Source organism: Sphingobium chungbukense (assembly GCF_001005725.1).
In the GTDB taxonomy this organism is placed as follows: domain Bacteria; phylum Pseudomonadota; class Alphaproteobacteria; order Sphingomonadales; family Sphingomonadaceae; genus Sphingobium; species Sphingobium chungbukense.
The window spans coordinates 636,830-745,988 of record NZ_LBIC01000001.1; the positions used below are offsets into that span (position 1 = coordinate 636,830).

119 protein-coding genes and 2 tRNA genes (2 of these 121 cut by a window edge) are annotated in these 109,159 nt (G+C 65.1%); 54 read left to right on the forward strand and 67 right to left on the reverse strand.

Annotation, left to right across the window (positions count from 1 at the left end; translation table 11 throughout):
• From YP76_RS03095 to YP76_RS03125, 7 genes are all read left to right on the forward strand, one after another.
• Positions 1 to 1,133, forward strand: the 3' portion of a protein-coding gene (locus tag YP76_RS03095) for an outer membrane beta-barrel protein (RefSeq protein ID WP_046762114.1). 94 nt of this gene lie to the left of the window's left edge; only the last 1,133 of its 1,227 coding nucleotides appear in the window; the start codon falls outside the window, past its left edge; it ends in the stop codon at positions 1,131 to 1,133.
• A 109-nt stretch (positions 1,134 to 1,242) separates the two neighbouring features.
• Positions 1,243 to 2,403: a glycosyltransferase family 4 protein gene (locus YP76_RS03100; protein WP_232307427.1), complete on the forward strand. Its 1,161-nt coding sequence runs from the start codon at positions 1,243 to 1,245 to the stop codon at positions 2,401 to 2,403.
• Positions 2,400 to 3,263, forward strand: coding sequence for a sulfotransferase domain-containing protein (locus tag YP76_RS03105; RefSeq protein WP_046762116.1), 864 nt, complete (start codon positions 2,400 to 2,402; stop codon positions 3,261 to 3,263). Before YP76_RS03100 ends, YP76_RS03105 begins: the two co-directional genes overlap by 4 nt.
• Position 3,264: 1 nt before the next feature.
• On the forward strand, positions 3,265 to 4,398 hold the full coding sequence (locus YP76_RS03110) for a glycosyltransferase family 4 protein (RefSeq protein ID WP_046762117.1): 1,134 nt from the start codon (positions 3,265 to 3,267) through the stop codon (positions 4,396 to 4,398).
• A 63-nt stretch (positions 4,399 to 4,461) separates the two neighbouring features.
• Positions 4,462 to 5,178, forward strand: coding sequence for a metallophosphoesterase family protein (locus YP76_RS03115; protein WP_046762118.1), 717 nt, complete (start codon positions 4,462 to 4,464; stop codon positions 5,176 to 5,178).
• Positions 5,175 to 6,158 (forward strand): ATP-grasp domain-containing protein, encoded by a 984-nt coding sequence (locus tag YP76_RS03120; RefSeq protein ID WP_046762119.1) that lies wholly within the window; start codon positions 5,175 to 5,177, stop codon positions 6,156 to 6,158. The genes YP76_RS03115 and YP76_RS03120 overlap by 4 nt, the downstream gene beginning before the upstream one ends.
• The gene (locus tag YP76_RS03125; protein WP_084733001.1) at positions 6,155 to 7,066 is read left to right on the forward strand and encodes an NAD-dependent epimerase/dehydratase family protein; all 912 of its coding nucleotides are present in this window, start codon (positions 6,155 to 6,157) and stop codon (positions 7,064 to 7,066) included. The genes YP76_RS03120 and YP76_RS03125 overlap by 4 nt, the downstream gene beginning before the upstream one ends.
• On the opposite strand, the gene YP76_RS03130 is transcribed toward YP76_RS03125, so the two are convergent.
• Complete coding sequence (locus tag YP76_RS03130) at positions 7,053 to 7,568, reverse strand: outer membrane protein assembly factor BamE (RefSeq protein WP_046762120.1); 516 nt, start codon at positions 7,566 to 7,568, stop codon at positions 7,053 to 7,055. The genes YP76_RS03125 and YP76_RS03130 overlap by 14 nt on opposite strands.
• Before the next feature lie 140 nt (positions 7,569 to 7,708).
• Between YP76_RS03130 and YP76_RS03135 the strand changes: the two genes are divergently transcribed.
• The 3 genes from YP76_RS03135 to dinB all read left to right on the forward strand — a co-directional run bounded on the left by YP76_RS03135 (position 7,709) and on the right by dinB (position 9,893).
• Entirely contained in the window at positions 7,709 to 8,224 is a 516-nt protein-coding gene (locus YP76_RS03135) for a ubiquinol-cytochrome C chaperone family protein (RefSeq protein ID WP_046762121.1), read from the forward strand.
• Positions 8,221 to 8,745 (forward strand): YceD family protein, encoded by a 525-nt coding sequence (locus YP76_RS03140; protein WP_046762122.1) that lies wholly within the window; start codon positions 8,221 to 8,223, stop codon positions 8,743 to 8,745. Before YP76_RS03135 ends, YP76_RS03140 begins: the two co-directional genes overlap by 4 nt.
• 65 nt (positions 8,746 to 8,810) lie before the next feature.
• A complete protein-coding gene (dinB, locus tag YP76_RS03145; RefSeq protein ID WP_046762123.1) occupies positions 8,811 to 9,893 on the forward strand; it encodes a DNA polymerase IV in 1,083 nt (360 codons plus the stop codon).
• A 6-nt stretch (positions 9,894 to 9,899) separates the two neighbouring features.
• Here dinB and YP76_RS03150 read toward each other — a convergent pair whose 3' ends face one another.
• Positions 9,900 to 10,712: a DUF1134 domain-containing protein gene (locus YP76_RS03150; protein ID WP_046762124.1), complete on the reverse strand. Its 813-nt coding sequence runs from the start codon at positions 10,710 to 10,712 to the stop codon at positions 9,900 to 9,902.
• 229 nt (positions 10,713 to 10,941) lie between these two features.
• Here YP76_RS03150 and YP76_RS03155 point away from each other — a divergent pair.
• Positions 10,942 to 11,033 (forward strand) — tRNA-Ser (locus YP76_RS03155).
• A 140-nt stretch (positions 11,034 to 11,173) separates the two neighbouring features.
• Here the strand turns inward: YP76_RS03155 and YP76_RS03160 are convergent.
• The 5 genes from YP76_RS03160 to YP76_RS03185 all read right to left on the reverse strand — a co-directional run bounded on the left by YP76_RS03160 (position 11,174) and on the right by YP76_RS03185 (position 16,116).
• Positions 11,174 to 12,352, reverse strand: coding sequence for an acyl-CoA dehydrogenase (locus YP76_RS03160; RefSeq protein ID WP_046762596.1), 1,179 nt, complete (start codon positions 12,350 to 12,352; stop codon positions 11,174 to 11,176).
• Positions 12,353 to 12,362: 10 nt separating this feature from the next.
• On the reverse strand, positions 12,363 to 14,018 hold the full coding sequence (locus tag YP76_RS03165; RefSeq protein ID WP_046762125.1) for a thiamine pyrophosphate-binding protein: 1,656 nt from the start codon (positions 14,016 to 14,018) through the stop codon (positions 12,363 to 12,365).
• Positions 14,019 to 14,470: 452 nt separating this feature from the next.
• The gene (locus YP76_RS03175; protein ID WP_046762127.1) at positions 14,471 to 14,887 is read right to left on the reverse strand and encodes a hypothetical protein; all 417 of its coding nucleotides are present in this window, start codon (positions 14,885 to 14,887) and stop codon (positions 14,471 to 14,473) included.
• 55 nt (positions 14,888 to 14,942) lie between these two features.
• Positions 14,943 to 15,677, reverse strand: a complete 735-nt coding sequence (gene gloB, locus YP76_RS03180) for a hydroxyacylglutathione hydrolase (RefSeq protein WP_046762128.1) — start codon at positions 15,675 to 15,677, stop codon at positions 14,943 to 14,945.
• 4 nt (positions 15,678 to 15,681) lie between these two features.
• Positions 15,682 to 16,116, reverse strand: coding sequence for a VOC family protein (locus YP76_RS03185; protein WP_046762129.1), 435 nt, complete (start codon positions 16,114 to 16,116; stop codon positions 15,682 to 15,684).
• A gap of 103 nt (positions 16,117 to 16,219) precedes the next feature.
• On the opposite strand from YP76_RS03185, the gene YP76_RS03190 reads away from it, so the two are divergent.
• Complete coding sequence (locus YP76_RS03190; protein WP_046762130.1) at positions 16,220 to 16,924, forward strand: SIMPL domain-containing protein; 705 nt, start codon at positions 16,220 to 16,222, stop codon at positions 16,922 to 16,924.
• A gap of 83 nt (positions 16,925 to 17,007) precedes the next feature.
• Here YP76_RS03190 and YP76_RS03195 read toward each other — a convergent pair whose 3' ends face one another.
• A complete protein-coding gene (locus tag YP76_RS03195; protein WP_046762131.1) occupies positions 17,008 to 17,877 on the reverse strand; it encodes a tetratricopeptide repeat protein in 870 nt (289 codons plus the stop codon).
• Positions 17,877 to 18,632, reverse strand: a complete 756-nt coding sequence (locus YP76_RS03200) for an alpha/beta fold hydrolase (RefSeq protein ID WP_046762132.1) — start codon at positions 18,630 to 18,632, stop codon at positions 17,877 to 17,879. The genes YP76_RS03195 and YP76_RS03200 overlap by 1 nt, the downstream gene beginning before the upstream one ends.
• Before the next feature lie 138 nt (positions 18,633 to 18,770).
• Here YP76_RS03200 and YP76_RS03205 point away from each other — a divergent pair.
• Positions 18,771 to 18,857: transfer RNA gene (locus YP76_RS03205), tRNA-Leu, on the forward strand.
• A gap of 161 nt (positions 18,858 to 19,018) precedes the next feature.
• Positions 19,019 to 20,206 (forward strand): tyrosine-type recombinase/integrase, encoded by a 1,188-nt coding sequence (locus YP76_RS03210; protein ID WP_046762133.1) that lies wholly within the window; start codon positions 19,019 to 19,021, stop codon positions 20,204 to 20,206.
• Between the two features lie 13 nt (positions 20,207 to 20,219).
• On the opposite strand, the gene YP76_RS03215 is transcribed toward YP76_RS03210, so the two are convergent.
• Positions 20,220 to 20,555 (reverse strand): type II toxin-antitoxin system RelE/ParE family toxin, encoded by a 336-nt coding sequence (locus tag YP76_RS03215; RefSeq protein WP_046762134.1) that lies wholly within the window; start codon positions 20,553 to 20,555, stop codon positions 20,220 to 20,222.
• The gene (locus YP76_RS03220) at positions 20,555 to 20,830 is read right to left on the reverse strand and encodes a type II toxin-antitoxin system Phd/YefM family antitoxin (protein WP_046762135.1); all 276 of its coding nucleotides are present in this window, start codon (positions 20,828 to 20,830) and stop codon (positions 20,555 to 20,557) included. The genes YP76_RS03215 and YP76_RS03220 overlap by 1 nt, the downstream gene beginning before the upstream one ends.
• Before the next feature lie 426 nt (positions 20,831 to 21,256).
• On the opposite strand from YP76_RS03220, the gene YP76_RS03225 reads away from it, so the two are divergent.
• From YP76_RS03225 to YP76_RS03245, 5 genes are all read left to right on the forward strand, one after another.
• Positions 21,257 to 21,499, forward strand: coding sequence for an ArdC-like ssDNA-binding domain-containing protein (locus YP76_RS03225; protein ID WP_046762136.1), 243 nt, complete (start codon positions 21,257 to 21,259; stop codon positions 21,497 to 21,499).
• A 160-nt stretch (positions 21,500 to 21,659) separates the two neighbouring features.
• Entirely contained in the window at positions 21,660 to 22,157 is a 498-nt protein-coding gene (locus tag YP76_RS03230) for a type IV secretion system DNA-binding domain-containing protein (RefSeq protein ID WP_046762137.1), read from the forward strand.
• Positions 22,158 to 22,706: 549 nt separating this feature from the next.
• Positions 22,707 to 22,940 carry a tyrosine-type recombinase/integrase gene (locus tag YP76_RS29140; protein ID WP_046762138.1) on the forward strand — a complete coding sequence of 78 codons (234 nt, stop codon included), beginning with the start codon at positions 22,707 to 22,709 and terminating at the stop codon, positions 22,938 to 22,940.
• A gap of 212 nt (positions 22,941 to 23,152) precedes the next feature.
• Complete coding sequence (locus YP76_RS03240; protein ID WP_046762139.1) at positions 23,153 to 24,019, forward strand: AraC family transcriptional regulator; 867 nt, start codon at positions 23,153 to 23,155, stop codon at positions 24,017 to 24,019.
• A gap of 40 nt (positions 24,020 to 24,059) precedes the next feature.
• Entirely contained in the window at positions 24,060 to 25,178 is a 1,119-nt protein-coding gene (locus tag YP76_RS03245) for a GGDEF domain-containing protein (RefSeq protein WP_232307428.1), read from the forward strand.
• Between the two features lie 207 nt (positions 25,179 to 25,385).
• On the opposite strand, the gene YP76_RS03250 is transcribed toward YP76_RS03245, so the two are convergent.
• The 3 genes from YP76_RS03250 to ruvA all read right to left on the reverse strand — a co-directional run bounded on the left by YP76_RS03250 (position 25,386) and on the right by ruvA (position 28,897).
• On the reverse strand, positions 25,386 to 27,164 hold the full coding sequence (locus YP76_RS03250) for an AMP-dependent synthetase/ligase (protein WP_198147411.1): 1,779 nt from the start codon (positions 27,162 to 27,164) through the stop codon (positions 25,386 to 25,388).
• A gap of 108 nt (positions 27,165 to 27,272) precedes the next feature.
• Positions 27,273 to 28,292, reverse strand: a complete 1,020-nt coding sequence (gene ruvB / locus YP76_RS03255) for a Holliday junction branch migration DNA helicase RuvB (protein ID WP_046762140.1) — start codon at positions 28,290 to 28,292, stop codon at positions 27,273 to 27,275.
• Entirely contained in the window at positions 28,289 to 28,897 is a 609-nt protein-coding gene (gene ruvA / locus YP76_RS03260) for a Holliday junction branch migration protein RuvA (protein WP_046762141.1), read from the reverse strand. Before ruvA ends, ruvB begins: the two co-directional genes overlap by 4 nt.
• A gap of 138 nt (positions 28,898 to 29,035) precedes the next feature.
• Between ruvA and YP76_RS03265 the strand changes: the two genes are divergently transcribed.
• Together YP76_RS03265 and YP76_RS03270 are read left to right on the forward strand one after the other, a co-directional pair.
• Positions 29,036 to 29,611: a hypothetical protein gene (locus YP76_RS03265; protein WP_046762142.1), complete on the forward strand. Its 576-nt coding sequence runs from the start codon at positions 29,036 to 29,038 to the stop codon at positions 29,609 to 29,611.
• 41 nt (positions 29,612 to 29,652) lie between these two features.
• A complete protein-coding gene (locus YP76_RS03270; protein ID WP_100237776.1) occupies positions 29,653 to 30,279 on the forward strand; it encodes a DUF1345 domain-containing protein in 627 nt (208 codons plus the stop codon).
• Between the two features lie 4 nt (positions 30,280 to 30,283).
• Here YP76_RS03270 and pgeF read toward each other — a convergent pair whose 3' ends face one another.
• Positions 30,284 to 31,039: a peptidoglycan editing factor PgeF gene (gene pgeF, locus YP76_RS03275; RefSeq protein ID WP_046762144.1), complete on the reverse strand. Its 756-nt coding sequence runs from the start codon at positions 31,037 to 31,039 to the stop codon at positions 30,284 to 30,286.
• A gap of 164 nt (positions 31,040 to 31,203) precedes the next feature.
• Between pgeF and YP76_RS03280 the strand changes: the two genes are divergently transcribed.
• Positions 31,204 to 32,820 (forward strand): amino acid permease, encoded by a 1,617-nt coding sequence (locus YP76_RS03280; protein WP_046762145.1) that lies wholly within the window; start codon positions 31,204 to 31,206, stop codon positions 32,818 to 32,820.
• Positions 32,821 to 32,859: 39 nt separating this feature from the next.
• Here YP76_RS03280 and YP76_RS03285 read toward each other — a convergent pair whose 3' ends face one another.
• The gene (locus YP76_RS03285) at positions 32,860 to 34,134 is read right to left on the reverse strand and encodes a multidrug effflux MFS transporter (RefSeq protein WP_046762146.1); all 1,275 of its coding nucleotides are present in this window, start codon (positions 34,132 to 34,134) and stop codon (positions 32,860 to 32,862) included.
• A 199-nt stretch (positions 34,135 to 34,333) separates the two neighbouring features.
• On the opposite strand from YP76_RS03285, the gene YP76_RS03290 reads away from it, so the two are divergent.
• Positions 34,334 to 34,630, forward strand: coding sequence for an SEL1-like repeat protein (locus YP76_RS03290; protein ID WP_046762147.1), 297 nt, complete (start codon positions 34,334 to 34,336; stop codon positions 34,628 to 34,630).
• A 6-nt stretch (positions 34,631 to 34,636) separates the two neighbouring features.
• Here YP76_RS03290 and YP76_RS03295 read toward each other — a convergent pair whose 3' ends face one another.
• The 5 genes from YP76_RS03295 to YP76_RS03315 are packed head-to-tail and all read right to left on the reverse strand — an operon-like array spanning position 34,637 to position 37,892.
• Complete coding sequence (locus YP76_RS03295) at positions 34,637 to 35,782, reverse strand: GNAT family N-acetyltransferase (protein WP_046762148.1); 1,146 nt, start codon at positions 35,780 to 35,782, stop codon at positions 34,637 to 34,639.
• Positions 35,779 to 36,501, reverse strand: a complete 723-nt coding sequence (locus tag YP76_RS03300; protein WP_046762149.1) for a glycerophosphodiester phosphodiesterase family protein — start codon at positions 36,499 to 36,501, stop codon at positions 35,779 to 35,781. The genes YP76_RS03295 and YP76_RS03300 overlap by 4 nt, the downstream gene beginning before the upstream one ends.
• Positions 36,485 to 36,946 (reverse strand): RidA family protein, encoded by a 462-nt coding sequence (locus YP76_RS03305; protein ID WP_046762150.1) that lies wholly within the window; start codon positions 36,944 to 36,946, stop codon positions 36,485 to 36,487. Before YP76_RS03305 ends, YP76_RS03300 begins: the two co-directional genes overlap by 17 nt.
• Positions 36,943 to 37,599, reverse strand: coding sequence for a hypothetical protein (locus YP76_RS03310; RefSeq protein WP_046762151.1), 657 nt, complete (start codon positions 37,597 to 37,599; stop codon positions 36,943 to 36,945). The genes YP76_RS03305 and YP76_RS03310 overlap by 4 nt, the downstream gene beginning before the upstream one ends.
• Positions 37,596 to 37,892: a DUF3572 domain-containing protein gene (locus YP76_RS03315; RefSeq protein ID WP_046762152.1), complete on the reverse strand. Its 297-nt coding sequence runs from the start codon at positions 37,890 to 37,892 to the stop codon at positions 37,596 to 37,598. The genes YP76_RS03310 and YP76_RS03315 overlap by 4 nt, the downstream gene beginning before the upstream one ends.
• Before the next feature lie 78 nt (positions 37,893 to 37,970).
• On the opposite strand from YP76_RS03315, the gene YP76_RS03320 reads away from it, so the two are divergent.
• Together YP76_RS03320 and YP76_RS03325 are read left to right on the forward strand one after the other, a co-directional pair.
• A complete protein-coding gene (locus YP76_RS03320; RefSeq protein ID WP_197707380.1) occupies positions 37,971 to 38,333 on the forward strand; it encodes a response regulator in 363 nt (120 codons plus the stop codon).
• A 244-nt stretch (positions 38,334 to 38,577) separates the two neighbouring features.
• Positions 38,578 to 40,452 carry a PhoX family protein gene (locus YP76_RS03325; RefSeq protein ID WP_046762154.1) on the forward strand — a complete coding sequence of 625 codons (1,875 nt, stop codon included), beginning with the start codon at positions 38,578 to 38,580 and terminating at the stop codon, positions 40,450 to 40,452.
• A gap of 136 nt (positions 40,453 to 40,588) precedes the next feature.
• On the opposite strand, the gene rpmG is transcribed toward YP76_RS03325, so the two are convergent.
• Entirely contained in the window at positions 40,589 to 40,756 is a 168-nt protein-coding gene (gene rpmG, locus YP76_RS03330; RefSeq protein ID WP_007687342.1) for a 50S ribosomal protein L33, read from the reverse strand.
• A 218-nt stretch (positions 40,757 to 40,974) separates the two neighbouring features.
• Here rpmG and YP76_RS03335 point away from each other — a divergent pair, with 218 nt between their 5' ends.
• The 3 genes from YP76_RS03335 to YP76_RS03345 all read left to right on the forward strand — a co-directional run bounded on the left by YP76_RS03335 (position 40,975) and on the right by YP76_RS03345 (position 42,491).
• Positions 40,975 to 41,292, forward strand: a complete 318-nt coding sequence (locus YP76_RS03335) for a hypothetical protein (protein ID WP_046762155.1) — start codon at positions 40,975 to 40,977, stop codon at positions 41,290 to 41,292.
• Between the two features lie 22 nt (positions 41,293 to 41,314).
• On the forward strand, positions 41,315 to 41,881 hold the full coding sequence (locus YP76_RS03340; RefSeq protein WP_046762156.1) for a TMEM165/GDT1 family protein: 567 nt from the start codon (positions 41,315 to 41,317) through the stop codon (positions 41,879 to 41,881).
• A 118-nt stretch (positions 41,882 to 41,999) separates the two neighbouring features.
• The gene (locus YP76_RS03345; RefSeq protein ID WP_046762157.1) at positions 42,000 to 42,491 is read left to right on the forward strand and encodes a Dps family protein; all 492 of its coding nucleotides are present in this window, start codon (positions 42,000 to 42,002) and stop codon (positions 42,489 to 42,491) included.
• A 53-nt stretch (positions 42,492 to 42,544) separates the two neighbouring features.
• On the opposite strand, the gene YP76_RS03350 is transcribed toward YP76_RS03345, so the two are convergent.
• The 6 genes from YP76_RS03350 to YP76_RS03375 all read right to left on the reverse strand — a co-directional run bounded on the left by YP76_RS03350 (position 42,545) and on the right by YP76_RS03375 (position 48,566).
• Positions 42,545 to 43,015 (reverse strand): GreA/GreB family elongation factor, encoded by a 471-nt coding sequence (locus tag YP76_RS03350; RefSeq protein ID WP_046762158.1) that lies wholly within the window; start codon positions 43,013 to 43,015, stop codon positions 42,545 to 42,547.
• Between the two features lie 114 nt (positions 43,016 to 43,129).
• Positions 43,130 to 44,956, reverse strand: coding sequence for a cobaltochelatase subunit CobT (gene cobT, locus YP76_RS03355; RefSeq protein ID WP_046762159.1), 1,827 nt, complete (start codon positions 44,954 to 44,956; stop codon positions 43,130 to 43,132).
• Positions 44,956 to 45,741, reverse strand: coding sequence for a tyrosine-protein phosphatase (locus tag YP76_RS03360; protein ID WP_046762160.1), 786 nt, complete (start codon positions 45,739 to 45,741; stop codon positions 44,956 to 44,958). The genes cobT and YP76_RS03360 overlap by 1 nt, the downstream gene beginning before the upstream one ends.
• Positions 45,738 to 46,160, reverse strand: a complete 423-nt coding sequence (locus YP76_RS03365; RefSeq protein ID WP_046762161.1) for an OsmC family protein — start codon at positions 46,158 to 46,160, stop codon at positions 45,738 to 45,740. Before YP76_RS03365 ends, YP76_RS03360 begins: the two co-directional genes overlap by 4 nt.
• A gap of 22 nt (positions 46,161 to 46,182) precedes the next feature.
• A complete protein-coding gene (gene cobS / locus YP76_RS03370; protein WP_046762162.1) occupies positions 46,183 to 47,190 on the reverse strand; it encodes a cobaltochelatase subunit CobS in 1,008 nt (335 codons plus the stop codon).
• 89 nt (positions 47,191 to 47,279) lie between these two features.
• Entirely contained in the window at positions 47,280 to 48,566 is a 1,287-nt protein-coding gene (locus YP76_RS03375) for an Hsp70 family protein (protein WP_408640425.1), read from the reverse strand.
• A gap of 69 nt (positions 48,567 to 48,635) precedes the next feature.
• On the opposite strand from YP76_RS03375, the gene YP76_RS03380 reads away from it, so the two are divergent.
• Complete coding sequence (locus YP76_RS03380) at positions 48,636 to 48,947, forward strand: DUF1294 domain-containing protein (protein ID WP_232307429.1); 312 nt, start codon at positions 48,636 to 48,638, stop codon at positions 48,945 to 48,947.
• A gap of 4 nt (positions 48,948 to 48,951) precedes the next feature.
• Here YP76_RS03380 and YP76_RS03385 read toward each other — a convergent pair whose 3' ends face one another.
• Positions 48,952 to 49,569: a J domain-containing protein gene (locus YP76_RS03385; RefSeq protein WP_046762164.1), complete on the reverse strand. Its 618-nt coding sequence runs from the start codon at positions 49,567 to 49,569 to the stop codon at positions 48,952 to 48,954.
• Between the two features lie 44 nt (positions 49,570 to 49,613).
• Between YP76_RS03385 and YP76_RS03390 the strand changes: the two genes are divergently transcribed.
• From YP76_RS03390 to YP76_RS03400, 3 genes are read left to right on the forward strand one after another with little or no spacing between them, the layout of a single operon-like run.
• Positions 49,614 to 49,901: a BolA family protein gene (locus YP76_RS03390; protein WP_046762165.1), complete on the forward strand. Its 288-nt coding sequence runs from the start codon at positions 49,614 to 49,616 to the stop codon at positions 49,899 to 49,901.
• Between the two features lie 50 nt (positions 49,902 to 49,951).
• Positions 49,952 to 50,659 (forward strand): glutathione S-transferase, encoded by a 708-nt coding sequence (locus YP76_RS03395; protein WP_046762166.1) that lies wholly within the window; start codon positions 49,952 to 49,954, stop codon positions 50,657 to 50,659.
• The gene (locus YP76_RS03400; RefSeq protein ID WP_046762167.1) at positions 50,656 to 51,561 is read left to right on the forward strand and encodes a pirin family protein; all 906 of its coding nucleotides are present in this window, start codon (positions 50,656 to 50,658) and stop codon (positions 51,559 to 51,561) included. Before YP76_RS03395 ends, YP76_RS03400 begins: the two co-directional genes overlap by 4 nt.
• A gap of 79 nt (positions 51,562 to 51,640) precedes the next feature.
• Here YP76_RS03400 and YP76_RS03405 read toward each other — a convergent pair whose 3' ends face one another.
• Positions 51,641 to 52,471 (reverse strand): MJ0042-type zinc finger domain-containing protein, encoded by an 831-nt coding sequence (locus YP76_RS03405; protein WP_046762168.1) that lies wholly within the window; start codon positions 52,469 to 52,471, stop codon positions 51,641 to 51,643.
• A gap of 167 nt (positions 52,472 to 52,638) precedes the next feature.
• Here YP76_RS03405 and ftsE point away from each other — a divergent pair, with 167 nt between their 5' ends.
• From ftsE to YP76_RS03425, 4 genes are read left to right on the forward strand one after another with little or no spacing between them, the layout of a single operon-like run.
• Complete coding sequence (gene ftsE, locus YP76_RS03410) at positions 52,639 to 53,349, forward strand: cell division ATP-binding protein FtsE (protein WP_046762169.1); 711 nt, start codon at positions 52,639 to 52,641, stop codon at positions 53,347 to 53,349.
• Positions 53,349 to 54,251: a cell division protein FtsX gene (locus YP76_RS03415; RefSeq protein ID WP_046762170.1), complete on the forward strand. Its 903-nt coding sequence runs from the start codon at positions 53,349 to 53,351 to the stop codon at positions 54,249 to 54,251. The genes ftsE and YP76_RS03415 overlap by 1 nt, the downstream gene beginning before the upstream one ends.
• Entirely contained in the window at positions 54,248 to 54,778 is a 531-nt protein-coding gene (locus YP76_RS03420) for a YdcF family protein (RefSeq protein WP_046762171.1), read from the forward strand. Before YP76_RS03415 ends, YP76_RS03420 begins: the two co-directional genes overlap by 4 nt.
• A 12-nt stretch (positions 54,779 to 54,790) precedes the next feature.
• Positions 54,791 to 55,486, forward strand: coding sequence for a lysophospholipid acyltransferase family protein (locus YP76_RS03425; protein ID WP_046762172.1), 696 nt, complete (start codon positions 54,791 to 54,793; stop codon positions 55,484 to 55,486).
• Here YP76_RS03425 and YP76_RS03430 read toward each other — a convergent pair.
• From YP76_RS03430 to YP76_RS03440, 3 genes are read right to left on the reverse strand one after another with little or no spacing between them, the layout of a single operon-like run.
• Positions 55,478 to 56,383 (reverse strand): prephenate/arogenate dehydrogenase family protein, encoded by a 906-nt coding sequence (locus YP76_RS03430; RefSeq protein ID WP_046762173.1) that lies wholly within the window; start codon positions 56,381 to 56,383, stop codon positions 55,478 to 55,480. The genes YP76_RS03425 and YP76_RS03430 overlap by 9 nt on opposite strands.
• Positions 56,383 to 57,480, reverse strand: coding sequence for a histidinol-phosphate transaminase (hisC, locus tag YP76_RS03435; RefSeq protein WP_046762174.1), 1,098 nt, complete (start codon positions 57,478 to 57,480; stop codon positions 56,383 to 56,385). Before hisC ends, YP76_RS03430 begins: the two co-directional genes overlap by 1 nt.
• Positions 57,481 to 57,531: 51 nt before the next feature.
• On the reverse strand, positions 57,532 to 58,482 hold the full coding sequence (locus YP76_RS03440) for a 2-hydroxyacid dehydrogenase (RefSeq protein ID WP_157035639.1): 951 nt from the start codon (positions 58,480 to 58,482) through the stop codon (positions 57,532 to 57,534).
• A 67-nt stretch (positions 58,483 to 58,549) separates the two neighbouring features.
• Between YP76_RS03440 and metX the strand changes: the two genes are divergently transcribed.
• Both metX and metW read left to right on the forward strand, forming a co-directional pair.
• Positions 58,550 to 59,686 (forward strand): homoserine O-acetyltransferase MetX, encoded by a 1,137-nt coding sequence (gene metX / locus YP76_RS03445; RefSeq protein ID WP_046762175.1) that lies wholly within the window; start codon positions 58,550 to 58,552, stop codon positions 59,684 to 59,686.
• Positions 59,683 to 60,270 carry a methionine biosynthesis protein MetW gene (metW, locus tag YP76_RS03450; RefSeq protein ID WP_046762176.1) on the forward strand — a complete coding sequence of 196 codons (588 nt, stop codon included), beginning with the start codon at positions 59,683 to 59,685 and terminating at the stop codon, positions 60,268 to 60,270. Before metX ends, metW begins: the two co-directional genes overlap by 4 nt.
• Here metW and YP76_RS03455 read toward each other — a convergent pair whose 3' ends face one another.
• The 9 genes from YP76_RS03455 to rpmI form a co-directional block, all read right to left on the reverse strand.
• Positions 60,271 to 60,891: a glutathione S-transferase gene (locus YP76_RS03455; RefSeq protein ID WP_269748608.1), complete on the reverse strand. Its 621-nt coding sequence runs from the start codon at positions 60,889 to 60,891 to the stop codon at positions 60,271 to 60,273.
• On the reverse strand, positions 60,888 to 62,465 hold the full coding sequence (locus YP76_RS03460; RefSeq protein ID WP_046762177.1) for a peptide chain release factor 3: 1,578 nt from the start codon (positions 62,463 to 62,465) through the stop codon (positions 60,888 to 60,890). Before YP76_RS03460 ends, YP76_RS03455 begins: the two co-directional genes overlap by 4 nt.
• Before the next feature lie 44 nt (positions 62,466 to 62,509).
• Positions 62,510 to 63,391, reverse strand: coding sequence for an aldose 1-epimerase family protein (locus YP76_RS03465; protein ID WP_046762178.1), 882 nt, complete (start codon positions 63,389 to 63,391; stop codon positions 62,510 to 62,512).
• A gap of 37 nt (positions 63,392 to 63,428) precedes the next feature.
• Positions 63,429 to 64,142, reverse strand: a complete 714-nt coding sequence (locus tag YP76_RS03470) for a DUF4386 domain-containing protein (protein ID WP_046762179.1) — start codon at positions 64,140 to 64,142, stop codon at positions 63,429 to 63,431.
• Positions 64,143 to 64,163: 21 nt separating this feature from the next.
• The gene (gene pheT, locus YP76_RS03475; protein WP_046762180.1) at positions 64,164 to 66,605 is read right to left on the reverse strand and encodes a phenylalanine--tRNA ligase subunit beta; all 2,442 of its coding nucleotides are present in this window, start codon (positions 66,603 to 66,605) and stop codon (positions 64,164 to 64,166) included.
• Positions 66,602 to 67,693: a phenylalanine--tRNA ligase subunit alpha gene (gene pheS, locus YP76_RS03480; protein ID WP_046762181.1), complete on the reverse strand. Its 1,092-nt coding sequence runs from the start codon at positions 67,691 to 67,693 to the stop codon at positions 66,602 to 66,604. The genes pheT and pheS overlap by 4 nt, the downstream gene beginning before the upstream one ends.
• A 103-nt stretch (positions 67,694 to 67,796) precedes the next feature.
• Positions 67,797 to 68,417: a LysE family translocator gene (locus tag YP76_RS03485; RefSeq protein WP_046762182.1), complete on the reverse strand. Its 621-nt coding sequence runs from the start codon at positions 68,415 to 68,417 to the stop codon at positions 67,797 to 67,799.
• Between the two features lie 93 nt (positions 68,418 to 68,510).
• Positions 68,511 to 68,873: a 50S ribosomal protein L20 gene (rplT, locus tag YP76_RS03490; protein WP_007689504.1), complete on the reverse strand. Its 363-nt coding sequence runs from the start codon at positions 68,871 to 68,873 to the stop codon at positions 68,511 to 68,513.
• 13 nt (positions 68,874 to 68,886) lie between these two features.
• A complete protein-coding gene (rpmI, locus tag YP76_RS03495) occupies positions 68,887 to 69,090 on the reverse strand; it encodes a 50S ribosomal protein L35 (protein WP_007689506.1) in 204 nt (67 codons plus the stop codon).
• A gap of 157 nt (positions 69,091 to 69,247) precedes the next feature.
• On the opposite strand from rpmI, the gene YP76_RS03500 reads away from it, so the two are divergent.
• The 3 genes from YP76_RS03500 to YP76_RS03510 are packed head-to-tail and all read left to right on the forward strand — an operon-like array spanning position 69,248 to position 72,415.
• Positions 69,248 to 71,416, forward strand: a complete 2,169-nt coding sequence (locus YP76_RS03500) for an AsmA family protein (RefSeq protein ID WP_046762183.1) — start codon at positions 69,248 to 69,250, stop codon at positions 71,414 to 71,416.
• Between the two features lie 51 nt (positions 71,417 to 71,467).
• A complete protein-coding gene (locus YP76_RS03505) occupies positions 71,468 to 71,881 on the forward strand; it encodes a VOC family protein (protein ID WP_046762184.1) in 414 nt (137 codons plus the stop codon).
• A gap of 3 nt (positions 71,882 to 71,884) precedes the next feature.
• Positions 71,885 to 72,415: an O-acetyl-ADP-ribose deacetylase gene (locus tag YP76_RS03510; RefSeq protein ID WP_046762185.1), complete on the forward strand. Its 531-nt coding sequence runs from the start codon at positions 71,885 to 71,887 to the stop codon at positions 72,413 to 72,415.
• 12 nt (positions 72,416 to 72,427) lie between these two features.
• Here YP76_RS03510 and hisN read toward each other — a convergent pair whose 3' ends face one another.
• Positions 72,428 to 73,234 (reverse strand): histidinol-phosphatase, encoded by an 807-nt coding sequence (hisN, locus tag YP76_RS03515; protein ID WP_046762186.1) that lies wholly within the window; start codon positions 73,232 to 73,234, stop codon positions 72,428 to 72,430.
• Between the two features lie 77 nt (positions 73,235 to 73,311).
• On the opposite strand from hisN, the gene YP76_RS03520 reads away from it, so the two are divergent.
• On the forward strand, positions 73,312 to 73,734 hold the full coding sequence (locus YP76_RS03520) for a VOC family protein (protein ID WP_046762602.1): 423 nt from the start codon (positions 73,312 to 73,314) through the stop codon (positions 73,732 to 73,734).
• A gap of 51 nt (positions 73,735 to 73,785) precedes the next feature.
• The gene (locus tag YP76_RS03525; protein ID WP_046762187.1) at positions 73,786 to 74,022 is read left to right on the forward strand and encodes a hypothetical protein; all 237 of its coding nucleotides are present in this window, start codon (positions 73,786 to 73,788) and stop codon (positions 74,020 to 74,022) included.
• 90 nt (positions 74,023 to 74,112) lie between these two features.
• Here YP76_RS03525 and YP76_RS03530 read toward each other — a convergent pair whose 3' ends face one another.
• Entirely contained in the window at positions 74,113 to 75,048 is a 936-nt protein-coding gene (locus tag YP76_RS03530) for a ribose-phosphate pyrophosphokinase (RefSeq protein WP_046762188.1), read from the reverse strand.
• 211 nt (positions 75,049 to 75,259) lie between these two features.
• On the opposite strand from YP76_RS03530, the gene YP76_RS03535 reads away from it, so the two are divergent.
• A complete protein-coding gene (locus YP76_RS03535) occupies positions 75,260 to 76,921 on the forward strand; it encodes an NAD+ synthase (protein ID WP_046762189.1) in 1,662 nt (553 codons plus the stop codon).
• Positions 76,918 to 78,246 carry a glutamate--tRNA ligase gene (gene gltX, locus YP76_RS03540; protein WP_046762190.1) on the forward strand — a complete coding sequence of 443 codons (1,329 nt, stop codon included), beginning with the start codon at positions 76,918 to 76,920 and terminating at the stop codon, positions 78,244 to 78,246. The genes YP76_RS03535 and gltX overlap by 4 nt, the downstream gene beginning before the upstream one ends.
• Positions 78,247 to 78,292: 46 nt before the next feature.
• Here the strand turns inward: gltX and YP76_RS03545 are convergent, their stop codons facing one another.
• The 4 genes from YP76_RS03545 to hemC form a co-directional block, all read right to left on the reverse strand.
• Positions 78,293 to 79,054, reverse strand: coding sequence for an alpha/beta fold hydrolase (locus YP76_RS03545; protein ID WP_046762191.1), 762 nt, complete (start codon positions 79,052 to 79,054; stop codon positions 78,293 to 78,295).
• Positions 79,055 to 79,181: 127 nt separating this feature from the next.
• The gene (locus YP76_RS03550; protein ID WP_046762192.1) at positions 79,182 to 80,051 is read right to left on the reverse strand and encodes an MICOS complex subunit MIC60; all 870 of its coding nucleotides are present in this window, start codon (positions 80,049 to 80,051) and stop codon (positions 79,182 to 79,184) included.
• Positions 80,052 to 80,079: 28 nt separating this feature from the next.
• Positions 80,080 to 80,748 (reverse strand): uroporphyrinogen-III synthase, encoded by a 669-nt coding sequence (locus tag YP76_RS03555; RefSeq protein ID WP_046762193.1) that lies wholly within the window; start codon positions 80,746 to 80,748, stop codon positions 80,080 to 80,082.
• A complete protein-coding gene (gene hemC, locus YP76_RS03560) occupies positions 80,745 to 81,671 on the reverse strand; it encodes a hydroxymethylbilane synthase (RefSeq protein WP_046762603.1) in 927 nt (308 codons plus the stop codon). The genes YP76_RS03555 and hemC overlap by 4 nt, the downstream gene beginning before the upstream one ends.
• 45 nt (positions 81,672 to 81,716) lie before the next feature.
• Between hemC and tsaD the strand changes: the two genes are divergently transcribed.
• The 3 genes from tsaD to YP76_RS03575 all read left to right on the forward strand — a co-directional run bounded on the left by tsaD (position 81,717) and on the right by YP76_RS03575 (position 85,317).
• The gene (gene tsaD, locus YP76_RS03565; protein ID WP_046762194.1) at positions 81,717 to 82,751 is read left to right on the forward strand and encodes a tRNA (adenosine(37)-N6)-threonylcarbamoyltransferase complex transferase subunit TsaD; all 1,035 of its coding nucleotides are present in this window, start codon (positions 81,717 to 81,719) and stop codon (positions 82,749 to 82,751) included.
• Positions 82,748 to 83,734, forward strand: coding sequence for an NAD(P)H-dependent glycerol-3-phosphate dehydrogenase (locus tag YP76_RS03570; RefSeq protein ID WP_046762195.1), 987 nt, complete (start codon positions 82,748 to 82,750; stop codon positions 83,732 to 83,734). Before tsaD ends, YP76_RS03570 begins: the two co-directional genes overlap by 4 nt.
• Positions 83,735 to 83,796: 62 nt before the next feature.
• Positions 83,797 to 85,317, forward strand: a complete 1,521-nt coding sequence (locus YP76_RS03575) for a lipopolysaccharide biosynthesis protein (protein ID WP_408640420.1) — start codon at positions 83,797 to 83,799, stop codon at positions 85,315 to 85,317.
• 37 nt (positions 85,318 to 85,354) lie between these two features.
• Here YP76_RS03575 and YP76_RS03580 read toward each other — a convergent pair whose 3' ends face one another.
• Positions 85,355 to 86,356: an adenosine kinase gene (locus YP76_RS03580; RefSeq protein ID WP_046762604.1), complete on the reverse strand. Its 1,002-nt coding sequence runs from the start codon at positions 86,354 to 86,356 to the stop codon at positions 85,355 to 85,357.
• 112 nt (positions 86,357 to 86,468) lie between these two features.
• Here YP76_RS03580 and YP76_RS03585 point away from each other — a divergent pair, with 112 nt between their 5' ends.
• Complete coding sequence (locus tag YP76_RS03585; protein ID WP_046762197.1) at positions 86,469 to 87,143, forward strand: EI24 domain-containing protein; 675 nt, start codon at positions 86,469 to 86,471, stop codon at positions 87,141 to 87,143.
• Positions 87,140 to 87,514 (forward strand): hypothetical protein, encoded by a 375-nt coding sequence (locus tag YP76_RS03590; protein WP_046762198.1) that lies wholly within the window; start codon positions 87,140 to 87,142, stop codon positions 87,512 to 87,514. Before YP76_RS03585 ends, YP76_RS03590 begins: the two co-directional genes overlap by 4 nt.
• Positions 87,515 to 87,617: 103 nt before the next feature.
• Here YP76_RS03590 and queG read toward each other — a convergent pair whose 3' ends face one another.
• The gene (gene queG / locus YP76_RS03595; protein WP_046762199.1) at positions 87,618 to 88,661 is read right to left on the reverse strand and encodes a tRNA epoxyqueuosine(34) reductase QueG; all 1,044 of its coding nucleotides are present in this window, start codon (positions 88,659 to 88,661) and stop codon (positions 87,618 to 87,620) included.
• A 22-nt stretch (positions 88,662 to 88,683) separates the two neighbouring features.
• Between queG and YP76_RS03600 the strand changes: the two genes are divergently transcribed.
• Genes YP76_RS03600 through msrB form a run of 3 tightly spaced genes read left to right on the forward strand, consistent with a single transcriptional unit; the run spans position 88,684 to position 91,326 of the window.
• Positions 88,684 to 89,643 carry an ABC transporter ATP-binding protein gene (locus tag YP76_RS03600; RefSeq protein WP_046762200.1) on the forward strand — a complete coding sequence of 320 codons (960 nt, stop codon included), beginning with the start codon at positions 88,684 to 88,686 and terminating at the stop codon, positions 89,641 to 89,643.
• A complete protein-coding gene (locus YP76_RS03605; protein WP_046762201.1) occupies positions 89,640 to 90,830 on the forward strand; it encodes an ABC transporter permease in 1,191 nt (396 codons plus the stop codon). Before YP76_RS03600 ends, YP76_RS03605 begins: the two co-directional genes overlap by 4 nt.
• Before the next feature lie 19 nt (positions 90,831 to 90,849).
• Positions 90,850 to 91,326 (forward strand): peptide-methionine (R)-S-oxide reductase MsrB, encoded by a 477-nt coding sequence (msrB, locus tag YP76_RS03610; RefSeq protein ID WP_046762202.1) that lies wholly within the window; start codon positions 90,850 to 90,852, stop codon positions 91,324 to 91,326.
• Here the strand turns inward: msrB and YP76_RS03615 are convergent.
• The 9 genes from YP76_RS03615 to YP76_RS03655 all read right to left on the reverse strand — a co-directional run bounded on the left by YP76_RS03615 (position 91,284) and on the right by YP76_RS03655 (position 101,011).
• Positions 91,284 to 93,131, reverse strand: a complete 1,848-nt coding sequence (locus YP76_RS03615) for a hypothetical protein (RefSeq protein ID WP_046762203.1) — start codon at positions 93,129 to 93,131, stop codon at positions 91,284 to 91,286. The two genes, msrB and YP76_RS03615, sit on opposite strands and share 43 nt — an antisense overlap.
• Positions 93,109 to 93,528 carry a GtrA family protein gene (locus YP76_RS03620; RefSeq protein WP_046762204.1) on the reverse strand — a complete coding sequence of 140 codons (420 nt, stop codon included), beginning with the start codon at positions 93,526 to 93,528 and terminating at the stop codon, positions 93,109 to 93,111. The genes YP76_RS03615 and YP76_RS03620 overlap by 23 nt, the downstream gene beginning before the upstream one ends.
• Positions 93,529 to 93,533: 5 nt before the next feature.
• Positions 93,534 to 95,060, reverse strand: coding sequence for an NAD(P)/FAD-dependent oxidoreductase (locus YP76_RS03625; RefSeq protein WP_046762205.1), 1,527 nt, complete (start codon positions 95,058 to 95,060; stop codon positions 93,534 to 93,536).
• 140 nt (positions 95,061 to 95,200) lie between these two features.
• Positions 95,201 to 95,542 (reverse strand): UrcA family protein, encoded by a 342-nt coding sequence (locus YP76_RS03630; protein WP_046762206.1) that lies wholly within the window; start codon positions 95,540 to 95,542, stop codon positions 95,201 to 95,203.
• Between the two features lie 180 nt (positions 95,543 to 95,722).
• Positions 95,723 to 97,312: a bifunctional phosphoribosylaminoimidazolecarboxamide formyltransferase/IMP cyclohydrolase gene (gene purH, locus YP76_RS03635; protein ID WP_046762207.1), complete on the reverse strand. Its 1,590-nt coding sequence runs from the start codon at positions 97,310 to 97,312 to the stop codon at positions 95,723 to 95,725.
• A gap of 202 nt (positions 97,313 to 97,514) precedes the next feature.
• A complete protein-coding gene (gene ssb, locus YP76_RS03640; protein ID WP_046762208.1) occupies positions 97,515 to 98,087 on the reverse strand; it encodes a single-stranded DNA-binding protein in 573 nt (190 codons plus the stop codon).
• Between the two features lie 26 nt (positions 98,088 to 98,113).
• A complete protein-coding gene (gene feoB, locus YP76_RS03645; protein ID WP_046762209.1) occupies positions 98,114 to 99,988 on the reverse strand; it encodes a ferrous iron transporter B in 1,875 nt (624 codons plus the stop codon).
• Positions 99,985 to 100,257, reverse strand: a complete 273-nt coding sequence (locus tag YP76_RS03650; protein ID WP_046762210.1) for a FeoA family protein — start codon at positions 100,255 to 100,257, stop codon at positions 99,985 to 99,987. The genes feoB and YP76_RS03650 overlap by 4 nt, the downstream gene beginning before the upstream one ends.
• Before the next feature lie 88 nt (positions 100,258 to 100,345).
• Positions 100,346 to 101,011: a COQ9 family protein gene (locus YP76_RS03655; protein ID WP_046762211.1), complete on the reverse strand. Its 666-nt coding sequence runs from the start codon at positions 101,009 to 101,011 to the stop codon at positions 100,346 to 100,348.
• 212 nt (positions 101,012 to 101,223) lie between these two features.
• On the opposite strand from YP76_RS03655, the gene YP76_RS03660 reads away from it, so the two are divergent.
• The gene (locus YP76_RS03660; RefSeq protein ID WP_046762212.1) at positions 101,224 to 102,306 is read left to right on the forward strand and encodes an alkene reductase; all 1,083 of its coding nucleotides are present in this window, start codon (positions 101,224 to 101,226) and stop codon (positions 102,304 to 102,306) included.
• A gap of 54 nt (positions 102,307 to 102,360) precedes the next feature.
• On the opposite strand, the gene ribH is transcribed toward YP76_RS03660, so the two are convergent.
• From ribH to YP76_RS03700, 8 genes are all read right to left on the reverse strand, one after another.
• Positions 102,361 to 102,783, reverse strand: coding sequence for a 6,7-dimethyl-8-ribityllumazine synthase (gene ribH / locus YP76_RS03665; protein WP_046762213.1), 423 nt, complete (start codon positions 102,781 to 102,783; stop codon positions 102,361 to 102,363).
• An 11-nt stretch (positions 102,784 to 102,794) separates the two neighbouring features.
• A complete protein-coding gene (gene ribB / locus YP76_RS03670) occupies positions 102,795 to 104,078 on the reverse strand; it encodes a 3,4-dihydroxy-2-butanone-4-phosphate synthase (protein ID WP_046762214.1) in 1,284 nt (427 codons plus the stop codon).
• Between the two features lie 103 nt (positions 104,079 to 104,181).
• On the reverse strand, positions 104,182 to 104,796 hold the full coding sequence (locus tag YP76_RS03675) for a riboflavin synthase (protein WP_046762215.1): 615 nt from the start codon (positions 104,794 to 104,796) through the stop codon (positions 104,182 to 104,184).
• A gap of 106 nt (positions 104,797 to 104,902) precedes the next feature.
• Positions 104,903 to 105,916, reverse strand: coding sequence for a bifunctional diaminohydroxyphosphoribosylaminopyrimidine deaminase/5-amino-6-(5-phosphoribosylamino)uracil reductase RibD (gene ribD, locus YP76_RS03680; RefSeq protein WP_269748615.1), 1,014 nt, complete (start codon positions 105,914 to 105,916; stop codon positions 104,903 to 104,905).
• Positions 105,913 to 106,428 carry a hypothetical protein gene (locus YP76_RS03685; protein ID WP_046762217.1) on the reverse strand — a complete coding sequence of 172 codons (516 nt, stop codon included), beginning with the start codon at positions 106,426 to 106,428 and terminating at the stop codon, positions 105,913 to 105,915. The genes ribD and YP76_RS03685 overlap by 4 nt, the downstream gene beginning before the upstream one ends.
• A 23-nt stretch (positions 106,429 to 106,451) precedes the next feature.
• Complete coding sequence (locus YP76_RS03690) at positions 106,452 to 107,150, reverse strand: energy transducer TonB (RefSeq protein WP_046762218.1); 699 nt, start codon at positions 107,148 to 107,150, stop codon at positions 106,452 to 106,454.
• 116 nt (positions 107,151 to 107,266) lie between these two features.
• Positions 107,267 to 108,532 (reverse strand): DUF445 domain-containing protein, encoded by a 1,266-nt coding sequence (locus tag YP76_RS03695; protein WP_046762219.1) that lies wholly within the window; start codon positions 108,530 to 108,532, stop codon positions 107,267 to 107,269.
• A gap of 63 nt (positions 108,533 to 108,595) precedes the next feature.
• Positions 108,596 to 109,159 carry the 3' portion of an efflux RND transporter permease subunit gene (locus YP76_RS03700; RefSeq protein WP_046762220.1) on the reverse strand. Its footprint extends 2,595 nt past the window's final position, so 564 of the gene's 3,159 nt are visible here — the last part of the coding sequence; its start codon lies off the right edge, out of view; it ends in the stop codon at positions 108,596 to 108,598.

The following is a 109,159-nucleotide window of genomic DNA, read 5'->3' on the forward strand; positions in this document are numbered from 1 at the left end:
CGCTGGATGCGCCCGAAGCGCTGTTCGTGCCCACGCCGTTGACGCTGGGCGGTGCGACGGTGGAGATCGGCGGCATCGCGCGGATCGAATATGACAGCAATATCTACGCCCAGGCCTTTGGCGAGAAGGATGATTTCCGTGCCGTCCTGCGCCCTTATGTCGAATTGAACCGGAAGGGCGGCGCAATCGACCTCACCGCCCGCGCGGAGGGCGATTTCCGTCGCTATTTCCAATATGGCAGCGAAAATGCGGAAGGCGGCAAGGTCGCCGCCGGTGTCGACTGGGCGCCCTCCACTTCGGACAAGCTGTCGGCGGATGCCAGTTGGCAGCATATCATAGAGGATCGCGGCGAACCGGAAGGCAACACCCAACCGTCGATCGGCCCGCGCGAACTCAACGCGCTGGAGGGGGAACTGGGCTATACGCATCAGGGCGCCCGGATCGGCTTCATGCTGCGGGGCACGGCTTCGCGTTTCCGCTACACCAAGGCGATCGATGACAATCGTGATCTCGACAATCTGGGCGCGCTGGCACGCGTGATGCTGCGCGTGTCGCCACTCATGAACGGTTTTGTCGAAGGCTTTGTGTCGAAGCGCGATTTCCGCCAGGTGCCGCAAACAGGTGAATTGAACCGGGATTCACGCACCTATGGCGGGCGCGCGGGCATTGCGATCGATCCCGGTGGCACGATCAGGGGGGAGGCGGCCGTCGGCGTCTATCGCTTCGATCCCAGGGACAGCCGGATCGATGCGCGGACCCGCCTGTCGGCGCAGGTCGGCCTCGTCTATTCGCCCCAGCCGCGGACGGCGTTGACGCTGGACGGCTTCATCGGCAATGTCGCCACCTATCGGACCGGCGTGCAGTCGCGCGAGGATATGCGCTTCCGGCTAGGCGTGTCGCAGGAAATCCGCCACAATCTGCGCGGTGAACTGGGTCTGGTCTATCGCCGCAGCAAATATTTCGGCACTGGGCTTACCGAGAAAATCTATGGCGTGACGGGCGAACTGGAATATGCGCTCAACCGCCGCATCGCCCTGGCGGCGACGGCCCGCTGGTCGAAGCGCAACAGCACGGACCCGCTGGACGATTATGACCGCACCCGTGCCGGGCTGGAGCTGCGGCTCCATTATTGACCTTGCCCTCGTCCCAAGCGGGGACGGCGGCACCCAAAGAGGCAGGCCCTAACCCCTTCGCGCAATGGACTTGGGGTGGCGCGGCGCGGACACTCACCGGCGTAACAGCGTGATTATACAGGACTCCGCCGCCATGCTGGTAAGGGCATCCAGGCCACCCAATGTCGCATTCGTCCTTCCCGGGCTGGGTGCGGGCGGGTCGGAACATATTGTCAGCCTGCTCTGCAACCATTGCGCGGCCCAGGGCTGGGCCGTCACCCTGATCGCGTTCGAGGACCCGTCGACCGCTCCCTATTACCCCCATCATTCCGATGTGCGGATCATCCGTCTGGGGATGAAGTCGCGCCGGCGCGCGGCGGCGTCGGGCATGCTGGCGATGGTGCGCCGGCTGCAACTGCTCAAGCAGGCGTTGAAGCGGGTCCGGCCCGAACTGGTGGTGAGCTTCCTCACCCGCACCAATATCCTGTCGGTCCTTGCCGCCCGCCCGCTTGGCATTCCGGTGATCGTGTCGGAACGCAACAATCCTGCACTCCAGCGCGTCGGGCCGATCTGGGACCGGTTGCGGCGGATGACCTATCCACGGGCCGTCGGTCTCGTCACCATGACGCAGGGAGCGATGGACTGGTTCACCGCGGCCATGGACGTGAAGGGCTGGGTCATCCCCAACCCGGTGCCCCCCGCGATCGGTTTGGCAGAGCGCCGCCCAGAAGGACGGATCATCGGCGCCGTCGGCCGGTTGGTGCCGCAAAAGGGCTTCGACCTGCTGCTTGCCGCCTTTGCCCGCGCGGCCCCGCGCATTCCCGACTGGAAGCTGGTGATCTGGGGCGAGGGGCCGGAACGCGCCGCGCTGGAGCGACAGCGCGATCGCCTTGGTCTTGCAGAGCGTGTCAGCTTGCCCGGCGTTACCCGGCATCCGGGCGAGTGGATCGGCGAGACCGACCTGTTCGTTCTCTCTTCCCGCTACGAGGGGTGGGGCATCGTCGTGGGCGAAGCCATGGGCGCGGGCCTGCCGGTGATCGCCTTCGACTGCCAGTGGGGACCGGCCGAAATGATCGAGCATGGGGTGAGCGGCCTGCTGGTGGCCAATGGCGACAGCGCCGCGCTGGGCGACGCCGTCGCTTCGCTCTGCAACGACGCGCCGCGCCGCATGGCGCTGGGTGACGGAGCCCGGCGGCGCATGGCGACGTTCGGGCATGACCAGGTGCTCGCCCGCTGGCAGTCGGTCATCGTCGCTGTTCTGGATCATCATCGCGTGAGGGTTGGATCATGAACATGCTGTCGCTGAAGGGCTTTGCGCGGGCGATGCGGCGGCGCCTGCGGGACGAACCCCATCTGCGTCTGGCCGCTGCGCGGGCCGATGCCTTTCTGGTGTCCTATCCCAAGAGCGGGCGGACATGGCTGCGTTACCTGCTCTCCTGCTATTTCGCGGAAAGCGCAGGGCTGGGGTTCGAGCCGGACCTCACCACCACCTTCCGGGTGCTGCCCAATTTCGATCGCGATCCAGTGCGCGGCATCGATGCCTTTGTCGGGCGGCGCAGCGATGTGGCGCTTCCTTCGGTCCTCGTGAGCCATCTGCCCTATCGAGAACGGCTGTTCCTCGATCGGCCCGTCCTGTTCCTGGTCCGCGATCCGCGGGACGTCATCGTGTCCGCCTATTTTCACGCGACCCGCCACAAGAAGAGCTTTGCGGGCGATATCGCGGATTTTCTGGATGAACCCAAATATGGGCTGGCGGCGCTGACCGGCTATCTGAACGGCTGGGCGGACGGACTGGCGGGACGGCCGCACCATCTCATCAGCTATGAGCATATGCTGGCCGAACCTGTGCCGACGGTGACGGCCATTCTCTCGTTCCTGGGCGTGGAGCCCAAGGGCGATCTCGTCGCCCGCGCCGTCGCCGCCGCGCAGTTCGACCGGATGCGCGACAAGGAACGCGACGGCGGCATTCCCGGCCATGATTATGACCGCAATGACGATCAGAGCCTGCGCATGCGCAGCGGCAAGGCGGGGACCTTCGGCCAATGGTTGAGCGCCGATCAGGCCGATCTGGTGCTTGAACGGTGCCGCGCCGAATTGTCGCCTCGCGCGCTCGACCTGCTTGCCGCCACGGGCGTCGATCTGGTTTGCTGACATGCGCATCTGTTCGATCATCACCAGCTTCACCTCGGGCGGCGCCGAAATGCTGGTCTGCAATCTGGCGGAGGCTTTTGCCGGAACGGGTCATGACGCGGCCGTGCTGGCGCTCAGCGACGCGGCGCAGGTCGGCAATGCCGCGCAGACCGAAGCCATGATGATGCAGCGCATCCGGCAAGCCGGAGCCAGGGCATTTTCGCTGGGGCAGGCGAACCGGAACAACTGGATCGGGGGAACGCTGGCGCTGCGTCGGGCGCTGCGATCGTTTCGGCCCGACGTGATCCATGCCCATACCGCCCGCGCCCTGCCGTTGGTCGCGCTCGCTATGCCGGGCGTGCCGGTGGTGCTGACCCACCATAACAGCCGTCTGTCCTTCCCACCTGCGGCTTTCCGCTTCTTCGACCCGATCGTGGACGCCTATGTCGCGATCAGCGACCAGTGCGCGGCTCTGCTGAAAGGGCATGTGCGAAAGCCGGTTCACCGGATCGAGAATGCCGCCAATACCCGCTTCCGGGCGGCGGCGGCGCGCCGGAAATCCGCGCAGGACCCCACCATCCTGGCTGTCGGGACCGTGTCGGAGCAGAAGGATTATCCGACGCTCGCTCAGGCGGCGCATCTGGCTGTACGCGCGCTCGCTGCCCAAGGCCGTACCGCCCGCTTCAGCATCGCCGGCGGCGGGCCGATGCTCGACCAGCTCAAGGCCGGGATCGCCGACGCACCCGTCGCGCTCCTGGGCGTGCGCGACGACGTCGACACATTGATGCGCCAGGCCGACCTGTTCGTGAACTGCTCGCTCTGGGAAGGGTTCCCCATCGCGCTGATCGAGGCGGCGATGAGCGGCCTGCCCATCGTCGCGACGCAGGTGGCGGGCAATCGCGAAATGGTCGTGCCGGGGGTCAACGGCGAACTGGTCCCGCCTTCCGATCCTGCCACCCTGGCACAGGCGATCGTGGGAATAGTGAGCGACGATGATCGCTATGCGGCCTTGTCCCAGGGTGCGCTGCGGACCGCCCGCCGCTTTTCGATCGAAAATTGCGCCGCCGCGCATCTCGCCCTTTATGATCAACTGCGGCCCAGGGGGCGAAGGCACCGCCGGATGAGCGGTGCGGCGATTAGGGATATACCCGCCTGACACGGCCTGCCGCCTTTCCATTCATGCTACCCCTATGATCCGAACCGCTCTGGAAGCTGGACCATGCGCATCGCGGCCCTGACGGATATTCACGCGGCGAGCCACCCGCTGCAACTCGCATTGACCGCCGCGCGCAGGGAGGGCTTCGACGCGATGCTGATCATGGGCGACCTGTTGACCTACGGCGTGCAGCCGCTGGAAACGCTGGAACTGGTGCACGGTGCGGTGGCGCGCGACCATGCCATCCTGATCAGCGGCAACCATGATCTGCTGTATCGGTCTTCACCCATGGGGGAAGCCTATCGGGCGGATCTGGCCGACTGGCTGCGCGAAAGCGTCGACTGGACGGCCGCCCATATACCGGCGGGCAGCATGAACGGCTTCGACTGGCGGGAAAGCTGGTCGACCGGACCATTATTCGCTGCCCATGCCAACCCGTTCGCTTATGGCGACTGGCGCTATATCCGTTCGGCCCAGGATGCGGAGGAGGCGGCGGAGATGGTCGCGGTGCGGGGGTTTCTCTATGGCTTGTTCGGCCATGTCCACCGGCAGCGCCGCTATGATTGCACCGCCGCCACCATCTTCACCCTGGGTTCGCTGGGTCAGCCCCGGGATGAGCGCGACCGGACCCCGAAATGGGCGATGATCGAAATCAGGGGAGATTGTGTGACCGTGGAATCGCGCGACATTGACTTTGACCCGGAGGATCAGATGCACGCCATCCGCGCCACCACCCTGTCCGCCGCCACGCAGGAGCGGCTCTGCCGGTTTTTCGCATGAAGATATTGGTCACGGGCGCAGGCGCCGTCCTGGGGCAGGGCATCATCAAATCGCTGCGGCAATCGACGCTGGATTGCAGCGTGATCGCGGCGGACCCCAATCCGTTATCCGCGGGCCTCTTTTGGGCGAATACCGCCTATCGCCTGCCCTTCGCGAACGATCCGGCCTTTGGCGACCATATCCACGAACTGCTCGACCGTGAACGGCCGGATGCCGTGCTGGTCGGGACCGATGTCGAACTTTCCTATTTCGCTGCCGAGCGCCATCGGCTCGAGGCGCTGTTCCGCACCCATGTGCTGGTCAGCGATCCGCGCGTGGTCGCGATTGCCGACGACAAGCTGGAAACCGCGCGCTTCTTCGAAAGCGTCGGTCTGCCGCACCCCGCCTCGGCAAGCGGCGATGAGGAGGAAATGGTGCGGGCGCTGGTCGAGAGCGTCGGTTTTCCGCTTGTCGTGAAGCCTCGCGTCGGCGCGCGCTCGGTCGGTGTGTCGCTGGTTCGTGACCGGGATGAACTGACGCAGGCGTTGGAAGGACGCTGCGGCCTCGTCGTGCAGGAGTGCGTGGGTGATCCGGAGTGTGAATATACCGCCAGCACGCTGGTCTTCGACGGCGAGGTCCAGGCGTCGATCGTGATGCGTCGCGACCTGCGCGACGGAAACACCTACCGCGCCTATACCGGCGATTATCCCGAACTGAACGCCAAGGTCCGTGTGCTGGGCCGGGCGCTGCAACCCCATGGCCCGGCCAATTTCCAGTTCCGGTTGGACGACCGGGGCATTCCTCGCGTGTTTGAAATCAACGCGCGTTTTTCCGGCACCACGCCACTGCGCGCGCTGGCGGGCTTCAATGAGGTCGAAATGTGCGTGCGCAAGCTGCTCCATGGCACGCCGATCGTCCAGCCGCCGGTCCGCTCCGGCACTATCCTGCGTTATCTGGACGAAATCTTCGTGTCGCAGGAACGGATCGACGCGGTGCGGTGAAGCCGTTGCTGGCCCTGACCGGCGGCTCGGGGTTCATCGGCCGCCATTTTGCCGAGGCTGCGCGGCTGCGCGGCTATCGTATCCGCCATCTCTCCCGGCAACGTCCGGCGGGGGAGGGGGATGAATGGCGTTACCTCGATCTGGCGGCGCCCGGCATCGGATCGGCCGATCTGAAGGGTTGTTCCGCGCTTATCCATCTGGCGGCGCATATTCCGACCGACCATCGCGATCCGGTGGAAGCGGTGCGGTGCTGGCGGGTCAATGCGCTTGGCACGCTGCATCTGGTGGAGGCGGCTGTCCGGGACGGGGTGGGCCGGGTGATGCATGCCGGCAGCGCCAATGCCTATGCCCCTACGGCCGTTCCGCCGGACGAGAATGCCCCGCTCTTCCCAGGCAGTCGCGGCTATTATCTGGGGTCGAAGATCCTTCAGGAAATCTACGCGGCGGAATGCTGCCGGACGAGCGGGATGATGCTCCAGACCCTGCGGCTGGGTTCGGTCTATGGACCGGGCCAGCATGGCGGCGCGCTGGCCGCCATGGTGCGGGCGGCGGCAGGCGGGACCATCGGCGTGCATGGTGAAGGCCAGTTCGGATCGGACCTGGTTGCGGTCGATGACGTGGTGCAGGCGCTGCTGCTGCTGCTGGAGAGCGGCGCAAGCGGTCCGTTCAACGTCGGCAGCGGCGTGCGCACGACCGTAGCGGAGCTGGCCGACCTGCTGGCCCGGCAAAGCGGCGCCGTGATCCGTCGTGAAACGACGGGCGAGGAGGATTGGGGCTTCCCTGCGCTCAATATCGATCGCCTGCGCCGGCATGGCTATCGGCCCATGCCCCTCGCGAAAGGCCTAAGCGCCATGCTTGACGGATTGGACCTTCCCGGTCGAGCCGAGCGCCCGATCAGCTCCCGTTAGGGCCGCCGCCGGTGTTGCTGCCGCCTCCGCCGCCGCCCATTCCGCCAGCACCGACCGCGCCGATATTGCCGAAAATCTCGTCGAACAGGCTGCGATGGCGGCCCAGCGTCGGGGTCTTGTCGCCTGAGGGAGAAATTTTCGCGACCTGCTCCAACCCCATGCGATCGACCGCAACGACATTGCCCGCCGCGTCGAAGCGGACATGCAGCACCGTCTGGGACACAGGCTTGGGGTTGGAAAAGGCGAGTGCGCGCATGTCGCGCGACACATAATACCAGTCCTGGTCGCCGAACTGCGCGGTGAAGCTGGGGCGGCCCAGCGTGCCTTCGACCGAGGCGCGGTTATCGATGCCCGGCTGGACCGAATCGACCAGCAGCTTGTCGACCTGATAGCCCTGATGGGTTCGGATGCGCGTGCAGCCCGACGCACCGAGCAGTAGCGCACAAAGGCTTGCGCCAAGCAAAATCCGCCCGCTGCGGGATTGGCGGCTGAACTGGCGCATCAACTTCTCCTGCGGGGGAAACCCCGGACCGTGCCGAAAAACAAAGCCGCCATTGCATCGGGCGGCTGGCCGATCAATATGGAAATGCAGGGGCCTCGGCAAGGGGCCGCCTTTCGGTTCAGCCAGGAAACTCTCTCGTCATGCCCAGCATCTTCCAGCGTCTGTTCGCCCAAAGCGACCCCAAGGACGCGATGCGCCCCCTCTACAACGCCATCGTGGTGGAGGGTCGCCAGCCCCATTGGTATGTCGAGGGGCAGGTTCCCGACACGATGGACGGCCGGTTCGACATGATCGTCGCGATCCTGGCGCAGGTGTTGATGCGGCTGGAGGCGCTGGACGGGCAGCAGGAAAGCGTGTGGCTGACCGAATTGTTCGTCGACGACATGGACGGCCAGCTCCGGCAGGAGGGGATTGGCGATGTCGTCGTCGGCAAGCATATCGGCCGGATGGTGAGCGCGTTGGGTGGGCGCCTGTCGGCCTATCGCGAGGCACTGGCGGGCGAGGGAGATTTTGCGGAAGCATTGACGCGTAACCTCTATCGCGGCCAGACGCCGCCGGCCGACGCGATCGCCCATGTCGAATCGCATCTGCGTGCGCGCTGGGTGCGGCTGGGTTGCCTCAGCCGCGACGCGCTGATCGCCGGAGACCTTGGATGACCAACAGTAGCGAATTTTCCCGGCCCGTGCGGGTCGACCAGCTCGCCCGTCATGCCCAGCCGGTGACGATCACCGCCGATGCCGCCGAGCGCGAGGCGCTGGCCAAGCGCTTCCATCTGCTCGCCCTTGACCGGCTGGAGGCGGATTATGCGTTGAGCGAGGAGAATGGCGCGATCTTCGCCCGCGGTCGCGTGCGCGCGGCGCTGGCGCAGCCCTGCGTCGCGACCGGCGTGCCGGTGCCGGAGACGGTCGATACCGATTTCCTGCTCCGCTTCGTCAAGGAAGGCACGGAAGCGCCCGAAGGCGACGAACTGGAACTGGATGCCGAGGATTGCGACACCATCGGCTATGACGGCCTGGTCATCGACATGGGGGAGGCCGTGGCGGAGACGGTGGCGCTGGCCATGACCCCCTATCCCCGCTCGCCCGAGGCCGACAGCCTGTTGCGCGAGGCCGGAGTGCTGACCGAGGAACAGGCCAGCCCCTTCGCCGCCCTGCTGTCGCTCAAGGACAGGAAATGAGCCCGCGCGCTTAGCCGATCCGGGGTGTTTCCCTTCCGTTCTGCCCTGTGGCATAAGCGGGAACCATGGAAGGACCGCCGCGCAAGATCATCCATATCGACATGGATGCCTTTTATGCGTCGGTCGAGCAGCGCGACGATCCCTCGTTGCGGGGCAAGGCGTTGGCCGTGGGCGGCGGCGGTCCGCGGGGCGTCGTCGCCACCGCCAGTTATGAAGCGCGTAAATTCGGCGTCCGCTCCGCCATGCCGGGAGCGCGCGCACGGCGGCTTTGCCCCGACCTGCTGTTCGTCAGGCCGCGTTTCGAAGTCTATCGCGCGGTGTCGGCGCAGGTAAGGGAGATTTTCTCGCGCTTCACCGACATCATCCAGCCATTGTCGCTCGACGAAGCCTATCTCGATGTCACGGCGAACAAGCCGGGCATCGCGTCCGCGACCTGCATTGCCGAGGAAATCCGCCGGATGATCCGGGAGGAAACAGGCCTTACCGCCTCGGCAGGCGTGTCGTACAACAAGCTGATCGCCAAGCTTGCCTCCGATCAGAACAAGCCCGACGGCATCTGCGTCGTCCGGCCGCAGGACGGGGCGGCCTTCATCGCGAAGATGCCGGTGCGCCGTATCCATGGCGTGGGGCCGGTGACGGCAAAGCGGATGCTGGCGCTGGGCATAGAGACGGGCGCGGACCTCAGGGCACGGGAGCTTGCCGTTCTCCAGCAGCATTTCGGCAGCGCAGCGCTGTTCTATTATCGCGCCTCGCGCGGTGAGGACGACCGCCCGGTCCATGAGCGGCAGGAGCGCAAATCGGTGAGCGTCGAGGATACCTTCTTCGACGATCTTCTCACCGAGGATGCGCTGATTTCCGAAATCGACCGGATCGCCGAGAATCTCTGGGGCCGGATCGAAAAGAGCGGCGCCTATGGACGGACGGTGGTGCTCAAGGTCAAGTTCGCGGATTTCCGGATCATCACCCGGTCGAAAAGTTTCGCGGGGCCGGTGCGCTCACCCGATGTGCTGGGGGAGACCGGGCGGGCGCTGCTGCGGGCGCAACTGCCGCTGCGCATGGGCGCCCGGCTGCTGGGGCTGGGCGTGCACAATCTCGATCATGAGGAACCGGAGGGAGAGACCGGCGAACAGCTCAGCCTCTCCCTCTGACACCGATCAGAAGGGCAGCCAGTTCCGCTTTTCGGTGAACTTCATATAGCCCGCATTGACCCCCAGCCGATATCCCACGCCCAGCCGGATCGGGATCAGCACGACGCTGCCCCAGCGCAGATAGCTGGCGGTGAAGCCGCCTACCAGATAGGCGGTGCCTTCCGCCGCCGGGAAGCGGTGGTAGAGGTCCTGGGTATCGTAGAGATTATAGACCAGCACGAAGGTATTGGCCGCATTGCCGCCGACGTCGAAGCCGATGGACGGCCCGGTCCAGTAAACCTCGCGCTTGCCCTCGATCTTGTGGTTGAGCGTCCCCGAACCGTAGCGCAGCCCGACGACGAACGCGCCGGAGGCTTCACGCCCGGCGATATAGGCATTGGGACGCCCCTGGTCCTTGAGGATCTTCTCGATGATTCCGGCCAGGCCTTCCGCCCCCTTGCCGAACACGCCCTCGGCCGCGCCGATCAGGTCGTCCTGCTGATAGGAATCGCCCGGCGAGATGGCGGCTGGCGGCGAATTGGCCGTGACCGGCGCACCGGTTGCCGTCGCTCCCGTTCCGGCGGGTGCAGCCGTGGAGGCCGCGCCATTGTCCGCCGGATAGCTGGTGCCCGGCTGAACGCTGTTGTCGACGCCTGGCTCGGTCGGTGTGCTGCCCTGTTGCGGCGGCGGCGCCAGGTCTGAATCGATCGCCGCATTGGGATCGACCGTACGCACCTGCGCCTGCGCCGCGACCGGCGCCAGCGTCATTCCGGCCAGCGCAGCCGCCAGCGCTCCGGCTCGCGCCACGCGGCTGGATACCCGCCCCACTATCCCGATCATGCCCGATACTCCCGAAAAGGCCCGCCACTTGATGATCGCCCAGATTATCGGGGAACAAGCTGAAACGACAATGAACGAACGGCGACCCGAGTCGATTCCGCGCCAGTCCGAATCCCTTTTCGCCAAAACCCGCAAATTTTCGTGGCGAAGGACCGTTGCCATGGACGAAAGCCACCGCTATAGGCCGACACCTAGCCACTGCTCATCTTCCCGATGGGCAAATTCGTGCGGAGACGTGGGTGAGTGGCTGAAACCAGCGGTTTGCTAAACCGTCGTAGCCTTAAGGGGCTACCGAGGGTTCGAATCCCTCCGTCTCCGCCACCTTTCTATCCATTCCCGTTCACGCCTCTCGCTGAAAGGCCCGCATGTACCCCATGCGCCAGGCGTTGCGTCGCCCGAAGGCTGGCGAGTATCCGGATCAGATCAGGATGCGGATACCAGCGGACGTGCGGACGCCTTCATTACATGAAGGCCTGGAGGCCGGTCTGGCCGCGGCCAAGGATCAGCGTGTGAATGTCGTAAGTGCCCTCATAGGTGTTGACCGCTTCAAGATTGCACATGTGGCGCATGACGTGGAACTCGTCGGAAACGCCATTGCCGCCATGCATATCGCGCGCGTCACGGGCAATGGCGAGCGCCTTGCCGCAATTGTTGCGCTTTAGCAGCGAGATATTCTCGATCGGACAGAGGCCCTCATCGAGTAGCCGGCCAACGCGCAATGCGAGCTGAAGGCCAAGGGCGATCTCCGTCATCATGTCCGCGAGCTTGCGTTGATAGAGCTGGTTCTGCGCGAGCGGCCGCTGAAACTGCTGCCGGTCCAGGCCATATTGCCGGGCGGCATGCCAGCAGGCCTCCGCCGCGCCCATCGCGCCCCAGCCAATGCCGTATCGTGCCTTGTTGAGGCAGCCGAACGGACCGGCGAGACCCGAGACGTTCGGCAGCAGCGCGTCCTCGCCGACGATCGCGTCGTCCAGCACGATCTCGCCGGTGATGGACGCACGCAGCGATAGCTTGCCTTCGATCTTCGGGGTGGAGAAGCCCTTGGTATCGCGCTCCACGATGAAGCCGCGGATCACACCGTCCAGCTTTGCCCACACCACCGCAAGGTCGGCGATCGGCGAATTGGTGATCCACATCTTCTGGCCGTTGAGGCGATAGCCGCCATCCACCTTCTGCGCCCGCGTCGCCATGCCGCCGGGGTCGGAGCCGTGGTTGGGTTCGGTCAGTCCGAAGCAGCCGACGAGCTCGCCGCTGGCCAGGCCAGGCAGATATTTGCGGCGCTGTTCCTCCGTGCCATAGGCGTGGATCGGATGCATGACGAGCGACGATTGCACGCTCATCGCTGAACGGTATCCGGAGTCCACCCGCTCTACCTCGCGGGCGATCAGGCCGTAGGCGACATGGCTCGCGCCCGCGCCGCCATATTCCTCCGGGATCGTCGCCCCGAGCATGCCGAGCGAACCCATTTCACGCAGGATCTCCCGGTCGAACACTTCATGCCGGTTTGCCTGTATGATGCGCGGCAGCAGTTTCGACTGGCAATAATCGTGCGCGCTGTCCCGGACCAACCGCTCTTCGTCGCTCAGCTGCTCGGAGAAACGCAGGGGGTCGTCCCAGATCAAGCTCGGTGCCTTGGCCATCATGATTCCTTCACTGTGATTCGGCGGCCGGGAGTGTGCGCCCGGGCGCGATGTCCTGCACGGACGTTTTGACGTGGATGAGGGCGACGGTGCCACATTCCCTGGCCTGGGCAAGCGCGGGTTCGAAGGCTTCGGTCGATTCCACCGTTATTGCCCAGGCCCCGAAGGCACGGGCGTAGGCCGCGAAATCGGGGTTGCGCAAATTGGTCGCGATCACGCGGCCCGGATATTCCTTCTCCTGATGCATCCGGATCGTCCCGTAAGAGCCGTTGTCCACCACGATGAAGATCACCCTGGCATCATGCTGCACCGCTGTCGCGATCTCCTGGCCGGTCATGAGGAAGCAGCCGTCGCCCGATACGCAGATCACCTCGCGGTCGGGATGCACCAGTTTGGCGGCGACCGCGGCGGGCACGCCATAGCCCATCGCCCCGCTGGTCGGCGCCAATTGGGTGTGCGGCCGCCGATGGCGATGGAAGCGGTGCAGCCAGGCGGCATAGTTGCCGGCCCCGTTGCAGATGATCGTGTCGGCCGGCATGTGGGCGCCCAGCCCGGCGAATATCTGCGAAAGATTGACTTGGCCCGTCACAGCAACCGGGCTGGAGAAGGCCTCATAGTCGGCGCGGCCGGCGCTCCGCCATTGCGGCCAGCGGCCCCGGAGCGGTGTCTCCGCCAATTTGAGCGCCGCCGCCGCGACGTCGGTGGCGGAAGCGATCAGCGGTGGCCAGACACGCCCGAGTTCCGCCGGATCGGCAAGGATGTGGATCAACTTCCTGGCCATATCCTCCCGCCGGAACAGGGTGTAGCCTTGGGTGACATTCTCCCCCAGCCGTGCGCCGATCGCGAGGATCAGGTCTGCTTCGCGCACGCGTTCGAGCAGTTTGGGATTCGTCCCCAATCCGATGTCCCCGATGTAGCAGCGATGCTCATTGTCCCAAAGATCCTTGCGGCGGAAGGACAGGAGAACGGGAAGCTCCGCCGCATCCGCCCATTTCTCCAGCCGTTTGAGCGCCTCATCCGACCAGCCGCTGCCGCCGAGCAGGAGCAGCGGCTTGGTTGCCTGGTCGAGGGCGGCATGAATCGAAGCGGCGGTGGCGGGGTCCAGCCCGGTGGAGCAAGGCGGGGTGGGGTGAAAGCCCTGCGGCCGGGCGACTTCGGTCAGCATGTCCTCCGGCAGCGCAATGATCACCGGGCCGCGGCGGCCCTGCAGGGCGGTTGCGAAGGCGCGGCCGAGAATTTCGTCGGTGCGGCTGGCGTCGTCCAGTTCGACAGACCATTTTGCAAGGTCGCCCAGGGCGGCCCGATAATCGACCTCCTGAAATGCGCCGCGCCCGCGATCGCCGCGCCCGATCTGGCCGACGAACAGGATCATCGGCGTCGAATCCTGCTGCGCGGTATGGACGCCGATCGCTGCGTTGGTGGCGCCCGGTCCGCGCGTGACCATGCAGATGCCGGGCTTGCCGGTCAGCTTGCCATAGGCCTCCGCCATGTTCGCCGCGCCGGATTCATGCCGGCATGTCACCACCCGGATGCCGGGTTCGTCCACCAGCGCATCCAGCACCGCCAGATAGCTTTCGCCAGGCACGCAAAACACATGGTCGACGCAGCGCGCGACCAAAGCCTCGACCAGCAGGCGCCCGCCGGTCTTTCCTTCAATATCGGACATGGGCGGTCTTCATCTCCATGAAAATTGCCGGGCTCGGGCGCCCCGTTCGCACGCGTCGATGCTGGAGGCATCGCCAGATGGGATATCCTGCCCGATCCCGGCGGCCGGGGGCTTCATCGCCATGCTCCCGGCGCTGTCGGAAGGAAATCGCATCCATCTCTTCATGCCTGTCAATATCGATCCGATGATGCTGCCATTGCCCATGGTAAGGTTGAACATGCCCGGCGGGAAGCCCGTGTGTGATGGATGATCCGGGCACTTGTCAGGTCAGACTAATCGGCGGCCCTTCCGATGGGGCAACATATACCGGACGGTACCCTGCCACCGCAGCGAGGAAGGCCGTGCCGCGGCCGTTCGCTTATGGCATCGGGAAGGCGACAGAGTCCGGAAAATGGCTCCCAGCCCGGCGATCCTGCTCCTGCCGCAGCAGGAAGGATCGGTGAATGGCAATGTTATTTTGCTGGGGAACGATAAGGCGTGAAGTCGCCCAGTGCGCAATTGCCCGTCACCATGCCGGTCATCAGGTCCGCGCTGGTCGCCAGGTCGCCACGGCAATATTGCGAGCCCCAGGTCTTGATGATCAACGTATCCCCACGCGCCAGACCCGCGCAGCTACCGATCAGGTCATTGCGGTAGACCAGCCGCCCGCTCACCCGATAGAGCAGCACGCTATTGCTGATCGCGGTCAGATTGGCCTGCGGCACGCGATTGACGCAGCTCGTCTTTTCGCCCGGCACCTTGCCGGCCAGGGCGCGCTCCAGTTCGCTGGTCTGCTTTTCGGTCAGCTTGGGCGGCTCCTGGCTACCGGAACATCCAGCCAGCAACAGCGGCGCGAGAAATATCCCAGAGGGCAATATCCATGAGCGCACGGCACCTCTCCTCATTCATCCCCGTTTGAAAGACGGCCAAACGACACGAAAACCGTCACGCAGCATCCTTGGCCGCGCGCCGGTCCGCCAGTTGCACGACATCGCGCGCGCGCATGAAGACATTGGTTGCGCGTTCCCGCCCGATGCTGGTCGGTACCGTCGCCTCACCTCGCGCCCGCGCCGCATCGACCTCCGCCATACGGGTTTGGAGGGCGGCATTGTCCGGTTCCACCGTCAGCGCGAAACGGCCGTTCGATTGCGTATATTCATGGGCGCAATAGACCGCCGTGTCGTCCGGCAAGGCGGCGAAGCGCTGCATATTGGCGAACATCTGCGCCGCCGTCCCCTCGAACAGCCGGCCGCAGCCCATGGCGAACAGCGTGTCCCCCACGAACAACACATGGTCCTGCGCCAGATGATAGGCGACATGACCGGCGGTGTGGGCGGGCACTTCCATCACGACCGCCTGGTGATCACCGATCCGGACGCTGTCCCCCTCCCGCACCAGACGGTCCAGCGTGCCGATCTTCTCGGCCTCTGCCGCCGGGCCGGTGATGATGCAGCCACCCCAGGCTTCCGCTGCCGCCTTGATCGCCGCATTGCCGCCGACATGGTCGCCATGCCAATGCGTGTTCCAGATCTGGCCGATCGTCCACCCCCTCAGCCGCGCCGCCTCCAGCACCGGCTCCGCGACGGCGGGATCGACCGCCACCGTCTGCCCGCTGGCATCGTCGTGGAGCAACCAGACATAATTGTCGTTGAGAACGGGGATGCAGACGACCTCCAGCATGATCTTACCAGACTCCTGTATTGGGCATGGATGCCCAGGGCTCGGCGGGTTCCAGATGCCCGTCCTGCAACAGCTCGATCGAGATATTGTCCGGCGTGCGCACGAAGGCCATGTGCCCATCGCGCGGCGGGCGGTTGATGGTGACGCCCGCATCCATCAATCGCTGGCAGGTTTCGTAGATATTCTCGACCCTATAGGCGAGGTGGCCGAAATTACGGCCGCCGCCATATGCCTCCGGTGGCGTGCCGTCCTCGGCCGGCCAGTTGTAGGTCAGTTCGACCTGCGCATCTTCGTCGCCCGGCGCAGCGAGGAAGACCAGGGTGAACCGGCCCTGCGCATTGTCGAAGCGCTTCTGTTCCTCCAGGCCGAGCAATCGGAAGAAGGCGACCGTGCGATCGATGTCGGTCACGCGGACCATCGTGTGCAGATATTTGGGCAATATTAACTCCATTCGTCGCTATAAAGCAACGGTTCATCTCTGAAGTCCTAGGAACGTCCTCAAGATAAGATGCGTTGGGCATGGAAGGAAGAGGGAGGCGCGTATGGATTTGGCCCATCATGGCAAGCTGTTGCTCGGCTGCGCGGGATTGATCGCCTTGGGTATCGTCAGCGGCGGGTATCTGTTGGGCGACGGGTTGAAACGGGCCAAGGCGGCGGACCGTTCCGTTACCGTTCGCGGTCTGGCTGAAAAGGACGTGACCGCCGACCTCGCCACCTGGTCGATCAGCTATTCCGCCACGGGTTTCGACCTGCCCACCGTCCGTGCCGAAATCGACAATAATACGAAGGAACTGCGCGCCTATTTCGCCAGCCTCGGGTTCAAGCCCGACGCGCTGACCGCGACCGGCGCGGGGGTCAATCAATATATCAACAATGGCGTCAACACGATCACCATCACCCAGCGCATGTTGTTGCGTACGACCGACATTGCCCGCGCTCAGCGCGCGGTGGCGCAGCAGTTCGATCTGGTCCGGCGTGGCGTCACGCTTCAGGAAGGATCGGGCATGCGTTACAGTTTCACGAGGCTCAATGACGTGAAGCCGTCAATGGTCGCTGCAGCAACCAAGGATGCCCGCGCCGCTGCCGAACAGTTCGCCCGTGACAGTGGCGCCAGCGTCGGCGGGATCAAAAGCGCGACCCAGGGCTATTTTTCGATCGAGGCGCGCGATGGCGAGGCCGACGGGGCGAGCGACACGCCCTATAAGAAGGTGCGCGTCGTCACGACCGTCGATTTCTATCTCGATTGACGCGCATCAACGACGCCGATCTTGTCGTCGACAAGGATTGCGCCCGCTTCCCGAAGGAACGGGGCGAGGTCCGCATCGGGTGATCAGTTGGCGGATTTCGGCGCGGGCAAACGGGAAAGATTGTCGGCGGCTGCCTTGCCCGCGGGCGATTGCGCCGCCAGCTTCACCGCGCGCTGCCAAGCGGAACGGGCCACATCCTCCTGATCGGTAAGGATGGCGATATTGCCTTCCTCCAGCGCGACGGAGGCATCGTCGGGCGACAGTTGCACTGCCCGCGCGATATGCGCCTGTGCCAGCTTCATCTCCCCGGCGCGGCGGGCCAGGGTGGCCGAAAGCAGCCAGGCCAGCGGGTCCTGAGGCACCTGCTCCAGCGCGATGTCCAGCGAATCGCGTGCACCCCCGACATCGTTCAGCGCCACGAGCGCGCGCGCGCGGTCGAGATGGACCTCCCCCTTCTCGACCCCGTCGGGCAGGCCACGCACCAGCGCTGCATCGAAATCGTTGCGTGCCTTGGCGGCATCACCACCCGCCAGCGCGGCATTACCCGCCTGCGCCCAGAGCCGTCCGCTCTGCACCATTTCGCCGCCGCGCTCGGCCTCCTCGGCGCCTTGTTCGAAGGCGACGATGGCGGGCGCCCAGCGCTCCGCGCGGGCATAGGCAAAACCCATGCAGTTGCGCGCGTAGAAGCTGCCGCCGTCGATCCGCCATTGTTGCGCGAAGGCGACGCCCTTGTCCGGCGCCTCGACCGCCTGATCCAGGCAGGCCTGGAATTTGGCGGCATATTTGTCGGGCACTGGAATGCGCCCGTCGTTCGTCCGGGCGGCGGGTGGGGGCGTGGCAACGGCAGAGGCCGCTGCCTCCGCCCTTTCCTTGCGCTTGCGGTTCATCACCGCCTCTATCTCCGGGTCGTAGGCCTGCGGCGCGAGCAGCAACAATGGGAGCAAAAGGGGCATCAGAGGCTGTCCAACAGGCTGGCGACAGTCCGGATCAGCAGGGCAATGTCCGGGTCGCGGGAAAGGCGATGGTCGCCGTCCTTAATCAGCAGCGTCTGCACATCGGATGAACGCAGCCGCTCCGCAAGGCGCAGCGCGATTTGCCAGGGTACATCGGCGTCTTCCTGCCCGTGCAGCAACCGGACCGGACAGTCGATGGGAATCTCCCCCTCCAGCAGCCGGTTCGCCTGCCCGGACTGCCAGAAGGCCAGGGTTGTGACATAGGGATCGTCGCCATAGGCCGTCGGCTCGACGATCCGCCCTTCGGTCGCCAGCAGTGCCTTGTCCGCATCGGTAAAGCCCCATTGGGTGAAATCGGGTGCCGCCGCGATGCCGACCAGCCCCGCCACCCGTTCCGGCCGCGCGAGGGCGATCAGCAGTGCCAGCCATCCGCCCATGGAGGAGCCGACCAGCACGACGGGACCTTCGGTCAGGGAATCGATCAGCAGCAGCGCATCGTCGCGCCAGTTCGCCAGCGTGCCGTCCTCGAACCGCCCCTCGCTCGCGCCGTTGCCGGCATAGTCCAGGCGCAGCATCGCCCGGCCCTGCTCCCTTGCCCAGGCATCCAGCGCGAGTGCCTTGCCGCCCTCCATGTCGGACATATAGCCGGGCAGGAAGACGATCGTCGGCCCTTCACCGCGCTTATGACGGTATGCAAGCTTCACCCCGTCGGAGCGCGGGAGGAAAGAGGGTGGGACAAAGGCGGGGCTGTTCATCGCGTTTCTCCGCAGGCTGTTGACGTCCTGACAGGTGCCGTAAGAAGCTCTTTGCCGGGAAACCAGAAAAATAAAAATAATGCATAGGGCGCGTTGACAGCCTTGGGACCAACGGCTAGTTGCGCGCTCCTACCCCGTGCCCAGATGGCGGAATTGGTAGACGCACCAGCTTCAGGTGCTGGCGATCGCAAGGTCGTGGAGGTTCGAGTCCTCTTCTGGGCACCATTTGTTCTTCCGGAGAGATCCGCATAGATCGAAAAAACCGCTGGAAACAGCGGTTTTTTTGTGTCTGGCGTCCACTGGTTTCCGCCCGTGGATTTGGGAATTCGGGGTCGCTGAGGGTATCTTTGCGGGTATCGGCCGACATGGCCATTGGAGATACCCTCATGGCACTTTCATCCCTCGCATTGTCCAAGGCAAAACCGCGAGATAAGCCCTACAAGCTTGCTGACGGACATGGTCTCTATCTGTTGGTGACACCCCAAGGCGGTCGCTACTGGCGCATGAATTATCGCTTCGATGGCAAGGCCAAGACGATGGCGATGGGCGTCTTCCCGTTGATCACCTTGGCGGAGGCCCGGGAGAAAAGAGAAGAAGCCCGCAAGCTCCTTGCGGCCGGCTCGGATCCAGCCGCGACGCGAAAGGAGATTGAAGCGCTGGAAGCGTTCGAGGCGACTACCGGGTTTCGCACCGTTGCCGAGGAGTGGCTCGCGAAACGAGAACGGGAAGGGCTTGGGGAAGTCACGATCGGCAAGATCAAATGGCTTCTCGAATTCGCGTATCCCAGCCTGGGCGATTGCAAGATCAGCGAGATCACGAGCATGGAATTGCTGGCGGTCCTGCGGCAGGTCGAAGGGCGAGGCCGGCATGAAACTGCCAGACGGTTGAGGAGCGTGTGCGGGAGGGTTTTCCGTTACGCAATCGCCACGGGACGGGCGGAGCATGATCTATCTGCCAATCTCCGCGACGCCCTGACGACGCCCAAGGTGAAGCATCTGGCCGCAATCACCAACAGCCAGCAGGTCGGGCCGCTGATGCGCGCAATCGCTGGCTTCGACGGTCATGCGGTCACAAAGGCAGCCTTACAGCTCGCCCCGCACGTTTTTGTTCGCCCCGGCGAATTGCGCCATGCTGAATGGACGGAAGTCGATTTCGACAAGGCGTTGTGGTCAATCCCGGCGGAAAAAATGAAGATGCGGCGCCCACATCGCGTTCCGCTTTCGCGGCAATCCCTCGCAATCCTCTCTTCCATCAGGGAGGTCACTGGCAATGGGAAATTTGTGTTTCCCGGTTTCCAGTCTCTTAAGCGGCCTATGTCCGAAAATGCGCTGAACGGCGCCCTTCGCCGGTTGGGCTATTCAGGGGATGAGATGACCAGCCACGGCTTTCGGGCCATGGCGAGCACCTTGCTTAACGAGATGGGCAAATGGCACCCGGACGCTATCGAACGGCAATTGGCGCACGCCGAAGCAGACGCAGTCCGGCGCGCCTATGCCCGAGGGGAATATTGGGATGAGCGGGTGGCGATGATGCAGGCTTGGTCCGACTATCTCGACGGTCTCATGCGAGAATGACCTGTACCCTTGATTATGAACCAAGCAGGCGGCGCTCGAGCAAGGTCTGCATATCCCGTCGACCGTCAGCGATGATCAGGATGAAGACCTTCGTTCCGGCAGTACGGTAGATTAGTCGGTGCTGCCGCAGCAGGATCTGCCGGAATTCCCGAATTCCCAAGGCGTCGAGTTCCTTGGGGACAGCGCCCCGCTCCGGGAAGCTTTCCAGCGTCTCGATGGTGCTGATGAATTCGTCGAGCAGCGCGTCGGCGTCCTCGGCCGAACGGTTTTCCGCCAAATAGGCATGGATTTCCTCGAGATCGTCCTCCGCACCCTGGGTCAGTTCAATCTCGAACCGCGTCTCGGTCATTAGCGATCGGAGGCCTTGGCTCGCAGTCTCTCGACAACGGCCCGCGCCGGCTTTGTGCGGCCAGCCTCCATGTCTCGAGTGCCAAGAGCCAGCAGCTTCAGCAGCGCGAGCGTCTCCTGGGTCTGCTCGAACGAGGCGACGTCCTGGATGACGGCCTTTGCCTCGCCATTCTGGGTGATAACCAGGGGCTCGCGCTTTTCAGCGAGATTCAACAGCACCTCCGCCGCATTGGCTTTCAGATAGCTGATCGGTTTGACCTGGGTAGAATAACGCATGCTGCCCTCACTAGGCTAAATTCAGACTGAATATAGTCTATTGACCATGCTCGCGCAATGACCGGAGTGGGGTCAGCTTGGGCGCCGGGTCAAGGGCCGGTCGGTTCGGACAGGTTGACTACCCCTTCCCCTACGATGCGGAGCGCTGCTGCAGGCAGCGCGAAGGGCCTGGTCGCGGACACCGCGCGCCTCGCGCAGTGGCGTCTGGTCTGTATTTGATTGATCGGCCTCCGGCGCGGCGGTGGTGGGCGTCGTTGCCCTCTGGTCCCACCGCGGCGAGCCGCAAGCCGGGGCTTTGCCCCAACTCCTCCTCTTCGTTGCGGCCCTTCGGGTGCGGCCCGCCTCATGACGGTGGGCCTGCCGGTCCGCTCCTGCCGCCCACCCCCGCCGTTCCGGCGGCCGGTGCGATGCGGGAAGGAGGAAGAAATGGGTTATCAGGATCGCGGGCAACGCAACGGCTCTACCCTCTATAGCGAGGTGACCGACCGCATTATCGCGCAGATCGAGGAAGGCACCTTGCCATGGGTGCGGCCGTGGGATGATGGCAAGGCAGCGCTGGGCCTGCCCCGCAACGCCGGAACGGGACGGCGCTATTCCGGGATCAATGTGCTGATCCTCTGGCACCGGCTGTTCAAGCAGGGTTACGGCTCGCAGCGCTGGCTCACCTAGAAGCAACCTCGAGAAGGGGCGCTTTAAGAAAGCGGCATTTGAACTGCACCAAGCCACCGAGCGGCTATATCACTGCATCTTTCTGGTCCGTACCCTCTACTCCCCCAAGACCCACAATCTGAACCGGCTGCGGGCACTGACCGAACAGCTCGAGCCCCAATTGCGGTCCGTCGCCGAGGCGACCCTGCGCGGCAATGTGCCGGGCGATGCTCCCCTCCTGTTCAGGACAGCGGCGGGCCTCACCTACTGGACCAGCGGCGACGCGCTGATGGGGTCGCGCATCGCGAACAAGGCGCTGGCGGCGCTGGAACATCATGCCGTCTGGGGGGCGATTGTCTCGGGCGGCTTTACCCTGCTCATGCTGCTGCTGGCCTGGTTCGTCTTCACCCGGACCGGGCGCGGCCTTGGCTCCAACGAATATCTGCGCGGGGCGCGGATCGCCGGGCAGAGTGACCTGCGCCGGGAGCTGTTCTGGAAGCGGAAGGGGCCACTGCGGATCGGCAAGGTTAGGGTTCCCGCTGCCTTCGAGGCCGAGCATATATTGGTGAGCGGCGCCCCCGGTACGGGCAAGACCAATATCCTCAACCGGATGCTGATGGGTAGACGCTCAAGGCTCCGGCGCCTCGCGCTTGAGCGCGGCCGCGCTCTATTGCGCTAGGGCTGGGCTTCTGTCGATCCTGCGGAGAGTGTCGGTGGCAACGACACGCCGAAGGGCCTTGGCAATAGCGTCGCGCGTGGCGAGGTCGAGAAAGTCCGCCGCCGTCCATACGCCTCATGGCGTACCGGCGCTGATCCGCTGCAGGATGCGGGTCTTCAGATCTAAAGTCTCACTCATTTGTCCGAAATTTGTAGGCGTATTTCGGACACGAGCCCAACCAGCCCTGTCCAGAAGGACTCGAACCGCCCTGTCCATTCACGTCCAGCCTTTTCCACGAATCCAGATCGTGATATTAATGCTCTTGGCGAGTTCGTAAGTCTATGATTTGACTGTGAAATCAATTGCTTAGGCTGCCCCGCAGAAAGCTCTTCTGGCACCATTTGTTCTTCCGAGGCCGTCCGGAAGCACCAGGCGAAGTGGAACGACTTCGACGTCGACCTTTCGGTCTGGAACATCCCTGAGCAGAAGATGAAGATGCGGCGTCTGCACCGCGTGCCGCTGTCCACGCAGGTCACCAAGCTTTTCGAGCGGCGCTGAGAGCTGACGGGCATGGGGAAATATTGTTTCCTCTCCTTCCGTTCGCCGCGCCGCCCGATGTCCGAGAACACCGTCAACGCGGCGCTGCGCGTCCTTGGTTTCGGCCAGGAGGAAATGATCGCACACGGCTTCCGGGCGATGGCCGCCACGCTGCTCAACGAATCCGGCAAGTTCAACTCCGACGCGATTGAGCGCCAGCTTGCGCACATGGAGGATGACGGCGTCCGGCGGGCCTACAGCAATTAACTCGCTTGCCTGAAAACCGAACGTCTTTTCGTCAATACTCGGCAGTGCCCCAGCACTGGTTCGCTCCGTCTGGCCCCTATCCAGGATTTCCCCATCTCATCATGTTTAATAGCCTCCTTGGAAATGATCCTCGGGCTCGATGAAACTACGCCGATCAAGGTTAGTAGCAAAAATGGTATCATTCCGCATAATTTGCACTATGGTGCCGTCGCATGAGTTCGCTCGACACACTTCAATTCGACTATGCCTCGTCTGACGAAGCGCATGTGGAGCGGCATCCGCTCCGTTGGCCGGGCTTCCAGATCGAAATGATAGAAATCCACTCTGACGAGCCATACGGATTCCATGCCGAGGGCGATTGGCACTACCTGGCGCTTCACGATCTGACGTTGCAGGATGGCGAGTTGTTGATTGATGGTCTGCCGCGTCTCCATCAGACCGATTTGCGCGACACCCTCACCTTTGCGCCGCGCGGCTGCACTATCCATGGCTGGTCAAAGCCGACCGCTCGCAAGAACTCCTTTACCGCCCTGTACTTCGACCCGCTCCAGCTACGCGACGATCTCGGAGAACGCTACGCAACGCACGATCTCGGCCCCTTTGCCTATGCCCGCGATCCGGCGCTTGCGGCGACCATGCGGAAGCTGCGCGATGTAGCCGTCACCTCCATTGTTGACGGCCTCTATGCGGAAATATTGTGCCTGTCGGCGGCGCTTGAAATTTTTGGGGTGTCAGTCCAGGGCGAGGGCAAGCTTTCACGGCGACAGCTTCAAGCCGTCTATGATTTCGTGGAAGCCAATCTGGCCGAACGGATCAACCTCGACGACCTGGCGAAACTAGCCGGTCTTAGCCGTTCGCATTTTTCGCGGACGTTCACGGCGACAACCGGCGTGGGGCCGCATCAGTTTGTGCGCCAGCGCCAACTGGCACGGGCGCGCTCGCTGCTCGCAGAACAACGAGACCTGCCCATCGACACGATAGCGAAGGCGGTGGGTTTCGGGAGCGCCAACGTCTTTCGGCGCGCCTTTCAGCAAGCGCACGGCGCGTCTCCGCAGGTATATCGCCGCGACAAGCTCTAGCCGCTTTTCCACCGTCACGCAGCAAAAGAGGTGCTGAACCGTGAGTGCATCGAACAATTCTGGCAGTTCATTCTTAGGTCGCCTCGGACTTGGCGGCTCGCGCAAAAGCCTGGGCGGCGAAGCGGCGGCGGATGGTGGCAAAAAGCCGAGCAACATATTCACCGAAGCGCGCAGGCATTTGCTCGAAGAGATTTCGACCTTCCTGCTCGCGCATGACCTCGAAGTGACGCCCGCCAATCTCGTGATTGCTCATGGCGCTTTCTCCGGTGCCAACCCCGGCCTCGCCCGACAGTTTGCGACGAGGGCTCACGCCGGTATCACCATCACGCAGGAATGGCTCGACGAAGCCACGGCGAACGATGAAGAAGAATATGATGCCGATGGCGTCCAGCTTTTGATGGCGAAGCTCGAATCCACGCTGGTAGCATTCTCGAAGAGCACCAATGTCGCCCGCAGCGCCACTGCCCACTACAACGATGAACTGGCGCAGCATGTCGCCGATCTGGAACAGGTTGAGGAAACCGGGACGATCATTTCCAACCTTGCCGATCTGGCGAAGGCGATGCTGGAGCGCACCCGCAAGGTCGAACAGGAAATGCGGCGGAGCGAAGACGAGGCAAAGTCCCTCCGTCAAAGTTTGGATAAGGCCAAGCGGGACGCCGAAATTGACCATCTGACGGGTCTTCCCAATCGACGGGCGTTTGAGGCGCTCCTTGATACACACTATCGTGATGCGCGGTTAGCCATCGAGCCGCTGTGCATCGCTTTTTGCGACATCGACCATTTCAAGCGGATCAACGACACCCATGGGCATGATGCCGGGGATCGGGTGATCAAAACCATCGCGGATTCTTTGGCGACCATCACGAACGACAACTGTCACGTTGCCAGACATGGCGGTGAGGAATTTGTCATGCTGTTTCGCGGCGTTTCGCTCACCGACGCGCACGAACGTCTCGATGCCCTGCGTGAGCAATTTGCCTCTCGTAAGCTGGTGAATCGCAAGACCGACGCACCATTCGGTCAAGTTACCTTCTCCGGTGGCATAGCAGACGTGTTTGCTTTCTCTAATCCACGCGATGCGCTCAAAGCCGCTGACGAAGCGCTGTATGGAGCCAAAGAGGGTGGCCGGAATAAGATTCTGGTTGCCCATGCCTAGCGGGCAAAGCCCGGACAAAGCTCGCGCATATTCGGGCAAGCCGATATGAGGATCAGCAGCCAAGGCGGAAACGGCCAGTGCGGACGGTAGCTTGACGCCGTGCTAAGCCTTACAAACTCGCTGACGGGCAAGGATGGGATAGCATTGCCGGCCCGTCGAGCGGTGACTCCCGCTCCGGCCGCTTCATCGGAATTGAGCGGCCGGACGTCAGCCCTTGTATAGGGCGTCCAGCCGTTCCTGATAGCGGGCGCGGATGACGTGGCGGCGGATCTTCATGGAAGGCGTCATCTCGCCATTGTCGATGGTGAAGGGCTCGTCCGCGAGAATGAAGCGCCGCACCCGTTCGATCACAGACAGATCGTCATTCACCCGGTCGACCGCCGCGCGCAATGCCGCCTGATAGCCCGAATCGGCATCGACTCCTTCGACCGCCAGTCCCCGCGCCGTGGCCCATTCGCGGGTCCATTCGGCATCAGGTACCAGCAACCCGACCAGATGCGGACGGCGATCGCCATGGACCATTGCCTGTCCGATCTCAGGCTGGAGCGTCAGCATGCCTTCGACCTTCTGCGGCGAGACATTGTCGCCCTTGTCGTTGACGATCAGATCCTTCTTGCGGTCCGTGATGCGGACGCGGCCTTTGGCATCGATCTCGCCAATGTCGCCGGTGTGCAGCCAGCCATTTTGCAGCGCTCTCTCCGTTTCCGCCGGATTGCGCCAATAGCCGTGCATCACCAGTTCGCCGCGCACGAGGATCTCGCCATCCTCCGCGATCCGCACTTCCACGCCATCGAGCGGCGGGCCGACCGTGTCCATCGCGATGCCGGCTCGGGGGCGGTTGCAACTGATCACCGGTCCAGCCTCGGTCTGGCCATAGCCCTGGAGCAGCGTCAGCCCCATCGCGTCGAAGAACAGGCCGACATCGGGATTGAGCGGCGCGCCCCCCGACACCAGCGCCTTCATCCGTCCGCCGAAACGCGCCGCGATCTTGGGCTTGAGCGTATGGGACAGCAGCGCCTTCATCGGCAGGTCGAGCAGCGATTTCTGCCCGCGCTGTTCCTTGGCGGCGATGCGCAGCGCCTGTCCAAGCAGATAGGCGGGGAATTTGCCCTGCTTCTCGATCGACTTGATGATGCGGGCGCGCAGCACTTCGAACAGGCGGGGAACGACGACCATGATCGTCGGCCGCGTCTCTTCGATATTGCTGGCCAGCTTTTCCAGCCCCTCCGCATAATAGATCTGCCCCGCCAGCATGATCGGCATGAACTGGCCGCCGCTATGCTCATAGGCGTGGGAGAGGGGGAGGAAGGAGAGGAACACCTCCTCATCCCATCCGAAATCCTCCTCCAGCAGCCGGCCGGCGCCCTCGATATTGCAGAGGATGGAGCCATGATGCTGCATCACCCCACGCGGCGCGCCGCCGGTGCCGCTGGTGTAGATGATGCAGGCCAGATCGTCGCGTTTCGCCGTCTGGCTGGCGGCGCAGGCATCGATGTCGGTCGGATGATGCGCGATCAGGTCGCTCCACAGATGGCAGGCGACGCTCCCCTGCGCACCCCGAAGCGGCTCCATGCCGATGACGAAGCTCGCCTGCGATCGCAACACGGCGGGCATCAGATTCTGCGCCAGCTTGGCGGTGGACACGATGACCGCGCGGGCGCCGCTGTCGGTCAGGATATGCTGGTGATCGCGCGTGGTGTTGGTGGTGTAGGTCGGCACCGTGACGCAGCCCGCCGCCATGATGGCAAGGTCCGCGATGCAGAATTCCGGCCGGTTCTCGCTGACCAGCATCACGGGATCGCCGGGCTTCAGCCCCTGCGCCTGCAAGGCGCTGGCGAGCGAAGCCACCTGATGGGCGACCTCGGTCCAGCTCAGCGATTGCCACTGGCCCGCCTCCTTACGCCAGAGGAACGGGGCGTCGCCCATGGCTCCGGCGCGGGTGAAGAACATGGTCACCAGATTGGGAAAACGCTCGATCGCCCTCAAAACGGCATCTCCTCACTCGTGGCGCGTCGCTTGCACGCCTCTTCGCTGCCTGGCGAGGCTATAACCCTGCCGGATCGTGACGGCCATGATTTTTCCGGGATTTCAAGTCTAGTCGAACAGGCCGTCCTGAACATTGGAGGGCGGGTTCAGCCCCAGATGCTTCCAACCCGGACCGTTGAGGCAACGACCGCGCGCGGTACGGGCGATCAGGCCAAGTTGGATGAGATAGGGCTCGATCACTTCCTCGATCGTGTCGCGGGCTTCGGAAAGGCCCGCCGCCAGGGTTTCGACCCCGACCGGCCCGCCGCGATAGATGTCCGCGATCATGGTCAGATAGCGGCGATCCATGAGGTCGAGGCCGAGATGGTCGACCTCCAGCCGGGTCAGCGCAGCATCGGCCACCTTGGCGTCCACCGCCGGCGCGCCCGCGACATTGGCGAAGTCGCGCACCCGCCGCAGCAGCCGCCCGGAAATGCGGGGAGTGCCCCGCGACCGGCGGGCGATTTCGATCGCGCCGTCGGAGGTGATGGCCAGGTCGAGCAGCCGCGCCGCGCGCCGCACGACCAGTTCCAATTCGTCGACGGTGTAGAATTGCAGCCGCACCGGAATACCGAAGCGATCGCGCAGCGGCGTCGTCAGCAACCCCTGCCGCGTGGTCGCGCCGACCAGCGTGAAGGGCGGCAGGTCGATCCGCACCGAACGGGCCGAGGGGCCTTCGCCGATCATCAGGTCCAGCGCCCGGTCCTCCATGGCGGGATAGAGGACTTCCTCGACGGCGGGATTGAGGCGGTGAATCTCGTCGACGAAGAGCACGTCGCCCTCGTCCAGATTGGTGAGCAGCGCGGCAAGGTCGCCCGATTTGGCGATCACCGGACCGGAGGTCGCGCGGAACCCCACGCCCATCTCGCGGGCGACGATCTGCGCCAGCGTCGTCTTGCCAAGGCCGGGCGGGCCGAAGAAGAGCACATGGTCCAGCGCCTCGCCGCGCCCCTTTGCGGCTTCGATGAAGATACGCAGATTTTCGCGCGCCGCCTGCTGGCCGATGAACTCGGTCAGCGACTTGGGACGCAGCGCCGCATCGGCATCCTCGATGCGGCGGGTGGAGGAGATCAGGCGGTCCTCGCTCACTTGGCGGCTTTCCTGAGAGCCAGGCGGACGAGCGCGTCAAGCGAAGCGCCTTCGCCCAGTTCCTCTTCGGCGGCGGCGACGGCCGTGCCGGCTTCGGCAGGCTTGAAGCCGAGATTCTGCAATGCGGAGATCGCGTCGGCGCTGTGACCGCCGACCGGGACCGCCGCGAATCCGCCACCGGCCGCACCGGCGGAGGTGGGCACGGCGCCGATCTTGTCCTTCAGCTCATTGGCGATGCGCTGGGCGAGTTTGGGGCCGACGCCGTTGGCGCGGGCGATCATCGCCTTGTCCCCGGTCGCCACGGCGCGGTGCAGCTCTCCAGGCTCCAGCGCGGAGAGGATGGCGAGCGCCACCCGAGACCCCACGCCCTGTACGCTGGTCAGCAGGCGGAACCAGTCGCGCTCCTCCGCCCGTGCGAAGCCGACGAGGCGGATCGAATCCTCCGACACCAGCATTTCGGTGTGCACCGTCACCGCTTCGCCCACCGGCCCCAGTGCCGCGAGCGTGCGCGACGAGGCGCCGACCAGATAGCCGACCCCGCCCACATCGATGATGGCGTGGTCCAGTCCTGTGCTGTCCAGCCGCCCTTTCAGTTTCGCGATCATGCCCCACGCCCTTTGGTCATGATCTGTTCTTTAGGGGGCTCTCCCGCGGGGCGCCAGTCAAAAACCGAGACGCTCCGGCACCATTTGCATCGCTGCGCGTAGAGCAGCCGACAGCGCAACGGGAAAGGAACGGAAAATATGCCGATGCAGGCACCCCTGCTGGGTCCAAGGGACTTTGAATTTCCCGCGATCATGCTCTCGGGGCTGGTCGATCACGGCATGTATCTGCATTTCCGCCAATGCCTGTCGACTGCCGCGCAGCAGGGGCTGGTGGTGGTGGAGATTTCCACGCTTGGCGGCGATCCGGAAATCGCGCGGATGATGGGGGAAGATATCCGCTTCCAGTCGGACCTTTATCCCGAGCGGCGGCTGGTGTTCCTCGGCAAGACGGCGGTCTATTCGGCAGGCGCGACCTTCATGGGCTTCTTTGCGGCTGAAAACCGCTATCTGACGCGGGGCACGCGGCTGATGATCCATGAACGGATCATCACGCGGGACATCCATCTTCAGGGGCCGCTCTCCACCTGCATCGCCTCGCTCAAGGCCACCCTCCATGAAATCGAGGCGTCGATCGCCATCCAGAATGAGGGCTTCGCCAATCTGATCCTGGGTTCCCAGATCTCGATGGAGGATCTGTTGCGGCGCGCGCCGGAAAACTGGTATCTGGAGGCCAATGAGGCGGTATCGCTCGGCCTGGCTGCGGCGGTGATATGACGGCTTGCCGAAAGGCGGTTTTTACCTTTTCTATGTGCAGGATGAGCCGCCCGCAAATCTTCCCCTGGCGCTACGGCATGTTCCTGGCGCTGCTTGCCAGCATGGTGCCTTTCGCACTGCTGCTGCCCTGGCATGAGGCGGTGATGGCGGGGTTCGATCTGGCCGCGCTGGCCTTTTTGCTGTCGGTCTGGCCATTGCTGGATTCCGATCCGGATTCGATGCGGCGGAAGGCGGCCGAAAATGACGCCAACCGGCAGTTGATGCTGCTGCTGACCGGGATCGTTTCGATAGTGGTTCTGGTCGCGGTGGGCGTGGCGGTCAGCCAGCATGGCGGGCCAAGCGCGGCGTCGATTGCCCTGCTGCTGGCGACGCTGGCCTTGGCGTGGCTGTTCTCCAACCTCGTCTACGCCATGCATTATGCGCATATCTTCTATCTGGAGGGCGATCGCGGCGGGGATAGTGGGGGTCTGGATTTCCCCGACACGAAGGAGCCGGGCTATTGGGATTTCGTCTATTTCGCCTTCACCCTGGGCATGACCTTCCAGACGTCCGATACTGCGGTGACGGCCACGGCCATGCGCCAGACGGTGGTGTTCCACTGCCTGGCGGCCTTCGTCTTCAATCTCGGCATCCTCGCCTTCACCATCAATGTGCTGGGCGGGAGTTGACCCTTCAGAGCGCGATCATGGAGATTTGCCGGCCATAATCCGGTTCGCCGCGATGGCAGGAGCGGCGGTAGCTGTAGAATCGTTCGGGCTGGCTATAGGTATCTTCGTCCAGCATTTCGATCCGTCCGATCCCGGCTCCGGCCAGACGGGCGGCGACATAGGCGGCGATGTCGAACTGGCAATGCCCCTCGCGCCCGGCGCTGAAGAAACGGTCATTCTCCGCATCCTCCGCCGCGAACCGCGCCGCAAAATCCAGCGTCACCTCATAGGAGGCGCGGCCGATGCACGGGCCGATCGCGGTGACGATCCGACCGCGATCCGCGCCCAGCACCTCCATCGCGGCAATGGTGCGATCGGTGACGCCCCCGATTGCGCCCTTCCATCCCGCATGGGCCGCCCCCACCACGCCCGCCTGCGCGTCGGCGAACAGCACCGGCACGCAATCGGCCGTCAATATGCCCAATATCAGCCCCGGACGGTCCGTCACCATGGCGTCGGCGGAAGGGCGGTCGTCTTCCGGAATCGGCGCGGTGACGGTCACGACATCGGGCGAATGCACCTGATGCACCGTCACCAGCGTCGCGCCGGGCAACAGCGCGTCGCGGGCGAGGTCGCGGTTGCGCAGTACCGCTTCCCGCTCGTCGGCGGACCCCAGGCCGACATTCAGCCCGGCATGAACCCCGGTCGAAACGCCGCCGCGCCGCCCGGCAAAGCCATGCTTCACATCGCCCAAGGCCGGCGCCCGCAGCAATTCGATCATCCGTCACTCCCTTGGGCCCGCATGGAAAGCAGTTTTGATCCATGTCCTGAATGCGCAACATACTTGCGCGCGCCAGATTAGGCGATAGTCTCCGCTTCATCACAAAAGGGGAGCGGCCGCAACGGCCGCCCGGGCAAAAGACATCAGATATAAAGGGCTCCATCATGATTTTCGGGCGCATAAAGCCTCTGGATGCCATATTGGCCACGGCCGAGAAGAAATCGCTCGTCCGCACATTGGGGCCGATCCAGCTGACGCTGTTGGGTGTCGGTGCCATCATCGGCACCGGCATTTTCGTTTTGACCGCCGCCGCCGCGCAAAAGGCCGGGCCGGGCATGATGTGGAGCTTCATGATCGCGGGCGCGGTCTGCGCCTTCGCCGCGCTCTGCTATTCGGAAATCGCATCGATGGTGCCGGTTTCGGGATCGGCCTATACCTATACCTATGCCGTGGTCGGCGAATTGCTGGCCTGGATGGTCGGCTGGGCGCTGATTCTGGAATATGCGGTGGCCGCCAGCGCCGTGTCGGTCGGCTGGTCAGGCTATTTCATGGGGCTTTTGAAAAGTATAACCGGGCTTGAGCTGCCACAGGCCCTATCCGCCGGGCCGGTCTGGACGATGAACGGCCTCCTTCCCCATGCCGATTTCAGCCATGGCTTCATCAACATTCCTGCCATCTTCGTCGCGCTGGCAGTCACCGCGCTGCTGGTGATCGGCACCACCGAAAGCGCCCGCGTCAACGCCGTGCTGGTCGCGATCAAGGTGACGGCGCTCACCGCCTTCATCATCCTCACCCTTCCGGCGCTCAAGACCGGCAATTTCTCGCCCTTCGCGCCCAATGGCTGGTTTGGTCCGGAGGGCACGAGCGGCATGGGCATTGTCGGCGCCGCCGCCTCGATCTTCTTCGCCTATGTCGGCTTCGACGCTGTGTCGACCGCGGCGGAGGAAACCAAAAATCCCCAGCGCAACGTGCCGATCGGCCTGATCGGCTCGCTCGCGCTCTGCACCATCTTCTACCTGCTGGTCGCCGCCGGCGCGATCGGCGCGATCGGCGCGCAGCCCGTCCTCGGCCCCGACGGTTCGATCGTGGCGCCGGGTTCGCAGGGCTTTGCCGCCGCCTGCGCCACTGCCGCCCATGCCAAGGATCTGGTCTGCTCCAACGAAGCGCTGGCCCACGTGCTGCGCGAAATCAACTGGACGGTCGTGGGCAATGCGCTCGGCCTTGCCGCCAATCTGGCGCTGCCCTCGGTCATCCTGATGATGATGTTCGGCCAGACCCGCATCTTCTTCGTCATGGCGCGTGACGGCCTGCTCCCTGAAAAGCTCGCCAGCATCCATCCGAAGTTCAAGACGCCCCATGTCGTCACCATGGTCACCGGCGTCTTCGTGGCCATCGGGGCGGCGCTGCTGCCCGTCGGGCAGTTGGCGGATATCTCCAACTCCGGCACGCTCTTCGCCTTCTTCATGGTGTCGATCGCGGTGCTGGTGCTGCGCGTCAAGGAACCGGGCCGGGCGCGGCCGTTCCGTACCCCGCTGGTCTGGGGGATCGCGCCGACCGCGGCGTTCGGTTGCGTGTTCCTCTTCTTCAACCTGCCCGTCGATGCGCAGTTGGTGCTGCCGATCTGGGGTGGCCTCGGCCTCGTCCTCTATTTCATCTATGGTTATCGCAAGAGCCATGTCGGACGCGGCATCGTCGAAACGCATGAGCAGGATGTCGGTATTCCGCCGCTGCCGGTGCCGCCCATGCCGGGCGCGCACACGCCCGGCGGCCAGGACGCCTGAGCATATGGAAACGGGGCGGGAAACCGCCCCGTTTCTTTTTTAGCGTATCAGCTCGAATTCCGGATCGCGCAGCACCCCATGATGGGGCCGGGTGAACAATTTTCCCCTTTCGGCCCAGGCGACGATCAGGAAGGAAACCGAGCCGAATATGACCAGCCCCAGTGTCAGCGGCATCGTCGTCGCGTCGAAGGCGCGACCTACCATGCTACCCAGGGCGCTCGATACGGCGGTGGTCAGGAACGCCTGAAAGGAAGAAGCGACGCCCGCACCCCTCGCGAAAGGCTCCATCGAGATCGCGCTGAAATTGGACGCGGTGAAGGCCACCGTCATCATGGTCAGGGACTGTAGGATCATGAAGCTCACGATCGTCTCATATCCCGAGAGGACAACCGCCAGATGGGCCAGATTGATGAGCACCAGAACCAGCAGCGCCGTCTGGCTGAGGCGCCGCGCACCGAAGCGGGAGACGAGGCGGCTGTTGAGCAGGCTGCCGATCCCCATGCTGCCCGCGATCGCAGCAAAGGCGAAGGGAAAGATCTTCTGCGCGTCGAAAATGTCGAAGAAGATCTGCTGCACCGACAGGATGAAGCCGATCAGCCCACTCATCACCACGCCGCTCGCCAGCATATATCCGATCGAACTGCGCGTACGCACGATCGTGCCGACGGTCCGCCAGATCGCGCCCGCGTTCATGCGCAGCCGATTGTCGGGCTGGAGCGTTTCGGGCAAGCGGGTGATCATCCACAGCAGGATCAATGTCGCCAGGATCGCGAGCGCCCAGAAAATCCAGCGCCACGGTGCGATCCACAATATTGCCTGGCCGAAGGTCGGCGCCATCACCGGAATCAGCATGAACACGGCGAAGATCAACGACATCACCCGTGCCATGGCGTCGCCCTTGAAGCGGTCGCGGACGATGCTCACGGTGATGACCCGGCTCGCTCCCGCGAAGAAACCGGCGCAGGCGCGCCCGGCCAGCATCATGGCGAAGCTCTGCGCTCCGGCGCAGGCGATAGCGGACAGAATGAACAGCGCCATCGCGCTGCCCAGCACCCGCTTGCGCCCGAATCGGTCCGACAGCACGCCGAACAGCAGCGATCCGCAACCCAGCCCCAGAAAATAGACGCTGATGATCAACTGCCGGTCATTGGCATGGGGGATCGCCAGATCGCGCCCGATCTCCGGCAGGGCAGGCAGCATCGGATCGATGGACAGCGCATTCATCGCCATCAGGCAGGCGCAAAGCATCACGAATTCGCGGAAAGCTATGTCCTTTTTTGGGAGCGCCGTAGCGTTTTCGGGCCGATCGGTCATGGCAGGCGCTATGGGGACATTCACCGGTTGGCGCCACCCCTTTAGTGGGTGGGGGATGACGTTAACCCTTTCGGGCACACTATTTCCGTCATTCGCCCGACAATTCCCGAAATTGCCGTTAACCATTTTTTAGCCGCAGCCGGTGCAGCCTGTCGCCTGTCGAAAACCATCGTGACGATTCCACAGGGGAAATTGGGTTATGGCGAATAGTCTGAAAAACGCGCAATTTCTGATGGAAAGCCGCCTTTCCAATGCGGCGGGCGCAACGGCGGAAGCCTGTTTCGAGCTGGGTGTGGCCTATAGCTGCGGCACGGGCGATCTGTCGGTCGATCTGATCGAGGCGCATAAATGGTTCAACCTTGCGGCTCTCAAAGGCAGCGAAGAGGGCCAAGCCATGCGCGCGGAAATCGCCGGAGAAATGTCGGCGCGCGAAATCGCCGAGGCTCAGCGCCAGGCGCGCGCGGTGATCGCGATGACGCAGTTGCGCGCAGCCTGAACGGGCTCAGTCCGGCCGCGCATCCTCCTTGCGGAAGGGGGTCCGTTCGGTCAGCCAGTCTCGATCGCGCTGCACGCCCAGCCGCTCGGCTTCCAGAAAGTCGGCGACAGCCTGGCGGAAGCTTTCATTGTGGATGAAATGCGCGGAGAAGGTCGGTTCGGGCGCATAGCCCCGCGCCAGCTTGTGCCCGCCCTGCGCCCCGGCCTCCACACGTCGAAGGCCCCGTGCGATGGCGATGTCGATCGCCTGATAATAGCAAAGCTCGAAATGCAGATGGGGCACCTCCTCGGTGCAGCCCCAATAGCGCCCATAAAGCGCATCCGCGCCGATCAGGTTGAGCGCGCCCGCGATCGGCCTGCCATTCCGCAAAGCCAGCACCAGCAGCACCCGGTCCGCCATGCTTTCGCTCAGCATCGAGAAAAAGGCGCGGGTCAGATAGGGCCGTCCCCATTTGCGTGCGCCGGTATCCTGATAGAAGGTCCAGAAGGCGTCCCAATGCGCTTCGGTCAGCGCGTCGCCCGTCAGGTGGACGATCTCCAGCCCCTCCACGGCGCGCTCGCGTTCCTTGCGGATATTCTTGCGCTTGGCGCTCGACAGCTCGGCCAGGAAATCGCTGAAATCGCCATAGCCGCGATTGGTCCAGTGGAACTGGCTGTCCTCCCGGATCAGCCAGCCCGCCGCTTCGAACAGCGGCACCTGTTCCGGGGCGATGAACGTCGCATGGGCGGAGGACAGCGCATTCTGCTCCACCACCGCCTCGATCCCCGCGATCAGCGCCGGGGCGAAACCGTCGTCGCGCAGCAGCAGGCGCGGCCCCGGTACGGGCGTGAAGGGCGCGGCGATCTGGATCTTGGGATAATAGCGCCCGCCTGCCCGTTCCCAGGCGTCGGCCCAACCATGGTCGAACACATATTCGCCCTGGCTATGGGTCTTGCCGTAAAGCGGCGCGGCGGCAACGATCCGTCCATCCGGCCCGTCTATCACCAGTGGCAGGGGCTGCCAGCCGCTATTGCCGCCGACGCTGCCCGACCGCTCCAACGCGGTCAGGAAATCCCAGCAGATGAACGGATTGCCCGTGCCGGCGCAGGCATCCCATTCTTCGCGCGGCAACTGCGCCACGCCCCTGGCCACACGCGCCACGCATTCGGTCATGCGGCGGCCTCGAAAATGATCTGATCGGCGTGCAGCGCGGCTTGCGCGCGCTCCTCCTCGCTGCGCACGGTCCATGTCAGCACGGGCGTCCCCCGCTGGCGCAGGCGCGTGGACAGGGGCGAGGGCAGGTCGCGAATATCACAGGCGATAAAATCGGGTTTCGCTGCCCAAAGTGCAAGGGCACGGCCGATCCTCGCACGCCAGCCGCGCCTGTTCCGCTCCGTGACGACCAGCCCGCGCACGACATCGGACCGGTGGCGTGTGAACCATCGGACCGCCATGGGATTGAAGGACATGACCGCCGCCAGGGCCTTGGGACGTCGTTCCAGCTCTTCGGCCACCGCCGCGCAGATGGGGGCGACATGCCGCCCCTCGACCTTGATCTCGATGAGCAGGGGGACATCCGTCCCGCATATATGGAGCAGGTCGCGAAGGCGGGGGACGGTGCCGCCATCGGGCAACGTCAGCCGGTCGATCGTCGTGGCATCATGGTCGCATACCGCGCCCGCCGCGCCCGCCATGCGCTGGAGCGTGGCATCGTGGAAGACGATCGCCACGCCGTCGCGGCTGAGGCGCACATCGCATTCGATGCCGAAATGGCCGGCAATGGCGGCCGAGAAGGCCGCCATGCCGTTTTCGCTGACCCTCGCCCCATGCAGCCCGCGATGGGCGAAGGGGCGGGCGGTCAGGAAGGAAGGGGCATCAGGCCGGGCGGACAAGGATGATCGCGTCGATTTCGACCGCCGCGCCCAACGGAAGCACCGGTACGCCCACGGCGCTACGCGCATGTTTTCCGGCATCGCCGAAAATCTCGACCATCAGTTCGGAGGCGCCATTGGCGACCTTGGGCTGGTCGGTGAATTCGGGCGTGCTGCTGATGAATGCGCCGAGCTTCACGATCCGCTCGACCCGGTCGAGGCTGCCGAGCGCCGCCTTCATCTGGGCGATGAGGTTCAGGCCACACGCCCGCGCGGCCTTGACCCCATAGTCGAGGTCGCGGTCCTCGCCCAGCCGTCCGGTCATCAACTGGCCGTCGGACAGGGAAATCTGCCCGGAAATATGCAGCAGGCCGTTGGCCTCGACCGCTGCGACATAGGCGGCGACCGGCGCGGCGGCGGCGGGCAGGGTGATGCCCAGTTCGGTCAGGCGGGTTTCGATGCTCATGCGGAGACTCCTTGAATGGTCGGGAAGGTTTCAGGCGCCGGTCCGTCGGCCAGGCGGGCGGCGATCCAGGCTTCGGCGGCGGTCCAGCCGTCGATCCGGGCATGGGCGAGCGGCGCGGCGGCGACATCGGCGGCGATTTCCGGCTCACCCACCATATGCAGCCGCCAGACGCCGGGCGCATGATCCGCCACGGAGGCATGATGCTCCGCCAGATCGTCGATGAACAGGGCAACGCCAGGTTGGCGCTCAGCGATGATGGCGGCCAGCGGCCGGCCTTTGCCGCCCTGGTTCCAGTGGACCGGGAAGGGCAGGCCATGGGACGCAAGCTGCACCTCCCTCTGCCGGTGATGCCGTTCGGTGATGTTGGTCAGGACGACGATATCGGCGATTTCTCCCAAGCGGCCGAGCGCCTCCACGGCCCCCCCGATCGGCGTCTGGCGATGCATCTGGGTATCGAAGAAGCCGATCAGCAACTCCCACACCAGAGCCCGTTCCAGCGGGAGGCCGCTGTCCTTGTGCCGCAAAGCCTCGGCAAAGCCGCGCTCGCGCATGTCGAAATGGACATTGTGCGTCTCGTCCAGCCACTCCCGGAACGGTACCACCATGTGCAGCAGCACCTCATCGCAGTCGGTGATGATCAGCGGGCGGTTCATGCTATGAGGGCCTCCTTCGCGGCGATCAGCGCTTCGGGCGTGCTGTCGATGCTTTCGGCGCAGGCGACCAGGTCGGGCTCATGATCGGCCAGGAAACCCAGCACCGCTCCCAAAATCGCCGGATCGCCCACGCCCGCGCGCAACGCGTCGGCATTCAGCCCGGTCAGTGCCAGCAGCCGGTCGGCCCGGCGATCGTCCGCCAATATCCAGGCCAGCGCCATCAGCGCGAGGATGGATGGCTCTCGCGTCTCGCCTGGGCTATGCCGCTTGCCATGGTTAATGTCGGGGCGCATGATTGTTCTCAACGAAGGGCGGGCTTAAGGGGGCACGCTTCCATTATTTTTGCGTATTTCTTCAAACTCGGGTGACTGGTGGCAAAGCGCGTGCTCGTTGTCGAGGACAACGAACTCAATCTCAAACTTTTTTGTGACCTGCTGCGCGCGCACGGGCGAGAGGTGCTGCCGCTGCGGGACGGGCGCGACCTGCTGGCACAGGCGCGGGAATTCCATCCCGACCTGGTGATCACCGACATCCACCTGCCGCATATCAGCGGGTTGGAACTCATCATCTCCCTGAAGCGCGACCCCCAATTGTCATCGGTGCCGATCATGGCCGTCACCGCCTATGCCGGGCAAGGCGATGAGGAACGGATTCGCGGAGCAGGCGCCCAGGCCTATGTGTCCAAGCCGATTTCCGTGCTGCGCTTCGTCGAACAGGTGAACGCGCTGCTCTAGCAGGCGAGCCAAGCCTGCCATGGGCTATATAGTCCTTGAGCGCATCATGCTCCTGCCTGCCAGACACTCAAATACTGCCGCTCCGCTTTCCATCTCCTCCGGTCGCCTGTCGCCGGACAGTCACGCGGCTTTCATCAATCCGTCTCGCCGTTGCAGCCTTGGCGTCATGTCGCTCTGCCATGCCCCCGAACCGCAAGGGCGCGGCGTTCCGCCGACACCCGAAATGCACACAGGGGTATCATCCATGTCTCATCTGACCGACGAGGCGCGCGCGGCCTTTCGCGATGCGCAGCCCAAGATCGCTTCCGGCGACGATTGTCTGGAGGCGATCGTCGCCGCCAATCCGGCACGCCGGACCGTGTTGAAGAACGGCCTGCTGGGCCTGTCCATGCTGCCGATGCTGGGTGCGCTCGCCGCCTGCGACGATGACGGCAATGCCGCGTCGCCCACCCCCACTCCGACCCCCACGCCTACCCCCGCCGCCAGCTATGCGATCAGCTTCGCATCGGTCGCGATCAACACCAACGACACCGTCACGGTCCCTGCGGGCTATACGGTCGACGTGCTGCTGAAGGCGGGCGATTCGGTCGAAACCGGCACCGCTTATGCGCCCGGCAGCTTTCCGACCAGCGCGACCCAGACCAATCTCTGGGCCGGCGGCAATCATGACGGCATGGAATTTTTCGACCTGTCGGGCGTCGATCCCAATAGCGGCGGCCTTCTGGCGATCAACCATGAACTGCCCGACTATAACATCCTCTTTTCCAGCGGCAGCTACAATGCCGGCACCGCCACCGCGGCCGATAAGGCCATCGCCCTGTCCGCCGTCGGCGTCTCGGTCGTGGAAATCGCCAAGGGCACGGACGGGAAGTTTGCGGTCAAGGCGGGTTCGCGCTTCAACAAGCGCTATACCGGCAATACCGACTATCGCGCGGGCGGCCCCGCTGCTGGCCTGCTGTCCTCGACGATCAGGGGCACACTGAACAACTGCTCCTCGGGCCGTACCCCCTGGGGCACCTATCTCACCTGCGAGGAAACGACAAACAACTATATCGACACGACCCAACCCAACAATCATTATGGCTGGGTGGTCGAGATCGACCCCTACCAGGAACTGGCCGCTCCGACCAAGCGCACCGCCATGGGCCGCTTCTCCCATGAAAATGTCGCCTATATGACCGACGCCAACAACCGTGTCGCCTTCTATATGGGCGACGATTCGACGCCGGGCTGCATCTACAAGTTCGTGCCGGACCGTGCCTTCAGCACCAGCAACCGCGCGTCGAACATCGACATGCTCGATTATGGCACGCTCTATGTCGCGCGCTTCAATGCCGATGGCACGGGCGAATGGCGCGCGCTGGTGCAGGGTCAGAACGGCCTCGTCGCCAATGCCGTCGATCCCGGCAATGTCAGCCAATCGACCACGCCGCCCACCCCGACCACGGTCAGCTTCAACAGTACCGCCGACATCCTCATCAACACCCAGTCGGCCGCGCGCGTCGCGGGCGGCACGCTGATGGATCGTCCGGAATGGATCACGGTCGCGCCGAACAAACAGGCGATCTTCGTGACGCTCACCAATAATGGCGGCCGCCGCGTCACCGACAACGCCAACCCGCGCACGACCAACCTGCACGGCCATATCCTGAAATTCCGCGAAAACGGCGATTCGCCGCTCGCCACCCGCTTCACCTGGGAAGTCTTCCTGCTGGCGGGCAATCCCAATCTGGCCGAAGCGAACCTCAAGGGGAACATCAGCGGCGATTATTTCTCCAGTCCCGATGGCCTCCGCATCGATCCGCAGGGCCGTCTGTGGGTCGAGACCGATCATAATCTCACCGGCAATGCGGGCACGCTGAACGGCGCGGCGGTCACCATGACCCAGGCCTTCGGCAACAATTCGATGTATCATGTCGACCAGATCAGCAAGGCGTCCAAGCGCTTCCTGGTCGGCCCGGAAGGCTGCGAGATCACCGGGATCGCCTATACGCCGGACCTCAAGAACTTCTTCATCAACATCCAGCATCCGACCAAGAACTGGCCGGTGTCGGGTCAGCAGCCGCGGTCGTCCACGATCGTGGTCCGCCGCACCGACGGTCAGCCGGTCGGCAATTGATCGGCAGTCCTCCCGGCCTTCGGGTCGGAAGGACAAGCGACAAGGAAAGGCCCGTTCCCTTAAGGGGACGGGCCTCTTCGTTCGGGCGTCATGCCACGAACCCAGATGTCGTCAGGCGGCGCAAGCCGCCGTCAGATCACTTGATCTTGGCTTCCTTGAACTCGACATGCTTGCGCACGACGGGATCGTACTTGCGGAAGCTCAGCTTCTCGGTCTTGGTGCGCGGATTCTTCTTGGTGACGTAGAAGAAGCCGGTGTCAGCCGAGCTGACGAGGCGAATCTTGACGGTTGCTGGCTTGGCCATGGCCTTAGTCCCTGGTCGTGAATATCGTGAAAAAGAAGAGCGGCCCCCCAAACCTCTTTCAAGGAAGGGACCGCCCCGTTTCAGCGGCGGCTCATGAGGGAGATTCGGGATGTTGTCAAGGCTCGTGGCCGAAATCCCGCTGCCATGCTACACTTTACGCGGCCTTAACCGGCTTCGGCCTATAGCGGAGTCGGAGCTAAGGGACGGGGAGTCACGCCATGCGCCATGATCCGATGTTGGCCATTCTTGCTGATCTGCTGCGGCGCGTCGATGGACTTGCGGGGGAACGGGGGCATGTGTCCGTGCCGCGGTTGCGCGATGAAATCGACCAGATACGTCATGTCGCACGCGCCTTCCACATCGATTCGGTCGAGGGACTGGCCGGGACGCTGCAATCCGCGCTGCTCTTGCAGGGCGCCGGGCCGGTGATCATGTCCTATCTCGACCTGATGCGCGAAGCGATCGCGGCGGAACTGCCCGACGCCCAGGTCATTCCGATGCCGGTCACGGCCAGCGTCACGCACCTGCCCGCCTGAACCCGAACCGGACGGCTGCTGAATGGACGCATTGCTGATCGCGTTGCTCGGCAGCCTGGTGGGTGAGATCGGGGACAAGGGCCAGTTGCTGGCCCTGGCGCTGGCCGCGCGGTTCCAGCGGAACGGCGCGGTGATCGCGGGCGTCGCCGCCGCCGCCATCGCCAACGCCGCCATCGGCGCGGCGGCGGGTGCCTTTCTGGCGCCGATGCTGGGGTCCGACGCGCGTCTGCTGTTCCTGGCGCTGGCACTCATCTTCCTGGGGGGCGGCATGTTGTGGCCGGTCGGACCGCCCGATGTCCTGGCCAACTGGCGACTGGGGCCGTTCCTCACCACCGCGCTCGGCCTGTTCATCCTGGGCTTTGGCGACGGCGCGCAATTTCTGATCCTGGCCATCGCCGTCCGCACGGCCGATCCCTTACTGGCGGCAACCGGCGGCGCTATCGGCATCATCGCCGCGACCGTACCTGTCGTGCTGTTGCGTGATCGGTTGTTCAAGGCGCTCCCGCTGCGGGTCATCCGGCGCGGTGGTGGCGTGCTGATGCTGGTCATCGGCCTTGCCGTAACAGTGTCTGCGCTGCATCTCGCCTGATCGAATCCGTCCATCAGACTGACCGAAACTTCCGCGCAAAATTCATTGTTTGGGATGGCACCTTATCGGTAACAGATCATTATATCTCCGAAACCAAGTCCCCTAGCAGGAGCCAAGCATGACCTCCCCCGACCTCAAGACCCCGACGGATCTTCGCAGCAACGCGACCAAGTCGGTCGCGCAGGCGCTGAACGGCGTGCTCGCGGACAGCTATGCGCTGTATTTCAAGACCAAGAATTTCCACTGGCACGTTTCCGGCCCGCATTTCCGCGACTATCACCTGATGTTCGATGAACAGGCCACGCAGATCCTCGCCACCACCGACCTGATCGCGGAACGGGTGCGCAAGACCGGCAACACCACGTTGCGCTCGATCGGCGACATTGCGCGGCATCAGACGGTCGTCGACAATGACGCCGACTATGTGGCCCCCGCCGATATGCTGAAGGAACTGCGCGAGGACAATCTGAAGCTGGTCGAGGCCCTGCGCGCTGCCAAGGCCGCCGCGACCGAAGCGGGCGACAATGCGACAGAGGGCATCATCGACGATTGGACCGACCAGGCCGAGGAACGCGCCTGGTTCCTCTTCGAGGCCGGCCGGAACGCTTGATCGAACGAAAGCCCTCCAGCGCAAACTGGAGGGCTTTTCACTGTAAGGTGGAATTACTCCTCCACAATGGCCTCTATCGCGACGATTGCGATGGCACCCGGCTTGCCACCGAAATCGACACTTTCGCCTTCCTCGGCATCCATCATCGCGCGGGCGAGCGGCGCGGAGAAGGCGATGCGCCCGGCCGCCGGTTCGGCCTCGTCGTCCCCGACGATGTCGATCCGCTTCTCCCTGCCGTTCAGCCGGTAGGAAACACGGCTCCCGAACGCCACGGTCTCAACATCCGGCACCGGCCGCACTTCCGCCGTCGCCAGGCGCGTCCGCCAGTAACGCAATTCGCGTTTCAGCTTCTTGGCATCCTCCTCGGCCATGGCTCCGGTATCGACCGCCTCCAGCGCTTCGACCTTCTCCCGCGTCAGCCGCAGGCCGCGCGCCGTCACCCAATTGGGACCGGGTGGCAAAGGAATCTCGAACGTGGGTTCCAGATGCTCCTCGTCGCTCTCGCGACGAAAGGCGACACTCATTGCACTCTCCTACTCAAAACGCTTGTTCGCGCTTGAACGAGGTCGAGATTGCCGATCTTCTTTTCAAGGGAAGGGCCGGGCTTCGACATCGTCCAGCCCGAACAAGGCTGGCTTCTAATCTTCGTCGAATAGTCCGGCGAGCTGCTCCACCATGGTCCCGCCCAGTTGTTCGGCATCCATGATGGTCACCGCGCGGCGATAATAGCGCGTGACGTCATGGCCGATGCCGATGGCGACGAGCTGTACGGGCGAGCGATTCTCGATCCACTCGATCACCTGCCGCAAATGCCGCTCCAGATAGGTGCCGCTGTTCACCGACAAGGTACTGTCATCGACCGGCGCGCCGTCGGAGATCACCATCAATATGCGGCGTTCCTCGTTGCGCGCCAGCAGGCGATTATGCGCCCAGAGCAGCGCCTCGCCGTCGATATTCTCCTTGAGCAGCCCCTCGCGCATCATCAGGCCCAGATTCTTGCGCGCCCGGCGCCAGGGTTCGTCGGCCTTCTTGTAGATGATGTGGCGCAGGTCGTTGAGACGTCCCGGCATCGGCGGACGCCCGGCGGCCAGCCAGTCCTCGCGGCTCTGCCCGCCCTTCCAGGCGCGGGTGGTGAAGCCCAAAATCTCGGTCTTCACCCCGCAACGCTCCAGGGTGCGCGCCATGATGTCGGCGCTGATCGCTGCAATGGAGATCGGCCGCCCGCGCATCGACCCCGAATTGTCGATCAGCAGCGTCACGACCGTATCGCGGAACTCGGTGTCCCGCTCGATCTTGTAGGATAGCGAGCGGGTCGGATCGATCACGATCCGCGCCAGTCGCGCCGCGTCGAGCAGCCCCTCTTCCTGATCGAAGTCCCACGACCGCGATTGCTGCGCCATCAGCCGCCGCTGGAGCCGGTTGGCGAGCTTCGTCACAGCGCCCTGCAAGCTCACCAATTGCTGGTCGAGGAAGCCGCGCAGCCGCAGCAACTCATCCTCGTCGCACAGATCGTCGGCGGTCACGACCTCGTCATGCAGCAGCGTATAGGCCTTGTAATCGAAGCCCGGCGGCAGGTCGCCCATCGGCCGGTTCGGGCGGACCGGCATCATGCCTTCCTCGCCCATATCGTCCGCGCCTTCTTCGCTGTCGGCGTCGAACTCGTCGCTATATTCGGTCTCGCCCTCTTCGGTGTCGCCGCCCTGATCCTCGGCGCGCGCCTCGGCAAAGGCGTCGCTGTCGCCCGCCTGATCCTCGCCGCTGTCGCCGTCTTCCTGTTGCTGCTCCTCGTCCTCGCCCTCTTCTTGCGGCTCGGAGTCATCGGTTTCGGGTGGCACGTCGGCGTCGATCAACTGGAGATGCTCCAGCATGGCTGAGGTCAGCTTCTGAAAGGCGCGCTGGTCGTCGATCGCCATGGCCAGCGCATCGAGATCGGCGCCCGCCTTGTCCTCGATCCACTGGTCGACCATCGCCAGACCGGCCCGCACATCCTTGGGCGCCACCTGCCCGGTCAGCCGCTCGCGCACCTTGAGCGCCAGTGCCGTCGACAGGGGCACCTCATCGGCGGAACGCGCCCGGCGGATGGGATCGGACTTCAATTTGAGGTCGAGCGCATGGTTGAGGTTCGCCCTTACCCCCTCCATCGCCCGCGAACCGATCGCCTCGACCCGCGCCTGCTCCACCGCGTCATAGACCGCCCGGGCCGTTGCATCGGCGGGCGCCGCGGCATTGTGGATCTTCGCATTATGGTGCCGCAACCGCAGCGCATTGGCATCGGCAAAGCCGCGCGCCAACGCCACCTGTTCGGCGGGCAGGTTCCGCCCCGGCGTCGGCACCTTGATCGCTTTGCCCGCCATATGCGGCGTGTCGGCGGTGAAGTTCACCTCCACCTCCGCGTCGCGCGCGATCGAGCGCGCCGCGCCGGACAGCACATCCTTGAAGGCATCGAGGGGCGAACGGTCGGCCATCAGTCGAGCAGCATTCCACGCATGGCATCGCGCGCCGCGGCGTCCACGCTCAGCACGTCGTTCAGATAGCCGTCCACGCCGCCATGCTTTTCATCCAGCGTCGCGAACAACGTATCGAGATAGACGGCTTCCGCCCTCAGCAGCGGTTCGAGCATCGCGGTCTTGGCCAAACGCATCCGCGCCACCAGCGTGTCGCGCTGCGCCAGCAGCCAGTCCCAATCGGCATGGGCGTTGGTCGCCAGATAATCCTGAACGATGGTCTGGCGTGGTACGCCCAGCGCCGCCAGGATCAGCGCCGCGCCGACCCCGGTGCGGTCCTTGCCCGCCGAACAGTTGATCAGCAAAGGCACGCGCCCATCCGCGATCCGTGCGAACATGGCGCGATAGGATTCGGCATGGTCGACCGGGATGACGCGATAGAGGGCGATCATCGTCTGTCGCATATCGTCCGCCGTCGCGCCGTCGCGCTTCAGCATCTCGCCCAGCAGCCCGCTGCTTTCCGTATAATCGCGGCAGAAATAATCGACCTCCGCCCCGTGCCAGCGCGTAGGTTCGGCGGTTCGCTCATTGCCGCGGCGAAAATCGCAGATCGCCCTGATGCCGAGCGAGCGGAGATGGTCCGCATCCCCGTCCGTGAGCAACGCCATCGTCCCCGACCTGTAGAGCATGCCGCGCTTCACGCAGCGCCCGTCCGCGGTCGCATAGCCGCCGAAGTCGCGCAGGTTGAAAGCGCTCTCCAAAGGCAGTCGGCCATGCTCCGGCGTCAGGGCGAAAGCTTCGCTCACGGCCGCTCGCCTTCCCCGACATAGGGCACGGCGACGGTCTCGATCTGCGTCTCGACCTCGCTCATCAGCTTGTGCACCGGGCATTTCGCGGCGACGGCGATCAGCCTGTCATGCTGCTCATCGGTCAACGGACCGGAGAGCGCGATGCGCGTCGTCAGCTTGTAGATGCCCTGCCGCTCCTGGCTCGCATCGCGCACCACGCCGACATGGATGCCCTCGACCGGAATGCCGTTGCGCTGCGCATACCAGAGCATGGTCATCGCCTTGCACGCGCCCAAGGCCGAATCGTAAAGATCATGCGGGTCCGGCCCGGCATCATGACCGTCCGGCGCCGTCATGTCCGCGATCAGTTCATGCCCGCGAATGCTGATCCGATGGGCGGTTCCGCCCGCCGGATCGATCCGTTCGACGACGATCATGGCTTTTTCCTCCCTGTAGGGTTCAGGCCGCCCGGTGCGCGACGCTTTCGGGCAGGTCCTTGCCGAAGACGCGTTGATAATATTCGGCCACCAGCGGCCGCTCCGCCTCGTCGCATTTGTTGAGGAAGGACAGGCGGAAGGCGAAGCCGATATTCTTGAAGATCAGCGCATTCTGTGCCCAGCTTATCACGGTGCGTGGGCTCATGACGGTCGAGATGTCGCCGTTGATGAATCCCTGGCGGGTCAGTTCCGCCACCTTGATCATATTCTCGACTTCCTTGCGGCCGCCCTCATGGTCGTACTCGCCGGACTTGGCGAGCACCACCTGCGCCTCGGTCGCCGCGGGCAGGTAATTCAGCGCCACCACCAGGTTCCAGCGGTCCATCTGGCCCTGGTTGATCTGCTGCGTGCCGTGATAGAGGCCAGTCGTGTCGCCCAGACCCACGGTGTTGGCGGTCGCGAACAGGCGGAACCAGGGATTGGGCCGGATCACCCGGTTCTGGTCGAGCAGCGTCATCTTGCCGTCGGTTTCCAGCACGCGCTGAATCACGAACATCACGTCCGGGCGGCCCGCGTCATATTCGTCGAACACCAGCGCCACCGGCCGCTGCAACGCCCAGGGGAGCAGGCCTTCGCGGAACTCCGTGACCTGCTGGCCTTCCTTCAGCACGATGGCGTCGCGGCCGACCAGGTCGATGCGGCTGATATGCGCGTCCAGATTGATGCGGATGCATGGCCAGCGCAGGCGCGCCGCGACCTGCTCGATATGGCTCGACTTGCCGGTGCCGTGATAGCCCTGCACCATCACACGGCGGTTATAGGCAAAGCCCGCCAGGATCGCGAGCGTGGTGTCCGGATCGAACACATAGGCGGGATCGAGGTCGGGCACCCGTTCGTCAGCCTCGGAAAAAGCGGGGATCTTCATGTCGACATCGATGCCGAACACGTCGCGCGCATCCACTTCGCGGTCGGGCGAGGCCAACAGCGTTTCGGCGCGGGTATCGGGCTGGACGTTCGGGATGTCGGTCATTTCTCTTGTCTCTTCGAGCGGTCTGGTCGGCACTGCCCTAGCCATCAGGGACGGGCATGTCGATAGAGTGGGGCCTTAAGCCGTCGGGATCAAGCGGCCCATTCGGCCAAATTGGCCTCCTGCCCGATCAGCGCCAGTCCATGGGCGATGGAGGTCAGTTCGCCGCCGGTCGCGATATGCTCCTTGCCGAAACGCCGGTCGAAAATCCGCCTGATCGCGGGGATCAGCGACGTGCCACCGGTCAGGAACACCCGGTCGATGGCATCGGGCGCCACGCCCGCCTTGGCGAGCGCCTTGTCCACCGTCGCCTCGATTCGGGCGATGTCGGGCGCGATCCAGCCTTCGAAATCGGCGCGGGTCACTTCGGCCTCGATGGCAAGCCCGCCGCCCTCGAAGTGGAAGGTCGCGCTCTCCGCCTCCGAAAGCCGCCGCTTGAGCGATCCCACCGCGTCGTAGAGCGGATAGCCCAGTTCTTTCTCGATCACCGTGATCATCCGCCCGATGGCCGCCGGATCATTCGCCGTCTTCTGCAAGCGCGCCAGTTCGTCCATGGTCCGCCGGTTGCGCATCAGCGCCAGCCGCGACCAGTCGGCAAAATCCGCGAAATAGCTGCGCGGTATCTCCAGTTCCTTGCCGAAGCTCTGATAGCTCCCGCCCTTGCCCAGCATCGGCAGCACCAGATGATCGACGATCCGATAGTCGAACCGATCGCCTGCAAGGCCAATACCCGCCGACCCCAAGGGCACGCAGCGCCGCGCAGCGCCCGGCGCCTCGACCCGCACGATCGAAAAGTCGCTGGTGCCCCCGCCAAAGTCCGCGACGAGGATCGTCGCCGCCTTGGTCAAGTGGCTGGCGTAGCTGAACGCGGCGCCCAGCGGCTCGTAGACATAGTGGATTTCGTCGCCAAAGCCCGCGAACATGGCATCATAGCGCCGCCGGGCCAGTGCCTCGTCGGGCCGCGCGCCAGCATATTCCACTGGCCGACCGACCACGATCCGCTCCGGCCGCCGGTCCAGCCTGCCCCCCGCATGGCCGACCATGCGGGAAAGGAACATCTGTCCCAGTTCCTCGAAGCGGAAGCGCTTCTCGAACACGCTGGCGCTTTCGAAGATCGGGCTGGCCGCCACCGACTTGAAACTTTGCAGGAAACGGCTGTCCTCCGGATATTCGAGATATTCCGCGATCGCCCACGGCCCTGCCTCATGCGCCATGCCGCCCTTCACATCGCCGTCATGCCAGAAGCAGAGCGCCGAGCAGAACACCGCCCCCGCCGCCGCCTTCCCCGAAAATTCCACCAATTCGGATTCGTCGTCCTCGGCAAGTGCGGCCACGCTGTTGGTCGTGCCGAAATCAAGGCCCAGGGCGCGGGGCGTCATCATGAAATTCTCCGGGAGCTAAGGGGTCGGCGCCTATGGCAGCGGTCGCGATCGGGGGCAAGCCCGGACATGACGGTAGGAAATTCGCCGCCTGATCGCTATCGCGACTTCATGGGGCCGATGACATTATTTCTCATATTTCTGCTGCTGAACGGCTGGACCATGCTGCGCTTCCGGCAGGACAAGGCCGCCGCCATCGCGGGACGGCGCCGCATTCCCGAGGCCGATCTGCTGGGCCTGGCGTTGATCGGCGGCTCACCGGGCGCTTTGCTCGCCCGGCATCTTTTCCGTCACAAGACGCGCAAGCAGCCCTTCTCCATGCTGTTGCAACTGATCGTCCTCGTCCAGTTGGGCCTGATCATCGGCTGGTTACTGCTCTGAGGGATCAGGCGAAAACCTCTGTCTTGCGGAGCAGTTGATACGCCTCGATCACGCCTTGCAGAGAGGCTTCATGGCTTCGATCCCCGCCATTGTGATCGGGGTGATAGCGGCGGAGCAATTCGGTATAGCGCTGGCGCAGGGCCTTGCGATCCGCATCGATCGGCAATCCCATGACTTCCAGCGCCCTGCGGTCGTCCCGCGACAGGAACTTCCCGTCCTGGCGCACCTGATTGTCCGCCCGCGCCTTCGCCACACGTTCCTTGAACTTGGCGCCGATGGCATCCAGCGGGTCCTGAAAATCCGACCATTTGGGCGGAGGACTGGCGGCGTTCGAGGAAAAGGCCCGCGTCTCCCGCTCCCACCCGGCATAGGGGCGCTGGGCGGCATTGATCTCCTCCGGGCTCATGCCGGTGAAGAAATTATAGCCCTGATTGAATTCCCGCACATGGTCCAGGCACAGCCAGCGCCAATTTGGTCCCTCCCTGTTCGCACCGCTCCCTTCCAGCGGCGGCGCGCGGAATTCGCCCTGTTCCTCGCAGCCGGGGACCGCGCACGGACGGTCGCTTTCCACGCGGCCATGGAAACGGTTGAAACGTCGGGTCGAGAAGGGATCGCTGGCCAAGATTGTCCTGATGAAACTGTGGGCAAAGGGTCTATATAGGCGCCATGACCGACCTTGTTAAAGGCCCAGTGGCCACCGAAATCGAAGCCCGGCTGCGCGCCGCCCTCGCTCCCGAACGGCTCGCCGTGATCGACGACAGCGAAAAGCATCGCGGCCATGCGGGCCATGACGGATCGGGCGAAAGCCATTTCACGGTGGAGATCGTCTCCGACCGCTTCAAGGGCCAGAATCGTGTCGCCCGCCAGCGCCTGGTCAATGCCGCGCTGGCCGATCTGCTGCGTGAGAAAGTGCACGCCCTCGCGATCAGGGCTCGCGCGCCCGGCGAAGCATGACACCATAGGCGCCCCCATGCGTTGTTCCGCCGCTCAAGGAGGCGCAACCCATGGCCTATGACTTCTGGTATTGGTCCACCATCCCCGGTCGGGGCGAGTTCGTCCGGTTGACCTTGGAGGCGTGCGGCATCGCCTATCGCGACCGTGCCCGCGTCGACGGCGACGGAGCGCTGATGGCGGACATCGAACGCCACGACGCCGGCCCGGCCTTCGCCCCGCCCTATCTGGTAACGGACGGCCGCACCGTGGCGCAGACGGCAAACATCCTCTTCTATCTGGCCGAACGCCATGAATGCGGCCCCGCCGGCCTCAAGTCCCGTTACTGGCTCGCTCAGTTGCAACTCACGATCATGGACATGGTGGCGGAGGTCCATGACGTGCATCATCCGGTCGGTGTCCATCTCTATTATGAGGATCAAAAGGCCGAAGCCCTGCGCACCGCCCATGGCTTCCGCGCAAGTCGCATCCCCAAATTCCTCACTTATTTCGAGCACGCGCTGAGCGCCGATCCGGGCGACTGGCTGGCGGGGCCGCGCTGGAGCTACGCCGACCTCTCGCTCTTCCACCTGATCGCGGGCTTGCGCTATGCCTTCCCGCTGCGCATGGCGACGCTGATGCCTTCCTTCCCCCAGCTTTCCGATCTGCACGACCGGGTTGCGGCGCTCCCCGAATTGCGGGACTATCTGGCGAGCGATCGGCGCCTGCCCTTCACCAACGAAGACATCTTCCGTCACTATCCCGAACTGGACGCAGCATGACTCCCACCGACCCGATCATCCAGACCATTACTCCCACCAGCCATAATCTGGGCGATTTCCGGGTCCATCGGTCGCTGCCGGCCAAGGAACGCACCATGGTCGGCCCGTTCATCTTCTTCGACCAGGCCGGGCCCGCCCGGATCGAGCCGGGGCAGGGGGTCGACGTGCGCCCGCACCCGCACATCAACCTTGCCACCGTCACCTACATGTATGAGGGCAGCTTCCTTCACCGCGATTCCCTGGGCACGGAACAGTTGATCGAGCCGGGCGCGGTCAACCTGATGACCGCGGGCAAGGGCATCGTCCACAGCGAGCGCTCGCCGGACACGGATCGCATGAAACTCTCGAAGCTCTCCGCCATCCAGACTTGGCTGGCGCTGCCCGACCGCTATGAGGAAATGGACCCCGCCTTCGAACATGTCGGCGAAGGCGGCCTGCCGATCATCGATTGCGGTCATGCAAGAGCGCGGGTGATCATGGGCAGCCTCTGGGGCGCGACGTCGCCGGTCACCACCTATGCGAACACCATCTATGCCGATATCCAGCTTTCGCCCGGCGGATCGGTCCCCATCGATGCGGAGGCGGAGGAACGGGCGATCTACGTCTCGGGCGGGGACGCGGCGCTGGATGGGGTGATGCTCCAGCCCCAGACGCTCTACGTCTTGCGCCCCGGCACCCGCGCGACGCTGATGAGCGTGGACGGCGGACGTGTCGTGCTTTGCGGCGGGGAGGCGTTCAAAAGCCCACGCCATGTCTGGTGGAATTTCGTCTCCTCCACCAAGGAACGGTTGATGCAGGCCCGTGACGATTGGGAAGCCATGCGCTTTCCGCTGATCCCCGGCGACGATCAGGAATTCATCCCCATCCCGCAAGGCCGCCCGAAGACGGTGAGTTATCCCTGATCGACATCGCCCTTGGAGAATTTGGCATGCTCCTGCCGGCACAGGAGCATGCTGTCCTTAAGCGGTGACGCGCTTATGATTACTGCACGAAGGTCAGCGACAGATTTTCGGCATTTTTGGGGATGTCGATCCGGCTCTCGTTGATCGACGCTTCCTCGCCCGGCTTCAGGCTGGTCCGGTCCGCCTTAGTCGTCCAGCTGAATACCAGCCGGTTCTGCCGGTCGCGCAACTGCACCAGTACCGGCGGCACGGGCAACTGCTGTTTTCCGCTGTTCACGATCCGCGCGCCGAAGGCGAAATATTCCTCGCCGGTCGGCAGCTTGCGCCGCTCGGCGGGCTTGGAGAGATAGAAGAGCAGGTCGGGATCACCCTCTTCGGGCACCAGCCCCAGATTGACCGCCCAACTCGGCGTGCCGAAATACCAGAGCGCTCCGCCCGCAGCCCCGATCGCCAGGCAGAACAGCAGGGCAGCATAGGTCCAGATTTTCAGCCGGTTGCGGCGTGGCCTGACCGGCGCTGGCGTGGGATCGGCCCGATCCTCCAGCGCCTCGGCCTCGGCGCGGCCGTAAATATCGTCGAAGCGATAATCAGCTTTGGCGGTGACGGGCGCTTCCGCCGGCGCCGTCACGGGCTCGGCTTCTTGCCGTGTCGGTTCGACCTGCGGCTCGGCCACGGGAGCCACGGCTTCCGCAACGGGCGGAGGCGGTGAAGGCGGCGGCGGGGGAGGAGGCGGTGCAGCCGCTTCGGATCCACCTGCCGTCACCAGCGCTTCTTCTCGCGGGGCGAGCGTGGCGCCTTCCTGGAACCAGCTATGTTTGCAGGCGGCGCAGCGAACCTGGCGGCCGTTCGGGCCGACGGCGCTGTCCGGCACGATATAGCGCGTGGCGCAGTTGGGACACACCAGGATCATGACGCTTCATAGGCATGAGTTGGATTCGAGGGCAAGCGGCTTCGACATGCCATCGAATCGAGGCGCGACTCGCGGGAAGAGGCCGCATGGGCTTTACGGCCGCCCGTCCGCTGTGCCATGGCTGTACCCAAGGGGAAGCAGGGAGCGCGCAGGCGCCAAATTCACGCATGTCGGCCATCGTCCAGTTCGAAAATGTCGGCTTGCGCTATGGTCTGGATAGCGAGACGCTATCCGACGTCAGCTTCTCCCTCGCCAGCGGCGGTTTCTATTTCCTGACCGGCGCCTCGGGCGCGGGCAAGACCTCGCTGCTGAAGCTGCTTTATCTCGCCCAACGCCCCAGCCGTGGCGTCATCCGCCTGTTCGGGGAGGATGTGGTGACGCTGCCCCGCAAGCGCCTGCCGGGTTTCCGCCGTCGCATCGGCGTGGTGTTCCAGGATTTCCGGCTTGTCCCGCACCTGTCGGTCTATGACAATATCGCCTTGCCGCTGCGCGTCGCGGGTATGGAGGAAGGCGAGATCGACGCCCCGGTCAGCGAAATGCTGAACTGGGTGGGCCTGGGCGATCGCGGTCAGGCCCGCCCCGCCACCCTGTCGGGCGGAGAGCAGCAACGTGTCGCCATTGCCCGCGCGGTGATCGGCCGCCCGGAAATATTGGTGGCGGACGAACCGACCGGCAACGTCGACGCCGACATGGCCCGCCGTCTGCTGACCCTGTTCGAGGCGCTCAATCGCCTCGGCACCACCATCGTCGTCGCCACCCACGACCTGCCGCTGATGACGCAGGTGGGCGGCGCCCAGATGATGAAGCTCGACAAGGGGCGCCTGTCCGATCCCACCGGATCGCTGCGCTATCCGCCCAAGCCGCAGGTGGCGGGCTGATGGCGGGACCGGATCGTCGCGCTGCGGCCGCCGCGCGCCACCGGCTGCTGCCGGAGGGCAGGGTGGCCGGTCCCATGCCGTGGATCATCGCGATCATGATGTTCCTGACCGTGCTGTCCGCCGCCGCCGGCCTTGGCCTGGGCGCGGCCGTGAAGGCGATGGGCGCCGACCTGGCCGGACGCGCCACGGTGCAGATCGTCGAGGCCGATGCGCAGCAGCGCGACCGGCTGAGCGCCAGTGTCGCCGCCGTTCTGCGCAAGGTCGCCTATGTCCGTGCCGTCAATCCCGTGGCGGCTGCCGCCCTGGCCGACCAGATCCGGCCCTGGCTGGGTCAGGATGCGGCCAGCGGCGACCTGCCGATCCCGGCGCTGATCGACATCGAACTCACCCCCGGCCAGACCGATGCAAAGGTCGATCGCCTCCGCCGTCAACTCGCTGCCGTCTCTCCGAAAATCCGGCTTGAGCCCCATGCCGCTTTCCTGGCGCCGCTGGCGGGTTTGCTCTCGGCGCTGGGCTGGCTGGCGGGCGGCATCGTGCTGCTGATGGCCCTGGCGACCGGCGCGGTCGTGGTGCTGGCCGCCCGCGCCGCGCATGACAGCCATCGCGGCACCATCGATGTGCTGCACCTGATGGGCGCGACCGACGTGCAGATCGCGCGCCTGTTCCAGCGCCGTATCGGCCTTGATGCGCTCTTCGGCGGTGCGCTGGGCTTTACCGTGGCGCTGCTGGTGATCGTGCTGCTGGGTGCGCGGCTGCTGGCGACCGGTTCGGAATTGTTGAGCGCCATCCACCTCCCCTGGACGAGCTGGGCGGTCCTGGCCGCGCTGCCCATCGGTTGCGTGCTGCTGGCGATGCTGGCCGCGCGCTGGACCGTGCTGCGCTCGTTGGGACGGCTGCTATGATCGTCCGCTTCATCGCCCTCACGCTGCTGGCATGGATGCTGGGCTTCGCCTGGTTCGCGATTTTCCTGCCGCAGCCGCTGGACGGGCGCCAGACCGACGCGATCGTCGTGCTGACCGGTGGGGCGGGGCGGATCGACCGGGGCCTCTCCCTGCTTCAAGACGGCGCGGCCAAGCGGATGCTGATCTCCGGCGTCGACCGCTCGGTCCGTCCGTCCGAACTGGCCGCGCAATATAAGGCGCCCGAACGGCTGTTCACCTGCTGCATCACCCTTGGCCGCGAAGCCATCGACACCCGCTCCAACGCCATAGAGACCGCCCATTGGCTGGAGCGGCGCGACTTCAAGACGGTACGCCTGATCACCACCGACTGGCATATGCGCCGATCCGCGCTGGAGTTGCGGCAGGCCTTGCCGGGCCGGGTCACGCTGGTCTACGACGCCGTGCCCAGCCGCCCCAGCCTGATGATCCTGGTGCGGGAATATAATAAATATCTGCTGCGCCGGGCGGCGGCACTTATTGGTATCTGACGGTTTCCTGCGATGCTCACGGCTCTGCGATCCCTGGCCTTCATGCTGGCTTTCTATATCGGCTCGGCGCTGTTCGTGTTGGCCGCTATGGCGGTCAATCTGGTTGCGCCGCGATCGATCCCCGCCGTCGCCACGGGATGGAGCCGCTTCCACCGTTTCTGCGTCCGCTGGCTGTTGGGACAGCAGATCAGGGTCGAGGGCGAACTGCCCAAGGGCCCCTATCTCTACATCCTCAAGCATGAATCGATGTTCGAGACGATCGACCTGCTCTGCCTGCTGGATCGTCCGGCGATCGCCGCCAAGCGCGAGCTGTTCGACATTCCGTTCTGGGGCGGCATTGCCCGCCGCTACGGCCTGATCCCGATCGAGCGCGAGGCGGGAGCCAAGGCCTTGCGCGCCCTGCGCAGCGCGGCCAAGGAAACCATCGCCCTGGGACGGGCCGTCTGCCTTTTTCCCGAGGGCACGCGCGTTCCCCATGGCGAAAGCCCGCCCCTGCGCGCCGGTTTCGCGGGCCTTTATGCGTTATTGGGCCTGCCGGTGGTGCCGATCGCGGTCGACAGCGGTCGCGTCTCGCCGCGCGGCAAATTCCTGAAGCGCTCCGGCACCATCACCTACAGGGTCGGGGAGATCGTGCCGCCCGGCCTTGATCGCAGCGAGGCGGAAGCCCGCGTCCATGCCGCGATCAACGCGCTCAACGGATCAGTGTGAGCGCCCGAAATCGGGCTTGGGATCATCCTGTCCCTGCTCGATGATCGACCGCCGGATCGCTCGCGTCCGGGTGAACAGGTTGAACAGCGCGTCCCCGTCATTCCAGCGGATCGCCCGCTGAAGCGCCGAAAGATCCTCCGAAAAGCGCTGGAGCATCTCCAGTACCGCATCCTTGTTCGCCAGGAACACGTCGCGCCACATGGTGGGATCGGACGCGGCGATGCGGGTGAAGTCCCGGAAACCGCCGGCGGAATATTTGATCACTTCCGACTGGGTCACATCCTCCAGGTCGCTCGCCGTGCCGACGATGGTATAGGCGATGAGGTGCGGCAGATGGCTCGTCACCGCCAGCACCAGATCGTGATGCGCCGGCTCCATCGTCTCGACATCGGCACCCACGCGCCGCCAAAGCTCGGCGACCCGTTCCACCGCCGCCGGATCGGCCTCGGCGGGCGGCGTCACGATGCACCAGCGTCCCCGGAACAGCGAGGCAAAGCCCGCCTCCGGCCCGCTATTCTCGGTTCCCGCCACCGGATGCGCCGGAACGACCGTCCGCCCCGGCAATGCCGCGCTCAACTGCGCCAGCACATCGGCCTTGCACGATCCCACGTCGCTGATGATCGCGTCGGTGGGCAGATCGTCGGCAATCTCCGCCGCCGCCGCACCCATGGCCCGCACCGGCACGCACAGCACGACCAGATCGGCGTCGGTCACGCTCGCGCCCGCCGTATCGGTGACATCATCGCACAGGTCGATGGCCCGTGCGATCTCGCGCACGCCCGCATCGGCATCATAGCCGGTCACGCGCACCGTCGGCATGGCCTCGCGGATCGCCCGCGCCAGCGACGAGCCGATCAGGCCCAGCCCGATGATCGTGACCCGCGAAAAAGGCAACATCAGGCCGCTTCCACCATGGCGCGCAGCTTGGTCGCGACCTTGCGCATCTGATCCTGTGTGCCGATGGTGATGCGCAGGCCGTTGGGCAGGCCTTGCCCCGGCAGCCAGCGGGTGGCGAAGCCCTCGTCCCACAGGCCTTTCATTGCGGCTTCCGCAGTCAGCTTGCCGTCGAACAGGATCAGCAGGAAGTTCGCCTTGCTCGGCACGACGCGGAGCCCATGGTTGGACAGCGAAGCCACTTCGCCCGCCAGCCATTCGCGCCACTGCCGGTTATGCACCCGGCTCGCCTCGACCCAGGCGGTGTCCTGGACCGCGGCAATCGCCGCAGCCTGTCCGGCCGTCGTCACATTGAACGGCGCGCGGATGCGGTGCAGCACGTCAATGACGTCAGCACTGGCATAGCCCCAGCCGATCCGCTCGGCGGCCAGCCCGTAAATCTTGGAGAAGGTCCGCGTCACGAACATATTCGAAGCGGTCCGCGCCAGCTCGAGCCCGCCATCATCCTCGTCGCCGTCCAGATATTCGGCATAGGCCTGATCCAGCACGAACAAGATATCGGGCCGCAGACCCGCATGAAGCCGCGCAATCTCTTCGCGCGAGGTCATGGTGCCGGTCGGATTATTGGGATTGGCGAGGAAGACGACCTTGGTCTTGTCCGTCACCGCCGCCAGCAGCGCATCCACATCGGTCGCATAATCGGCATCCGGCGCAACGACCGGCGTGGCGCCTACCCGCCGCGCGGCGATGTCGTAGACCGAAAATCCGTAACGGACATAGAGAACCTCATCCCCCGGCCCCGCATAGGCGCTGGCGGCGATATGCAGCAATTCGTCCGACCCGGTGCCATAGATCACCCGCGCGGGGTCCAGCCCATGTACCTCGGCAATCGCTTCGCGCAGCTTGGCCGCGCCGGGATCGGGATAGGTCGCGAGGTCCGCCGTCGCCGCCAACAGCGCGGCCCGCGTCGCCTCCCCGGTGCCCAGCGGATTTTCATTGGCCGACAGCTTCACCAGCGGGCGGCCATCATCGGCGGCCGACTTGCCCGGCACATAGGGCGAAATACCGAGAATCCAGTCTTTGGGGGCAGGCTTTGTCATGCGCCGCGCTTTAACGTCATCGACGCAAAACGCAAAGCAGGACCTGTCCTGCTACACCACCGGCGTCAGCAAAGGCTCCCCTGCCGCCCAGGCATCCAGATTGGCCAGCACCAGATCGGCCATCGCCTTGCGCGTCTCGACGGTCGCGCTGCCCTGATGGGGTTGCAGCACCACCTGATGCATGGCGATCAGCGCTTCGGGCACATGCGGCTCGTCCACGAACACGTCCAGCCCCGCACCTGCGATCCGCCTTTCCGCCAGCGCGGCCACCAACGCATCCTCATCGATTACGCTGCCCCGGCTGATGTTGACGATGAAGCCCTCCGGCCCGAGCGCGTCCAGCATGGCCGCATCGACGAGCCCGCGCGTTTCCGGCCCGCCAGATGTCGCGACGATGATCACGTCGCTCGCCCGCGCGAAATCCAGCGGATCGGCCACATAGCGATAGGCTGCATCCACGACCGCCCGCCGGCTATGGTAGAGGATCTCGCCCGCCACCGGCTCCAGCCGCCGGGCAATGGCGCGCCCGATCCGGCCCAGTCCCAATATGCCGATCCGCTTGCCCGTCACGCGCCGGCAAAGCGCGGGCCGCACGCCCTGCGCCCACTCTCCCGCCCGCACCATCCGGTCATTGGCGGCGATATTGCGCACCGTCGCATAGAGCAGGCCCACAGCCAGATCGGCCACATCATCGGTCAGCACGTCCGGCGTATTGGTGACGCGGATGCCCCTGGCCTGCGCGTGGTGGACATCGACCTTGTCATAGCCCACCGAAAACAGTCCGATCATCTCCAGCCGGGGCAGGGCGTCCATGATCGCGGCTGGCGCGCCCACCGTCCCAAAGGACACCAGGGCCCGTGCCTCCCGCACCGCATCCGGCAAGGCATCCAGATCGGCATCCGCCGCCACCGCGTGGATGGCAAAGCGCTGCGCCAGCGCCTCATTCAAATAGGGATAGAGCGTACCGAAGGTGACGATGGGGATGGAAGTGCTGTCGGGCATCCCCGCGATGTAGGGCAAAGGCCAGCCGATTGACAGACCCCGGCCCCGGCCCTAGCCCGGAGGGATAATGGCCAGCGCATCCTTTTCCGATGACAGTCGTTTCGGCCTGCGCCGCCAGGCGCGCCTCGTCGGCCCGCTCCGGCTCGACAGCGGCGTCTCCCTGGATCCGGTCGACATCGCCTATGAGACCTATGGGCAAATGCATGCGGACCGATCCAACGTCATCCTCATCTGCCATGCCCTGACCGGCGACCAATATGTCGCCTCGGATCACCCCGTCACCGGCAAGCCTGGCTGGTGGTGGCGCCTGGTGGGCGAAGGGAAGCCGGTCGATCCCACCCGCCATTTCATCGTCTGCGCAAACGTCATCGGCAGCTGCATGGGTTCCAGCGGCCCAGCCAGCCTCGACCCTGCGACCGGTGAACCCCACGCGATGCGCTTCCCGGTCATCACCATAGCCGACATGGTCCGCGCGCAGGCGATGCTGCTCGACCATCTCGGCGTCGACCGCCTCCATGCCGTCATCGGCGGCTCCATGGGCGGCATGCAGGCGCTCAGCTGGCCCACCCTCTACCCCGATCGTGTCGAAAGGTGCATCGTCATCGCTTCGACGGCCCGCCACAGCGCCCAGAACATCGCCTTCCACGAAGTCGGGCGGCAGGCGATCATGGCCGACCCCCATTGGCGGGGCGGCGATTATTATGCCGACGGCGCGATCCCCAGCGCAGGCCTTGCCGTTGCCCGCATGGCCGCGCACATCACCTATCTCTCCGAAGCGGGCCTGACCGAGAAATTCGGGCGGCGCCTGCAGGGCAGGGACGCGAAGACCTTCGGTTTCGACGCCGATTTCCAGGTGGAAAGCTATTTGCGGCATCAGGGCCTCAGCTTCGTTGAGCGGTTCGACGCCAACAGCTATCTCTACATTACCCGCGCCATGGACTATTATGACATAGCGGAGGATCATGGCGGCAGCCTCGCCAGGGCCTTCGCCGCGTCGAAGGCGCGCTTCTGCCTCGTCAGCTTCGATACCGACTGGCTCTATCCGACTGCGGAATCCCGCATGATCGTCCATGCCCTCAACGCCAGCGGCGCGCAGGCGAGCTTCGTCGAACTCTCAAGTCCCTTCGGCCATGATGCCTTCCTGCTGGAATGCCCGGAATTGAATCGCGTGGTCGACGGCTTCCTGAAGGGCGGCCGGGCATGAGCCTGCGCCCCGATCTGGCCCTCATCGCCCGCACCGTCACGCCCGGTGCCCGCATTCTTGACGTCGGCTGCGGCGACGGCGCCCTGATGGCTGCGCTGCGCGATTCGAAACAGGTCGATGCCCGCGGCCTGGAAATCGACCCGCATAATGTCGCCGCCGCCGTGGCCCGTGGGCTTTCCGTGGTCCAGGGCGATGCCGACACCGATCTCGTCTATTATCCCGAGGCCAGCTTCGACTATGCGATCCTCAGCCAGACGCTCCAGACCACCCGCCGCCCGGATCGCGTGGTCGAGGAATTGCTGCGTATCGGCAGGCAGGCATTCGTCTCCTTCCCCAATTTCGCCCATTGGCGCGGGCGCTTATCCCTTTTCTGGGGCGGAAGGATGCCGGTGACGCGCCTGTTGCCCGACACATGGTATGACACGCTCAACATCCACCATGTCACGGTCGACGATTTCCGCGCGCTGGTGGAGGATCGTGGCTGGACCATCGATGGCCAGTGGTTCCTGAAGGGCGACCGGGAAACCACCCACGCCAATGCCAATCTCTTCGCGGAGCACGCCGTCTTCCTGCTGCGGAAATAATCAGCGCAGCAGCAGCGGCTCGTCGCCTTCGACCCATGGCTTCAGACGGATCATGGCGCGGGCAAACAGTTCTGACCCCAGATACCCGTCCAGCCAGCGCTGGACCCGCGGCAGCGACTGAGCGGCGAACCATTCCGGTTCCGTCGCCGCGAACTGGCGAACAAAGGGAAAGATCGCGATATCGGTCAAGGATTGCCGGTCACCGGTCAGATAGACGCTGCGCTCCAGCCGCATCTCCAGCGTGGCCAGCCATGCCATCGCTTCATCCCGATGCTCCATCGGATCGGACCCGTGCCGGCTGGCATATTTGTAGCGGTCGAGATGGCTTTTGAACGGCCCGTCATTGGCGGCGATCAGCGTGCTGTCCTCGCCCGCCAGCATATGCTCGGGATCGTTCTGGCCCAGCGCCCAGTGCATGATGTCCAGGCTTTCCTCCAATACACGCCCGTCCGGCAACAGCAGGACCGGAACCGTGCCCTTGGGGGAGATCGCCAGCATCGACGCCGGCTTGTCGCGCAAAACGACCTCGCGCAATTCCACCACCTGCCCGCTCGCCAGCAGCGCCAAGCGTGCCCGCATCGCATAGGGGCAGCGCCGGAAGCTGTAGCAGACCGGGTTCAACGCTCCTTGGTCGCGCTGAACTTCACCTTGGGGTGCCGCTCCTGCTGATAGCCGATGTCCCACGCGCTCTTCGCCATGAAGACCAGATTGCCGTCGCGATCCTTGGCCATGTTGGCGCCGTTGAACGCCACCAGATCCTTGATCGCGGCGTCATCCCCGGACACCCAGCGCGCGGTATCGAAGGGCGACTGCTCCAGCCCGGCCGCAACCTTATATTCCGCCTCCAGCCGGGAAATCAGCACTTCCAACTGCAACTGCCCGACGACGCCGACGATCCAGTTCGACCCGATCTCCGGGTAGAAAACCTGGATCACGCCTTCCTCGGACAGATCGTCCAGCGCCTTGCGCAACTGCTTGGTCTTGGTCGGATCCTTCAGCGCCACGCGGCGCAGGATTTCCGGCGCGAAATTGGGCAGGCCGGTGAAACGAAGCCCCGGTTTCTCCGACAGCGTATCGCCCACGCGCAGCGCCCCATGATTGGGGATGCCGATGATGTCGCCGGGAAAAGCCTCATCCGCCAGTTCGCGGTCCTGCGCGAAGAACAGGATCGGCGAATGCACGGCCAGAGCCTTGCCCGATCCGCTCGGGGTCAGCTTCATGCCGCGCCGGAACTTGCCGGATACCAGCCGCATGAAGGCGATGCGGTCGCGGTGCATCGGGTCCATATTGGCCTGCACCTTGAAGATGAAGCCGGTGACTTCGCTCTGCTCCGGTTCGATCGGCGCCGGTTCGGCGGGCTGGGCGCGGGGCGGCGGCGCGTGGGCGGCCAGCGCGTCGATCAGTTCGGTGACGCCGAACAGCTTGAGCGCCGACCCGAAATAGACCGGGGTCAGGTCGCCGTGCCGATAGCGGCCAAGGTCGAACTCGGTATAGCCGCCCTGCGCCAGCTCCGCCTCTTCGCGCAGTTTCGCCAGCGCGCGGGGGGAGAGGTAATCGGCCAGCTTCGGGTCATCGATGCCGCTGAACTGGTGCCGCGTGCCGTCAAATTCCTTCGATGGCCCGGCTGGCTGCATCAGCTGGTTGGTGGCGAAATCGTAAATGCCCTCGAAATCTGCGCCCATGCCGACCGGCCAGCTCATCGGGCAGACGTCGAGCTGCAACTGATCGGCTACCTCGTCCAGCAGGCCGAAGGTTTCGCGCCCCTCGCGGTCCACCTTGTTGACGAAGGTGATGATGGGAACGTTGCGCAGGCGGCAGACCTCGAACAGCTTGCGGGTCTGCGGCTCGATGCCCTTGGCCGCGTCGATCACCATGACGGCGGAATCGACGGCGGTCAGCGTGCGATAGGTGTCCTCGCTGAAATCCTCGTGACCCGGCGTGTCGAGCAGGTTGAAGGTGATCGTCTCGCCATCGCGCGTCCGTTCGAAGGTCATGACCGAGGACGTCACGGAAATCCCGCGCTGCTGCTCGATCTTCATCCAGTCCGACCGCGCGCGCCGGTTCGCCCCGCGCGCCTTGACCTCGCCGGCCAGATGGATCGCGCCACCCTCCAGCAGCAGCTTTTCGGTCAGTGTGGTCTTGCCCGCGTCCGGGTGCGAGATGATGGCGAAGGTACGGCGGGAAGGAATGCTCATGGGCGGCCCATATAGCGATTCGCAGGAAATTCGCCAGCCGGGCCTCAGCCGGTGATGCCGACGTCCATCCGGAACCGCCGTTCCTCCCCGGGCGCCAACCGCATGATCCCCTGCTTTGCCCAGACATCGCCCTCGAATCCCACAGGGTCTGCCATCCCCGCCCAGGGTTCGACGCAGAGATAATGCGCGCCAGGCTTCTGCCACAGCCCCAGCCAGGGCGTGTCGGGAAAGTCTATCTTCAGGCCGGTCCGCCCCGGCACGCCCCAGAACAGGCTGCGACTTTCCAGCCGGTCCCAGATCAGCGCGTCGCCCTCGAACATCGCATGTGTCGGCGTCAGCCTGTCGCCTTCGACCGGCGAGGCCACCGGTTCCAGGGCAATCAGCCCCGGCTCGGCCCCGACCTTCCGGATCGGCGCGGCCTCGGCCTTTTCGAACAGCACCCTATGCTCCTCTGCTGTGCCGCCATAGGGCAGGGGCCAGGCGAAGGCGGGATGATAGCCGAAGGAAAAGGGCATGTCGTCCACGCCCCGATTGGCCACCGTCGCCGTCATCCGCAGCGTCCGCCCCTCGGCCGCAAAGTGCACGTCCAGCCGGAAATCGAAGGGATAGACGGCGCGCGTCTCCTCATCCGCCTCCAGCCGGAAGGTCGCGGCGTCGCCGCTCCGCTCCACCAGCGCAAAGCCCTTCCGCCGCGCAAAGCCATGCTGCGCCATCGGATAGTCGCCCCCCTCGAAGCGATAGACATCCCCCCGCGACCGGCCGACGAAGGGAAAGAGCAGCGGCGCATGCCCGGTCCACCAGCGCGGGTCGGCGTCCGTCATCAACTCGCGCCCATCGGCGTCCCTGATCGACCACAGCTCCGCGCCCATGGGATGGATGCTGGCGCTCAGGCCGTCCGAGCCGATGGTGATGAACGCGTCGGTCATGTGGCAAGCCTCTTTTATTGCCGCGCTGGGGGCAAGATCATAAATCCATCGCAGGTGGTCCTGGAAAAGGCCCGGAACGCCAGAAAAGGAGCAGGCCGAGCGCGAAGACCGCCTCGGCCAGAAGCGCCAGAATGTCCGCCTGGATCACCGTTGCATTGGCCAGTTCCGGCGCGATCAGCGCGACCGACCGCACTGTCATTTGAAGGAGGCCGCCCAGCGCCAGCCCGATGCCGACCACCTTGGGCAGCCGCCCTGACCGAAAGGCCAGCAACCCGATCAGCAGCAGATAAAGCCCGATGAAGATGCGCGCCACGCCCTGCATCGCCTGCCCCAGGGCGAGCGAAAGCTGCACCAGCGAATGCACTTCGGTCAGGCTGATGCCTGGATGCGGCGCGCCGTCGAGCAGGACCGGCGGCGTCATGGTCGCAAGGCCGCTCGCCGCCAGCGCTGCAATCCCTGTCAGTGCGGCCATCGCCGCCACCCGCGCCAGATGGCGGGCGACAGGCGCGAACAAGGCATAGAGCAGTGCAGTCGCGACTATCATCGCGCACAGCATCGCCACGTCGCTCGCTTCCCCGGCCCGGTAGAGCCAGGGATAATCGCCGATGTTGCGCGCCGTTTCGCGCCCATTGCCAGGCACCACGAGCGCCGCCCGCACCACCGAATCGCCGAAGATGCGGGCCGCCATCGCGCCGAGGATGAACAGCCCGGCGATCCGCGCCTTCCCTTCAACCCCGGCGAACAGCTTCATGCCTGCCCCCCATGCCTGCCCTTAGGCCCGCAACAGGCCGCCCAGCTTTTCGGCAGCCTTCACCACCGCCGCGCTGATCGCGTCCAGCTCCTCCTGGGAGAAGCTTTTTTCGCCCGGTTGCAGGGTGATCTCGACGGCCAGGCTCTTCTTGCTGTCCTCCACGCCCGGCCCGACGAACAGGTCGAACAGCCGCGCATCGACAATGGCCTTCTTGTCCGCGTTCCTGACCGCGCGGACCAGCGCATCGGCCTCGACGGCGTCGTCGATGACGAAGGCGAAGTCGCGCTTCACCGCCTGCAAGGCGGGGGGGGCGTAGGGCGCGCGCATGAAGCCGCTCTTGCGCTTGCCCGGAATGGCATCGAGGAAAATCTCGCCCGCGACCACCGCGCCGGCCAGCCCGAACTGCTTGGCCAGGCTGGGGTGCAGCACCCCGAATTCGGCCAGCACCACTTTCGGTCCCAGGCGCAGCGTGCCCGACTGGCCGGGATGATAGGCGCCGGACGCCTCGCCGAAGCTCTGGAGGTTCGCGACCGGCGCGCCCGCCGCGGCCAGCAGCGCAATCACCTCGGCCTTGGCGTCGAAGGCGGAAAAGGCCTGTGCCTTGCCCGTCTGCCAGCCGCGGGTCGTTTTCTCGCCTGCCAAAACGAAGCCGACCGTGGCCCGCTCCCAGCTCCCATCTTTCTGGCCGGCGAAATAGCGCCGCCCCAGTTCGAACAGCCGCACCGAGGCCGCACCGCGATCCATGTTCCGCCGCGTGGCCGACAGCAGGCCGGGCAGCAGCGAAGGCCGCATGACCTTCAGCTCTTCGGAGATCGGATTGGCCAAAACCCATGCCGCCGTCCGGTCGCCGCCGCCGATGCAGGCCGCTTCCTTCTCCGAAATGAAGGACCAGTTGATCGCCTCGGCCAGGCCACGCGCCGCCGCCGTGCGCCGCACCCGGCGCTCGACCAGCTGCTCGCTGGTGGCGGTGGGCTTGGCGACACCCGGCGCACGGGGCAGGGGGGTAGAAGGCACCTGGTCCAGCCCGACGATGCGCACCACTTCCTCGACGATATCGGGCCAGCCGTCGATGTCACGACGCCAGCTCGGCACGCTGACGGTCCAGTTGGCCGGCGTCGTCACCGGCACGCCGTCCTGATATTCGAAGGTGGAATCATGGCCGGTAACGCCGAAGCCCAGGCTTTCGAGGATGCGTTTCTGCTCGCTCTCGGCCACATCGACGCCCGCCAGCGCCAGGCATTGCGACGGCTCGTAGGTCACGACCTTGTTTGCCACCGGCGGCGTACCCGCCCGCGTCGCTTCGCTTGGGCTGCCGCCGCAAAGTTGCGTCACCAGATAGGTCGCGATCGACAGGCCGTCGTCGAGGAAAGCCGGGTCCACGCCCCGCTCGAACCGTGCGCGTGCGTCGCTGGTCAACGCCAGCTTCTGCCCCGTCACCGCGATCCGTTCCGGCGTGAAATAGGCGCATTCGATCAGCACATCGGTCGTGGCGTCCGTGGCGCCGGAATGCTCGCCGCCCATGATGCCGCCAATGTCGTGCACGGCCTCATCGTCGGCGATCACCGTCATCGTCTCGTCGACGCCATAGGTCTTGCCGTTGAGCGCCAGCACCTGCTCGCCCTCACGCCCCTTGCGCGCCACCAACCCGCCCTTGAGCGTCGCCATGTCATAGACATGCAGCGGCCGCCCCAGGTCGATCATGATATAGTTGGTGATGTCGACCAGAGTGCTGATCGGCTTCTGTCCGATGGCTTTCAATTGCTTCGCCATCCATGCGGGCGACGAACCGTTTTTCACGCCGCGCACCGTCCGTGCGAAGAAAGCCGGGCAGCCATTGGCATCTTCGACCCGCACGTCCGGCCCCGGGCCCACGCCCTCGATCGTCGGCACGACGATCGCGTTCAGCGTACCCAGCCCCGCCGCCGCCAGATCGCGCGCAATGCCGCGCACGCCCATGCAATCCTGCCGGTTCGGCGTGATCGACACGTCGATCACCGGATCGTCGAGGCCAGCCCATTGCGCATAGACCTGTCCCACCGGGGCATCCGGGTTCAGTTCGATGATCCCGTCATGATCCTCGCCCAGTTCCAGTTCCCGGAACGAGCACATCATGCCGTTGGATTCGACCCCGCGAATGGCTGTCTTCTTCAGCACCATGCCGTTGACCGGCACGACCGCGCCCTCGGTCCCGAACACGCCGACAAGGCCGGCGCGGGCATTGGGCGCACCGCACACGACCTGCAACGCGCCGTCGCCCGCATCCACGGTCAGCACCTGCAACTTGTCGGCCTGCGGATGGGGATCGGCGGTCAGCACCCTGGCGATGCGGAAGGCACCCAGCTTCTCCGCCGGATTCTCCACGCCCTCGACCTCAAGCCCGATGTTGGTCAGGCCCTTCAGGATCGTCGGCAGGTCGGCATCGGTCGCAAGATGCGTCTTGAGCCAGCTCAGCGTGAACTTCATGCGCCCACTCCTCCGCTCAGCGTGGGAACATCCAGGCCCATGAAGCCATAATGTTTCAGCCAGCGCAGATCGCCGTCGAAGAAAGCACGCAAGTCGTTCATCCCATATTTCAGCATCGCCAGCCGGTCGACGCCGGTGCCGAAGGCAAAGCCCTGCCATTCATCCGGGTCCAGCCCGCAAGCCTCGATCACGCGACGGTTGACCATGCCGCTGCCCAGCACTTCCAGCCAGCCGCCGCCGGGCGCATCGCCGTCGCCGCCGATCACCCGCTGGCCGTTGATCAACGTGTAGCCGACATCGACCTCCACCGAAGGCTCGGTAAAGGGGAAATAGCTCGGCCGCAGCCGCAGCACGATATCGTCCCGCTCGAAGAAGGCCTTGAGGAAGGTCTCCAGCGTCCATTTGAGATGCCCAAGGGTGATGCCCTTGTCGATCACCAGTCCCTCGATCTGATGGAACATCGGCGTGTGCGTCGCGTCGCTGTCCGACCGGTAGACCCGCCCCGGCGCGATGATGCGGATCGGCGGCTCCCCGTTCATCATCGTACGGATCTGCACCGGAGAGGTGTGGGTGCGCAGCAGCATCTTTTTCCCATCCTCGGCGTCGGGGAAATAGAAGGTGTCATGCATCGCCCGCGCGGGATGGGTTTCCGGAATGTTGAGCGCGGTGAAATTATGCCAGTCGTCCTCGATCTCCGGCCCCGTAGCGACGGAGAAGCCGAGATCCGCGAAAATCTCCGCCAGTTCGTCCATCACCTGGGACACCGGATGCACCGATCCCTGCGGGCCGATGTCGGCGGGCAGGGTCATGTCGATTGTCTCTGCGGCCAGCTTGGCATCGAGCGCCGCCTGCTCCAGCGCCGCCTTCTTCTCCGCCAGCGCGGCGGTCACGCTCTCGCGCAAATCCTGGATCGGCGGGCCTTTCTCCAGCCGCTCCTCCGGGCTCATGGGGCCGAGGGTCTTGAGCAGCCCCGTCACCACGCCATTCTTGCCCATGGCGCCCACACGAAGGGTTTCCAGCGCCTCCAGCGTATCGGCGGCGGCGATGTCGGCGATCAGGCCGGCTTTCAATGCGCTAATCTCGGTCATTCGTCTTCCAGATGGAGATGGCGGAAATATGCCCCGCGCCTTAGCCCGGCGCGGCGCGCAAGAAAAGGGAGTGCGACGCGCAAGAAAAGGGATAGGCGCGAACTCAGGCCCGCGCGCCCAGCAGCGCCCCGCCGAACCCGATGAACATCAGCCCCGTTCCCCGGTTGAACAGCCTCTGCCGGTTCGCGGGCGCCAGCCAGCGGGCGAGCTTCACCCCGCCCAGCGCATAGACGCACTGCCAGCCGAACTCGATGGCGACGAAGCTGACCACCAAGATCGCCAACTGCACCGAGAAGGGCCGGTCCGTATCGATGAACTGCGGAAACAGCGCGGCGGCGAAGATGATGAGCTTGGGATTGGAAAGCCCCGTCAACAGTCCGGTGCCGTAGAGCGCCCGCAACGACCGCGTCTGTGTCGCGCCGATTTCGCCTGCATCCCCCACCGGCGCTCGCCACGCCTTGATCCCCAGCCAGATCAGATAGGCGACGCCCGCATAGCGCAGCACATCGAACAGCCGGGGTGAAGCCTTGAGCAATGCGCCCAAGCCCAGCGCGGAGGTGATCAGGCACAGCAGGATCGCGCTCATCAGCCCGGCCATGGTGGCGACCGCCCGGCGCGGCCCATGATGGATGCTCTGCGTCATCACATGCAGCATATTCGGTCCCGGCGTGGCCGAGATCAGGAAAACCGCCGTGACGTACAACCACCAGACATGCAGCGACATGGGATCAAGCCTCCGAAAAAGGCAGAAACGAAAAAGGGCGCCGAAGGCATCTGCCCCGGCGCCCCTTTCAGACGATCTTGCGACCGATCCGGCTTAAGCCGCGGGCAGCGCAGCCTTCGCCTGGGCGATGATAGCGCTGAACGCCTCGCCTTCGTGCATCGCAATGTCGGCCAGAACCTTGCGGTCCAGCTCCACGCCGGCCAGCTTCAGGCCGTGCATGAACTGCGAATAGGTCAGGCCTTCGGCGCGGACGCCGGCGTTGATGCGCTGGATCCACAGGCCACGGAAGGTCCGCTTCTTGACCTTGCGGTCGCGATAAGCGTACTGGCCGGCCTTTTCGACAGCCTGGCGAGCGATGCGGATCGTGTTCTTGCGACGGCCATAATAGCCCTTCGCCTGATCCAGAATCCTCTTATGCTTCGCCTTGGTGGTCGTACCACGTTTTACGCGTGCCATGTGTCCCTACTCCTTACTTGAGGCCATAGGGCGCCCAGAGGCGCACGTGAGCCACGTCGGCGTCGGACATGACCGAGGTGCCGCGGTTCTGGCGGATATACTTGGCGTTGTGGCTGATCAGGCGGTGACGCTTGCCAGCGACGCCGTGCTTGACCTTGCCGGAAGCGGTGAACTTGAAGCGCTTCTTCACACCGCTCTTGGTCTTGAGCTTGGGCATTTTCGTCTCCTTTTTCAGCGCGACGATTACGGACAGCCACGGCAGCCCTAGTTAGCCGGGCGGTCCTTCCGAATATCGCGAAGGGGCGCGCATAGTCGGATGCTTCCCCAAAAGCAAGCGATTCGGACCTAAAATCGCCGATCGACGTTGAACCGCCATGGCCGACGCCGATCCCCTCCGGCCGGACTGCCCGGCGCAAGCGGTGCCCCACTCCGGCGGCGCACGCCACCATATCGGCCGCGCACGCGAACATTGGCGCAGACTCCCCCTTCCGATCCGCATCCTGCTCTGGATCGTCGGCATTCTCTTCGCGCTCTGGCTGATCCTGTTCGTCACCAAGGGCCGCTTCCTGAAGCATCCGTTCGAACGCTTCCTCACCCACCGCCTCGAACGCTCCGTCCAGGTCGGTGGCGATTTCCAGCTCTATTTCGATCCCATCGCCATCAAGTTCCGCGCCGAGCGGATAGCGGTCGCCAACACCCGGTGGGCCAGCCGCCCGCACGTCTTCCATGCCGACCTGATCGACACCCGCATCGCGCCCTTGAGCCTCCTTTTCGGTCCGAAATACAAGGTCCGCTCGCTGAACCTGCGCAACGCCGCCGCCGACCTCGAATGGTCCCGCGACGGCAAGGGCAACACATGGACCTTCGGCAAGCCCAAGAGGAAGGGCGAGCCGCTCAACCTGCCCCTGATCCGCCGCGCGCTGCTCGCAGGCACGACTCTGCGCTACCGCGACCCCCGGATGCAGCTCGCCACCGACATCGGCTTCGAAACGGTCAAGGCACAGGATACCCGCTTCGCCAGCGACGTACGCTTCTCCGGCACCGGCACGATGCGCGACCGGCCCTTCACGCTGCGCGGCGGCTTGCTCTCGCCCAATGAAACGATAACGGGCGGCAGGAACAACCTCGCCCTCCACGCCGAAGCCGGCGCGACGATCCTCGAAGTCAGCGGCACGCTCCCCGGCGCTACCGAGATCGAGGGGGCCGACCTGCGCCTCACGACGCACGGCCCCAATCTCGCCTTGCTGTTCGACTTCCTGGGCGTCGCCATCCCCGAAACCCGCGCCTACCGCCTTACCTCCGCCCTCACCAGGCAGGACGGCGAATGGCGCTTCACCCATCTCAAGGGCCGGTTCGGCGACAGCGATCTTGCCGGGCGGCTGACCGTCTCCCTCCCCGACAACCGCCTGCTGCTGAAGGCCGCGCTGACCACCCAGACCCTCGATATCCTCGATATAGGCCCCTTCATCGGTTATGATCCGCAAAGGCTGGAGGCGCAGGGCGCGAGTGGCGCGATCACCACCGTCAACGGCACGCCACGCGTCCTTCCCGATGCGCCGCTCCGGGTCGATGCCCTTCGCAATTTCGACGCCCGGCTCCAATATGATGTCCGCCGCGTCCGCGCGGAGCATGTGCCGATTTCCAATATCGGCCTCACCCTGGCGCTCGACCACAGCTTGCTCATCCTGTCGCCGCTGACCTTCGACATGTCGGGCGGTCATCTCAGCTCCGACATTGCCATCGATGCGCGCGGAAAGCCGGTGCGCACCCAATATGACGTCCGCCTGTCGCCGACGCCCATGGGCAAGCTGCTCGCCCGCTGGGGGGTGGAGGAATCGGGCACCACCGGCACGATCAAGGCGCGCGTGCAGATGACGGGCCTGGGCGACACGCTTCATGATTCGCTCGCCACATCGAACGGCCGTATCGCCGTCATCCTGCCCGCCGGTTCGATGTGGGCGCGCAACGTGCAACTGTCCGAACTCGATATCGGCACCTTCATCACCAAGATGTTCGAGAAGAAGCTGAAGGACCCTGTCCAAATCAATTGCGGCCTGATCGCCTTCACCGTCCGCAACGGCGTGGCGGCGGCAGACCCGATCATCATCGACACCAGGAAGAATGTCATGCTGGGCCGGGGCGGCTTTTCCTTCCGCAACGAAAGCCTCGACCTCGCCTTCCGCGCCGATGGCAAGAAATTCAGCCTCTTTTCCGGCCAGTCGCCGATCGGCATCAAGGGCACCTTCGCCAGGCCCGGCGTCGATGTGATCAGTCCCGAACTGATCGCGCGGGGCGGCGCGGCCGCGGCGCTGGGCGTTGCCGCCAGTCCGCTGGCCGCCGTCCTTGCCTTTGTCGATGTGGGGGACGCGAAGAGCGCCGCCTGCGGTCCCGTCCTTGCCGGCGCCACCGCTGCCGCCCAACGCACCAAGGGAGGCAAACCCCGCGACGATGTGGGCAAAGGCACCACGGCCAAGGACGAAAGCGGCAAGGGCAGTCGGAAAGAGGAAAAAAGTCAGGAGAAGAAGTTCCTGGGCATCTTCTGATCGGACTGCAAAACGCCTATTATCGCCGCCTGTTCAGGAGAGGGTCAGGATATGAACGAAGCACAAAGTCCGAAGGGAGGTGTCGTGCCGCACCTCACCATCGCCAATGACAAGGCGGCCGAAGCCATCGCCTTCTATTCCCGTGCGTTCGGCGCCACCGAACTGATGCGTCATGTGGCGGAGGGCCGCCAGCGGATCATGCACGCCCATCTGCGCATCAACGGCGGTTCCCTCATGCTGAACGACCATTTCCCCGAAATGAGCGGGGGTGCCCCGGCGCAGGCGCCCAGGGGTGTGACCCTGCACCTTGCGGTCGACAACGCCGACGCGTGGTGGAAGCGCGCCACCGATGCGGGCGCCAGCATCCGCGTCCCGATCGAGAACCAGTTCTGGGGCGAACGCTATGGCCAGCTCACCGATCCCTTCGGCCATATCTGGTCGATTGGCGGCCCGATCGAGGAATAGCCGATGATCGCCGGTGCCACCCGATGGGACATATTGACCGGCGACATCACCCGCTGCGCCACCGACGCGATCGTCAACGCCGCGAATAGCAGTCTGCTGGGCGGCGGTGGCGTGGACGGCGCCATCCATCGCGCCGCGGGTCCACAATTGCTGGCGGAATGCCGTACCCTGGGCGGGTGCCCGACGGGCGAGGCGCGCATCACCGCCGGCTATCGCCTGCCGGCACGCCATGTGATCCACACGGTCGGCCCGGTCTGGCGGGGTGGCGACCATGGCGAACCTGAACTGCTCGCCAGCTGCTACCGGATGTCGCTTGCGCTGGCGCGGGACCATCAGTTGCGCAGCATCGCCTTCCCGGCGATTTCGACCGGCGTCTACGCCTTCCCGAAAGAACAGGCCGCTCGCATCGCCGCCGCCACGGTTCAGGCTGAATTGCAGGTGGGCCGGGACAGTTTCGACAGCATCCTCTTCGTCTGTTTCGACGAATCCACCGCCGCTCTTTACGAGGAGGCGGTCGGAAAGCTGCTCGACTGAATAATAAGCGGCCTAATGATCATGGTCATGCGCCGCGTGCAGCGCTTCCAGCACATCCTCCAGCCGCGCCGGATCGCCCAATGCCAGCACATGGCCTTCACTCTGCGCCGTCAGCGGCTCGCCATTCCAGTCGCACATCACTCCGCCCGCGCCCTCTACCACGGGTACCAGGGCGGCGAAGTCATAGCTTTTCAGCCCCGACTCGATCACGATGTCGAGAAAGCCCGAAGCCAGCAGCCCGTAATTATAACAGTCCCCACCATAGACCGGACCCTGTCGTGGCGCGCCGCCCGACACGGCCGCGACCAGCGCCATATAATGGGGCACATCGCCGTCCGCGAACAGATGCGGGCTGGTGGTGGCGATGCCGGCTCCTTCCAGTTCCCGGCAGAGCCGGGTGCGGACCGGCTGGCCGTTGAAGGTCGTTGGCTGCCCTGCCATGCCCGCCCAGCGCTCCTGCGCGATGGGCTGGTCGATGATGCCGATGGTCGGCCATCCGGCCTGCGTCAGCGCAATCAGCGTGCCGAAGATCGGACGTCCGGCGATGAAGCTGCGCGTGCCGTCGATCGGATCGAGGATCCATACCCGCTCCGCATCGGTGCGGACCGAGCCATATTCCTCTCCGATGATGCCGTCCTGCGGCCGTTCCTTTTCCAGAATGGCGCGGATCGCGGCCTCCGCGGCCCGATCGGCCTCGGTCACGGGCGATTTGTCGGATTTCAACTCCATGTCGTAACGGGCGCGGAAAAAGGGACGGATCGCCGCGCCTGCAGCATCGGCAAGGCGGTTGGCAAGGGCCAGGTCATCGCGGGTGGTCATGGTCCTCCGCCTAGCGATAAAGCCTCCGTCGCGCTAGGCTCGCCGGCCCCACACCTTGAAAAATGAAGGAGCGAAAGATGCCCGGTTCACCCGTCATCCCATGCCTGCGCTATGCCGACGCGCCCGCTGCGATCGCTTTCCTGCGTGATGCCTTCGGTTTCGATGTCCGTGCCTCGTACGAGGATGCGGACGATCCCCATATCGTCCACCATGCCGAACTGGCATTGGGGAACGGCATGGTCATGCTGGGCAGCGTCCGCGACGGGGAGGGGGAATCACTCTATAGCTGGGGCACGCCCCGCGATCTGGGCGGGGTCACGGCCTGCATCTATGTCGTGGTGCCTGATGTCGATGCCCATTGCCTCCATGCCCGCAACGAAGGGGCGGTGGTGGTGGCCGAACCGCATGACAATATCGGCTATCCCGGCCGCGGCTACGAAGCGCTCGACCCCGAAGGCAATGTCTGGAGCTTCGGCACCTACGATCCCTGGAAGGTTTAAGGTCAGGCAACCCGTGCCGTTTATTCCCATCGAGAAAAGAGGGAGACGCGCGTGGCGCTGGTCGGCTGGATCGTGAGTTTCATTGCCCTGTTCGGCGCGCTGGCGCTGCGGCAGGACATGCCGATCGGCGGATCGGCGACATTGTCCAACATGCTGATCCTGCTCGCGCTGCTCGGTTGCCCGATGATCTGGCGGGAAAGGCCGCTCGGCATCTCGAGAGGCCAGCGAATGATCGTCGGCCTGATCCTGTTCCTGTGCGTGCCGATGGTCCTGTTGCCCACAGCCTGACAAAGTCGCGCCGCGCGACTTTAGTCTCGTCATCTATGGAAAACCGCCGATGATCCCACCGGCGGTCCTTTGGTATGAAATCGAGCGGTCTCAGTCGAACAGGCTGGAAACCGAGCTTTCGTCGGCGATGCGCTTGATCGCCTCGCCCAGCAGCGGAGCGATCGGCAGATGGCGGATGCTCTTCGCGCCGTTCACCGCATCGGTGCCCTGGATCGAGTCGGTGATGACCAGTTCCTTGAGCTCCGAAGCCTCGACCCGCGCCACCGCGCCGCCCGACAGCACGCCATGGCTGACATAGGCGACCACATCCTCGGCGCCCTGCGCCTTCAGCGCGGCGGCGGCGTTGCACAGCGTCCCCGCCGAATCGACGATATCGTCGATCAGCACGCAGAAACGGCCCTTCACGTCGCCGATGATGTTCATGACTTCCGACTCGCCCGCCCGTTCACGCCGCTTGTCGACAATGGCAAGCGGTGCGTTGTCCAGCCGCTTGGCCAGCGCACGGGCGCGCACCACGCCGCCCACGTCGGGCGACACGACCATGATGTTCTTGTCGCCGAAGCGCGCCTGGATATCGGCCGACATCACCGGCGCACCGAACAGATTGTCGGTCGGAATATCGAAGAAGCCCTGGATCTGACCCGCATGCAGGTCCACCGACAGGACGCGGTTGGCGCCCGCCGTGGTGATCAGGTTCGCGACCAGCTTGGCCGAGATCGGCGTGCGCGGGCCGGGCTTCCGGTCCTGCCGGGCATAGCCGAAATAGGGCACGACCGCCGTGATTCGCTTGGCCGACGCGCGCTTCAGCGCATCGATCATGATCAGCAATTCCATCAGATTGTCGTTGGTGGGATAGCTGGTCGATTGCAGCACGAACACGTCTTCGCCGCGGACATTCTCATGAATTTCCACGAAAACCTCTTCGTCGGCGAAGCGGCGGACGCTCGCATCGGTCAGGGGGATTTCGATATAGTCGGCGATGGCGGCCGCAAGCGGCTTATTGGAATTGCCGGTCATGAGCTTCATGGCCAAACCCCCGTGACGAATTGATGACGCTGGTCGGAACGCGGCCCCTTTAGCGGCCGATCCCGTTGCTGAAAAGGCGCTTTTGCGCCTTGGGGCAAAATGGACCCGAGCATTTTCAGAACGGCCGTGAAACGGGCGTTCGGTTCGAAAATGCGACAACAGACGACAGAGCATTTTGGCTGACGGCCAAAATGCTCTAGGGGCGCTGCTTATGACCGACAAACTCGTGATAGCCCTCGCCCAGATGACGCAGTCGGTGGGCGACCTCCAGGCCAATGCCGACGCCATGCTGGAATGGCGCGCGCGGGCGATGGACGCGGACCTCATCGTCTATCCCGAACTCCAGTTGATCGGCTATCCGCCCGAGGATCTGGTGCTCAAGCCCGCCCTGGTCGACCGCGCCAATCATGAACTCGACCGGTTGGCCCAGGCGACGGCGGACGGCGGTCCGGCGATGCTGGTCGGCACGGTCGTCGCCTCCCAGGGCGTGCTCTTCAACGTCGTCGCCCTGCTGGAAGACGGCGCCGTCACCGCGATCCGGCAGAAGCGCGAGCTGCCCAATTACGGCACGTTCGACGAAAAGCGCCTGTTCGCGCCCGGCCCGCTGCCTGCGCCGATCGACTTCAAGGGCGTGAAGATCGGCGTCCCCATTTGCGAGGATATCTGGTTCCCCTTCGTCACCGCGCATTTGCGGGCCGAGGGCGCCGAAATCCTGATCAGCCCCAACGGCTCCCCGTTCGAGGTCGACAAGGACGACCGCCGCATCAACGCGGTCGCTGGCACCCGCGTCCGCGAAACCGGCCTGCCGCTTATCTATCTGAATCGCGTGGGCGGCCAGGACGAACTGGTGTTCGACGGCGCCTCCTTCGTCATGAACGGTGACTTGAGCCTCGCCCAGCAACTTCCCGACTGGGAGGAATCGCTGGTGCTCACGACGTGGGAGAAATGGGAGGGCCAGTGGGTCTGCCTGCCCGGTGAGCGCCACGCACTCGATCCCCGCCCGGCCGACATCTACAACGCCATGGTCCTGGGCCTGCGCGACTATGTGAACAAGAACCGTTTCCCCGGCGTGGTCCTCGGCCTGTCGGGCGGCATCGATTCCGCTTTGTCCGCCGCTGTCGCCGTCGACGCGCTGGGCGCCGATCGCGTCTGGTGCGTGATGATGCCCTCGCGCTTCACCAGCCAGGAAAGCCTCGATGACGCGGTGGAGTGTGCTCGCCTGCTCGGTGTCCGCTACGACACCATCCCCATCGAGCCGGCGGTTGAAGCTTTCGATACCATGCTGGCCGGCGTCTTCTCTGGCCGTCAGCGCGATCTGACCGAAGAAAATATCCAGTCCCGCATCCGCGGCGTGACGCTGATGGCGCTGTCCAACAAATATGGCCACATGTTGCTCACCACCGGCAACAAGAGCGAGATGTCGGTCGGTTATGCGACCATCTATGGCGACATGGCGGGCGGCTATTCGGTGCTGAAGGACGCCTATAAGACCACGGTGTTCGACCTCTGTCGTTGGCGCAACGAGAATGTGCCCTCGCTGGGCTTGGGTTTAGGCCCCGAAGGCCCGGTCATGCCCGAACGCGTCATCACCAAGCCGCCGAGCGCCGAACTGCGCGACAATCAGAAGGATGAGGACAGCCTGCCCCCCTATGAGGTGCTGGACCCCATTCTCTACGGCCTGGTCGAGGAGGAGCTTTCCGTCGAGCAACTGGTCGCGCGCGGCTTCGACAAGGACATAGTCGCCCGCATCGAACGCCTGCTCTATGTCGCTGAATATAAGCGCCGCCAGTCGCCCCCCGGCGTGAAGCTTGGCATGCGCAATTTCGGCCGCGACCGCCGCTATCCGATCACCAACGCGTTCCGGACCCTATGACCGTCATCACCCGCTTCGCGCCGTCGCCGACCGGCAACCTGCACGTCGGCAACATCCGCGCCGCGCTCCACAACTGGCTGTGGGCAAGGAAGAGCGGCGGGCAATTCCTGCTGCGCCTCGACGACACCGACCTCGAACGCTCGCGGCCCGAATATGCCGAAGCGATCAAGGCCGATCTCCAATGGCTCGGCCTCCATTGGGACGGCGAGGAAAAACAGTCCGACCGCTTTGCCCTCTACGAGGAAAGATTCGAGGGGCTCAAGGCCTCGGGCCATGTCTATCCGGCCTATGAAACGGCGCAGGAACTGGACCTGCGCCGCAAGGTGCTGCTGGGCCGGGGCTTGCCCCCGGTCTATGACCGCGCCGCCCTGTCCCTGACCCCGGACCAGATCGCGTCCTACGAGGCGGAGGGCCGCCGGCCTCATTGGCGCTTCAGGCTGGAGCACGACCAGCCGATCGCCTGGACCGACCTCATCCGTGGCGAACAGCGCTTCGATCCGAAACTCCTGTCCGACCCGGTGATCCGCCGCGCCGATGGCAGCTGGCTCTACATGCTCCCGTCTGTGATCGACGATATCGATATGGGTGTGACCCATGTCCTGCGCGGCGAGGATCATGTGTCCAACACCGCCACCCAGATCCAGATGTTCCTCGCGCTGGGTGCATCGCTCCCCCAATTCGCCCATGAAGCCCTGCTGACCGGCAGCGAAGGCAAGCTCTCCAAGCGTCTCGGCTCGCTCGGCGTCGCTGATTTCCGCGAAATCGGTCTTGAACCCATGGCCATTGCCTCCCTGCTCGCCCGCCTTGGCAGTTCGCAACCCATCGAGCCTTTCGCGGACATGCAGCCGTTGATCGACAGCTTCGACTTTGCCCATTTCGGCCGCGCCCCCGCGCGTTTCGACGAGGCGGAACTGGCGACCCTCAACCAGAAGATCGTCCACCTGATGCCCTACGGCGCGGTGTCAGGCCGCCTGCCTCAGGGTATGGACGAAACCGCCTGGGAAGCCATCCGCCCCAATCTCGAGACTGTTTCGGGCGCTTCGGTATGGTGGGGGATCGTCACCGGCCCGATCGATGCCCCCGCCCCGGCGGAGGAAGACCGCGACTTTCTTGCCCTGGCGCACGCCATATTATCTGAGGCCCCTTTCGATGCCGCCATCTGGCGCGCCCTCACCGAAGCACTGAAGGCGCAAACCGGTCGCAAGGGCAAGGCGCTGTTCCTGCCGCTGCGCCGCGCGCTGACGGGATTGGATCATGGTCCGGACATGGGGCAGATGCTGCCGCTGATCGGCAGGGATGAAGCGCTGGCCCGGTTGAAATATTGAGAGGAGCGTTTGGGGTCGGCCTTCCACCCCCAACCGGCGCGTGGCCTCAACCCCGCACAGCCGCCAACGCCTTGCCCACCGCCAATATCCCTTCCGGCGATGCGGCAAAGCCCATATGCGTGCAGTCCACCTCGATCGCCCGGTCGCGCTCCCCGGCGCGGCCCTTGGCGCATTCGGGCAGGATCACCCCGTCCCGCCGCGACCAGAGCGCCACGGTCGGCACCGACGGCTTTTCCTCGCGCCGGCAGGCGAAGGGCGGCCGGTCGACGGCAAAGCCCGATACGAGTTGGTACAGCCGCCAGGCATGGTTGGCGCGCGGATCGCCGGAAAAGGGCGTGCCCATCGTCACCACGCCGCCGACCTTATGCATCGCGAACTTGGCATATTCCCGCGCGAACAGCCCACCGAGGCTCCAGCCCACCAGCGTCACCTGTCCGCCCGTTCCACGCCGAATCTCGTCCACCCGCCGGTCGATCTGCTCCAACGTTTCCGGCCTCGGCCCGAAATTGCGCCCCATGCCCCAGCCATGCGCTTCATAGCCCGCTGCATTCAGCACATGCCGCAACGGCTCCATCCGCTGTTCGGACGCCAGCAATCCAGGAAGCAACAGGATCTTCCGCCCATCGACCCGGCCATGATCCCGGATCGCCTGCGCCAGCAAGGGCGCCTGCACCCGCGTCCGCGTCAGATCGAACGGCACCGACGCATTGCCGAGCAGGTGCTGGAGCGATGGCCGCTCGGCCGCCCGCGGACCGCTGGCGAAGCGGCCTTTCCAGAAGCTGGCAATGGCGTCGGCATAGGGCGGCAAGAGAATATGATCCTGTTCCCAAGGGGAAAGATGACATTCTCATGACAGGCAGGCCCGCGTCCACGCCTTTTGTCGATGCAATTCAACCGTTCGTCGTTTGTGACAGCCCTTCAGGGGCGTCGATGGATCAGGGCGCCAGTGGTGACGTCTGCGCCACCGCACCGCCGTCCGCCGCGCGCAGTTGGCGCGGCTCCAGGATCGCCGCCGTCTCGATCAGGTCGAGCGCGCGCCGCGCCTCCAGATAGCGCCGCGCATATTGCATCCATCGATCCGCCGCCGCCCGCCCGGGCATCTGTTCCACTTCCGCCAGCGCCGCGCCGACGCGCGCGCCGTCCAGATAGCGGATCGCCCGGTCCAGAGCCGCCTGCGGCCGGGGGGAGGGGGTGGACGCCCTGTGGATGGTGATGATCTCCCGCGCCTCATGTTCCAGCGCTTGCCACCAGCTTGCGTCGGCGGGCGGCACCGTCACCTGATCGGCCACGGCGGTCAGCCCGGCGCGCAGGTCGGCCAGTGTCACCGGCTCGCGCGCCGCATTGATGATGGTCGCGACGGCACGCGGCTGCGCCTGGCCGAAGCGCAGCCGCAACTGCCCCTCGATATAACCGAGCGGCGTCCCGCTATCGAGCGCGCGCCGCGCGGCGAAGGCGACCAGCAGGCCCTCCGCCCGCGCCGCGTTGCCCGACGCTGCCTGTGCCTCCACGGTAATGCGGTTCAGCCGTTCCTCCAGCTGCACGACCCGCATATCCAGCATCTGCGCGGCATCGGCGGACAACGGACGCATGGGCGTGCCCGGCGGCATGCCGTTCAGCATCGGATCGGCCAGCGCCGATTGCCGCTGTGGCGCATTCCATCGCTGGATTTTCGGCAGGGCCAGAACGGTCAGGACGACGCCCACGGCAAAAGCGAGCAAGACCAGCAGCACCAGCAGCCAGGGGCCACGCCGACGCACGGGGGGCGACGCTGTCACGCTGTCCTGTGCGCCGTCCGTCTCGCTCATCAAGGGCCTTTCTTCCATAGGAGGCGAATCATTCGCATAATCGGACGGCAAGGGCCAGCATCCTCTCATCATCGGGCTTGTCGGGCGCTTCGGCGCTGGCCCAGCCGGTGCCGCAGGCCGCCAGCGCGGCCGGGCTGATCGCGATGAGGTGCAGGGTGGCACGCTGCGCCGGTGCCACAAGCTGCGCCAGCACTTCCCCGGCGCGCGGCGAATGGACCAATATCACGCTGCCCGCCTCCAGCCGATCCGCGAGTCCGTCATCGCCCGTCCGCCGCATGGCATATATGGCGATCCGCTCGATCCGCAGCCCGCCCGCGTCGATCGTCGCGACCGTCTGCCCGGCAAGATGCAGCACCCGTTCATGCCCGTCGGCCGCTATCCGACGCGCAATGGCGCTTCCATCGCCATCCCCGGCGACGACCCCGTCGAAGCCTGCTTCGGTCAGCGCCTTCGCCGTCGCCGGTCCCACCGCATAAGCGGGCAAGGCCCGATAGGCGGCCAGCCTCGCTCCCGCCAGCCGCGCTGCGTTGGCGCTGGTCAGCAGCAGCGCATCGAAGCGGTCCGGGGCAGGCCCCTCCCATTCCACCGCCTGCGGCACGAACAAGGGCATGATCCGCGCATCCAGCCCCCATTCGGCCGCCCGCGCGGCCGTCTTCGCGGCGCCCGGCTCGGGTCGCAGGATGATGAGCGGCCTCACGCCTCGAACAGCGCCCGCAGCGTCGGACTGGCCCGCTCCAGCAAGCTGCGCCCCATGGTTTCGGCGGTGGCGACATCGCTCCGTGCGATCCGCAACGCGTCCCCGATCGTTTCCTGCCCATCGGGACTGATGATCTCGGCGCGCAGGTGGATTTGCCCGTCCTCCAGCCGCCCCAGCGCCGCAATCGGCGAATGGCAGGTGCCGCCCAGCCCGACCAGCACCGCCCGCTCCGCCATCACGCAGTCGAACGTGTCCGTGTCGCTGATCGTCGCCAGCAGGTCCAGCATCGCCGCATTGCCGCTCAGCGTCTCGATGCCCACGGCGCCTTGCGACGGCGCGGGCAACATGAGGTCAATCGGAATCGCGACGCCGACATCGCTTTGGCCCAGCCGGTCCAGCCCCGCCGCCGCCAGCAGGGTCGCATGCGCCTCGCCCTTCGCCAGCTTGGCGAGCCGCGTCGCCACATTGCCGCGAAACAGCACGACCTTCGCGTCGGGCCGCAATCGTTTCACCTGTGCCGCCCGACGGGGCGAGCTCGTGCCCACCACCGGCTGCCCGGGAAGCGCCTCGAAACTCGCCGCGCCCACCAGCCGGTCCCGTACATCGGCACGCGGCAGCATCGCGGCGATCCGAATCTCCGCGGGCCGGATCGTCTCCACATCCTTCATCGAGTGGACCGCGAAATCGATCTCGTCCGCCAGCAGCGCCCGGTCCAGTTCCTTGGTCCACAGCGCCTTGCCGCCGATCTCGGCCAGTGCCCGGTCCTGAATCCGATCCCCGCTGGTCTGTACGGTGACGATCTCTACAGCGTTTTCGTCCCAGCCATGCCGCGCGCGGAGTGCCGTCCTCGTCATATGCGCCTGCGCGAGCGCGAGAGGGGAGCCACGGGTGCCAAGGCGGAGAGGTCGGGACAGCTTTTGCATGATCCCGCTTGCTCTAATGATCGCGGACATTAGATGGAAGCGGCAATGACGATCATCCTCGGCCTGGAATCAAGCTGCGACGAAACCGCGGCGGCGCTGGTGACGGCGGAGGGCAAGATCCTCGCCCACCGCCTCGCCACGCAGGAGGAGGCGCACCGCCCCTATGGTGGCGTCGTCCCCGAAATCGCCGCCCGTGCCCATGTCGAGGCGCTCGCTCCCCTGATCGAGGCGGCGCTCAAGGACGCGGACCTGACCCTCAGCGACGTCGATGTGATCGCCGCTACCGCCGGTCCCGGCCTGATCGGGGGGGTGATGGTCGGCCTCGTCACCGGCAAGGCGCTCGCCCATGCCGCGAACAAGCCGCTGATCGCGGTGAATCACCTTGAAGGCCACGCGCTTTCGCCGCGTCTTGCGGACCCGAGCCTCCAATTCCCCTATCTGCTGCTGCTGGTGTCGGGCGGCCATTGCCAATTGCTCCATGTGCGCGGCCCCGGCGACTATGCCCGCCTCGCCACCACCATAGACGACGCCAGCGGCGAAGCCTTCGACAAGACGGCGAAGCTGCTCGGCCTTGGCTATCCCGGCGGCCCGGCGGTGGAGAAAGCCGCCGCCCTCGGCAATGCCAAGGCTGTCCCGCTCCCGCGCCCCCTTGTCGGCACGGCGGAGCCGCATTTCTCCTTCGCGGGCCTCAAAAGCGCCGTTATGCGCGCCGCCCAATCCGGCCAATATTCGGTAGAGGACATTGCCGCGAGCTTCCAGCAGGCGGTGATCGACTGTCTCATCGACCGCACCGGGCGCCAACTGGCCGGCCTTCAGGACATCACCGCCCTCGTCGTCGCGGGCGGCGTCGCCGCCAACCAGTCGATCCGTGCCGCGCTCGAAGCGCTTGCCGCCAAGCATGACCTGCCCTTCGTCGCCCCGCCGCTCTGGCTGTGCACGGACAATGCGGCGATGATCGCCTGGGCGGGCGCGGAGCGCTATGCGGCGGGTCTGATCGATGACCTCACCGTCCCGGCCCGCCCGCGCTGGCCGCTCGACCCCAGCGCGGAAAAAGCGCGTGGAGCAGGAGTGAAAGCATGAATGCCCCCTCCCTCAAAGCCGGTGTGATAGGCGCAGGCGCATGGGGCACTGCGCTCGCTCAGACCCTTGCGGCGGACGGCCAGCATGTCCGTCTCTGGGCGCTGGAATCCGAAGTGGTGGACGCGGTCAACAAGGACCGGCAGAATCCTCTGTACCTGCCCAACATCCCGCTCAGCCCCTCGATCGAAGCCACCGGCGACATCGCCGCCATGGGCGACCGCGACATGCTGCTGATCGTCAGCCCGGCCCAGCATCTCCGCAAGGTCGTGGCCCAGGCGCCCGCAGGCACGGCGCTGATCCTCTGCTCGAAAGGCATAGAGGCAGGCACCGGGCTCCTCATGTCCGAGGTCGCGGCGGAGGTGCAGCCGGCTTCCCCCATCGCCGTCCTCTCCGGCCCCACCTTCGCCCATGAGGTGGCCAGGGGCCTGCCCACCGCGATCACGCTTGCCTGCGCCGACGCCGATCTTGCCGCAAAAATCGCGGCCCGGATCGCCCGCCCGGCCTTCCGCCCCTATCTCTCCGACGATGTCGTCGGCGCGGAGATCGGCGGCGCGGTCAAGAACGTCCTTGCCATTGCTTGCGGGGTAGCGGAGGGGGCGGGCCTTGGCCTCAACGCCCGCGCCTCGCTCATCAGCCGGGGCTTTGCCGAAATGACCCGCTTCGGCCTTGCACGGGGCGCCCGCGCGGAAACCCTCGCCGGGCTGTCGGGTCTTGGCGATCTCGTCCTCACCTGCTCCTCGACCAACAGCCGCAATTTCTCGCTGGGCAAGGGGCTGGGCGAAGGCCAGTCGGCCAGGGACCTGCTCTCCAACCGCCGGACCGTAGCGGAAGGGGCCTTCACCGCCCCCGTCCTGCGCGAAGCGGCCCGCGCGGCCCAGGTCGAAATGCCGGTCGTCGAAGCCGTCTGCGCCCTGCTCGAAGACGCCGCGCCGCTGGCGCAAGTCATGGACGCGCTGCTCGCCCGTCCGCTGCGCGCCGAATAAAAACTCGCGATCTTTCCAGATATTGCTACAGTCCGGCTCCATAAAATGACGCGACAGCATTGATGTCACAGGGGGATCAGAGTTCTTTGGCGGCTGAAGGGGCCTCTCCCGCGCAGCAGGATGATATTGCCGCGCTCGCCAAGGGTGGACGGACCAATGTGTTCGGTTTCCTGCTCCGTCTGGCTGCGCGTCTGCCCTTCCTGTTCATCGCCGGCCGCTGGTATGGCGCGGATGCGCTCGGCCGCTTCGCCTATGCCGTGCTGGTGGTCGAATTCATCGCCCAGCTCGCGACTTTGGGCCTGAAGCGTGGCCTTGCCGGGGCGCTTGCCCAGACCGAACGCCCGCACAGCCATGTCGTGACCGATGCCATGTTGGTGACGCTGATCGCCTCGGCTGTAGGCAGCGCGCTCCTCGTCGCCTTCCCGCAGGCGATGTTCCCCAACAGCGGCATCAACGGTCTCGACCGCCTGCTCGCGCTGATCGTCATCGCGGTCGCGGGGTCCGATGTGGCGCTCGCCGCCTGTGCCTATCGCTTCGACATCGGCGCCACCGTCCGCGCCCGCTCGATCATAGAGCCCTGGGCGATCAGCATCGGTGCCTTCGCCTTCGCTTTCTACTCGACCCGCGACGGCCTCATCCTCTCCTATGTCGTCTCGATGATCGCGGCGCTGGTTGCCTCGATCATTCCGATGACCCGGCATTACGGCATCCCCTATGGCTGGCGTCCCGATATCGGTCGCCTCTGGCGCCTTGCCCGCCGCAACCTGCCGTTAGCGGCGGCGGACGGCGTCGAATGGGGCTCCCGCCGCCTCGACATGGCCATCCTCGGCCTGTTCGTCAGCCCGGCGGTGGTCGGCATCTATTATGTCGCGCAGCAGGTCGCTTCGCTGCCCCAGAAGCTGAAAACCAGCTTCGACCCGATCCTGGGCCCGGTCATCACCCGCAATCTGGCGGAGGGCAACCTCGGCGCCATCGCGAAACAGGTCAGCCAGGTCGGCTTCTGGATCATTGCCGCGCAGGCCGGCATTGCCCTGGCGCTGGGCATCCCGGGCGAGGCGGTGATGGGCCTGGTCGGCCCGCATTTCGTCGGGGGCACCGGCGCGCTCGCCTTCCTGCTGCTGGCCGAAGTCGTCGCCGCCACCGCCGTCGTCAGCGAATCCGCGCTGGTCTATATCGCCCGCCACCGCAATCTGATGATCTCGTTGATGATGATCGCGCTCCAGGCCGGGCTCAGCTTCGCGCTGATCTTCCTCGCCAGGCGGCTCGGGCTCCAGGACATGGCGCTCGCCGCCGCACCCGCTCTCGCGCTCAGCATGGCGCTTGGCGTTGGCGCGCTCGTCAAGGCGCGGCTGCTCTCGACCCTGCTCGGGGCCAAGGTCAACGCCTGGCGTTGGCCGCTGCTCAGCGCCTCGGGTGTCGCCTGCATCGTCGGCGCGGCCTTCGTCGCCCTGCCGCCCAGCCTTGAATGGGTGGAGCTGGTCTTCGGCGTCTTCACCATTCTCGGCGTCTACGGCGTCGTCATCTGGCGCTGGGGTTTCGGTCCGGACGACCGCGCTCTGTTCCGGAAGCAGAAACCCGCCTGAACGGAAAAAGGCCGGACTTCCGCCCGGCCTTTCCGTCTCACCCCAGCGTCTTCGCCCGGATCGCCTTCAGATCCTCTTCCGGCCGTGCTCCCCAGTGGGAGATTACCTCGGCCGCCGCCGCGGCGCCCAGTTTCAGGCACCGGTCGATCTCAAGTCCTTCCAGATGGCCGGCAAGGAAACCCGCCGCGAACAGGTCGCCCGCCCCGGTCGTGTCGATCACCTCGGCCACCGGCGCGGCAAAGGCCTCGTACCGCACCCCGTCGACCACGGCGATCGCGCCCTTTTCGCTGCGCGTCGACACCAGCACCGGCACCTTCGCCGCGATGGCGGCCACCGCCTTCTCGAAATCGTCGACCTGCGCCAACGACTGGATTTCCCCTTCATTGGAAAAGAGGATATCGATCAGCCCCTGCTCGATCAGATCGATGAAGTCGGCCCGATGCCGGTCGATCACGAAATTGTCGGACAGGGTGAAAGCGACCTTGCGGCCGGCACCCCGCGCCGCGTCGATTGCCGCCCGCATCGCCGCCCGGGGCTGCTCCGGATCCCAGAGATAGCCCTCCAGATACAGGATCGAGGCGGAGCGGATCAGATCGAGGTCCAGCGCCGCTTCGGGCAGGAACTGCGAGGCGCCCAGGAAGGTGTTCATCGTCCGCTGCGCGTCCGGCGTCACCAGGATCAGGCAGCGGGCCGTCGGCACGTCGCCCTGCATTACCGGCGTATCGTACCGGATGCCCAGCGCCCGCACGTCATGGGCGAACACCGCGCCCAACTGGTCGTCATTGACCTGTCCGATAAATCCGCATTTCTTGCCCAGCGCCGCCAACCCGGCCAGCGTGTTCGCCGCCGACCCGCCGCTGATCTCCTTGCCCGCACCCATATCGGCATAAAGGCTCTCGGCCGTTTCCGCGTCGATCAACTGCATGCCGCCCTTGGTCAGCGCATGTTCTGCCAGAAAGGCGTCGTCGCTCCGGGCGAGCACGTCGACAATGGCGTTGCCGATGGCGACAACATCAAGCGTGGGGGCAGCAGCGGTCACGCAAAATCCTTCGTGATTGAGGGGGAAAAATCCCGCCGTCTCTATCGTTCCGTGACGCCACGCGCAACGCCGCTGATTGACGCTTCGCGCGGAGCGGGGAATAGCTTGCATCATGATCCTGACCGCTGCCTTCCGCGCCTTTCCTTCGATCTTCCACGGCGCGGCGCTGCGGCTGCTGTTCAAGACGCTGCTGCTGACGCTGCTCGCCTTCGCCATCCTCGCCGTTGCGCTTTGGAGCGGCATCCACGCCGCCCGCCTGCATTTCGGATGGACCATGAACGGGGGTGGGCTGGCGGAGGCGACGGCCACGGCGCTGGCGATGATCGCCGCCGCCTGGCTGCTGTTCCGCGCCACCGCCATGGCGATCATGAGCCTCTTCGCCGACGACATCATCATCGCGGTCGAGTGTGAAGACTATCCGCAGGCCGCCGCCCGCGCCCGCCCCGTCGGCTGGGGTCGCAGCCTCCATTTCGCGCTGCGCTCCCTATTGCGGACCATCGGCTGGAACCTGCTCGCCTTGCCCGCCTATGCGCTGCTGCTGGTGACGGGCATCGGCACCATCGGGCTGTTCCTGATCGTCAACGCCATCCTGCTGGGCCGCGATCTGGCCGACATGGTCGAGCCGCGCCATCCCGACCTGTCGCCGATCCCGCGCGGCAGCCGGTGGCTCATGGGGCTCGTTTCGGCGCTGATCTTTCTGGTGCCGGTCCTCAACCTGCTTGCGCCGATCTGGAGCGCGGCTATGGCAGTCCACATGCTGCACGGTGCCCGAAGGAAAATGTCATGACCCGTCTCCATCTGGTCCTTGCCGCAGCCCTGTCCTCGACCCTCGCCGCTTGCGGCGGCGTCGTGCCGCCCCCCGCGACCCAGATTTCCCGCCCGCCCGCCGGTCCGCCTGCCAGCGCCTTCACCCGGCCCGGCCCGCTGATCGGAACCGACGCCCGGCATCTCATCCAGATGTTCGGTCAGCCCCGGCTCGACATCCGGGAAAGCACCATGCGCAAGCTGCAATTCGCCAATGGGCGCTGCGTGCTGGATGCCTATCTCTATGTCCCGCCGCAGGGGAGGGAGCCGCTCGTCACCCATGTCGACGCGCGCACGCCGACGGGCACGGATGTCGACCCGGCGAGCTGCTCGGCGGCGTTGCAGGCGAAGTAGCGGGCGTTGGAATAAAAGTGCGACGTGCTCCTGCGGAGGCAGGAGTCCAGTTCAGACGGCGGGACTGGGCTCCTGCCTTCGCAGGAGCACATTCTCTCAAACTTTAAACCAACCGCGCCAAAGCCCACTCCGCTGCCTCCGCCACCACCGGATCGTTGTCCGCCACCAGCGGACGCAACCGCTCGATCAGCCGTCGGTCGCCGCTGTTCCCCGCCGCGATGGCGGCGTTGCGCACCATCCGGTTCCGTCCGATCCGCTTGATCGGAGAGCCGGAGAAAATCTCGCGAAAGCCTGCGTCGTCAAGCGCCAGCAGATCGTCCAGCGCAGGTGCCGCCAGCTCCGCCCGCCCCACAAAGGCCCGGTTTGCCGCCGCCGCATCCGCGAACTTGTTCCACGGGCACACCGCCAGGCAATCGTCGCAGCCGTAAATCCGGTTGCCGATCCCCGCCCGCAATTCTTCCGGAATCGGTCCCTTATGCTCGATGGTGAGGTAGGAAATGCACCGCCGCGCGTCGACCACATAAGGCGCGGGGAAGGCGTCGGTCGGGCAGGCCGTCTGGCAGGCGGAACAACTGCCGCAATGGTCCTCCTCTGCCGCGTCGGGCGCCAGCGCGATCTCGCTATAGATCGCACCCAGGAACAGCCAGCTTCCATGCGCCCTGCTGACCAGATTGCTGTGTTTCCCCTGCCAGCCCAGCCCTGCCGCCTGCGCCAGCGGCTTTTCCATCACCGGGGCGGTGTCGACAAAGACCTTGAGCGCGCCCGGATGCTGATCGACCAGCCAGCGGGCGAGGGTCTTCAATCCCTTCTTGACCACATCATGATAGTCCCGTCCCTGCGCATAGACCGAAATCCGTCCCCGATCGCCGACCTCCGCCAAGGCCAGCGGGTCGCGCCCCGGGGCATAGCTCATCCCCAGCATGATGACGCTGCGCACGTCCGGCCAAAGCCCTTGGGGCGATCCGCGCTGCCCGGCGCGCTCCTCCATCCACAGCATGTCGCCATGATGCCCGGCATCCAGCCATGCCTTCAACCGCTCCCCGGCCAGGGGCGCGGCATCGGCCGGCGCGATCGCGCAGGCGGCAAAACCCAGCCGCCGCGCTTCGGCCTTAAGCCGTTCTTCCAATGTTTCGTTTTGCGTTGGCATGCGATGCGACTATCAGAGGCCGATGATCGGGGCTCCTCAACCGACCTATGCCGTTGAAGGCCAGGGTCTTGTCAAGACTTTCGGGCAATTCCGGGCGGTCGACGGCATCGACATCGCAGTGCCCGCCGGATCGATCTACGGCGTTCTGGGTCCCAATGGCGCTGGCAAGACCACATTGCTGCGCACCCTGCTCGGTATCATCGACCCGGACGAGGGCCATCGCAGCCTGCTGGGCGATCCCACTCCGCTGCGCCAGGCGCGCAATGTCGGCTATCTGCCGGAGGAACGCGGCCTCTACCCGTCGATGAAGGCGTTCGAGGCGATCGCTTTCATGGGCGCCCTGCGCGGCCTGCCACTCAAGACCGGGCGGGAACGCGCCCGTGCCATGCTGGCGGATTATGGCATGGGTGCCGCCGCCGAAAAGCCGATCCGCCAATTGTCGAAGGGCATGGCCCAGACCGTCCAGCTTTTCGGCACGATCATCCACGAACCGCAACTGATCGTGCTGGACGAACCCTTTTCCGGCCTGGACGCCTTCAACCAGGGCAAGTTGGAGGCGCTGATCCGCGATCAGGCGCGGCGCGGCGTGACGGTGCTCTTCTCCACCCATGTCATCGCCCATGCCGAACGGCTCTGCGAACGCATCGCGATCGTCGCGGGTGGCCGCATCCGCTTCGAAGGCACGGTGGCGAAGGCACGCGACCGCCTGCGCCCGCAGGTACGCCTGCGCACCCGGCTCAGCGACGGCAACTGGCGCCGCGCCTTGCCGGCCGAAACGCTGGCGGAGGACGGCGCCTGGCACTTCGCCTTGCCGGAGGAGGGCATCGAACCGCTGCTGCGGGCGCTGCTCGACGGCAATGCGGGCATCGAAAGCCTGTCGATCGAACGACCCGGCCTGCACGACGCCTTTGTCGCCATTGCAGGAGAAGCGGCGGCGCGGCAGATGCAGGAAGACGAAGCGCGCATGGAGGAGGATGCATGAAGGAAATGATGCGCGCCGCCTTCGTCATCGCCCGGCGGGATTTCACCGCGGTGGTGCTGTCGCGGACCTTCATCCTGTTCCTGCTTGGCCCGTTGTTCCCGATCATCATCGGCATGGCGTTCGGCGGGCTTGGCAGCCGGATCTCCAGCACCGACCTGCGTCCCGTCGTGGGGCTGGCGATGCCCGCGGCCGATGCGGCTCGGATGGAACAGGCGCAGGCGCGCCTCAGCGAACGGATGGCGACGCAATCGCTGCCTGTGCTGCGCCGCGTCTCCCTGTCGTCCGAGCCCCGTGCCCAACTCGCCAAGGCGAATGCCGATGTCGTGGTGATCGTATCGGGTTCGCTGACCCGGCCGATCATGACCGGCCAGCCCGACGACATCAAGCGGTTGGAAGGCGACATCAGCCTGATCGCCAGCGCGGCCCTTGCCGAAAAATCGCTGCACATGGTCCATGTCGAGCCGCAGCCGGTCTCCACCAGCATCGGCGCGCAGACCCAGGGACGGCTGATCATCGGCCGCATCGCGCAGATCGTGATCTTCTTCCTCACATTGCTGCTCGCGGGCATGATCCTGTCCAATCTGGTCGAGGAAAAGACCAACAAGATCATAGAGATATTGGCAGCGGCCGTGCCGGTCGATGCGATTTTCCTGGGCAAGTTGATGGCCATGCTGGCGATGAGCTTCGTGGGCATATTCTTCTGGGGTGGCACAGCCTTCGCCGCCTTCCTGGCGGTGAAGGACCCGGGCACCAGCCTCGCCGAACCGGCGATGGGCTGGCCGCTTTTCCTGATGCTGGGCCTTATCTATTTCGCCATGGCCTATACGCTGCTCGGCTCGCTCTTCATCGGTATCGGTGCGCAGGCGGCGACCGTGCGGGAGGTGCAGACGCTCAACATGCCCGTCACCATGGCGCAGATGCTGATCTTCTTCTTCGCCAGCTATGCCGTCGACAAGATGGGATCGCCGCCCGAGATCGCCGCCGTCATCCTGCCCTTTTCCTCCCCCTTTGCGATGATCGCCCGGGCGGCGCAGGTGGACGCGCTCTGGCCGCATCTGCTGGCGATCATCTGGCAGATGGTCTGGGTCGGCATCATCATCCGGATCGGCGTGCTGTTGTTCCGCCGCCATGTGCTGAAATCAGGCGGCGGCTGGTGGAAACAATTGTTCAGAAGCGCGACAGGCTGATCCTGCTATGAGTGGCCCCATGGATCGGCGGCAATTTCTGGGTGCTGGCGGATTGGCGGCGGCAACAGCTGTTTTTGGGCTTTGGGGTTCGTCAGGGGCCGCGAAGGCCTATGCCTTCACCCTCAGCGATGCGGAATGGCGCAAGCGGCTGAGCCCGCTCGCCTATAATGTGCTGCGCCATCAGGCGACCGAATATCCCTTCACCAGCCCGCTCAACAAGGAACATCGCGCCGGTATCTTCACCTGCGCCGGTTGCGGCCAGCGGCTGTTCAGTTCGAAGACCAAGTTCGACAGCGGCACGGGCTGGCCCAGCTTCTGGTCGCCCCTGCCCGGTGCGGTGGGCACGTCGCGCGATTTCGAACTCGGCTATCCCCGGACCGAAGTGCATTGCGGGCGCTGCGGCGGGCATCTTGGTCATGTCTTCGACGACGGACCGAAGCCCACGGGCAAACGCTATTGCATGAACGGCGTTGCGTTGGCCTTCGTGCCAGGCTGAACGACCACCTTGTAGATGTGGAGCGGCCCCTTCGTGGGCACCTGCTGCAACCAGCGCGGCGGCTTGTTGCGCTCCAGATCGGCGGCCAGGCTCTGCGGGAAGTCGGCGCGATAATGTTTGACCTCGTTCATCGCATGGCAGGTCACGACATAGTCCGCGCCCCGGCCGTGGTTCAGCCCCATGATGATGGTCCGCGCCTTGTCCGGCGGGGCGGTGAAGCCTTCGATGACGGCGGTGATGCCGGCCGCGTTGCGATGATGGGCCGTGCCGATCACGCTATGGCCGGTCCGCACCAATATGTCCGGGCCAAGATCGAGCGGCGCGAAGAGGACGGACTTCGGCAGGCCATGCAAGGGCGCCAATATGGCTGACGCCCGGCAATTGGCGGTTTCCGGCTGCTCCTTCTGGCTCACGCCGCTGGCAGCCAGGACCCAGGCACCGCACAAGCCCGCCGGCGTCAGCAAAATCGCGACGGCCGCCGACACCAGCACGCGCGCCGCCGGTCTCGTCCAGCTCTGGATATGCCGGAATATCGCCAGCAACAGCCAGGCGATGCCGGGCAGTGCCAGGACATGCGCCACCGACATGGCGCGCAACACGAGGATGGAGACGGCCAGAGCCCCGCCGAGCAGCAGCGCGATCATGATCCAGCGTACCCTCGCCTCGCGCTCCTTGGTGCGCTTCGCGGCAATGATGGTGCTGAAGAGGCCCATGATTGTCGGCAGGAGGATGATCCCCGACATCAGCAGCCCCTGTTCCCAGAACGGGCGGCCCTCCTTCACTTGCAGATACCAGAGCCGATAGGCTACCGGACCCAGCGCCTTGAAAGGGTCGCCCGAAAGGCAGGAACCCCCGGTGAACAGGAATATGCCGATCGCTGCGACGCCGCCGGTCGCCGTCGCGAGGAAGCGGCGCTGGAGCGAATCCGTGCCGATCAGGCGCAGGGCCAGCGGTGTCGCCAGCGCAAAGGCCATCAAGGGCCAAATGTAGGCTGCCGAAAGGGCGTCGCACTGCCGGATCAGTGGCGCCTGAGGGCCACGCAGTAACAGCAACAGCAGAAGTGCGCTGCTCCCCAATGTGACGGCAAAGGCACAGAAACGGCGCACTTCCCGCCGATCGAACCAGCACCACAGGGCAAACACACCGGCAAAGAGCGCGGCATAAGGCAGTGCTTCGCTGGAAATCTGAAGCCAGACGGCCAGCGCCAGCCCCGCAACGGCGCCTCCCCTGCGACGATCCGGATCGAGCGTTCCGCACAGGGCGATGGCGGCCATCCAGATCTGCCACCCGTGATGGTCGATCCGGAACGGCGTGAACTGGACCAATATGGTCGGCGTCGTCAGAAGCAGGGCGACCGCAAACAGCGCGACGATGCGGCCGCCCGCGCGCCGCGCCGCAAGGAACACCGTCCCCGTCAGGCCACCCAGCGTCAACAGGGGCACCAGCGCGCAGGCTGCAAGTTCCGCCGTTGCCGTGCCCAGGAACGGCCGCAGCAGGAGGATCAGAGCGGCGATCGGCATGTCGACGATGCGCGACCAGTGCATGGGGCCGCCCGCTGGCGGATTGACGCGATGCTGGCTGACATCCCAGAACGCCTGCCCATCCAGCCAGTCGCGAACCTGTTGCAGCCGCATGGCGTCATCAGGATCGCGGAAATCCAGCCCCGTCAGGCCATTGCGAAACAGCCAGAGCATGACGGCGCAGCATAAGAGCCAGGCCAGCAAGGCCGCTCCACCGACCTGCCAGCCGGCGATCGACGGTTTTTGCGAAAGGGAAGGGGATTCAGCCGCGGGCGAAGATGCCATATTTCCGGATCGCATAGACCGCCAGGAAACTGACCGGTACCGCCATCAGCTTGGCTATGGCGGGCTGCATGCCCAGGCCGCTCAACCCCCCCACCAATGCCATGGTGATCGCCATGCCGATCAGCGCACTGAGGATGAAGGCGATGCGCTGGGCGTGCGTGGCGGGCTCCTGCATCTCGAAGACGAAATGGACGCTGATCAGCCAATGCAGGACGAGCCCGCCCGAATAGCCGCCAAGGGCAGCGATAGCCGGCGGCAGACCCATATGGTTGAGCAACAGGAACAGGGCGAAGTCGCCCGACAGCGCGCAGATGCTGGCGAGCAGATAGCGCGTGAAGGTGAAACGGCCGATGATGGCGTTCAACGGTCCGGCCATGTAGCGTACCCAAATGGGCATGGGGCTCAGGCCGCCTTCAACCGGTTGGGCACCGGCCGCTCGCTTGCCAATGCGGCGCGCCGACCGGCGGTATCCTGCCCTTCCTCGCCCGCCTCATGATATTCGGCGTCCTCGTTGACCGCCCAGATGTCGTAAAGCTGTTCGCCTGCCTCGATATTGCGGACGGTCAGCATCGCCGTCATCATCGCATGATCCTGATTATTGTAGCGGTGCATGCCGTTGCGGCCCACCAGATGCAGCGTGGGATAAAGCCGCTGCAATTCGGTGCGCATGGCCAGAACATTGTCGGCATAGCTGTCGTCATAGACCGGATAGGCCTTTTCCTGCCGCACCACCGCGCCGCCGACGACGTCGCCGGGATTGCACAGGCCCAGGATCGCCATTTCCTTCTTCGCCAGCTCGATCAGATCGGCGTCGCTCGACGACCAGAGGCCGTCGCCCTCGAAACAGAAATATTCCAGGCCCACGCAGGCGAGGTCCGGATCGGGTACCATTTCGGGCGACCAGCTCCGGAAATTCTGGATGCGGCCGACCTTCACCTTGCTGTCGTGGATGTAGATCCAGTTGTCGGGGAAGATGTCCTCCCCCTTCACCATCAGCGCCACGGTCAGGAAGTCGCGATATTTCAGCTCCATCGCATGGCCCAGCGTCGCGGGCAGCGGATGGATGCGCCCGGCCAGCTCGCGCATCGGCGCGGAGCTGATGACATGGGCGGCGTTGATGACGGTTTCGCCCTCCGGCCCCTGCGCCACCATGCGCCAGCGACCGCTGGCCTGGTCCTGCGAAAGCTGATCCAGGCTATGGGCCATCAGCACCTGATTGCCGCCAGCGACGACGAAATCGCGCGCCGCTTCCCACATCATGCCGGGGCCAAGGCGCGGATAGCGGAAGCTTTCCAGCAGCGTCTTGGTCGCCATGCCGTCATTGGGCCGCTTGTTGAGGCCGAGCGACCGCTTCAGGCCATCCACGACCGCGCCCCAGAGCGACAGGCCCTTGATGCGCTGCGCCGCCCAGTCCGCCGACATTTCGTCGCAGGGCATGCCCCAGACCTTCTCCGTATAGGTCTTGAAGAAGATCGAGAACAGCTTGTGACCGAAGGCGTTGACGGTCCAGTCCTGGAAGGAGCGGACGTTGCGGTTGGGGAACAGCTTCGCCTTGGCGAAACTCGCCATGCAGAGCGTCGAACGCCAGATGCCCAGATTGCCCAGCGCCTCGAAGGCGCGCAACGGATAGCTGTAGAATTTGCCCTCATAATAGATGCGGCTCATCCGCGGACGCTGGATGAAGTCGTCGGGCAGGATTTCGTTCCAGAGGTCGACGACCTCCTGGGACTTGGAAAAGAAGCGATGCCCCCCGATGTCGAAGCGGAAACCATTTAGTTCCACCGTCCGGCTGATACCGCCGACATAGACAGGGTCCTTTTCGATGACCTGGACCGAATAGCCTTTCTTGGTCAGCAGATAAGCGGCGGTAAGGCCGGCCGGACCCGCGCCAATGATGGCGACATCCACATTGTCGTCGTTCAGCGGCATCTAAGGCCCCCCCGATGAAATCCTTCGCCGGTTTAGGTGAAGGAAATCTTCTAAGGAGTAGTTAATAGCCGGTAACAATGCAAGATGAGGCGACGCCGACGGATATATGTCCACCGGCGTCGATCATTCAGGAAAAGGGATCAACCTTGGCGCTGGGACTTGATCAGCGTATCGAGATCGGCGCGCGCGCCATCCAGCGCGTCGCCGAAACAGGCGCGATAGTCGGGCGTGGCGGGCACGATCGAGCCGTTCATCCAGCCGCACACCTTCTTGGCGGCCTTGGTGATCCGGCTGTCCGCCACACGGACGCCATGCGTGCTGGCGAGGTTGAGATCGCCCATCGGCACGGCAATGCTGCGGGTTTCCGTTCCCGCACGGCCGTCGACGACCACATCCATGTCGTTGATGCCGGCAAAGGCGTTGGCGGCGGGCAAGGCAAGCGTCATCGTGGCGGCCAGCGCCACCAGCGTCTTTCTGGTCATCCTGTTTCTCCTGTCGAACATTATCGGTCTGCCCAACGCCTGACGTGGGAGTGGGGTCACCCCTTCAAATAAGCTTCATGCAGGCAGTTGGAAAGGGCCAGTTCGCAAAAATTGGCTGAAAACCGCTATTTTTGCGGATGCGAAAGGATCGATCGCCCCTTCGCATCCGCGTCATTTTCATCAATGGCGGAAGTGGCGCATGCCGGTGAAGACCATCGCCAGACCCGCTTCGTCGGCCGCCGCGATCACTTCCTCGTCCCGGATCGAACCGCCCGGCTGGATCACCGCCGTCGCGCCCGCCTCGACCGCTGCCAGCAGGCCGTCGGCAAAGGGGAAGAAGGCATCGGATGCCACCGCCGAACCGATGGTGCGTGGCTGTGCCCAGCCCGCCTTTTCGGCGGCATCCTTCGCCTTCCAGGCGGCGATGCGGGCGGATTCGAGGCGGTTCATCTGGCCTGCGCCGATGCCGGCCGTGCTGTTGCCCTGGGCATAGACGATGGCGTTCGACTTCACATGCTTGGCGACGGTCCAGGCGAACAGGCAGTCGTCGAGTTCCTGCTGTGTCGGCGCGCGCCTGGTCACGACCTTGAGCTGATCGCGGCTGATGCGGCCATTGTCGCGGCCCTGCACCAAAAGGCCGCCGGCAATGCTCTTGATCTGGAGGCCGTTACGCGCCGGATCGGGCAGTTCGCCCGTCAGCAGCAGGCGGAGATTCTTCTTCTTCGCGAAGATCGCCCTGGCATCATCATCGGCGCCAGGCGCGGCGACGACTTCGGTGAAGATGCCGCTGATCGCTTCGGCGGTGGGACCATCGAGCGGGCGGTTGACGGCGATGATGCCGCCGAAGGCGGATACGCTGTCGCAGGCGAGCGCGGCTTCATAGGCCTCGATCAGCGTGGCGCCTGTGGCGACGCCGCACGGGTTGGCGTGCTTGACGATCACCACGGTCGGCGGGCCGTCGCGGAACTCGCTGACCAGTTCCAGCGCGGCGTCGGCATCGTTGTAATTATTGTAGCTCAGTTCCTTGCCCTGGATTTGCTGCGCCTGCGCGATGCCGTTCGCGCCAGGACCGACCGGCAGGTACAGCGCAGCCGACTGGTGCGGGTTTTCACCATAGCGCAGCGTCGACCCCAGCTTGCTGGAGACCGAAAGGCTTTCGGGGAACTGCACGCCCTGATCGGCGAAGGCGAACCAGCTTGCGATCATCGAATCATAGGCGGCGGTGGCGGCATAGGCCTTGGCCGCGAGCATGCGGCGGAAATCATAGCTGGTCGCGCCGCCCTTCTCCTCCATTTCCGCGATCAGACGGGCATAATCGGCGGGATCGGTGACGATCGCCACGCTTTCATGATTCTTCGCCGCCGAACGGACCATGGAGGGGCCGCCAATGTCGATATTCTCGATGATCTCCTCGCGCCCCGCCCCCTTGGCGACAGTGGCGGCGAAGGGATAGAGGTTGACGACCACCAGATCGATCGCGCCGATCTCATGCTCGTTCATCGATGCGACGTGATCGGGATTGTCGCGCACGGCGAGCAGGCCGCCATGGACCTTGGGGTGGAGCGTCTTGACGCGGCCGTCCATCATCTCGGGAAAGCCGGTGAGGTCGGAAATATCCTTCACCTCCAACCCCGCCTCGCGCAGCGCCTTGGCCGTGCCGCCGGTCGATACCAGTTCGACGCCATGCTTGCCCAGTGCCTGGCCCAGTTCGATGAGGCCGGACTTGTCCGACACGGAAAGGAGGGCGCGTTTGATGGTGACGTCTGACATGAAGGTGCTTCCTGCTGCTGTTCGGGTGCCGCTCAGGCTTGCCGCAGCCCTCTAGAGCCATTTGGAGTGAAAGGGAACATTGCACCGCTCCGCATGGAACGACCATGTGCGATGCGTCGCCATCGCCCATCCACCGCCAAAGAAAAAAGCGCCTCAGCCTGGCGGTTGGAGGCGCTTTCTCTGCTTTACGGGGTCAATGCCGTCAGAACGGCACTTCATCGTCCAGGTCGTTGTCGAAATTCGGGCCGCCCGTGCTGCCGCGACCGCTTCCCGACGAACGGCCGGAGGCGCCGCCGAAGCCACCGCCGCTGAAATCGTCATAATCGCCGCCGCCAAAGCCGCTCGATCCGCCGCTCCAGTCGCCGCCGCCCTGGGAGCGGCCGCCACCGCCAAAGCCGCCGCCCTGGCCGCCGCCACCGCCCGGCGCGCCGTCCAGCATGGTCAGCACCGCGCTCGGCCCCTGCAACACGACTTCGGTGGTGTAGCGGTCATTGCCCGACTGGTCCTGCCACTTGCGGGTTTGCAGCTTGCCCTCGACATAGACCTTGCTGCCCTTGCGCAGATAGCGTTCGGCGACACCGGCCAGACCTTCGGAGAAGATCGCGACGCTGTGCCATTCGGTGCGCTCCTTGCGCTCCCCCGAATTGCGGTCCTTCCATGTTTCGGAGGTCGCAATGCGAATATTGCACACCTTGCCGCCATTCTGGAAGCTGCGGACTTCCGGGTCCGCGCCCAGATTGCCCACCAGAATGACCTTGTTGACCGAACCCGCCATGTTTCCTCCGATACTTTAGCTGGCCCTTATAGCCCCGCCACGGTGGCGGTCCAGTAGGTGAGGCCCGCGGCGGCATAGGCCAGCACAAAAAGATAGCCGATCATGAACAGCGGCCATTTCCAGCCATTGGTCTCGCGCCGGGTGACGGCGATGGTGGAAATGCACTGCGGCGCGAAGACGAACCAGGCGAGGAAGGCGAGTGCTGTCGGCAGCGGCCATTTGTCCTTGAGTCGATCGCCCAGGCTCCGCTCCAGCTTCGCCTCATCCTCATCCGCGTCGAGCGAATAGACCGTCGCCAGGGCCGATACCGCCACTTCGCGGGCGGCCATGGCGGGGATCAGCGCCAGCGAGATGTCGCGGTTGAAGCCGATCGGCTCCAGCACGACGTTGAGCCCATTGGCGATGCGCCCGGCGACCGAATAATTGACCTGGCTGACGCCGCCATGCTCCGGCGCCTTGGGGAAACTGAGCAGCATCCAGAGGATCACGGTCGAGGTGAAGATGATCGTGCCTGCACGCTTGAGGAAGATCACCGCGCGCTGCCACAGGCCCAGGATGATGTCCTGCGGGCGGGGCCACTGATATTTGGGCATTTCCATCAGGAAACCGCCGCTCGCTCCCTTGGTCACGGTACGGCGCAGCACCAGCGCCGCCAGCATCGCGCCGACGATCCCCGAAATATAGAGGCAGAAGAGAACCAGCCCCTGCAAGCCGATGCCCAAAGGCCCAAATCCCAGTGCTACTGTGCGCGCCGGGATGAAGGCGCCGATGATCACCGCATAGACCGGCAGGCGCGCCGAACAGGTCATCAGCGGCGCGATCAGGATCGTGGTCAGCCGGTCCTTGGGATCGGATATGGTGCGGGTCGCCATGATCCCCGGCACCGCGCAGGCGAAGGAGGAGAGGAGAGGAATGAAGGCGCGGCCCGACAGCCCCACCCTCGCCATCAACCCGTCCATCAGGAAGGCGGCGCGGACCATATAGCCGGTCGCCTCCAGCATCAGGATGAAGAAGAAGAGGATCAGGATCTGCGGCAGGAAGGTGATGACCGATCCCACGCCGTTGATCACGCCATCGACCAGGAAGGAGCGCAGCAGACCGTCCGGCAGCGTTGCCGCCACCGCGTCGCCGGCGGAGGTGACGAGGCCCTCGATCATCGCGATCGGCGCTTCCGACCAGGCATAGACCGCCTGGAACATCACGAACAGCAGCGCGAGCAGCAGGATCAGCCCGGCCGTGGGATGCAGCGCCACCCGGTCGACGGCGGCGGTCAGGCGGCGCGACGGGGTTTCGCGGACGATGGCGGAGCGCGCTATGCGACGCGCTTCCTGGCGCAGACCTTCGAAATCACGGTGTTCGCCCGAAGGCCGGACCCTGCCTGCATTCGCGTCGAGCATGGATTCCAGTTCGGTCCGCAGATGATCGAGGCCGCGCTTGCGCACGGCGACGGTGGAGATCACCGGCACACCCAACTCGCGCGAGAGGATGTGGGCGTCGAGTTCCAGCCCGTCGCGGGTGGCTAGATCGACCATGTTGAGCGCGACGATGGTCGGCAGGCCCAGTGCGATCAGTTCCAGCGCGAAGCGCAGATGATTGTCGAGGTTGGAGGCGTCGACCACCACCACCAGCGCATCGGGCAGGCGCTCGCCCGCCTGCTTGCCCAGGATGACGTCGCGCGTCACCTGCTCGTCGGGGCTGGTGGGGTTGAGGCTGTAGGTGCCGGGCAGGTCGACCAGTTCGATCGGACGGCCGTCCGACAGGGAGAAACGGCCCGCCTTGCGTTCCACCGTGACGCCGGGATAGTTGCCCAGCTTCTGCCGTGCGCCCGTAAGCGCATTGAACAGGGCGCTCTTGCCGGCATTGGGATTGCCGACCAGCGCGATCAACGGCAGGCCGGTCATGCCTCGTCGTCCGCCCGAAGCCCGTCCTGCGGCCCCGTCCGGACCGTTATGGCGGCGGCATGGTTACGGCGCATGGCAATCGTCATGCGACCGACCTTGCACGCGATGGGACCGCGGCCCAGCAGCCCGCCATGGTGCAATGCCTCCACGCTGGCTCCTTCACACAGGCCGAATTCGCGGAGTCGTTGTCCGTCGGACGCGGACAGGGCGTTCCAGTCGATCAGGTCCACATAAGCGGGTTGGCGCAGCGGCAGGTCGGTCAGGCGCAAGGGTAAGGCACTCGTCATTTACTTCTGCGAGTGACTATCAATACCGATTGGAAAAGGCCAGCGTGAATCCGTACCGGTCCGCCGCGGATTATATGGCGGGGTAACGCAGCCGGCCGATGAAGCGCGACAGGCTGAGGCGTTCGCCGCCGCCTATCCCCTTCCACTGCGCCTTGGCGCGTTCGAACCGCATCACGCCCTCGATCCGGCGGGCCAGGAAAGCACGGGTTTCGGTCCAATCCTCGCTCTCGTCATCGACGAAAACCAGCAGGGTCGCGGCATAAACGCCGGCCAGCGTCAGGCGCTTGGTATAATGGTTGAGATCGGTCGTCTCGTCGCCCGCCGCGCGCCACATGCCGTCCGCCGCGCGCCAGCCGAGCTTGGCGGCACGGGCGGCATGGCGAGGCATGGCGAGGATCGCCTGCGCCCGGCGCAACGCTTCGCGGTCGCGCGCCAGAAGGGTGAGGCGGGTTTCGATGAGCGAGATGATGCGTCTGCGAATCGAGAGCGTGGCGAGTTTTTCCGGCGCCAGCGCATCCAGCATCCGCATGTCGATGCTGGCGAACCAGGCGTCGATTATGTCCATCGCCCCACCCGGAAAGGCCAGCGCCGCGATGTCGGAGTCGATGCCGCACTGCTCCGCCGCCATGGTCACCGCCTCCGCGCGCCAGCCATCGAAGGCGGCGTGGCGGGGCAATATGGGGGCAAGCGCGGCACGCACTTCGTCCAGCGTCATATCTTGGTGCGTCGGTGTCATGGCCGGGTTCTACGCGCCGCCGGGCGGGCGCACAAGCCTCAGCGCCGCTGGGGCCTGGTTCCGGTGCGGGATGATATTAGCCAGACTCGGCACAGGGAAAGCAAATCTTGGTGGGGTCACCAAAGGAAAGAGGGTTGAAGCGGCCACGATGGTCGCTTAGCTGGCATCGGTGAATCCAGTTGCAATATGCAACTTCAAAGAGGGAATATGTCATGGCCAATCTGTTCGAACCGGTGCGACTTGGCGCCATCCAGGCCTCCAACCGCGTGCTGATGGCGCCGCTGACCCGCGCCCGTGCGACCCGCGACCATGTGCCGACGTCGATCATGGCGGATTATTATCGCCAGCGCGCTTCGGCGGGGCTGATCATCAGCGAGGGCGTCGGCGTCTCGCAGCAGGGTCTGGGCTGGCCCTATGCGGCGGGCCTGTGGTCGGCCGAGCAGGTCCAGGGCTGGAAACCGGTGACGGCGGCCGTGCACGAGGCGGGCGGACGCATCTTCGCCCAGCTCTGGCATATGGGGCGGCTGGTGCATAGCAGCGTGACGGGCGAGCAGCCGGTATCCCCCAGCCCGATCACGGCGCCCGGCCGTGCGCACACCTATGAGGGCAACAAATCCTATGAGCAGCCGCGCGCGCTGGACGTCGAGGAAATTCCCGATGTCATCCAGACCTATGTGACCGCCGCGCGCAACGCGATCGAGGCCGGATTCGACGGGGTTCAGATCCACGGCGCCAACGGCTATCTGATCGATGAATTCCTGCGCGACGGCGTCAACAGGCGGGAGGACGCCTATGGCGGTCCGCCGGAAAATCGTGTGCGTCTGCTGCGGGAGATCACGCAGGCGGTGGCCGATGCCATCGGTGCGGACCGGACAGCGGTGCGCCTGTCGCTGAACGGTGACACGCAGGGCACCGACGACAGCGATCCCGCCAGCCTGTCGCTCGCGGTGGCGAAGGCGCTGGACCCGATCGGGCTTGCCTTCCTCGAACTGCGCGAATTGCGGCCCGACGGCACGCGCGGCGCCACCAATGTGCCGCGCCAGTCGCCGCTCATCCGCCAGCATTATGCGGGGCCGCTGGTCCTCAACAGCGACTATGACACGGCCCGGGCCCAGGCCGATCTGGACAGCGGGCTGGCGCAGGCGATCAGCTTCGGCCGGCCCTTCATTGCCAATCCGGACCTGCCGGAACGGCTGTCGTCCGGCGCATCGCTCAACCCGTTGCAGGAGGAGACATTATATACGCAGGGCGCCGAAGGCTATGTCGATTACCCGGCGCTGGAAAAGGTGGCCTGAACGAAAAAGGGCCGCTCCATCGGGCGGCCCTTTTCTCCGTCGGCGATCGCGGGTTCAGACGGCGAATTTCTCGCGCAGGGCGAGCATGGCCATGGCCGCCTTGGCGGCTTCGCCACCCTTGTCCTTTTCCTGCTTTTTCGCGCGGGTCAGCGCCTGGGCTTCATTCTCGACCGTCAATATGCCGTTGCCGATCGGAATGCCGTCCATGCTGAGCGCCATCAGCCCGCGCGCGCTCTCGTTCGACACCACTTCGAAATGATAGGTTTCGCCGCGGATCACCACGCCGATCGCGATAAAGCCGTCATAGCGGCCGGTTTCCGCCGCCAGCGCCACCGCGCCGGGAATTTCCAGCGCGCCCGGAACCGTCACCACCTCATATTTATGCCCTTCATCGTCCAGCGCAGCGACGGCGCCTTCGATCAGCAGGTCGTTGAGATGGTCGTAGAAGCGTGCCTCGACAATCAGGAACTTGGCCACGATATATCCCCTTAAAGCTCGATTGCCCGCTGCCCAACCACGGCCAGGTCATAGCCGTCAAGCGCGATCAGGCTGTGGTGGCTGTTGGTGAGCAGGATCATGTCGTGCACGCCAAGGTCCGCCAGGATCTGCGCACCCACGCCATAGTCGCGCAATTCGTCCATGCCGGAGCCGGGCTGTCCGGCATGATGGCGCAGGATGCGGCTGATGAATTCGCCCGGCGCCTGGCTCGTCAGGGCGACGATGATGCCCGATCCATGGTCGGCGATCAGTTCCATCGACTTGGCGAGCAGGCCGTTGCGCGACCCGTTGGCGCCGTAGACATCGTCCAGCAGCGAAAGCTGGTGCATGCGGACCAGCGTCGGTTCGTCGGGGCTGACATTGCCCTTCTGCAGCACGAGCTGCTCGGTCTGGGTCGCCTTGTTGTAGAAGCTGATCGCTTTCCAGTCGCCGCCCCACTGGCTGCGGAAGACGGTTTCGGCACGGCGTTCGACCATATGATCATGCCGGCGGCGATAGGCGATCAGATCGCGGATCGTGCCGATCTTCATCTTGTGCTTCTGGGCGAAGGGGATGAGGTCGTCCAGGCGCGCCATGGTGCCGTCGTCCTTCATCACCTCGCAGATGACGCCGGACGGGTTGAGGCCGGCCAGCCGCGCCACGTCCACCGCCGCCTCGGTATGGCCGGTGCGCACCAGCACGCCGCCGTCCTTGGCCACCAGGGGGAAGACATGGCCCGGGGTGACGATATCCTCGCGGCTCTTCGATCCGTCGATCGCGACGGAGATGGTGCGGGCGCGGTCGGCGGCGCTGATGCCGGTGGTGACGCCTTCGCGCGCCTCGATCGACACGGTGAAGGCGGTTTCATGCCGGGTGCCGTTGTTGCGGCTCATCAGGCCCAGGCCCAGATGATCGACCCGGTCCTTGGTCAGCGCCAGGCAGATAAGGCCGCGGCCATGCGTCGCCATGAAATTGATCGCATCGGGTGTCGCCATCTGCGCCGGGATCACCAGATCGCCCTCATTTTCCCGATCCTCGTCATCGACCAGAATGAACATGCGGCCGTTGCGGGCTTCGTTGATGATCTCCTCGGGTGAGGCGAGCGCGGTGCCGCCCTCCCGCTTGGCGAGATAGGCTTCCAGCTTCCCCAGCGTTTCGGCGGTCGGGTTCCAGTCGCTCTCGCCCAGCTTGCGCAGCGAATTGGCATGCAGCCCGGCGGCGCGGGCCAGACCGGAACGGGACAGGCCACCATCGGTGACGAGCGAACGGACGGTATCGATGAGGGCTGATGACACGGAACGACTCCTTTCCCGATCTGGGACGTGGAGCGCATATCACACTGCGATGTGATTTGTTCAAGCACAAATCACATCGCGCACTGCATTTTGTTCGGCCCGGTCAGGCTGCCCGGTTGCGCAACGCCTGCATGCGGTCGAGATAGCGGGCCAGCACATCGATCTCCAGATTGAAGGCGCGTCCTTTGGGCAGGCCATCCAGCGTCGTCGCGGCTGCGGTGTGGGGAATGATGTTCAGGCCGAAATGCACGCCGCCGTCGGGCTGATCCTCCACCATGTTGACCGTCAGCGAGATGCCGTCGACAGTGATCGATCCCTTGGCGGCCAGGGCTGGTGCCAGTGCGGCGGGCGCGGCGATGACGAGGCGGGTCGAATCGCCCTCTGCCGTGGCTGACACCAAGATGCCGATACCGTCGACATGGCCGGTGACGATATGGCCGCCCAGCTCATCCCCGACCTTCAGCGCGCGTTCGAGGTTGAGGCGGCCGCCCACCTTCCACAGGTCCGGTGCGGTGCGGGCGACGGTTTCGGCGGACAGGTCGACCGCGAACCAGTCGGGCCCCTTTTCCACCACGGTCAGGCAGGCACCCGAACAGGCGATCGATGCGCCGATGGCGACGCCTTCCATGTCATAGGCGCAGCCGATGACGAGGCGCAGGTCGCCGCGCTGGTCCGCCGCGCGGATGGTGCCGATGTCGGTGATGATGCCGGTGAACATGAAGCGGGGCCTGTCAATTCCGTGGGACGTGCGCCGTGATCTAGAGCGATTTCACATAAGATGGAACATCTGAAGGCGCGGAAATCGCGGAAAGCAAGGACGCGCTCTATGCCTTCCGGCTTCTCCCGTACACTTCCAGCCGGTCATGGCCCAATCGTCGTTCGTCGCTGAGGCGCCACCTGCCATGCGCCTCGGCAAGGTCGGTCAGGCCGATATCGCCGATGCCCGCCAGCCCTTTGCCGATCACGATCGGCGCGCGGTAGAGCAGCAGGCGGTCGACCAGATCGGCGCGCAGGAAGGCGGCGGCGGTGCGGGCGCCGCCTTCGACCAGAAGGTGGTCGACATGGGCCAAGGCGGCAATATCCTCCGGCGTGGCGATCCGTTCCCATCCCTCCGGCGCATCGCCATGGCTGAGCAGCAGGCGACGGGGCGAGCGGTCTTCCAGACCGGCCAAGCGCACGTCGAGGCGCGGCGCATCGGCGCGCAGCGTGCCGCCGCCCACCAATATGGCGTCATGGCGCGCCCGTTCCAGATGGGCATGGGCACGGGCGTCTGGGCCGGTGATCCAGCGGCTGGATCCGTCGCTGAGCGCGATCCGCCCGTCCAGCGACAGGCCGAGCTTGAGCGTGACCGCCGGGCGGCCGAGCGTCTGGCGCAGCACGAAGCCGCACATCGCGGCGGCGGCTTCCTCCGCCATCAGCCCCATTTCGACGGCGATGCCGCGCTTGCGCAGCCAGGCGGCGCCCTGCCCGTCGGTGCGCGGATCGGGATCGCGCAGCGCGATGACGACGCGGCGCACCCCGGCACGGACCATCAGATCGGCGCAGCGCGGGCCACGCGGGGAAAGGTGGAAACATGGTTCCAGCGTCACATAGGCGGTGGCGCCCCGCGCGCGGTCCATCGCTTCGTCCAGTGCCTGCGCCTCGGCATGGGGGCGGCCGCCCTTCTGCGTCCAGCCGCGTCCGACGACCCGGCCGTCCTTGACGATCAGGCAGCCGACATTGGGATTGGGCGTCGAAAGGCCGCGCCCGCGTTCCGACAGGGCGATGGCGACAGCCATGAAGCGCCGGTCCGTTGCGGGATCGGCGGGCGGAACGACGGCTTTGGAACGGGTGCTCAGGGCTGGCTCGCTCCCGCCCCGCGCTTTTCGTCCGCCTCCGCCTTGGCAAGCCGGGCGTCGAGCTGGGCGTTGACATATTTCAACGCCTCCTTGCGACGCGCGCCGTTGCGGGCGGCTTCTTCCTTCCACTCGATGCCGAAGGCGTCCGCGAATCCCTGCATCCGCTTCTGCTCCTTGGCCAGCGCAGCCTCGCTTTTGGCGAGGTCGATCTTCTGCTGGAGGATGATCGCGGCGTCGGACCGGTTGGCGTCCCAGCTCTCGACATAGATGATCTTGTTGCGGGTCGGCATGGTGTTGGTGTTGGCGTCGACGATGAAGGCCCAGATGATGACCCAGGTGAGCGCGACGGACAGGCCCAGCAACGGCCATTTATGGGGTTGGTCCTTGCCAAAATAGCTCCACAGGTCGCTGAGCGCGCTCTTGGGGGACACCGGACGGGGGAAGATCGCCATGGCGCCGATATAGGGCAAGCCGGGGCCGGATGCAAAAGCGCTGTTGTCCAACGCGGTCATGACCGGCCCCCTTTGCTTTGATTTCAGACGTCTGCGAGGCGGAAATAGACCGTCAGCACCTTGGTCGAACTGACCGCCAACCCATCCCGAGTCGCCGGGCGGAAACGCCATTTGCGCAAGGCGTGGCGCTGGGTGGTGAGCCAGAAGGATTCATCGGTGGCCGACAATCGTTCGATGTCGATGACATGGCCGTCCGCGGCGATGGTCACGCGGACGGTGACCTTGCCCTCCATTCCCTGCCGGACCATCGTGCCGGGATAGTCGGGTTGAAAGGCGGCGAGGGCGCGCGGATCGATCGAGGCGTCGACCAGCACCGGATCGGGCATGGGCGGCGTGACCGGTGGCGTGATCTCGATTCCCTTGCCATTGTCCATGCCGGCAAAGGGCTTGGCTTCGGCCTTGTAGCCCGTCTCGGACGGGGGAGGGGTGACGACCGGTTTTTCCACCACGGTCGGATGGGATTGCGGCTCGACCTTGCTTTCGGTTTCCGGCGGCGTCTGTTCCGGAGGCGGCGGATCGTCCGGCACGGCATAGGTCCTCAATATGTCCGGCTTGAAGGTGTCGATCATTTCCTTGGGCATCAGCAGGAATATCCCGGCCGCCAGCGCATGGATGGCCACCGCGCCGCCTATGCCGATCGGGGACCGGCCGCCGCTGCGGTAGCCGGAAGATCCTTCGCCGCCTGTCGCCCCGCCTGCTGTCCGCAACATCATCAGTCGCATATCGCACCCTCCAGTTGCGCGATTCTCCATGGGATCGCAATGTGATGATACAACATTTTCCTATGATATGTTGCAACATTAATTTTGAGGAGGCGATGACCTTTGCGGAAAGCGGTTTACAGCAGGGTGTCGATCGCGTGGAGGGCAAGGCCGACCAGCCCGCCGACCAGCGTACCGTTGATGCGGATATATTGCAGGTCGCGGCCGACCGCATGTTCCAGCCGGCTGGTGACGGTGCCCGCGTCCCAGCCGCGCACGGTTTCGCTGACCAGCTTGACGATCGAGTCGCCATAGCTGGCCGTGGCCCCCACGGCGGCACGGCGCATGAAGCGGTTGATCAGCAGTCGCAGCCGGGCATCGTCCTGAAGCGTGCCGCCCAGTTGGCGCAGCGCTTCGCCCAGCCGCCCGGCCATCGCCTTGCCCGGATCGCGCACCGCCCGCAGCAGGCCTGTGCGCGCCTGCTCCCACAGGCCGTCGATCCAGCGCTGCATTGCCGGATTGTCGACGATCTCGTCGCGGACGCGGGCGACGCGGGCCTGCGTCTCCGGATCGAATTGCAAGTCGGCGGCGAGCTTTGCCATGCCTTCCTCCGCCTTCAGCCGCAGGCTGTGGCCGGGATCGTCGGCCATGTCGGCGAGCAGCCTGCGCAGACCGTCGATGATCGCATTGGCAAGATTCTCGTCGAGGCCGGTCCAGCGCAATATCTTGCCCGATCGGTCATGCACCATCTGGCGGATCAGATGGTCGTTCGCCTCCAGCGTACGGTCGGCCCAGTGAATGATGCCGTCCATCACCGGGGCATGGCGGCCATCGCGCATGGCCGCTTCCAACGCCTGCCCGATCAGGGGGGCGAGGTTCATGGCGCGCAGCCGATGGGCGATGGTGCCCTTCACCATGCCGCCGAGGCGTTCCTGGTCCAGTGCCTCCAATATGTCGGCGGCGAGGCGGGAGGCGCCCTCGCGCAGCCTGCCGTCGCCGCCGGACGGGCTGGACAGGAATCGCCCCGCCGCACCGGCCATGTCCAGCCGCTGCATTCGCCGGGCGACCACGGCGGGTGTCAGGAAATTGTCGCGCAGGAAAAGAGCGAGCGTGTCCCCGATCCGGTCCTTGTTGCGGGGGATGATCGCGGTGTGCGGGATCGGCAGGCCGAGCGGATGACGAAACAGCGCCGTCACGGCGAACCAGTCGGCCAGGCCGCCGACCATCGCCGCCTCGGCAAAGGCCTGGACGAAGCCGATTGCGGGATGAAGATGTGCGGTGGCCCGGGCGGCGAGGAAGAGCGCCGCCATCGCCATCAGCATGCCCGTGGCCACCAGCCGCATGCGCCGCGCCGGATGGATGGGGCTGTCGGCATCGGGCCGGGGCAGGGCGAGCAACTTCATCACTCTCCCAACGGTTACGCCGCCGTTTCGTTCAGGCAAGCGCTTCTTTTCCCGGCCGCGCCTTTATTCCGCCGGCTGGACGCCTGCCGCCTTGTTGTCGCCGGGCTTGTAGGTCAGCAGGCGACGGCCAAGGCGCGGTCCGACCCACTCCTCGATCCCCAGCGCCAGGCTGAAGGTAGCGGGCACGATCACCAGCGTCAGCAGCGTGGACAGCAGAAGGCCGCCGATCACGGTGATGCCCATCGGCGCGCGCCAGGCGCCGTCGCCACCCAGCGACAGGGCGGTCGGCACCATGCCGGCCACCATCGCCACGGTGGTCATGACGATCGGCTGGGCGCGCTTGTGCCCGGCGTCGATGATCGCCTCCAGCTTGGGGACGCCCTTGCCCATCTCCTCCAGCGCGAAGTCGATGACCAGGATCGAGTTCTTGGCGACGATGCCCAGCAACATCAGCAGGCCGATCAGCACCGGCATCGACACCGGATTGCCAGTCAGATGCAGCGCGATCGCTCCGCCCAGCGGTGCCAGCAGCAGCGATCCCAGATTGACGAAGGGCGGCATCAGGCGCTTGTAGAGGAGGGTCAGCACCGCCAGCACCAGCAAGATGCCGGAGATGACCGCGATGGC

What these genes read in the sequence shown, in the direction of transcription:
- YP76_RS03590 (WP_046762198.1), top strand. Translation starts at nt 87,140, where the DNA reads ATGACCCGTCTCCATCTGGTCCTTGCCGCAGCCCTGTCCTCGACCCTC.
- YP76_RS03660 (WP_046762212.1), top strand. Translation starts at nt 101,224, where the DNA reads ATGGCCAATCTGTTCGAACCGGTGCGACTTGGCGCCATCCAGGCCTCC.
- YP76_RS03485 (WP_046762182.1), bottom strand. Translation starts at nt 68,417, where the DNA reads ATGTCGCTGCATGTCTGGTGGTTGTACGTCACGGCGGTTTTCCTGATC.
- metW (WP_046762176.1), top strand. Translation starts at nt 59,683, where the DNA reads ATGAGCCTGCGCCCCGATCTGGCCCTCATCGCCCGCACCGTCACGCCC.
- YP76_RS03500 (WP_046762183.1), top strand. Translation starts at nt 69,248, where the DNA reads ATGGCCGACGCCGATCCCCTCCGGCCGGACTGCCCGGCGCAAGCGGTG.
- YP76_RS03340 (WP_046762156.1), top strand. Translation starts at nt 41,315, where the DNA reads ATGGACGCATTGCTGATCGCGTTGCTCGGCAGCCTGGTGGGTGAGATC.
- YP76_RS03160 (WP_046762596.1), bottom strand. Translation starts at nt 12,352, where the DNA reads ATGGCCAAGGCACCGAGCTTGATCTGGGACGACCCCCTGCGTTTCTCC.
- YP76_RS03510 (WP_046762185.1), top strand. Translation starts at nt 71,885, where the DNA reads ATGATCGCCGGTGCCACCCGATGGGACATATTGACCGGCGACATCACC.
- cobT (WP_046762159.1), bottom strand. Translation starts at nt 44,956, where the DNA reads ATGGCCGACCGTTCGCCCCTCGATGCCTTCAAGGATGTGCTGTCCGGC.
- YP76_RS03295 (WP_046762148.1), bottom strand. Translation starts at nt 35,782, where the DNA reads ATGACCGAATGCGTGGCGCGTGTGGCCAGGGGCGTGGCGCAGTTGCCG.
- YP76_RS03140 (WP_046762122.1), top strand. Translation starts at nt 8,221, where the DNA reads ATGACCAACAGTAGCGAATTTTCCCGGCCCGTGCGGGTCGACCAGCTC.
- YP76_RS03220 (WP_046762135.1), bottom strand. Translation starts at nt 20,830, where the DNA reads ATGCGTTATTCTACCCAGGTCAAACCGATCAGCTATCTGAAAGCCAAT.
- cobS (WP_046762162.1), bottom strand. Translation starts at nt 47,190, where the DNA reads ATGACCGACATCCCGAACGTCCAGCCCGATACCCGCGCCGAAACGCTG.
- pheT (WP_046762180.1), bottom strand. Translation starts at nt 66,605, where the DNA reads ATGAAGTTCACGCTGAGCTGGCTCAAGACGCATCTTGCGACCGATGCC.
- YP76_RS03400 (WP_046762167.1), top strand. Translation starts at nt 50,656, where the DNA reads ATGACTCCCACCGACCCGATCATCCAGACCATTACTCCCACCAGCCAT.
- YP76_RS03285 (WP_046762146.1), bottom strand. Translation starts at nt 34,134, where the DNA reads ATGACCGATCGGCCCGAAAACGCTACGGCGCTCCCAAAAAAGGACATA.
- YP76_RS03550 (WP_046762192.1), bottom strand. Translation starts at nt 80,051, where the DNA reads ATGAGCGAGACGGACGGCGCACAGGACAGCGTGACAGCGTCGCCCCCC.
- YP76_RS03630 (WP_046762206.1), bottom strand. Translation starts at nt 95,542, where the DNA reads ATGACCAGAAAGACGCTGGTGGCGCTGGCCGCCACGATGACGCTTGCC.
- YP76_RS03600 (WP_046762200.1), top strand. Translation starts at nt 88,684, where the DNA reads ATGATCGGGGCTCCTCAACCGACCTATGCCGTTGAAGGCCAGGGTCTT.
- YP76_RS03625 (WP_046762205.1), bottom strand. Translation starts at nt 95,060, where the DNA reads ATGCCGCTGAACGACGACAATGTGGATGTCGCCATCATTGGCGCGGGT.
- YP76_RS03615 (WP_046762203.1), bottom strand. Translation starts at nt 93,131, where the DNA reads ATGGCATCTTCGCCCGCGGCTGAATCCCCTTCCCTTTCGCAAAAACCG.
- YP76_RS03605 (WP_046762201.1), top strand. Translation starts at nt 89,640, where the DNA reads ATGAAGGAAATGATGCGCGCCGCCTTCGTCATCGCCCGGCGGGATTTC.
- YP76_RS03305 (WP_046762150.1), bottom strand. Translation starts at nt 36,946, where the DNA reads ATGAGCATCGAAACCCGCCTGACCGAACTGGGCATCACCCTGCCCGCC.
- feoB (WP_046762209.1), bottom strand. Translation starts at nt 99,988, where the DNA reads ATGACCGGCCTGCCGTTGATCGCGCTGGTCGGCAATCCCAATGCCGGC.
- msrB (WP_046762202.1), top strand. Translation starts at nt 90,850, where the DNA reads ATGGATCGGCGGCAATTTCTGGGTGCTGGCGGATTGGCGGCGGCAACA.
- YP76_RS03105 (WP_046762116.1), top strand. Translation starts at nt 2,400, where the DNA reads ATGAACATGCTGTCGCTGAAGGGCTTTGCGCGGGCGATGCGGCGGCGC.
- YP76_RS03135 (WP_046762121.1), top strand. Translation starts at nt 7,709, where the DNA reads ATGCCCAGCATCTTCCAGCGTCTGTTCGCCCAAAGCGACCCCAAGGAC.
- YP76_RS03335 (WP_046762155.1), top strand. Translation starts at nt 40,975, where the DNA reads ATGCGCCATGATCCGATGTTGGCCATTCTTGCTGATCTGCTGCGGCGC.
- rpmG (WP_007687342.1), bottom strand. Translation starts at nt 40,756, where the DNA reads ATGGCCAAGCCAGCAACCGTCAAGATTCGCCTCGTCAGCTCGGCTGAC.
- YP76_RS03695 (WP_046762219.1), bottom strand. Translation starts at nt 108,532, where the DNA reads ATGAAGTTGCTCGCCCTGCCCCGGCCCGATGCCGACAGCCCCATCCAT.
- YP76_RS03240 (WP_046762139.1), top strand. Translation starts at nt 23,153, where the DNA reads ATGAGTTCGCTCGACACACTTCAATTCGACTATGCCTCGTCTGACGAA.
- purH (WP_046762207.1), bottom strand. Translation starts at nt 97,312, where the DNA reads ATGTCAGACGTCACCATCAAACGCGCCCTCCTTTCCGTGTCGGACAAG.
- YP76_RS03310 (WP_046762151.1), bottom strand. Translation starts at nt 37,599, where the DNA reads ATGAACCGCCCGCTGATCATCACCGACTGCGATGAGGTGCTGCTGCAC.
- YP76_RS03530 (WP_046762188.1), bottom strand. Translation starts at nt 75,048, where the DNA reads ATGAAGCTCATGACCGGCAATTCCAATAAGCCGCTTGCGGCCGCCATC.
- YP76_RS03130 (WP_046762120.1), bottom strand. Translation starts at nt 7,568, where the DNA reads ATGCGCCAGTTCAGCCGCCAATCCCGCAGCGGGCGGATTTTGCTTGGC.
- queG (WP_046762199.1), bottom strand. Translation starts at nt 88,661, where the DNA reads ATGCCAACGCAAAACGAAACATTGGAAGAACGGCTTAAGGCCGAAGCG.
- YP76_RS03505 (WP_046762184.1), top strand. Translation starts at nt 71,468, where the DNA reads ATGAACGAAGCACAAAGTCCGAAGGGAGGTGTCGTGCCGCACCTCACC.
- YP76_RS03345 (WP_046762157.1), top strand. Translation starts at nt 42,000, where the DNA reads ATGACCTCCCCCGACCTCAAGACCCCGACGGATCTTCGCAGCAACGCG.
- YP76_RS03215 (WP_046762134.1), bottom strand. Translation starts at nt 20,555, where the DNA reads ATGACCGAGACGCGGTTCGAGATTGAACTGACCCAGGGTGCGGAGGAC.
- YP76_RS03365 (WP_046762161.1), bottom strand. Translation starts at nt 46,160, where the DNA reads ATGATCGTCGTCGAACGGATCGATCCGGCGGGCGGAACCGCCCATCGG.
- YP76_RS03570 (WP_046762195.1), top strand. Translation starts at nt 82,748, where the DNA reads ATGAATGCCCCCTCCCTCAAAGCCGGTGTGATAGGCGCAGGCGCATGG.
- YP76_RS03575 (WP_408640420.1), top strand. Translation starts at nt 83,797, where the DNA reads ATGTCACAGGGGGATCAGAGTTCTTTGGCGGCTGAAGGGGCCTCTCCC.
- YP76_RS03685 (WP_046762217.1), bottom strand. Translation starts at nt 106,428, where the DNA reads ATGACCGCGTTGGACAACAGCGCTTTTGCATCCGGCCCCGGCTTGCCC.
- YP76_RS03315 (WP_046762152.1), bottom strand. Translation starts at nt 37,892, where the DNA reads ATGCGCCCCGACATTAACCATGGCAAGCGGCATAGCCCAGGCGAGACG.
- YP76_RS03165 (WP_046762125.1), bottom strand. Translation starts at nt 14,018, where the DNA reads ATGTCCGATATTGAAGGAAAGACCGGCGGGCGCCTGCTGGTCGAGGCT.
- YP76_RS03380 (WP_232307429.1), top strand. Translation starts at nt 48,636, where the DNA reads ATGACGGTAGGAAATTCGCCGCCTGATCGCTATCGCGACTTCATGGGG.
- ftsE (WP_046762169.1), top strand. Translation starts at nt 52,639, where the DNA reads ATGTCGGCCATCGTCCAGTTCGAAAATGTCGGCTTGCGCTATGGTCTG.
- YP76_RS03115 (WP_046762118.1), top strand. Translation starts at nt 4,462, where the DNA reads ATGCGCATCGCGGCCCTGACGGATATTCACGCGGCGAGCCACCCGCTG.
- YP76_RS03430 (WP_046762173.1), bottom strand. Translation starts at nt 56,383, where the DNA reads ATGTTGCCTTTTTCGCGGGTCACGATCATCGGGCTGGGCCTGATCGGC.
- YP76_RS03200 (WP_046762132.1), bottom strand. Translation starts at nt 18,632, where the DNA reads ATGAACAGCCCCGCCTTTGTCCCACCCTCTTTCCTCCCGCGCTCCGAC.
- YP76_RS03470 (WP_046762179.1), bottom strand. Translation starts at nt 64,142, where the DNA reads ATGAAGCTGTTCGCCGGGGTTGAAGGGAAGGCGCGGATCGCCGGGCTG.
- hisN (WP_046762186.1), bottom strand. Translation starts at nt 73,234, where the DNA reads ATGACCACCCGCGATGACCTGGCCCTTGCCAACCGCCTTGCCGATGCT.
- metX (WP_046762175.1), top strand. Translation starts at nt 58,550, where the DNA reads ATGGCCAGCGCATCCTTTTCCGATGACAGTCGTTTCGGCCTGCGCCGC.
- hisC (WP_046762174.1), bottom strand. Translation starts at nt 57,480, where the DNA reads ATGACAAAGCCTGCCCCCAAAGACTGGATTCTCGGTATTTCGCCCTAT.
- YP76_RS03655 (WP_046762211.1), bottom strand. Translation starts at nt 101,011, where the DNA reads ATGACACCGACGCACCAAGATATGACGCTGGACGAAGTGCGTGCCGCG.
- YP76_RS03210 (WP_046762133.1), top strand. Translation starts at nt 19,019, where the DNA reads ATGGCACTTTCATCCCTCGCATTGTCCAAGGCAAAACCGCGAGATAAG.
- tsaD (WP_046762194.1), top strand. Translation starts at nt 81,717, where the DNA reads ATGACGATCATCCTCGGCCTGGAATCAAGCTGCGACGAAACCGCGGCG.
- YP76_RS03690 (WP_046762218.1), bottom strand. Translation starts at nt 107,150, where the DNA reads ATGCGACTGATGATGTTGCGGACAGCAGGCGGGGCGACAGGCGGCGAA.
- gloB (WP_046762128.1), bottom strand. Translation starts at nt 15,677, where the DNA reads ATGCTGGAGGTCGTCTGCATCCCCGTTCTCAACGACAATTATGTCTGG.
- gltX (WP_046762190.1), top strand. Translation starts at nt 76,918, where the DNA reads ATGACCGTCATCACCCGCTTCGCGCCGTCGCCGACCGGCAACCTGCAC.
- YP76_RS03350 (WP_046762158.1), bottom strand. Translation starts at nt 43,015, where the DNA reads ATGAGTGTCGCCTTTCGTCGCGAGAGCGACGAGGAGCATCTGGAACCC.
- YP76_RS03415 (WP_046762170.1), top strand. Translation starts at nt 53,349, where the DNA reads ATGGCGGGACCGGATCGTCGCGCTGCGGCCGCCGCGCGCCACCGGCTG.
- YP76_RS03440 (WP_157035639.1), bottom strand. Translation starts at nt 58,482, where the DNA reads ATGCCCGACAGCACTTCCATCCCCATCGTCACCTTCGGTACGCTCTAT.
- YP76_RS03375 (WP_408640425.1), bottom strand. Translation starts at nt 48,566, where the DNA reads ATGACGCCCCGCGCCCTGGGCCTTGATTTCGGCACGACCAACAGCGTG.
- YP76_RS03405 (WP_046762168.1), bottom strand. Translation starts at nt 52,471, where the DNA reads ATGATCCTGGTGTGTCCCAACTGCGCCACGCGCTATATCGTGCCGGAC.
- YP76_RS03460 (WP_046762177.1), bottom strand. Translation starts at nt 62,465, where the DNA reads ATGAGCATTCCTTCCCGCCGTACCTTCGCCATCATCTCGCACCCGGAC.
- YP76_RS03520 (WP_046762602.1), top strand. Translation starts at nt 73,312, where the DNA reads ATGCCCGGTTCACCCGTCATCCCATGCCTGCGCTATGCCGACGCGCCC.
- YP76_RS03280 (WP_046762145.1), top strand. Translation starts at nt 31,204, where the DNA reads ATGATTTTCGGGCGCATAAAGCCTCTGGATGCCATATTGGCCACGGCC.
- YP76_RS03110 (WP_046762117.1), top strand. Translation starts at nt 3,265, where the DNA reads ATGCGCATCTGTTCGATCATCACCAGCTTCACCTCGGGCGGCGCCGAA.
- YP76_RS03425 (WP_046762172.1), top strand. Translation starts at nt 54,791, where the DNA reads ATGCTCACGGCTCTGCGATCCCTGGCCTTCATGCTGGCTTTCTATATC.
- YP76_RS03465 (WP_046762178.1), bottom strand. Translation starts at nt 63,391, where the DNA reads ATGACCGACGCGTTCATCACCATCGGCTCGGACGGCCTGAGCGCCAGC.
- YP76_RS03675 (WP_046762215.1), bottom strand. Translation starts at nt 104,796, where the DNA reads ATGTTCACCGGCATCATCACCGACATCGGCACCATCCGCGCGGCGGAC.
- YP76_RS29140 (WP_046762138.1), top strand. Translation starts at nt 22,707, where the DNA reads ATGGGGAAATATTGTTTCCTCTCCTTCCGTTCGCCGCGCCGCCCGATG.
- pheS (WP_046762181.1), bottom strand. Translation starts at nt 67,693, where the DNA reads ATGACCGAGATTAGCGCATTGAAAGCCGGCCTGATCGCCGACATCGCC.
- rpmI (WP_007689506.1), bottom strand. Translation starts at nt 69,090, where the DNA reads ATGCCCAAGCTCAAGACCAAGAGCGGTGTGAAGAAGCGCTTCAAGTTC.
- YP76_RS03265 (WP_046762142.1), top strand. Translation starts at nt 29,036, where the DNA reads ATGCCGATGCAGGCACCCCTGCTGGGTCCAAGGGACTTTGAATTTCCC.
- rplT (WP_007689504.1), bottom strand. Translation starts at nt 68,873, where the DNA reads ATGGCACGCGTAAAACGTGGTACGACCACCAAGGCGAAGCATAAGAGG.
- YP76_RS03195 (WP_046762131.1), bottom strand. Translation starts at nt 17,877, where the DNA reads ATGCCCCTTTTGCTCCCATTGTTGCTGCTCGCGCCGCAGGCCTACGAC.
- YP76_RS03585 (WP_046762197.1), top strand. Translation starts at nt 86,469, where the DNA reads ATGATCCTGACCGCTGCCTTCCGCGCCTTTCCTTCGATCTTCCACGGC.
- YP76_RS03270 (WP_100237776.1), top strand. Translation starts at nt 29,653, where the DNA reads ATGAGCCGCCCGCAAATCTTCCCCTGGCGCTACGGCATGTTCCTGGCG.
- YP76_RS03395 (WP_046762166.1), top strand. Translation starts at nt 49,952, where the DNA reads ATGGCCTATGACTTCTGGTATTGGTCCACCATCCCCGGTCGGGGCGAG.
- YP76_RS03535 (WP_046762189.1), top strand. Translation starts at nt 75,260, where the DNA reads ATGACCGACAAACTCGTGATAGCCCTCGCCCAGATGACGCAGTCGGTG.
- YP76_RS03620 (WP_046762204.1), bottom strand. Translation starts at nt 93,528, where the DNA reads ATGCCCATTTGGGTACGCTACATGGCCGGACCGTTGAACGCCATCATC.
- ruvA (WP_046762141.1), bottom strand. Translation starts at nt 28,897, where the DNA reads ATGATCGCGAAACTGAAAGGGCGGCTGGACAGCACAGGACTGGACCAC.
- YP76_RS03150 (WP_046762124.1), bottom strand. Translation starts at nt 10,712, where the DNA reads ATGATCGGGATAGTGGGGCGGGTATCCAGCCGCGTGGCGCGAGCCGGA.
- YP76_RS03325 (WP_046762154.1), top strand. Translation starts at nt 38,578, where the DNA reads ATGTCTCATCTGACCGACGAGGCGCGCGCGGCCTTTCGCGATGCGCAG.
- YP76_RS03190 (WP_046762130.1), top strand. Translation starts at nt 16,220, where the DNA reads ATGGATTTGGCCCATCATGGCAAGCTGTTGCTCGGCTGCGCGGGATTG.
- YP76_RS03225 (WP_046762136.1), top strand. Translation starts at nt 21,257, where the DNA reads ATGGGTTATCAGGATCGCGGGCAACGCAACGGCTCTACCCTCTATAGC.
- YP76_RS03290 (WP_046762147.1), top strand. Translation starts at nt 34,334, where the DNA reads ATGGCGAATAGTCTGAAAAACGCGCAATTTCTGATGGAAAGCCGCCTT.
- YP76_RS03420 (WP_046762171.1), top strand. Translation starts at nt 54,248, where the DNA reads ATGATCGTCCGCTTCATCGCCCTCACGCTGCTGGCATGGATGCTGGGC.
- hemC (WP_046762603.1), bottom strand. Translation starts at nt 81,671, where the DNA reads ATGCAAAAGCTGTCCCGACCTCTCCGCCTTGGCACCCGTGGCTCCCCT.
- YP76_RS03120 (WP_046762119.1), top strand. Translation starts at nt 5,175, where the DNA reads ATGAAGATATTGGTCACGGGCGCAGGCGCCGTCCTGGGGCAGGGCATC.
- YP76_RS03390 (WP_046762165.1), top strand. Translation starts at nt 49,614, where the DNA reads ATGACCGACCTTGTTAAAGGCCCAGTGGCCACCGAAATCGAAGCCCGG.
- ssb (WP_046762208.1), bottom strand. Translation starts at nt 98,087, where the DNA reads ATGGCGGGTTCGGTCAACAAGGTCATTCTGGTGGGCAATCTGGGCGCG.
- pgeF (WP_046762144.1), bottom strand. Translation starts at nt 31,039, where the DNA reads ATGATCGAATTGCTGCGGGCGCCGGCCTTGGGCGATGTGAAGCATGGC.
- dinB (WP_046762123.1), top strand. Translation starts at nt 8,811, where the DNA reads ATGGAAGGACCGCCGCGCAAGATCATCCATATCGACATGGATGCCTTT.